The sequence below is a fragment of the Bacillus sp. N12A5 genome (genome assembly GCF_026790125.1).
Classification (GTDB): Bacteria; Bacillota; Bacilli; order Bacillales; family Bacillaceae; genus Bacillus.
Window position 1 is genome coordinate 111,144 of record NZ_JALAMR010000005.1, and the last position, 113,021, is coordinate 224,164.

At 43.7% G+C, this 113,021-nt stretch carries 130 protein-coding genes, 3 pseudogenes and 2 riboswitches (2 of these 135 cut by a window edge); of the genes and pseudogenes, 11 read left to right on the forward strand and 122 right to left on the reverse strand.

The window, feature by feature from the left end; all coding sequences use genetic code 11:
- From dinG to MOC09_RS06575, 11 genes are all read right to left on the reverse strand, one after another.
- On the reverse strand, positions 1-2,015 hold the 5' portion of the coding sequence (gene dinG / locus MOC09_RS06525; RefSeq protein ID WP_268369961.1) for an ATP-dependent DNA helicase DinG. The gene continues 781 nt to the left of window position 1, outside the view; 2,015 of the gene's 2,796 nt are visible here — the first part of the coding sequence; its start codon is at positions 2,013-2,015; its stop codon lies off the left edge, out of view.
- Positions 2,016-2,140: 125 nt separating this feature from the next.
- The gene (gene panD, locus MOC09_RS06530; RefSeq protein WP_268369963.1) at positions 2,141-2,524 is read right to left on the reverse strand and encodes an aspartate 1-decarboxylase; all 384 of its coding nucleotides are present in this window, start codon (positions 2,522-2,524) and stop codon (positions 2,141-2,143) included.
- 1 nt (position 2,525) lies between these two features.
- Positions 2,526-3,383, reverse strand: coding sequence for a pantoate--beta-alanine ligase (gene panC / locus MOC09_RS06535; protein ID WP_268360333.1), 858 nt, complete (start codon positions 3,381-3,383; stop codon positions 2,526-2,528).
- 1 nt (position 3,384) lies between these two features.
- Positions 3,385-4,218: a 3-methyl-2-oxobutanoate hydroxymethyltransferase gene (gene panB, locus MOC09_RS06540; protein ID WP_268360332.1), complete on the reverse strand. Its 834-nt coding sequence runs from the start codon at positions 4,216-4,218 to the stop codon at positions 3,385-3,387.
- A 243-nt stretch (positions 4,219-4,461) separates the two neighbouring features.
- The gene (locus tag MOC09_RS06545; RefSeq protein ID WP_268360331.1) at positions 4,462-5,439 is read right to left on the reverse strand and encodes a biotin--[acetyl-CoA-carboxylase] ligase; all 978 of its coding nucleotides are present in this window, start codon (positions 5,437-5,439) and stop codon (positions 4,462-4,464) included.
- A complete protein-coding gene (locus MOC09_RS06550) occupies positions 5,424-6,617 on the reverse strand; it encodes a CCA tRNA nucleotidyltransferase (protein WP_268360330.1) in 1,194 nt (397 codons plus the stop codon). Before MOC09_RS06550 ends, MOC09_RS06545 begins: the two co-directional genes overlap by 16 nt.
- 4 nt (positions 6,618-6,621) lie before the next feature.
- Positions 6,622-7,755 carry an N-acetyl-alpha-D-glucosaminyl L-malate synthase BshA gene (gene bshA / locus MOC09_RS06555; protein ID WP_268360329.1) on the reverse strand — a complete coding sequence of 378 codons (1,134 nt, stop codon included), beginning with the start codon at positions 7,753-7,755 and terminating at the stop codon, positions 6,622-6,624.
- The gene (gene bshB1, locus MOC09_RS06560; RefSeq protein ID WP_268369966.1) at positions 7,752-8,462 is read right to left on the reverse strand and encodes a bacillithiol biosynthesis deacetylase BshB1; all 711 of its coding nucleotides are present in this window, start codon (positions 8,460-8,462) and stop codon (positions 7,752-7,754) included. The genes bshA and bshB1 overlap by 4 nt, the downstream gene beginning before the upstream one ends.
- The gene (gene mgsA, locus MOC09_RS06565) at positions 8,455-8,868 is read right to left on the reverse strand and encodes a methylglyoxal synthase (RefSeq protein ID WP_268369968.1); all 414 of its coding nucleotides are present in this window, start codon (positions 8,866-8,868) and stop codon (positions 8,455-8,457) included. Before mgsA ends, bshB1 begins: the two co-directional genes overlap by 8 nt.
- Before the next feature lie 20 nt (positions 8,869-8,888).
- Complete coding sequence (gene dapB, locus MOC09_RS06570; RefSeq protein ID WP_268369970.1) at positions 8,889-9,692, reverse strand: 4-hydroxy-tetrahydrodipicolinate reductase; 804 nt, start codon at positions 9,690-9,692, stop codon at positions 8,889-8,891.
- Positions 9,693-9,703: 11 nt separating this feature from the next.
- Positions 9,704-10,039 (reverse strand): nucleotide pyrophosphohydrolase, encoded by a 336-nt coding sequence (locus MOC09_RS06575; protein WP_004398044.1) that lies wholly within the window; start codon positions 10,037-10,039, stop codon positions 9,704-9,706.
- Between the two features lie 139 nt (positions 10,040-10,178).
- Between MOC09_RS06575 and MOC09_RS06580 the strand changes: the two genes are divergently transcribed.
- Positions 10,179-11,051: a YitT family protein gene (locus MOC09_RS06580; protein WP_268369972.1), complete on the forward strand. Its 873-nt coding sequence runs from the start codon at positions 10,179-10,181 to the stop codon at positions 11,049-11,051.
- A 36-nt stretch (positions 11,052-11,087) separates the two neighbouring features.
- Here MOC09_RS06580 and ypjB read toward each other — a convergent pair whose 3' ends face one another.
- The 36 genes from ypjB to MOC09_RS06760 all read right to left on the reverse strand — a co-directional run bounded on the left by ypjB (position 11,088) and on the right by MOC09_RS06760 (position 42,912).
- Entirely contained in the window at positions 11,088-11,882 is a 795-nt protein-coding gene (ypjB, locus tag MOC09_RS06585; protein ID WP_268367307.1) for a sporulation protein YpjB, read from the reverse strand.
- Positions 11,883-11,950: 68 nt separating this feature from the next.
- Positions 11,951-12,544 carry a DUF1405 domain-containing protein gene (locus tag MOC09_RS06590; protein ID WP_268369974.1) on the reverse strand — a complete coding sequence of 198 codons (594 nt, stop codon included), beginning with the start codon at positions 12,542-12,544 and terminating at the stop codon, positions 11,951-11,953.
- A gap of 111 nt (positions 12,545-12,655) precedes the next feature.
- Positions 12,656-13,423: a c-type cytochrome gene (locus tag MOC09_RS06595; RefSeq protein ID WP_268360323.1), complete on the reverse strand. Its 768-nt coding sequence runs from the start codon at positions 13,421-13,423 to the stop codon at positions 12,656-12,658.
- Positions 13,424-13,457: 34 nt separating this feature from the next.
- Entirely contained in the window at positions 13,458-14,132 is a 675-nt protein-coding gene (gene qcrB, locus MOC09_RS06600) for a menaquinol-cytochrome c reductase cytochrome b subunit (RefSeq protein ID WP_003225560.1), read from the reverse strand.
- A gap of 1 nt (position 14,133) precedes the next feature.
- A complete protein-coding gene (locus tag MOC09_RS06605) occupies positions 14,134-14,637 on the reverse strand; it encodes a ubiquinol-cytochrome c reductase iron-sulfur subunit (protein WP_004398062.1) in 504 nt (167 codons plus the stop codon).
- Positions 14,638-14,779: 142 nt separating this feature from the next.
- Positions 14,780-15,226: a YpiF family protein gene (locus tag MOC09_RS06610; protein ID WP_268360322.1), complete on the reverse strand. Its 447-nt coding sequence runs from the start codon at positions 15,224-15,226 to the stop codon at positions 14,780-14,782.
- Positions 15,227-15,280: 54 nt separating this feature from the next.
- Positions 15,281-15,820, reverse strand: a complete 540-nt coding sequence (locus MOC09_RS06615; protein ID WP_003225551.1) for a ReoY family proteolytic degradation factor — start codon at positions 15,818-15,820, stop codon at positions 15,281-15,283.
- Positions 15,821-15,891: 71 nt separating this feature from the next.
- Entirely contained in the window at positions 15,892-17,163 is a 1,272-nt protein-coding gene (locus MOC09_RS06620; protein ID WP_268360321.1) for a tetratricopeptide repeat protein, read from the reverse strand.
- Between the two features lie 349 nt (positions 17,164-17,512).
- Positions 17,513-18,799 (reverse strand): 3-phosphoshikimate 1-carboxyvinyltransferase, encoded by a 1,287-nt coding sequence (aroA, locus tag MOC09_RS06625; protein WP_268360320.1) that lies wholly within the window; start codon positions 18,797-18,799, stop codon positions 17,513-17,515.
- Between the two features lie 11 nt (positions 18,800-18,810).
- Positions 18,811-19,926 carry a prephenate dehydrogenase gene (locus tag MOC09_RS06630; protein WP_268369976.1) on the reverse strand — a complete coding sequence of 372 codons (1,116 nt, stop codon included), beginning with the start codon at positions 19,924-19,926 and terminating at the stop codon, positions 18,811-18,813.
- A gap of 48 nt (positions 19,927-19,974) precedes the next feature.
- A complete protein-coding gene (hisC, locus tag MOC09_RS06635) occupies positions 19,975-21,057 on the reverse strand; it encodes a histidinol-phosphate transaminase (protein WP_268360318.1) in 1,083 nt (360 codons plus the stop codon).
- A gap of 10 nt (positions 21,058-21,067) precedes the next feature.
- On the reverse strand, positions 21,068-21,871 hold the full coding sequence (trpA, locus tag MOC09_RS06640; RefSeq protein ID WP_268360317.1) for a tryptophan synthase subunit alpha: 804 nt from the start codon (positions 21,869-21,871) through the stop codon (positions 21,068-21,070).
- Complete coding sequence (gene trpB, locus MOC09_RS06645) at positions 21,864-23,066, reverse strand: tryptophan synthase subunit beta (RefSeq protein WP_268360316.1); 1,203 nt, start codon at positions 23,064-23,066, stop codon at positions 21,864-21,866. The genes trpA and trpB overlap by 8 nt, the downstream gene beginning before the upstream one ends.
- Positions 23,047-23,694: a phosphoribosylanthranilate isomerase gene (locus tag MOC09_RS06650; RefSeq protein WP_268360315.1), complete on the reverse strand. Its 648-nt coding sequence runs from the start codon at positions 23,692-23,694 to the stop codon at positions 23,047-23,049. The genes trpB and MOC09_RS06650 overlap by 20 nt, the downstream gene beginning before the upstream one ends.
- Before the next feature lie 4 nt (positions 23,695-23,698).
- Positions 23,699-24,451 (reverse strand): indole-3-glycerol phosphate synthase TrpC, encoded by a 753-nt coding sequence (gene trpC / locus MOC09_RS06655; RefSeq protein ID WP_268360314.1) that lies wholly within the window; start codon positions 24,449-24,451, stop codon positions 23,699-23,701.
- A complete protein-coding gene (gene trpD / locus MOC09_RS06660) occupies positions 24,444-25,460 on the reverse strand; it encodes an anthranilate phosphoribosyltransferase (protein ID WP_268369977.1) in 1,017 nt (338 codons plus the stop codon). Before trpD ends, trpC begins: the two co-directional genes overlap by 8 nt.
- Positions 25,432-26,979, reverse strand: coding sequence for an anthranilate synthase component I (gene trpE, locus MOC09_RS06665; RefSeq protein WP_268360312.1), 1,548 nt, complete (start codon positions 26,977-26,979; stop codon positions 25,432-25,434). Before trpE ends, trpD begins: the two co-directional genes overlap by 29 nt.
- 212 nt (positions 26,980-27,191) lie before the next feature.
- A complete protein-coding gene (aroH, locus tag MOC09_RS06670; RefSeq protein WP_268362822.1) occupies positions 27,192-27,575 on the reverse strand; it encodes a chorismate mutase in 384 nt (127 codons plus the stop codon).
- The gene (gene aroB, locus MOC09_RS06675) at positions 27,572-28,660 is read right to left on the reverse strand and encodes a 3-dehydroquinate synthase (RefSeq protein WP_268362823.1); all 1,089 of its coding nucleotides are present in this window, start codon (positions 28,658-28,660) and stop codon (positions 27,572-27,574) included. Before aroB ends, aroH begins: the two co-directional genes overlap by 4 nt.
- Positions 28,660-29,832: a chorismate synthase gene (gene aroC / locus MOC09_RS06680; protein ID WP_268362825.1), complete on the reverse strand. Its 1,173-nt coding sequence runs from the start codon at positions 29,830-29,832 to the stop codon at positions 28,660-28,662. The genes aroB and aroC overlap by 1 nt, the downstream gene beginning before the upstream one ends.
- 74 nt (positions 29,833-29,906) lie before the next feature.
- Complete coding sequence (cheR, locus tag MOC09_RS06685) at positions 29,907-30,677, reverse strand: protein-glutamate O-methyltransferase CheR (RefSeq protein WP_268362826.1); 771 nt, start codon at positions 30,675-30,677, stop codon at positions 29,907-29,909.
- Between the two features lie 235 nt (positions 30,678-30,912).
- Positions 30,913-31,362 (reverse strand): nucleoside-diphosphate kinase, encoded by a 450-nt coding sequence (ndk, locus tag MOC09_RS06690; RefSeq protein WP_079287909.1) that lies wholly within the window; start codon positions 31,360-31,362, stop codon positions 30,913-30,915.
- 115 nt (positions 31,363-31,477) lie between these two features.
- Positions 31,478-32,440: a heptaprenyl diphosphate synthase component II gene (gene hepT, locus MOC09_RS06695; RefSeq protein ID WP_003246013.1), complete on the reverse strand. Its 963-nt coding sequence runs from the start codon at positions 32,438-32,440 to the stop codon at positions 31,478-31,480.
- Positions 32,441-32,465: 25 nt separating this feature from the next.
- Positions 32,466-33,167, reverse strand: a complete 702-nt coding sequence (gene menG, locus MOC09_RS06700) for a demethylmenaquinone methyltransferase (RefSeq protein ID WP_268359865.1) — start codon at positions 33,165-33,167, stop codon at positions 32,466-32,468.
- A gap of 6 nt (positions 33,168-33,173) precedes the next feature.
- Positions 33,174-33,929, reverse strand: coding sequence for a heptaprenyl diphosphate synthase component 1 (gene hepS / locus MOC09_RS06705; RefSeq protein WP_268359864.1), 756 nt, complete (start codon positions 33,927-33,929; stop codon positions 33,174-33,176).
- A 163-nt stretch (positions 33,930-34,092) separates the two neighbouring features.
- Positions 34,093-34,320: a trp RNA-binding attenuation protein MtrB gene (gene mtrB, locus MOC09_RS06710; protein ID WP_003225517.1), complete on the reverse strand. Its 228-nt coding sequence runs from the start codon at positions 34,318-34,320 to the stop codon at positions 34,093-34,095.
- A gap of 21 nt (positions 34,321-34,341) precedes the next feature.
- Positions 34,342-34,914 (reverse strand): GTP cyclohydrolase I FolE, encoded by a 573-nt coding sequence (gene folE, locus MOC09_RS06715; protein WP_173614163.1) that lies wholly within the window; start codon positions 34,912-34,914, stop codon positions 34,342-34,344.
- 188 nt (positions 34,915-35,102) lie between these two features.
- The gene (gene hbs / locus MOC09_RS06720; protein WP_003153447.1) at positions 35,103-35,381 is read right to left on the reverse strand and encodes a non-specific DNA-binding protein Hbs; all 279 of its coding nucleotides are present in this window, start codon (positions 35,379-35,381) and stop codon (positions 35,103-35,105) included.
- A gap of 373 nt (positions 35,382-35,754) precedes the next feature.
- Positions 35,755-37,233 carry a stage IV sporulation protein A gene (gene spoIVA, locus MOC09_RS06725; protein WP_010330503.1) on the reverse strand — a complete coding sequence of 493 codons (1,479 nt, stop codon included), beginning with the start codon at positions 37,231-37,233 and terminating at the stop codon, positions 35,755-35,757.
- A 182-nt stretch (positions 37,234-37,415) separates the two neighbouring features.
- A complete protein-coding gene (locus MOC09_RS06730; RefSeq protein ID WP_268369980.1) occupies positions 37,416-38,150 on the reverse strand; it encodes a hypothetical protein in 735 nt (244 codons plus the stop codon).
- Positions 38,151-38,171: 21 nt separating this feature from the next.
- Positions 38,172-38,375 (reverse strand): DUF2768 domain-containing protein, encoded by a 204-nt coding sequence (locus MOC09_RS06735; protein ID WP_268359861.1) that lies wholly within the window; start codon positions 38,373-38,375, stop codon positions 38,172-38,174.
- A gap of 336 nt (positions 38,376-38,711) precedes the next feature.
- Entirely contained in the window at positions 38,712-39,749 is a 1,038-nt protein-coding gene (locus tag MOC09_RS06740; protein ID WP_268369982.1) for an NAD(P)H-dependent glycerol-3-phosphate dehydrogenase, read from the reverse strand.
- Positions 39,750-39,766: 17 nt separating this feature from the next.
- A complete protein-coding gene (der, locus tag MOC09_RS06745) occupies positions 39,767-41,077 on the reverse strand; it encodes a ribosome biogenesis GTPase Der (RefSeq protein ID WP_268359859.1) in 1,311 nt (436 codons plus the stop codon).
- Between the two features lie 154 nt (positions 41,078-41,231).
- A complete protein-coding gene (locus MOC09_RS06750) occupies positions 41,232-41,426 on the reverse strand; it encodes a capping complex subunit for YIEGIA (protein WP_268359858.1) in 195 nt (64 codons plus the stop codon).
- Complete coding sequence (locus tag MOC09_RS06755) at positions 41,423-42,316, reverse strand: YIEGIA family protein (RefSeq protein ID WP_268359857.1); 894 nt, start codon at positions 42,314-42,316, stop codon at positions 41,423-41,425. Before MOC09_RS06755 ends, MOC09_RS06750 begins: the two co-directional genes overlap by 4 nt.
- Complete coding sequence (locus MOC09_RS06760) at positions 42,313-42,912, reverse strand: hypothetical protein (protein WP_268359856.1); 600 nt, start codon at positions 42,910-42,912, stop codon at positions 42,313-42,315. The genes MOC09_RS06755 and MOC09_RS06760 overlap by 4 nt, the downstream gene beginning before the upstream one ends.
- 77 nt (positions 42,913-42,989) lie before the next feature.
- Between MOC09_RS06760 and MOC09_RS06765 the strand changes: the two genes are divergently transcribed.
- Positions 42,990-43,121 (forward strand): YpzI family protein, encoded by a 132-nt coding sequence (locus MOC09_RS06765; protein WP_268359855.1) that lies wholly within the window; start codon positions 42,990-42,992, stop codon positions 43,119-43,121.
- Positions 43,122-43,162: 41 nt separating this feature from the next.
- Here MOC09_RS06765 and fni read toward each other — a convergent pair whose 3' ends face one another.
- From fni to MOC09_RS06850, 17 genes are all read right to left on the reverse strand, one after another.
- Positions 43,163-44,212 carry a type 2 isopentenyl-diphosphate Delta-isomerase gene (gene fni / locus MOC09_RS06770; RefSeq protein WP_268369984.1) on the reverse strand — a complete coding sequence of 350 codons (1,050 nt, stop codon included), beginning with the start codon at positions 44,210-44,212 and terminating at the stop codon, positions 43,163-43,165.
- Between the two features lie 12 nt (positions 44,213-44,224).
- Positions 44,225-45,373 carry a 30S ribosomal protein S1 gene (gene rpsA / locus MOC09_RS06775; protein WP_268359853.1) on the reverse strand — a complete coding sequence of 383 codons (1,149 nt, stop codon included), beginning with the start codon at positions 45,371-45,373 and terminating at the stop codon, positions 44,225-44,227.
- Between the two features lie 231 nt (positions 45,374-45,604).
- Complete coding sequence (gene cmk / locus MOC09_RS06780; RefSeq protein WP_268359851.1) at positions 45,605-46,279, reverse strand: (d)CMP kinase; 675 nt, start codon at positions 46,277-46,279, stop codon at positions 45,605-45,607.
- Positions 46,280-46,357: 78 nt separating this feature from the next.
- Positions 46,358-46,534 (reverse strand): YpfB family protein, encoded by a 177-nt coding sequence (locus tag MOC09_RS06785; RefSeq protein ID WP_268359850.1) that lies wholly within the window; start codon positions 46,532-46,534, stop codon positions 46,358-46,360.
- A gap of 44 nt (positions 46,535-46,578) precedes the next feature.
- Positions 46,579-47,232 carry a flagellar brake domain-containing protein gene (locus MOC09_RS06790; RefSeq protein WP_268359849.1) on the reverse strand — a complete coding sequence of 218 codons (654 nt, stop codon included), beginning with the start codon at positions 47,230-47,232 and terminating at the stop codon, positions 46,579-46,581.
- A 96-nt stretch (positions 47,233-47,328) separates the two neighbouring features.
- The gene (gene ypeB, locus MOC09_RS06795; RefSeq protein ID WP_268359848.1) at positions 47,329-48,681 is read right to left on the reverse strand and encodes a germination protein YpeB; all 1,353 of its coding nucleotides are present in this window, start codon (positions 48,679-48,681) and stop codon (positions 47,329-47,331) included.
- Positions 48,682-48,716: 35 nt separating this feature from the next.
- Positions 48,717-49,628, reverse strand: coding sequence for a spore cortex-lytic enzyme (gene sleB / locus MOC09_RS06800; protein WP_268359846.1), 912 nt, complete (start codon positions 49,626-49,628; stop codon positions 48,717-48,719).
- Positions 49,629-49,778: 150 nt separating this feature from the next.
- Positions 49,779-50,435 (reverse strand): glutamic-type intramembrane protease PrsW, encoded by a 657-nt coding sequence (prsW, locus tag MOC09_RS06805; protein WP_268369986.1) that lies wholly within the window; start codon positions 50,433-50,435, stop codon positions 49,779-49,781.
- A gap of 119 nt (positions 50,436-50,554) precedes the next feature.
- Entirely contained in the window at positions 50,555-51,529 is a 975-nt protein-coding gene (locus tag MOC09_RS06810) for a YpdA family putative bacillithiol disulfide reductase (protein WP_268359844.1), read from the reverse strand.
- Positions 51,530-51,639: 110 nt separating this feature from the next.
- The gene (gene gudB / locus MOC09_RS06815; protein WP_268369987.1) at positions 51,640-52,914 is read right to left on the reverse strand and encodes an NAD-specific glutamate dehydrogenase; all 1,275 of its coding nucleotides are present in this window, start codon (positions 52,912-52,914) and stop codon (positions 51,640-51,642) included.
- A 158-nt stretch (positions 52,915-53,072) separates the two neighbouring features.
- Positions 53,073-53,657 (reverse strand): genetic competence negative regulator, encoded by a 585-nt coding sequence (locus MOC09_RS06820; RefSeq protein ID WP_268359841.1) that lies wholly within the window; start codon positions 53,655-53,657, stop codon positions 53,073-53,075.
- Between the two features lie 158 nt (positions 53,658-53,815).
- The gene (locus MOC09_RS06825; RefSeq protein ID WP_268369988.1) at positions 53,816-54,595 is read right to left on the reverse strand and encodes a metallophosphoesterase; all 780 of its coding nucleotides are present in this window, start codon (positions 54,593-54,595) and stop codon (positions 53,816-53,818) included.
- A gap of 84 nt (positions 54,596-54,679) precedes the next feature.
- On the reverse strand, positions 54,680-55,123 hold the full coding sequence (locus MOC09_RS06830; protein ID WP_268369989.1) for a YpbF family protein: 444 nt from the start codon (positions 55,121-55,123) through the stop codon (positions 54,680-54,682).
- A gap of 66 nt (positions 55,124-55,189) precedes the next feature.
- Positions 55,190-55,918 carry a LysM peptidoglycan-binding domain-containing protein gene (locus MOC09_RS06835; RefSeq protein ID WP_268369991.1) on the reverse strand — a complete coding sequence of 243 codons (729 nt, stop codon included), beginning with the start codon at positions 55,916-55,918 and terminating at the stop codon, positions 55,190-55,192.
- On the reverse strand, positions 55,869-56,471 hold the full coding sequence (locus MOC09_RS06840; protein WP_268369993.1) for a CPBP family intramembrane glutamic endopeptidase: 603 nt from the start codon (positions 56,469-56,471) through the stop codon (positions 55,869-55,871). Before MOC09_RS06840 ends, MOC09_RS06835 begins: the two co-directional genes overlap by 50 nt.
- 26 nt (positions 56,472-56,497) lie before the next feature.
- Positions 56,498-57,988, reverse strand: a complete 1,491-nt coding sequence (locus tag MOC09_RS06845) for a RecQ family ATP-dependent DNA helicase (RefSeq protein ID WP_268369995.1) — start codon at positions 57,986-57,988, stop codon at positions 56,498-56,500.
- Entirely contained in the window at positions 57,981-59,039 is a 1,059-nt protein-coding gene (locus MOC09_RS06850) for a helix-turn-helix domain-containing protein (protein ID WP_268370057.1), read from the reverse strand. The genes MOC09_RS06845 and MOC09_RS06850 overlap by 8 nt, the downstream gene beginning before the upstream one ends.
- 265 nt (positions 59,040-59,304) lie before the next feature.
- Between MOC09_RS06850 and MOC09_RS06855 the strand changes: the two genes are divergently transcribed.
- Positions 59,305-59,553, forward strand: a complete 249-nt coding sequence (locus tag MOC09_RS06855; protein ID WP_003225461.1) for a ferredoxin — start codon at positions 59,305-59,307, stop codon at positions 59,551-59,553.
- A 37-nt stretch (positions 59,554-59,590) separates the two neighbouring features.
- On the opposite strand, the gene fmnP is transcribed toward MOC09_RS06855, so the two are convergent.
- On the reverse strand, positions 59,591-60,163 hold the full coding sequence (gene fmnP / locus MOC09_RS06860) for a riboflavin transporter FmnP (protein WP_268362979.1): 573 nt from the start codon (positions 60,161-60,163) through the stop codon (positions 59,591-59,593).
- 152 nt (positions 60,164-60,315) lie between these two features.
- A riboswitch (FMN riboswitch) is annotated at positions 60,316-60,449 on the reverse strand.
- 206 nt (positions 60,450-60,655) lie between these two features.
- Between fmnP and serA the strand changes: the two genes are divergently transcribed.
- A complete protein-coding gene (gene serA / locus MOC09_RS06865) occupies positions 60,656-62,233 on the forward strand; it encodes a phosphoglycerate dehydrogenase (protein WP_268362978.1) in 1,578 nt (525 codons plus the stop codon).
- Positions 62,234-62,272: 39 nt separating this feature from the next.
- Here serA and aroD read toward each other — a convergent pair whose 3' ends face one another.
- From aroD to scpA, 15 genes are all read right to left on the reverse strand, one after another.
- Positions 62,273-63,040, reverse strand: a complete 768-nt coding sequence (gene aroD, locus MOC09_RS06870) for a type I 3-dehydroquinate dehydratase (protein ID WP_268369997.1) — start codon at positions 63,038-63,040, stop codon at positions 62,273-62,275.
- A 111-nt stretch (positions 63,041-63,151) separates the two neighbouring features.
- A complete protein-coding gene (locus MOC09_RS06875) occupies positions 63,152-64,255 on the reverse strand; it encodes a GerMN domain-containing protein (RefSeq protein ID WP_268369999.1) in 1,104 nt (367 codons plus the stop codon).
- Entirely contained in the window at positions 64,191-64,775 is a 585-nt protein-coding gene (sigX, locus tag MOC09_RS06880; protein WP_268362974.1) for an RNA polymerase sigma factor SigX, read from the reverse strand. Before sigX ends, MOC09_RS06875 begins: the two co-directional genes overlap by 65 nt.
- A gap of 203 nt (positions 64,776-64,978) precedes the next feature.
- Positions 64,979-66,748 (reverse strand): sensor histidine kinase ResE, encoded by a 1,770-nt coding sequence (gene resE / locus MOC09_RS06885; RefSeq protein WP_268367083.1) that lies wholly within the window; start codon positions 66,746-66,748, stop codon positions 64,979-64,981.
- Complete coding sequence (gene resD / locus MOC09_RS06890; protein WP_268370001.1) at positions 66,745-67,467, reverse strand: DNA-binding response regulator ResD; 723 nt, start codon at positions 67,465-67,467, stop codon at positions 66,745-66,747. Before resD ends, resE begins: the two co-directional genes overlap by 4 nt.
- 81 nt (positions 67,468-67,548) lie before the next feature.
- The gene (gene resC, locus MOC09_RS06895) at positions 67,549-68,724 is read right to left on the reverse strand and encodes a cytochrome c biogenesis protein ResC (protein WP_268370003.1); all 1,176 of its coding nucleotides are present in this window, start codon (positions 68,722-68,724) and stop codon (positions 67,549-67,551) included.
- 19 nt (positions 68,725-68,743) lie between these two features.
- Positions 68,744-70,372, reverse strand: a complete 1,629-nt coding sequence (resB, locus tag MOC09_RS06900) for a cytochrome c biogenesis protein ResB (RefSeq protein ID WP_268359793.1) — start codon at positions 70,370-70,372, stop codon at positions 68,744-68,746.
- The gene (gene resA / locus MOC09_RS06905; RefSeq protein WP_268359792.1) at positions 70,369-70,908 is read right to left on the reverse strand and encodes a thiol-disulfide oxidoreductase ResA; all 540 of its coding nucleotides are present in this window, start codon (positions 70,906-70,908) and stop codon (positions 70,369-70,371) included. Before resA ends, resB begins: the two co-directional genes overlap by 4 nt.
- 94 nt (positions 70,909-71,002) lie before the next feature.
- Positions 71,003-71,737, reverse strand: coding sequence for a 23S rRNA pseudouridine(2605) synthase RluB (gene rluB, locus MOC09_RS06910; RefSeq protein WP_268359791.1), 735 nt, complete (start codon positions 71,735-71,737; stop codon positions 71,003-71,005).
- Between the two features lie 91 nt (positions 71,738-71,828).
- Positions 71,829-72,365, reverse strand: a complete 537-nt coding sequence (gene spmB / locus MOC09_RS06915) for a spore maturation protein SpmB (RefSeq protein ID WP_003223896.1) — start codon at positions 72,363-72,365, stop codon at positions 71,829-71,831.
- A gap of 4 nt (positions 72,366-72,369) precedes the next feature.
- Entirely contained in the window at positions 72,370-72,960 is a 591-nt protein-coding gene (spmA, locus tag MOC09_RS06920) for a spore maturation protein SpmA (RefSeq protein ID WP_024715204.1), read from the reverse strand.
- Entirely contained in the window at positions 72,948-74,096 is a 1,149-nt protein-coding gene (locus tag MOC09_RS06925) for a D-alanyl-D-alanine carboxypeptidase family protein (RefSeq protein WP_268359790.1), read from the reverse strand. The genes spmA and MOC09_RS06925 overlap by 13 nt, the downstream gene beginning before the upstream one ends.
- Positions 74,097-74,212: 116 nt before the next feature.
- Complete coding sequence (locus tag MOC09_RS06930; RefSeq protein ID WP_268359788.1) at positions 74,213-74,758, reverse strand: YpuI family protein; 546 nt, start codon at positions 74,756-74,758, stop codon at positions 74,213-74,215.
- A gap of 54 nt (positions 74,759-74,812) precedes the next feature.
- A complete protein-coding gene (scpB, locus tag MOC09_RS06935; protein WP_268370004.1) occupies positions 74,813-75,406 on the reverse strand; it encodes an SMC-Scp complex subunit ScpB in 594 nt (197 codons plus the stop codon).
- Positions 75,396-76,151: a segregation/condensation protein A gene (gene scpA / locus MOC09_RS06940; RefSeq protein ID WP_268359786.1), complete on the reverse strand. Its 756-nt coding sequence runs from the start codon at positions 76,149-76,151 to the stop codon at positions 75,396-75,398. Before scpA ends, scpB begins: the two co-directional genes overlap by 11 nt.
- Before the next feature lie 215 nt (positions 76,152-76,366).
- Here scpA and MOC09_RS06945 point away from each other — a divergent pair, with 215 nt between their 5' ends.
- Positions 76,367-76,891 (forward strand): DUF309 domain-containing protein, encoded by a 525-nt coding sequence (locus MOC09_RS06945; RefSeq protein WP_268359785.1) that lies wholly within the window; start codon positions 76,367-76,369, stop codon positions 76,889-76,891.
- A gap of 13 nt (positions 76,892-76,904) precedes the next feature.
- Here the strand turns inward: MOC09_RS06945 and ribT are convergent, their stop codons facing one another.
- The 7 genes from ribT to sipS form a co-directional block, all read right to left on the reverse strand.
- On the reverse strand, positions 76,905-77,279 hold the full coding sequence (ribT, locus tag MOC09_RS06950) for a GNAT family N-acetyltransferase RibT (protein WP_003223910.1): 375 nt from the start codon (positions 77,277-77,279) through the stop codon (positions 76,905-76,907).
- 112 nt (positions 77,280-77,391) lie between these two features.
- Positions 77,392-77,856: a 6,7-dimethyl-8-ribityllumazine synthase gene (gene ribH / locus MOC09_RS06955; protein WP_024121911.1), complete on the reverse strand. Its 465-nt coding sequence runs from the start codon at positions 77,854-77,856 to the stop codon at positions 77,392-77,394.
- 32 nt (positions 77,857-77,888) lie between these two features.
- A complete protein-coding gene (locus MOC09_RS06960) occupies positions 77,889-79,085 on the reverse strand; it encodes a bifunctional 3,4-dihydroxy-2-butanone-4-phosphate synthase/GTP cyclohydrolase II (protein WP_268370006.1) in 1,197 nt (398 codons plus the stop codon).
- A 14-nt stretch (positions 79,086-79,099) separates the two neighbouring features.
- Positions 79,100-79,747 carry a riboflavin synthase subunit alpha gene (gene ribE, locus MOC09_RS06965; RefSeq protein ID WP_268359782.1) on the reverse strand — a complete coding sequence of 216 codons (648 nt, stop codon included), beginning with the start codon at positions 79,745-79,747 and terminating at the stop codon, positions 79,100-79,102.
- A 10-nt stretch (positions 79,748-79,757) separates the two neighbouring features.
- The gene (ribD, locus tag MOC09_RS06970) at positions 79,758-80,843 is read right to left on the reverse strand and encodes a bifunctional diaminohydroxyphosphoribosylaminopyrimidine deaminase/5-amino-6-(5-phosphoribosylamino)uracil reductase RibD (protein WP_268370008.1); all 1,086 of its coding nucleotides are present in this window, start codon (positions 80,841-80,843) and stop codon (positions 79,758-79,760) included.
- Between the two features lie 129 nt (positions 80,844-80,972).
- A riboswitch (FMN riboswitch) is annotated at positions 80,973-81,117 on the reverse strand.
- A gap of 120 nt (positions 81,118-81,237) precedes the next feature.
- Complete coding sequence (locus tag MOC09_RS06975) at positions 81,238-81,582, reverse strand: hypothetical protein (RefSeq protein ID WP_268359779.1); 345 nt, start codon at positions 81,580-81,582, stop codon at positions 81,238-81,240.
- Positions 81,583-81,818: 236 nt separating this feature from the next.
- A complete protein-coding gene (gene sipS / locus MOC09_RS06980) occupies positions 81,819-82,373 on the reverse strand; it encodes a signal peptidase I sipS (protein ID WP_268370010.1) in 555 nt (184 codons plus the stop codon).
- 349 nt (positions 82,374-82,722) lie between these two features.
- Here sipS and MOC09_RS06985 point away from each other — a divergent pair.
- Positions 82,723-82,873 (forward strand): annotated as a pseudogene (locus tag MOC09_RS06985) (hypothetical protein).
- On the opposite strand, the gene MOC09_RS06990 reads toward MOC09_RS06985, so the two are convergent.
- Both MOC09_RS06990 and MOC09_RS06995 read right to left on the reverse strand, forming a co-directional pair.
- Complete coding sequence (locus tag MOC09_RS06990) at positions 82,816-83,022, reverse strand: zinc ribbon domain-containing protein (RefSeq protein ID WP_003236703.1); 207 nt, start codon at positions 83,020-83,022, stop codon at positions 82,816-82,818. The pseudogene MOC09_RS06985 and the gene MOC09_RS06990 sit on opposite strands and share 58 nt — an antisense overlap.
- Before the next feature lie 280 nt (positions 83,023-83,302).
- Positions 83,303-83,734 carry a peptidylprolyl isomerase gene (locus MOC09_RS06995; protein ID WP_003223931.1) on the reverse strand — a complete coding sequence of 144 codons (432 nt, stop codon included), beginning with the start codon at positions 83,732-83,734 and terminating at the stop codon, positions 83,303-83,305.
- 256 nt (positions 83,735-83,990) lie between these two features.
- Here MOC09_RS06995 and MOC09_RS07000 point away from each other — a divergent pair, with 256 nt between their 5' ends.
- Positions 83,991-84,863: a DUF1002 domain-containing protein gene (locus MOC09_RS07000; RefSeq protein ID WP_268361740.1), complete on the forward strand. Its 873-nt coding sequence runs from the start codon at positions 83,991-83,993 to the stop codon at positions 84,861-84,863.
- A 28-nt stretch (positions 84,864-84,891) separates the two neighbouring features.
- Here the strand turns inward: MOC09_RS07000 and lysA are convergent, their stop codons facing one another.
- The 23 genes from lysA to ansA form a co-directional block, all read right to left on the reverse strand.
- Positions 84,892-86,211: a diaminopimelate decarboxylase gene (gene lysA / locus MOC09_RS07005; protein ID WP_268370059.1), complete on the reverse strand. Its 1,320-nt coding sequence runs from the start codon at positions 86,209-86,211 to the stop codon at positions 84,892-84,894.
- 106 nt (positions 86,212-86,317) lie between these two features.
- The gene (locus MOC09_RS07010) at positions 86,318-87,799 is read right to left on the reverse strand and encodes a spore germination protein (protein ID WP_268370012.1); all 1,482 of its coding nucleotides are present in this window, start codon (positions 87,797-87,799) and stop codon (positions 86,318-86,320) included.
- Positions 87,744-88,361 carry a stage V sporulation protein SpoVABEA gene (gene spoVAEA, locus MOC09_RS07015; protein ID WP_268361745.1) on the reverse strand — a complete coding sequence of 206 codons (618 nt, stop codon included), beginning with the start codon at positions 88,359-88,361 and terminating at the stop codon, positions 87,744-87,746. The genes MOC09_RS07010 and spoVAEA overlap by 56 nt, the downstream gene beginning before the upstream one ends.
- Before the next feature lie 7 nt (positions 88,362-88,368).
- Positions 88,369-88,719, reverse strand: coding sequence for a stage V sporulation protein AE (spoVAE, locus tag MOC09_RS07020; protein ID WP_003223941.1), 351 nt, complete (start codon positions 88,717-88,719; stop codon positions 88,369-88,371).
- 1 nt (position 88,720) lies between these two features.
- Positions 88,721-89,737 carry a stage V sporulation protein AD gene (gene spoVAD / locus MOC09_RS07025; RefSeq protein WP_268370013.1) on the reverse strand — a complete coding sequence of 339 codons (1,017 nt, stop codon included), beginning with the start codon at positions 89,735-89,737 and terminating at the stop codon, positions 88,721-88,723.
- Between the two features lie 12 nt (positions 89,738-89,749).
- Positions 89,750-90,202, reverse strand: coding sequence for a stage V sporulation protein AC (gene spoVAC, locus MOC09_RS07030; RefSeq protein ID WP_268361749.1), 453 nt, complete (start codon positions 90,200-90,202; stop codon positions 89,750-89,752).
- A 12-nt stretch (positions 90,203-90,214) separates the two neighbouring features.
- Positions 90,215-90,640: a stage V sporulation protein SpoVAB gene (spoVAB, locus tag MOC09_RS07035; protein ID WP_003223948.1), complete on the reverse strand. Its 426-nt coding sequence runs from the start codon at positions 90,638-90,640 to the stop codon at positions 90,215-90,217.
- Positions 90,630-91,250: a stage V sporulation protein SpoVAA gene (spoVAA, locus tag MOC09_RS07040; RefSeq protein WP_268370015.1), complete on the reverse strand. Its 621-nt coding sequence runs from the start codon at positions 91,248-91,250 to the stop codon at positions 90,630-90,632. The genes spoVAB and spoVAA overlap by 11 nt, the downstream gene beginning before the upstream one ends.
- A gap of 126 nt (positions 91,251-91,376) precedes the next feature.
- Entirely contained in the window at positions 91,377-92,144 is a 768-nt protein-coding gene (gene sigF / locus MOC09_RS07045; RefSeq protein ID WP_268361755.1) for an RNA polymerase sporulation sigma factor SigF, read from the reverse strand.
- A gap of 11 nt (positions 92,145-92,155) precedes the next feature.
- Complete coding sequence (gene spoIIAB / locus MOC09_RS07050; RefSeq protein WP_069149810.1) at positions 92,156-92,596, reverse strand: anti-sigma F factor; 441 nt, start codon at positions 92,594-92,596, stop codon at positions 92,156-92,158.
- A complete protein-coding gene (spoIIAA, locus tag MOC09_RS07055) occupies positions 92,593-92,946 on the reverse strand; it encodes an anti-sigma F factor antagonist (protein ID WP_003223957.1) in 354 nt (117 codons plus the stop codon). Before spoIIAA ends, spoIIAB begins: the two co-directional genes overlap by 4 nt.
- 95 nt (positions 92,947-93,041) lie before the next feature.
- A complete protein-coding gene (gene dacF, locus MOC09_RS07060) occupies positions 93,042-94,211 on the reverse strand; it encodes a D-alanyl-D-alanine carboxypeptidase DacF (protein WP_268370017.1) in 1,170 nt (389 codons plus the stop codon).
- Between the two features lie 156 nt (positions 94,212-94,367).
- Positions 94,368-95,183 (reverse strand): purine nucleoside phosphorylase I, inosine and guanosine-specific, encoded by an 816-nt coding sequence (locus MOC09_RS07065; RefSeq protein WP_268361761.1) that lies wholly within the window; start codon positions 95,181-95,183, stop codon positions 94,368-94,370.
- Positions 95,184-95,195: 12 nt separating this feature from the next.
- Positions 95,196-96,380, reverse strand: coding sequence for a phosphopentomutase (gene deoB / locus MOC09_RS07070; protein WP_268361763.1), 1,185 nt, complete (start codon positions 96,378-96,380; stop codon positions 95,196-95,198).
- A 160-nt stretch (positions 96,381-96,540) separates the two neighbouring features.
- Positions 96,541-97,431: a site-specific tyrosine recombinase XerD gene (xerD, locus tag MOC09_RS07075; RefSeq protein ID WP_268370019.1), complete on the reverse strand. Its 891-nt coding sequence runs from the start codon at positions 97,429-97,431 to the stop codon at positions 96,541-96,543.
- A 7-nt stretch (positions 97,432-97,438) separates the two neighbouring features.
- The gene (locus MOC09_RS07080; protein WP_268361768.1) at positions 97,439-97,666 is read right to left on the reverse strand and encodes a YqzK family protein; all 228 of its coding nucleotides are present in this window, start codon (positions 97,664-97,666) and stop codon (positions 97,439-97,441) included.
- A gap of 124 nt (positions 97,667-97,790) precedes the next feature.
- Positions 97,791-98,240 carry a ferric iron uptake transcriptional regulator gene (gene fur / locus MOC09_RS07085; protein ID WP_003223972.1) on the reverse strand — a complete coding sequence of 150 codons (450 nt, stop codon included), beginning with the start codon at positions 98,238-98,240 and terminating at the stop codon, positions 97,791-97,793.
- 112 nt (positions 98,241-98,352) lie between these two features.
- Positions 98,353-98,997 (reverse strand): stage II sporulation protein M, encoded by a 645-nt coding sequence (spoIIM, locus tag MOC09_RS07090; RefSeq protein ID WP_268370021.1) that lies wholly within the window; start codon positions 98,995-98,997, stop codon positions 98,353-98,355.
- Between the two features lie 100 nt (positions 98,998-99,097).
- A complete protein-coding gene (locus tag MOC09_RS07095; protein ID WP_268289376.1) occupies positions 99,098-99,313 on the reverse strand; it encodes a hypothetical protein in 216 nt (71 codons plus the stop codon).
- Positions 99,314-99,407: 94 nt separating this feature from the next.
- On the reverse strand, positions 99,408-100,727 hold the full coding sequence (locus MOC09_RS07100) for an NAD-dependent malic enzyme (protein ID WP_268289375.1): 1,320 nt from the start codon (positions 100,725-100,727) through the stop codon (positions 99,408-99,410).
- Positions 100,728-100,744: 17 nt separating this feature from the next.
- Positions 100,745-102,151: a malate-H+/Na+-lactate antiporter MleN gene (mleN, locus tag MOC09_RS07105; RefSeq protein ID WP_268289374.1), complete on the reverse strand. Its 1,407-nt coding sequence runs from the start codon at positions 102,149-102,151 to the stop codon at positions 100,745-100,747.
- A gap of 141 nt (positions 102,152-102,292) precedes the next feature.
- The gene (gene aspA / locus MOC09_RS07110; RefSeq protein WP_268289373.1) at positions 102,293-103,720 is read right to left on the reverse strand and encodes an aspartate ammonia-lyase; all 1,428 of its coding nucleotides are present in this window, start codon (positions 103,718-103,720) and stop codon (positions 102,293-102,295) included.
- A 45-nt stretch (positions 103,721-103,765) separates the two neighbouring features.
- Positions 103,766-104,755, reverse strand: coding sequence for an asparaginase (ansA, locus tag MOC09_RS07115; RefSeq protein WP_268289372.1), 990 nt, complete (start codon positions 104,753-104,755; stop codon positions 103,766-103,768).
- A gap of 181 nt (positions 104,756-104,936) precedes the next feature.
- On the opposite strand from ansA, the gene ansR reads away from it, so the two are divergent.
- Complete coding sequence (gene ansR, locus MOC09_RS07120) at positions 104,937-105,287, forward strand: HTH-type transcriptional regulator AnsR (protein WP_268367085.1); 351 nt, start codon at positions 104,937-104,939, stop codon at positions 105,285-105,287.
- An 8-nt stretch (positions 105,288-105,295) separates the two neighbouring features.
- On the opposite strand, the gene MOC09_RS07125 is transcribed toward ansR, so the two are convergent.
- Together MOC09_RS07125 and nudF are read right to left on the reverse strand one after the other, a co-directional pair.
- A complete protein-coding gene (locus MOC09_RS07125) occupies positions 105,296-106,459 on the reverse strand; it encodes a TIGR00375 family protein (RefSeq protein ID WP_268367086.1) in 1,164 nt (387 codons plus the stop codon).
- Positions 106,456-107,013 (reverse strand): ADP-ribose pyrophosphatase, encoded by a 558-nt coding sequence (gene nudF, locus MOC09_RS07130; RefSeq protein WP_268367087.1) that lies wholly within the window; start codon positions 107,011-107,013, stop codon positions 106,456-106,458. Before nudF ends, MOC09_RS07125 begins: the two co-directional genes overlap by 4 nt.
- 74 nt (positions 107,014-107,087) lie before the next feature.
- Here nudF and mciZ point away from each other — a divergent pair, with 74 nt between their 5' ends.
- Positions 107,088-107,210, forward strand: a complete 123-nt coding sequence (mciZ, locus tag MOC09_RS07135) for a Z-ring formation inhibitor MciZ (RefSeq protein ID WP_268367088.1) — start codon at positions 107,088-107,090, stop codon at positions 107,208-107,210.
- A 62-nt stretch (positions 107,211-107,272) separates the two neighbouring features.
- A complete protein-coding gene (locus MOC09_RS07140) occupies positions 107,273-108,193 on the forward strand; it encodes an aldo/keto reductase (RefSeq protein ID WP_268367089.1) in 921 nt (306 codons plus the stop codon).
- Between the two features lie 31 nt (positions 108,194-108,224).
- Here MOC09_RS07140 and MOC09_RS07145 read toward each other — a convergent pair whose 3' ends face one another.
- On the reverse strand, positions 108,225-108,449 hold the full coding sequence (locus MOC09_RS07145) for a YqkE family protein (protein ID WP_268367090.1): 225 nt from the start codon (positions 108,447-108,449) through the stop codon (positions 108,225-108,227).
- Between the two features lie 161 nt (positions 108,450-108,610).
- Between MOC09_RS07145 and MOC09_RS07150 the strand changes: the two genes are divergently transcribed.
- Positions 108,611-109,528, forward strand: coding sequence for an alpha/beta hydrolase (locus tag MOC09_RS07150; RefSeq protein WP_268367091.1), 918 nt, complete (start codon positions 108,611-108,613; stop codon positions 109,526-109,528).
- A 40-nt stretch (positions 109,529-109,568) separates the two neighbouring features.
- On the opposite strand, the gene MOC09_RS07155 is transcribed toward MOC09_RS07150, so the two are convergent.
- The 7 genes and pseudogenes from MOC09_RS07155 to MOC09_RS07185 form a co-directional block, all read right to left on the reverse strand.
- The gene (locus MOC09_RS07155) at positions 109,569-109,808 is read right to left on the reverse strand and encodes a YqkC family protein (RefSeq protein WP_019714866.1); all 240 of its coding nucleotides are present in this window, start codon (positions 109,806-109,808) and stop codon (positions 109,569-109,571) included.
- A gap of 13 nt (positions 109,809-109,821) precedes the next feature.
- Positions 109,822-110,145, reverse strand: a complete 324-nt coding sequence (locus MOC09_RS07160; protein WP_019714867.1) for an iron-sulfur cluster biosynthesis family protein — start codon at positions 110,143-110,145, stop codon at positions 109,822-109,824.
- Positions 110,142-111,173: a GNAT family N-acetyltransferase gene (locus MOC09_RS07165; protein WP_268367092.1), complete on the reverse strand. Its 1,032-nt coding sequence runs from the start codon at positions 111,171-111,173 to the stop codon at positions 110,142-110,144. The genes MOC09_RS07160 and MOC09_RS07165 overlap by 4 nt, the downstream gene beginning before the upstream one ends.
- A pseudogene (locus MOC09_RS07170) lies at positions 111,166-111,508 on the reverse strand (antibiotic biosynthesis monooxygenase family protein). The gene MOC09_RS07165 and the pseudogene MOC09_RS07170 overlap by 8 nt, the downstream one beginning before the upstream one ends.
- 12 nt (positions 111,509-111,520) lie before the next feature.
- Entirely contained in the window at positions 111,521-111,991 is a 471-nt protein-coding gene (locus MOC09_RS07175; protein WP_268367093.1) for a GNAT family N-acetyltransferase, read from the reverse strand.
- 188 nt (positions 111,992-112,179) lie between these two features.
- Positions 112,180-112,518 carry a YolD-like family protein gene (locus MOC09_RS07180; protein ID WP_268367094.1) on the reverse strand — a complete coding sequence of 113 codons (339 nt, stop codon included), beginning with the start codon at positions 112,516-112,518 and terminating at the stop codon, positions 112,180-112,182.
- A pseudogene (locus MOC09_RS07185) lies at positions 112,515-113,021 on the reverse strand (DNA polymerase IV); its annotated part runs 417 nt beyond the window's last position; the annotation flags it as partial. The gene MOC09_RS07180 and the pseudogene MOC09_RS07185, both read right to left, overlap by 4 nt.

The following is a 113,021-nucleotide window of genomic DNA, read 5'->3' on the forward strand; positions in this document are numbered from 1 at the left end:
GCGAAAAACTGATCAGCCAGAAGTTCACCAGGTTCAAGCGGCTGTGCGTAAATGGCCACCGCATTTTTTGCTCCCTTCGCGTCTATTTCAATCCAAACCGCTTCATCGTCATCAGACTCAAAAAACAGCTGCTGTAAAGTTTGACAGTAACGCTGTAAGTCTTTCATGCTTCTTTGATATTCATCAGTTAAAAAGGCGGTTTTGCTCTTCATACTGGTAAGGTGTTTTTCCATGAGGGCAGACTGTGCCTCAAAGAGCTGCTGTAAATGTGCCAGCATGGAACAAAGCCTCTCTGCTCCATCCGTTAAAATCGGCCAGCTTTTATCCTGGCTTTCTTTGTTCACCTTAAAGACTAGACGGTTTAAGTCTTCTTTAGGTTTTCTTCGTTTGACAAAAGAGTGCACAGAGCTGAAGAAAGCATCACTTTCTAATTGAATATGCTGAATCCACTCTTCCAATTCGAAAAACGAATCAACCGGCAGGCTGTTTCGCTGGAATAGCTGTCTCATTTTTTTTAGAAGCCCATGCTCCTTCAGGGTGCCGATTCTGCTCAATTTAGAGTGCAATTCTATGTAGGTGGCTCTTTTTCCTAAATGTTCGCTTGCAGCCCGTTCAAAATGATGTGCTTCATCAATAATAAATGTTCCGCTGTCAGGGAGTCTCTTTTTCCGGCTGCCTTCATCGGTCAGCAAAAGAGAGTGGTTGGTGATGACCAAATCGGAACGCATGGCAATCTGTTTAGCCCGTTCATAAAAGCCGGTCACACTCTCATTGCGACTTCTTTTATTGGATTCATCGTCATAAGCCAACCTATCCCACAGCAATTTTCCGCCTGAGGGTAAATTCAGTTCAGCTACATCTCCTGTGTTTGTCTCTGTCAGCCAAACAAGGAGCTGTGCCTTTGTCAGTACGGCATCATAATTATCATCATCTTCATGAAGCACCTGTTCAAATTTATACAGGCATAAATAATGCGATTGCCCTTTTAAAATCGCCGCTGTTACCGGAAATGGAAACAGGTCTTGGACAATCGGCAAATCCTTTGTCAGAATCTGCTGCTGCAAGAGCGTTGAATACGTGCTGATGATGACCGGCTTTTTTGATTTCTTGGCAAAAAGCGCAGCCGGAATAAGGTAGCCAATCGTTTTTCCGATTCCCGGAGGAGCTTCAATCAACGCGTGCTCACGATTGTCAAACGCTTCAGCCACTTCTTTCATCATCATTATTTGGCCGTCTCTTTTTTCATACCCAGGCATTAACTCAGACAAAGCTTTTTCATTTCCCGCTTCCCAATTTTCAATCTCAAATGAGAAGTCACTGTCTTCATTGACACGTTCATTGAACGATTCAGGCTCTCTGACAGAAAAGGAAGAAAAACGCACATAACCCGGTATGTCGGTATGTCTGTTTTCATAAATGAACATATCCAACAAATGCGTCAGATCACTGATAAAATGCTGCGAAAGCCTTCTTAACTGCTTTAATGTCGGATAAGGCAGCTGCCGCAGCTTTTCAAGGATTTCCAAAAAAATAAGCCCTGTGACTTCAGCATCGCTGTCAGCCCGATGCGGCTGATCATGCCGAAGCTGAAGCTCCTCGCTTAATTCGGTCAGCTTATATCCCTCAAATCCCGGAAAAACAATCCGGGAGAGCTCAACAGTATCCAACACTTCACAATCCGGGAGCTGAAAGCCCGCCTTATGTAACTCATACTTGACAAATCCAAGATCGAAATGGATATTGTGGGCGACAAAATAAGCGCCGTCAAGCAAATGGAACACGTCTTCAGCCACTGCTTCAAACGGCTGTTCATGCTCTACCATTTGATTGGAGATTCCAGTAAGCTGCTCAATAAAAGCAGGAATGGATTTATTTGGATTAATATATTTTGAAAACCGCTCAGTAATTTGTCCATTTTCGATTACAACCGCTGCGATTTGTATGATTTTATCGCCTTTCTTTGGCGAATTCCCTGTTGTTTCTACATCTATAACAACGAACCGTTGCTTTTTCATTAAAATGGACACCTCAATTCTTGCATACGACAAAAGTGTAACACGTTTTGTGCGGAAATGGAGCGGCAAAACCGTTTTACTCTCAAAATCTTAAAAGAAAACCCCCGATAAAGGGGGCTTTTCTTTTACAAAACTGTGCCGGCCGGTTCGTTCCCCAGCATTTGTTCAATTTTGTTCTGATCATTCAGAACAGCTACCTTCGGCTCATGGCTTGCCGCTTCTTGATCAGACATCATTTTGTAGGAAATAATAATGACTTTATCGCCTTCCTGCACAAGGCGTGCGGCTGCACCGTTTAAGCAGATGATGCCGCTTCCGCGTTTGCCCGGGATTATATACGTTTCCAAGCGCGCTCCATTATTATTATTCACAATTTGCACTTTTTCATTAGGAAGCATTCCTACCGCATCAAGGAGATCTTCATCAATCGTAATGCTTCCCACATAGTTTAAGTTTGCTTCCGTAACAGTTGCCCTGTGAAGCTTGCCGCTCATCATCGTGCGATACATATTATATTCTCTCCATTTCTCGAATATCAATAATGATATTATCTATTAAACGCGCCTTTGAAAAAGCAACTGCAACAGCCAGAATCATTTTACCTTCTATGATGGTCACAGGCTCAAGTTCCGGATAGGAATAAAGCTCCACATAGTCAATGGTGCCGCTTGTCGTTTCAATGATTTCTTTAGCGGCGTTTATCACCGCTTCAGGGTCCCTTTCACCGGCTCTGACCAACTCTGCACTTGATTGAAGGGCCTGATACAGCTTAGGGGCTTCTTTTCTTTCCTCAGCAGTTAAGTATACATTGCGGGAGCTTTTGGCTAAGCCGTCTTCCTCCCTGACCGTATCGACAGCAACCAATTCAATATCCATGAAGAAATCGCTGATTAAGCCATCAACAACTGCCACCTGCTGTGCATCCTTTAAACCGAAATAGGCGCGAGTCGGCTGCACAAGGTTGAAAAGCTTCGTCAGTACGATCGCAACCCCGTCAAAATGTCCTTCTCTTGATCGGCCGCATAAAACGTCTGTGCGCCTTTCAACGTGAATCGTGACATTCTTCTCAGGATACATATCACGAGCATCTGGTGTAAAAAGAATATCTACTCCGGCCTTTTCTGCAAGAGCCGCATCCCGCTCAATATCGCGAGGATAAGCTTCAAAATCTTCATTAGGGCCAAATTGGGCAGGATTCACAAAAATGCTCATAACGACTGCGTCATTTTCTTGTCTCGCTTTGTCTGCCAGGGTTAAATGCCCCTCATGCAGAAACCCCATCGTCGGCACAAATCCGATTGACTTTCCCTCTGACTGATATTGTCTTATGGCTTCTTTGAGCTGTGAAATATCTGTAATCTGTCTCATCCTATTTTCCTCCGTACAAGCCGTCCAGCACTGTCTGATTCATTTGAAAGGAATGCTTTTGTTCAGGGAAAGCACGATGTCTTACATCATGGACATATCCGCTGATTGCTGTTCCGATTGTTTCGTCAATTTGCGTATATTGTTTTACAAATTTAGGTGTTCTCTCAACACCGTGGCCGATAATATCATGATAAACGAGAACTTGTCCGTCGGCTTTCACACCAGCCCCGATTCCGATGACCGGTATGCTTAGCATCTCGGCAATTTTGGCTGTGAGTTCTGCAGGCACACATTCCAGCACAAGCATCATTGCTCCTGCTTCTTCGCATTTTATACTGTCTTCTATTAATTTTTTGGCGCTTTGCTCGTCTTTGCCCTGCACTTTATATCCGCCTAATACACCGACTGACTGCGGTGTTAAGCCTAAGTGACTGACAACCGGAATGCCTCCGAGCGTCAATGCGCGAATGGATTCAAACACGCCTTCCCCGCCCTCAAGCTTCAGTGCGTCAGCTCCGCTTTCCTGAACGATAGCGGCTGCATTTTTCAGTGTATCTTCCTTGGACAGGTGATAAGACATAAACGGCATATCGGTTACGATAAATGTATTCGGTGCGCCTCTTTTAACCGCTTTTGTATGATGGATCATGTCCGCAACCGTTACACCGACAGTTGAATCGAGGCCGAGGACGACCATTCCGAGTGAATCACCGACTAAAATCATGTCAACTCCCGCTTGTTCAGCAAGCTTAGCCGCCGGATAATCATAAGCGGTCAGCATGACAATCGGTTCTTCAGACTCCTTCATTTTTAGAAAATCCAGTTTTGTTTTCATGTTTTCTCCTCCTCAAGTTTAGAGGAGATGATCTGCCGTTCTCTTCTGCAAGCCAAAAAAACCTTCCGTTACAACGAGAAGGATTCTTCACTTTCTAAAGTTCGGCGAGTTTCATCCCTCTGTCCCAGTCCTTTTTTGGATCAAGGCAGACTGCTGCAATGTCTATCTATTTATATAGGTGCAGTTCGCAGGCGATACTGCCCAATGGAAGTATACCAAAATCAACGGGCTTGTACCAACACATTAGCCCAATTCAATATCGGCAGAATAGATTTTTTTAATGCCTTCATTTGTTTCTAGCAAAAGAACGCCTTCATCATCTATACCTAACGCCTTCCCATAAAATGTTCCGTTTAATGTTCTGGCCCTCATATGAGTGCCGATTCCCAACGCATAGCTTTCCCATAAAAGCTTAATCGGTGTAAAACCGTGCGTCATATAATCCCGGTACCGTTTTTCAAAGGAAAGCAGGATATGCTGGATGATGCCGGCCCGGTCAATTTTTTCTCCGGCAGCTTGGCCGAGGCTTGTGGCGATGTCCCTCAGTTCATCAGGGAAATCCTCCGGCTGCTGGTTAACGTTAATGCCGATGCCAATGATGACTGAGCGTACGCGGTCTTCCTCGGCCTGCATTTCTGTTAAGATGCCAACTGTTTTTTTTCCGTTGATCAAAATATCATTAGGCCATTTTATATCCGTCTGGATGCCTGCTGCCTCTTCTATTCCCTGCACAACAGCTACTGCAGCAAGCAGGGTAAGCTGCGGTGTTTTTTGAAGCGGTATGTCTGGCCGCAAAATCAGGCTCATCCAAATGCCGTTTCCTTCTTGAGAATGCCACACCCTTGACATTCGTCCCCTGCCGGACGTTTGTTTGTCAGCCACCACGAGAGTGCCTTCCGGTGCGTTATCATTCGCCAGCTCATGAGCTGTTTTTTGCGTGCTTGATAGAACGTCATGATAAATAAGATGCTGCCCCATCACTTCCGTTTTCAGTCCAAAGCGAATTTCACTTTCACTGAGTTTCCCGGGTTTTTTGATGAGCCGGTATCCTTTTCTTCTGACGGCTTCTACTTCATAGCCCTCTTTCCGAAGCTCTTCAATATGCTTCCACACAGCAGTTCTGGAACAGCCGAGGGCATCACTGATTTTTTGGCCGGAAATAAATTCATTCCCGGCCTGAGAAAATAATTCAATAAGATCTTTTCTTAATGTTGATCGCATGTCTTCAGCCACTCCTCTATGTGGTTCTTTTGATTGGAGAGCTTTCCTGTCACAACAGCCTGCTCAATCCGCTGTAATTCTTCCGACACCCATTTTCCGGCGGGCCGGTTTCGCAGCGCAAGCAAATCCTTACCCGTGAAATCAAGATCCTTAAGGCTTTTGATCGGCAGGCTTTGATAAGCGTTTTGAATGTCCTTCAATTTTTCTTCATCCAGTTTTTCGTTTCGCCGCAGCTGCGATATTTTGGCCGCTGAAAGCAGTGCTCTTTCCCCGGCTCTGTACATTGACATTTCGTCAAGGCTTTGGCCAAATGTATGGACAATGTGAATGGCTTCCTTCATTACTTTTCCTGGGAGCTTCCAGGCTTTCAGGAAAAGCGGCGCATCTTTTAATTCTACGTTCAGATCAATTAAAAGCGCAGCCCAAAGCTCCTCACGGGATGTTAAATCATAAAATGGAAAGCTGCTCGCAGCCATCAGGTTTTCTCGTTTATGGTAAAAACCAGGCAGTTCCTCATACAGCCCTGTTTGAATCAGTGTTTGGAGCGCCTGACGGGACGCTCTTCCCTGCAGCAGCTTCTCGAACTCTATTGTTTTCCGTTCAACTGAAACATGGGATAAGAGTGCTTTTTCCTTCGTGATCGCTTCTTGTGTTTCTCGTGAAAGCGTGAAGCCAAGCTGGCTCATAAAGCGTACGGCTCTCAGCATGCGAAGCGCATCCTCTTGAAATCTGTCCTCAGGCTTTCCGACAGTTCGAATCAGCTTCTGATCAATATCTTTCTTGCCGCCAAAATAATCAAGCACCTGTCCGTCCGCTGTCATGGCCATCGCATTAATCGTCAAATCTCTGCGTTTTAAATCCTCTTCTAAAGATGTGATAAATTGTACGTCTGACGGCCTTCTATAATCTTCATACTCCGATTCAGTCCGGAATGTCGTGACTTCATAGGTTTCATCTTCCCAGAGCACAATGATGGTCCCGTGCTCTTTGCCTACATCAACTGTCCGCTGAAACAGCCGTTCTACTCGATCCGGTGCTGCATCAGTCGCGATATCGACATCTCCGATCGTTCGTTTCATATAGCTGTCACGAACTGCGCCTCCGACAAAATAAGCCTGGTGGCCCGCTTCGATTAAGGTGCGGAGCACGGGAAGCGCTTTGATAAAAACTTGTTCCATGTGATCACTCCGGTTCTGCTAAATCGGCATAAATCTGTTCATACTGGCTGACAATTTTTTGTGAGGAAAATTCATTTTTCAGCATTTCCATTGCCGCCTCTGTAAACCGCTTGCTTAGCTGTTCATCTTCTAAAATATGCATCGCGCAGGCTGTTGCAGCTGCAACATCGCCGACATCCACCAAAAACCCGCTCACATTGTTCTTAATAACCTCCGGGATACCGCCAGTGTTCGTTCCGATACAAGGCACCCCGCAAGCCATTGCTTCAAGCAGGACAAGGCCGAAGCTTTCTTTTTCAGACAGCAGCAGCTTCAAATCACTAATGGAATAAAGCTCCTCAACACGGTCTTGATTTCCAAGCATTAAGACCTGGTTTTCCAATCCATATTTTCTGACAAGCTCACAGGCTGTCGACTTCTCCGGACCGTCTCCGACTAAAAGCAATTTTGCTTTCGTCTTGCCGGCGATATTACGGAATACACGGATGACATCCTGTACACGTTTAACCTTTCTGAAGTTGGACACGTGGATGACAACTTTCTCATCCGGTAAAATACCATGTTTCTCTTTTATCGCCTCTGTATTTTTCTTCAGATACACGCGCTCGTCTATAAAGTTATAAATCGTTTCGATTTTTTTCTCCGGTTTAATTAAATCGTACGTTTCAGCTGCAAGCGCTGAGGAGACAGCGGTTACCCTGTCTGATGCCTCAATGGCAAAACGGATAAGATCTTTTAAGGACGGGTCATACCCTAACACCGTGATATCCGTGCCGTGCAAAGTTGTCACAATTCCGATATTGCGTTTCAGCATCTGCTTTGCAAGATAAGCGCAAACTGCATGCGGGAGAGCGTAATGTGCATGAATAATGTCTAAATTCTCCCGCTCCGCCACCTCAGCAATTTTGCTGGCCAACGACAAATCATACGGAGGATACTTAAAAACAGCATATTGATTAACCTCAACTTCATGAAAATGAATATTGGGGTGATATGTATTCAGTCTAAACGGAATGCTTGACGTGATAAAATGGATTTCATGTCCCTTTTCAGCAAGCTGCTTCCCCAGTTCTGTCGCAATGATACCTGAGCCTCCGACGCTCGGATAGCATGTGATCCCTATTTTAAGTTTTTTCATTGTTCGCCCCCAAGCACATCATGATCGAGCATTAGCATCCGTTTGGAAAAGAAACCTTCGGCATACTCCACACCCGCTTCTTTGCCGTAAAGCTTTTCTCTCGCTTCAATGATCTCGATATAGCCATTTGTCAAAGGCGTTGAAACTGAATTCTTTGAAGGTATAAACTGGCTTTTATAGGCATTGAGGCTTTGTTTCTTTGCCTCTATTGTTTCCGAGATATCAATCACAAAATCAGGCTGATGAAAACCATTTATCATATAGTAGTAAACCTTACTTACTTTATGCGCAGAAAGGCTATTTTTGTCTTTATATTTATGGATTCCGGCGGAAAAAACCGCTTCTTCAACCAGTGCAGCTGCATTTCCGTGATCCGGATGGCGATCCTTTTTATATGGCATAAAGACTGCTTTTGGCCGGCAGGTTCTGATGACACCGACAATCTCCCGAATTGCCTGATCACTCATTATCAGGCCGCGGTCAGGAAGCGTCAGCTGAATTCTTTTATCTGCACCTAATATACGGGCTGCTTCCGCTGCTTCTTCTTTACGTAAACTGACTGTTCCGTTTGAAGAGAGTTCCGCTTCTGTTAAGTCGCATATGATTACTTTTTTTCCCTGTTTGACAAACTTCGCAATTGTGCCGCCCATTCCAATCTCGACATCATCACTGTGGGCACCAAAAGCAAGAACGTCAGTATTATACATTCGGCTCTTCTCCCCGAAGAAGATTGCGGAATTCAAAAGCACCTTCATCAAGTGTGCGGACAAGGATCTCCGCAGTACCCATATTTGTGGCGAGCGGAATGGAATACACATCACATAACCGGATTAATGCCGAGACATCCGGTTCATGCGGCTGCGCGGTCAGCGGGTCGCGCAAAAAGATGACAAGATCGAGTGCATTGACTGCGATCAGCGCCCCGATTTGCTGGTCTCCCCCTAAAGGGCCGGATTGAAAACGTTCAATGTGAAGACCTGTCGCCTCTTGAATTTTCAACCCTGTTGTTCCGGTTGCGTATAGATCATGATGACTTAAAATATCCCGATAGGCAGTTGTGAATTGAACCATATCCTGTTTTTTCTTGTCATGCGCGATCAGAGCAATTTTCATCATTTATCCCCCTGTCTCATCTAATCAATGATATTTTCCAATCCGTATACAAGCTGATCAATCTTCATGACTTGCTCGACTGACAGTTTAACACCTGACATGAATGAAGCACGGTTATAGGAATCATGGCGGATTTGAAGCGTTTGGCCATCCATGCCGAACATAACCTCCTGGTGAGCAATCAGTCCCGGAAGACGGACGCTGTGTAAACGGATACCATTTTGCTCCGCTCCACGTGCTCCTGGGAGAATTTCTTTTTCATCCGGATGTCCTTGCTGCTTTTCTTTACGAACTTCTGAAATCATTTCCGCTGTTTTAAGCGCCGTTCCGCTTGGTGCGTCAAGCTTCTGGTCATGGTGAAGCTCAATAATCTCAACATCCTCAAAGTAGTTGGCAGCCATTTTTGAAAATTTCATCATTAGCACCGCACCAAGCGCAAAGTTTGGAGCGATGATGGCGCCGATTCCCTTCTCTTCTGTTAAAGAGGTGAGCTCTTTTAAATCTGCTTCGGAGAAACCGGTTGTCCCGACAACTGGACGAACTCCGTGCTCTAATGCAATTTTCGTATGTACTTTTCCGATTTCAGGCGTTGTTAAATCAATCAAGACATCCGGCTGTGTTTCAGTAAAACAGGCGTGGATATCTGTGTATATCAGGGCATCTGAATCAACAGACATCACATCAGATAATTTTTGCCGGTCGTATGTATGATCTATGGCCCCAACAAGGTCAAAATGAGGTGTTCGTTCCGCCAATTTAACAGCTTCCTGCCCCATTCTACCACGCGGTCCTGCAATGACTACTTTAATTGTTTCGTTTGACATCTTGATCTCCTCTACTTTCCTTCTTCTTTTCTGGTCCAGCGATCTTTATCTCTTGTATTAAATTTATGCATGACTCGGTCGTGGGCTTCCTCTAAAGAAATATCCAAAGAGTTGGCTAAACAAACCAGTACAAACAGCACATCTCCCATTTCCTCTTCCATGCTTTTATCATCTTCAGTCGCTTTTTTTGGTTTTTCTCCATAACGATGATTGACTTCCCGGGCAAGCTCGCCCAGTTCTTCAGTCAGCCTCGCCATCATGGCAAGCGGGCTGAAATATCCTTCTTTAAATTGCCCGATGTAACGGTCTACTTCAGCCTGTATATCTTTCATTGTTTTATCACTCACTGCACGAAACCTCCTATCATCCTCTTACATGTTAGCTAATTCAGATACGTTTGACAAATGTTTAAGCACGTTTGCTGTTTTCTTTTTCATTCACTATAATATAAATGCTATCTAATGGAAGGAAAAGGGGTTTTGTGTGATGCTTGGAGAAATTAGATTAAAAAACATATTTTTCATTTTAATCGGAGCGGCGGTTTTTTCATTTGGCTTGGTTCATTTCAATATGCAAAATAATCTGGCTGAGGGCGGTTTTACAGGTATCACACTTTTGCTTTATGCCCTTTTCCACATCAGTCCCTCTATCTCGAACCTGGTTTTGAATATTCCGATCTTTTTTATTGGCTGGCGTTTGCTTGGCAGGACAATGTTTGTTTATACCCTTGTTGGCACTGTAGCCTTGTCCGTGTTCCTCAGCATTTTTCAGCGATATGAAATACATATGCCTCTTCAGCATGACTTAGCGCTCGCTGCTTTATTTGCCGGCGTGTTTATCGGAGCCGGATTGGGCATTATTTTTAAGTATGGCGGTACGACAGGCGGAGTTGATATCATCGCCCGTTTGGTCAATAAGTATTTGGGGATTCCGATGGGCAGAACGATGTTTGCTTTTGATGCTTGCGTCATCATTTTGTCTTTGCTTACTTACCTCTCCTATAAAGAAGCGATGTATACTCTGGTGGCAGTATTTGTAGCGGCAAGGTTAATTGATTTTATTCAGGAAGGCGGATACGCTGCTAAAGGGGCGACCATTATTTCTTCGAAAAATGACCTGATCCAGAAAAAGATTCTTGAAGAGATGGAACGGGGCGTCACCATTTTGAAAGGGCAGGGTTCCTATACAAAAGAGAATATAGATGTCCTTTATTGTGTGGTGCCGAAAAACGAATTGGTGATGCTGAAAAGTGTGATTAACTCCATTGATCCTCATGCCTTTGTAGCGGTAAGCGATGTCCACGATGTGCTCGGAGAAGGATTTACGCTTGATGAAAATAAGAATCCGCTTCCTCGCTGACATGAGAAAAAAGGCGGCTGCTGCCGCCCCTCATGCTTATTTAGGGTAGTCCCGTTTTTTCTGCTTTTTTTTCTCCGCTTTGTATTTTCTGTAGCCGACATAGGAGAGAGCTGTAATGATGATACTGCCGGTTGTGATCATCACCCAGAGTAAAGACGGATCGGCATCATCCTCCTCCACCCTGTCAAAAAGATTTTTTAGATCATGCTGAAGAAGGGACAGCCGTTCAAGCTTCGTGCTCTCAGTCATTTGCTGAAATTCATCTTGCTCAATGACGTCTATATGTTTTCCGACTGTTTCAAGCTGCTCCTCTGATACATCGATTGTAAGACTCGGATAAATCAAGTCATATAAACTGATAAACTCATTCCACTTTTCATGAAAGCTCATGCTTTCATTCTTTTGAACATCCTTCTTCAGTTCAGCAAAGGCTTCCATAATCGGTTTTTCCAATGAGCCCCAAAGCGGATCGGACTGATTGTCAACCGCATCCATCAGCATCCTAAACTGCGCAGCTGCTCTGAGTTTCTGTGTATCAGACGTGTCAGCCTGTTTCAAACTCCGTACCATATCGTTATAGCCCAGCGTGATTTGACGGATTTGGGCTCCGGTTAGTGTGGGGTCTTGCTGTTTTTTTTCAGCGGATTTTAAAGTTTTTTCAAAGTAAGCAAGGACTTGCAGCGCCTCTTCGTATTTCGACTGGCGGGTCATTTGAAAGACCGTATCGGATAAATCATTCAATTCCTCGAGGCTTCCCCGCTCTGCAGCCTTGGCATTTCCATTATAAAAAATAAGAGCAAGCAACAAACAGATCGTCAGCTTTCGTTTCATGCAGGTCCCTCCCACTCTCTCTCCTTACAGAATATGAAGAAAGGGACAAGGATAGACCAACATTGTCCTTACATCAGATCAAGCTTCGTTCGCTTTTTCGAAACGACAAGAAAGTAAGCCAGCCCGATTGAAAAGATGCTCAGCCAAAATGTTCCGTACCCGATGTCAGTCATATAATCTGAAAGCATGGAGTACCGCGGCATCATTCCAAACAAGTAATCAATCACATCGTTATGCAGCGTCCAGACGGCCGCAATTGCAAGATGCCAAAATGAAAAACGAAAATACGGACTGTACAACACCCCTTGGACTGCCATTGCAAAATGCGAGGCAATCAGCATATAGCCCTCCCACGGCAGGTCACCTGTTACAGCCAGCACAAGAACATTCATTACGACCGCCCACAGGCCATACTTTACGAGGGTGACTAGCGCTAGCGCCTCAAACAATCGCACATTCCGTTTCATGATAAAGGCGAGCAGCACAAACAGAAAGAAAAACGTTGCTGTCGGGCTGTCCGGAACAAAAATAAGGAAACGGGCCGGTGTCTCCAGAAGCTGCGGCATGTACCAATAGTATCCGTAAACCGTTCCCAGAAAATTAATGGCTAAGACTAGAATAAGCATCGGCCGCTGTCCTAACACATATTGAAACCATTTCACATCATATCAACTCTCAGTCTGTAAAAAATAATGTGTCCATATAAAAAAGCTGACGCCTGGTCAGCTTTTGATAATAAAAGTATATCCTTCCAATTCACAATTCACAATACGTTATTTTGCGGTTGTTTCAGAAATAAATTTCGCAAGTTCTTCGAGCTGCTTATCATTCCCTTTAAACACACCCGCCGGCATTTGGCCTTTCCCTTCAACAGCAATTTTTTTAATTTCTTCCGGTTTCAGTCCGCTGTCAACCAATGAAGGACCAGCCGCTCCTCCCTGAAGGTTATCCCCATGGCAAGAAATACAGCCCTGCTCCTTAAAAATCTTATATCCCTCTGCACTGGTATCAATGTCAGCTTCTTTTGTGATTTTCCCTTGTTCTTCTGCCTTCGCCCAATCGTGAGTAGCAACTGACTGCCATGTTAAAAACACAGCGGCGGAAATGGCCAGAAGCATCATACCGACAGCGACAGGACGCTTCCACGGCCTTCTTTCTGTTCCTCTGTCAAGGAACGGCGCCAAAAGCAGGGCGCCAAAAGCGAGCCCCGGCATAATCATGGCACCGACCACCGTAAAACTTCCAGCGGCGTATTCATACTTCAACAGCTGGTATAAGAATAGAAAATACCAATCCGGCAGCGGAATATAACCAGTATCAGTCGGGTCCGCCATCCGCTCCAAAGGCGGCTGATGCACAATTGTCAAAACAAGAAAACCGATTAAAAAGACAGCTCCAACCATCCATTCCTTCAACAAGAAATTCGGCCAGAAAGCCTCTGTTTTACCGGGATACTCCGAATAATCCTTTGGTATATTCGGCTTTTTTTCAGCCGGTATCCTTGAGTCGCCTACAAATTTCATCCCTTTGCCCCGGTGCATGTCATCCCCTCCCTTTTATTCGCAGATCAAGAGTTTAAAGCGGTCCTGAAATCCCCTGCTTCCGAATCATAATAAAATGTGCAGCCATCAGCCCGAACAATGCGGCAGGAAGAAAGAATACATGGATCGCAAAAAACCGAGTCAGCGTTTGGGCGCCTACAATATCCGGGTGCCCCGCAAGGAGTGTTTTGACTTGCGTCCCGATCAAAGGCGTGGCTTCAGCGATCTGCAGCCCGACTTTTGTTGCAAACAGAGCCTTCATGTCCCAAGGAAGCAAATAGCCTGTAAAGCCAAGCCCGAGCATGACAAAAAAGATCAGCACACCGACAATCCAGTTCAGCTCGCGCGGCTTTTTATACGCCCCCTGGAAAAAGACCCTCAGCGTATGTAAAAACATCATTACAATGACCAGACTCGCACCCCAGTGGTGCATTCCCCTGACAATCTGGCCGAAAGCCACTTCATTTTGCAGATAATAGACTGATTCCCAGGCATTTTTGATATCAGGCACATAATACATCGTTAAAAACATTCCAGATAACACTTGGATAACGGTTACAAAAAACGTCAGTCCCCCAAAGCAATACACAAACGCAGAGAAATGATGGGCGGGATTTACATGTTCCGGCACTTCGTGATCGGCAATATCCCTCCACATCGGTGTAATATCAAGCCGCTCATCTACCCAATCATAAATTTTGTTCAGCATGTCACCCTTCCCCCTTAGGCTTTGCTTTTCCAAGATACAGGAAGCCGTCTTTTACTTCTTGCTCATAATGATCAAGAGGCGAAAGCGGCGGCGTGCCAGGGACATTGGTGCCGTCCTTTTCATACAGTCCGTAATGGCATGGACAAAAGAATTTATTCGGATTTTTAGGATCACTATTCCAGTTCACCGTACATCCCAAATGTTTACAAATTGGCGAAAGTGCTACAATTTCATCCCCGTTTTTGAAGACCCAGGCTGATCTCGACTCTTCCGACTCATACCAGGCATCGACTTGATTAATTTTGAAATCAAAGCGCTGAGGCTCTTTTGTCAACTCATCTACGCTGACAACCTGAACCATATCCTGCTTTCCAGTCGATTTTAATACCGGGTCGAGTGCAAAGCGAACCATAGGCATGAGCATACTAGCCGCCATAAAACCCCCTACGCCTGTAAGCGTATAATTTAAAAATTGACGTCTGGATATATCATGTTTTCCGCCCATCTCTTCTCCCCCCTCTAGGTCACCCCTGCAAACTGACTAAAATAGAAAATATTACAATAACTCTAGACACCCTCATAATATATGAATCTCTCAGCAAGGTCAATATAGCCAAAATATTGTTCATAAGGAAATGTAAGTGTTTTTATGATGTGCTCCACAACTGTAACAAAACGTTCAAAATTTCAGCAGTGCGTTCATCTAATATTTTTCTTTTTAAAGAGTCATTTAAATGCTCTAACGGAACAGACGGTGTAACAATGATTTTGCCTAACGCATCCTCACGATTCCAACTATCATCAGACGTGAGCATCACAACATGCGGAAATTCTGATATAAGCTCTTCCCACAAATCTTTAAGCCCTTGAACGGTATTTTCATTTCTATCAACATATGTATAAGGGGGCAGTAAATATACCCGTCCCTTTAACTGCCTTTCCAGTTCTTCTGACAGAAGCTGCGTAAATTCGCCTTTCTCCGCAGCCATTTTGAAATGGCTCCCCGCCCTTATGTTAATTAATGGAATGACAGCGGTATCAATGTAATCTTTAGCTTGTAAATAGTCCTTGGCATCAGTGATTCTCCACCTCATTGTTCTCCCCCTTTACGACAGCAAGCCTTGCAATACATTGCAAGGCTGGTTATATTATGTGAGCTGATTCAATTGCCGCGATAATTGTTCAAATGCTTCTTTATCATGACGATCAAGCGCATCGTCAATGTCTTTTAATAATTTTTCTCTTTGGAATGTGGAAATAGCGTGCTCTAAAATTTGTTCAGCCAAGCCCTGATCTTTTTTGTTTTCAAACAGATCCTTCGGAATATGAGGGTTGGACTCCAGCACTGCGGCATACTCAGGAGAGCTGTATGCTGATCGGAAATTAAGCTGGATAAACAAATCCTGCTGTTTATTTAATCGAATATCATGAAAAGATTTTTCCGCGTCGGTTGTCATGACATTCTCTTTATAGAACCGAAACGGAACTTCTTCAACACAATGTGTTGACATGATAATGCCTCTCGGGCAAAATTCTGCCTGCTCTACAAAATGAACCTTCTCCATGAGAGAATCATGGCTCATTAAGTAGTTCAAGATCCAAACGCACTCTCGGCGCTTTAACTGATAATGGTTTAAAAACCAACGGATAAAATCCTTTTTCTCATTGACAGAAACAGGGGTCTGCATGTAATTCCCTCCTCTATCGTTCGTATAATCTATATACTTATATGTTCCACATGAAAGGTGAATATTCCTGCTTATCTAGAAAATTCATCCTCGATTCGCAAAATCGTTTCTTCCAGCTCTTCATTGGCTCCGTCCATTTCCAGAACCTTTTTCAAAAGCGGCAGTGCTTCTTGCTGAAGGCCTTCTTCTAATAGGAAGCTTGCGTATTCATATAAGAAATCTCTGTCCTCCCGGTAGTGAAGAAAGGCAGCCTCAAAGGATTGTTTTGCTTTTTCGTACTGCTCTAATTCGGTATATGCGCTCGCAAGATACCAATTGTATTTCGGATCTTCTTCTCCATAGCCGCGCACCTCTTGAATAAGATCAATGATCTGTTCATAATCCTCTTCTTTATGATACACGGCAAGAAGCGTATGAAGTGCCTCGACGAAACCCGGATCAAGCGCAAGCGCCTCTTGGAGCAGCTTCTTCCCATCTTCTGACTTTCCGATTTTTAAGGCCATTTTTGCAGCATAGAGGAAAAGTTCTTTGTTATATTCATCATATCTGATACCCTCTTTTGCCGTTTCTAATGCCTCTTCATACATCCCTTCAGCTTCATAGCTTTTCGAAAGCGGCATATAAAGTGAAGAATAAGATGGATCCAGCCCTTTTAAATCAGACAGCTGCTTAATCGCTGTTTTAACAAGCCCCGCCTGTAAGGCTGTAAACCCATAGCCGAAAATCGTATTAGGTTCAGGATTCTCATCAACCGCTTTCTCGTACCATGGAATGGCATCTTCAAATTCACCTGAGGCACTTAACGATTCTGCCAATCTTTGATGGACATTAACGCCTCCGATCTCACTCTGCTCCTCAGCCGTTGATTTAAAATATTGAACCGCTTTTGCATAGGCTCCCTGAGTAAAGTAAAGTTCGCCCAGCGCAAAGTCAATAACGGGTTCATTGTCCAGAATGGACTTAGCCTGTAAAAGCTTTTGTTCACTGACTTCGAATAGCCCCTGCATCTGATAAAGATCCGCCATCAGCAGCAAACTTTCCGGATATGATGGATCTGTTTCCGGAATGGTTTCCAGCACAGCGAGAGCTTTTTCTTCTTCGTCAATATCTATTAAAAGTTCAGCGTAAAAATTCGTCAGTTCTGTTTCATTTGGATATAAGTCATGTAAATCACTGATCAGTGATATTGCTTTTTCCACATTGCCCCACTCGTAATAAAGCTGGGCTGCAATGGCTTTATCTTCATCATGCAGCTGTTTTTCGGCCTTCGAGAGAGTATTGAGACCCTTTTCTGTTTCTCCTGCTTCAACTAATTTTATGGCTTCTTGAATCAATGTATTCAAATCGGACCGGTCCTTTCTTTTCCTATACAACATCAACCATACAAAAAAGCTTTATTTGTTCGGGTTAATCTTATCATAATTCAGACGAATGCCCTCGGCAAATAAGATGCTTGCTGTACGGCAGGGAATTATTGAGTCTTATTAGTTTACCAAAAGATCTTGAGATAGAAAATGAAAAAAGGAAGATCGCCCTCTGTACAGTAAAGCAGCTCTCAGACCTGCCGGCTTGTAAGTAAAGCGCATCCCCCCTTTTCGTTTTTCTTTTCCGTCTATAAGACAAGCTATGTTTTTTTGCGTCAAATTATGATTCTTACAGTCAATCTGCATAAAAAAACCTGAAGCAAAAACTTCAGGATTTGTTTGAAAGCTTATTTAAATGCTCGAAGAAGGTTGGATAAGAAACGTGAATGGCATCTGTCTGCTCGATTTCAATTGGCTCCTCTGTTATACAGGAAGCGATGCCAAGCATCATACCGATCCGATGATCCCCATGGCTTGACACAGCTGTGCCGCCTTTCAGTGTTTGTTTTCCATAAACCTTCATTCCATCTGCTGTCGGTTCAATCTCAGCACCTAGCTTACGAAGCTCAGAAACCACGGTATCAATGCGGTTTGTTTCTTTTACTTTAAGCTCTGCCGCGTCCTTAATAACGGTGGTTCCCTCCGCTTGAGTCGCAAGAAGCGCGATGATAGGGATTTCATCAATTAAACGCGGAATGATATCACCACCGATTTCAACTGCTTTTAGAGATGATGTTTTTATGACCAAATCTCCATAAGGCTCTGCACTGCTGTGAGCAGACGGTTTAATCTCAAGTGTTGCCCCCATATTTTGAAGGACGTCAATGATACCTGTCCGAGTCGGATTTAACCCTACGTTTTTCAATACAATGCTGCTGTTTGGAACCATTGCGCCCGCAGCAAGGAAAAACGCCGCTGAAGATATGTCTCCGGGAACAAAAATATCGGCAGCTGTCAGCTTTTGGCCGCCTTCAATGGAAACGCTTGTTTGATCTTCAGAAAGCTTTACGCCAAAAGCCGAAAGCATTCGCTCAGTATGATCCCGAGATTTATGAGGCTCTGTAACGGTTGTTGTACCCTCAGCCTGTAAACCCGCCAGCAAAACAGCAGATTTAATTTGCGCGCTCGCAACAGGTGATACAAAATCAATCCCTTTTAGTGAAGCGCCGCTCACTGACAGCGGTGTAAACTCTCCGCCGGCTCTGCCGTCAATTTTAGCTCCCATTTGCTTCAAAGGCTCCGTTACACGTTTCATCGGACGCTTCGCAATGCTCTCATCTCCAGCTACCGCACTATAAAAAGGGCGGCCTGCCAAAATTCCGAGCATCAGGCGAATCGTTGTACCTGAATTTCCGACATCTAACAGGCTTTCTGGCTCCTTCAGGGAATCGATTCCTTTTCCATGAATCACTACATCGCTGCCGTCTTGCTCAATTTGAACACCCATTTTTCTAAAGCAATCGATCGTGCTCAGACAATCTGCTCCCGGCAGAAAGTTTTTAACAGTTGTTGTGCCTTTCGCCAGCGCACCAAACATGACGGAGCGGTGAGAAATCGATTTATCACCAGGAATGTGTATTTCTCCGTTTAAGGCCTGCACCTTTTCTCTTTTCATCATTTTCCACCTCAATCAGCATAAAAAGTTTCATATTCCGCCCGGGCTTCAATGCATTGTTCAGCCCGTTTGCGGTCGTCATCAGACTGAAAACTGATCCTTAAAATCCCGTTAATATCTTCTCGTGTTTCAATAATGCGGATATTCGTGATACTGATGCGCTCCGCAGCTAAGATAGCCGTTATCTCGGAAATCACACCCGGATGATCGGGAACATCAACGTATAAGTCATAAAACGCAGGTATGGCGCCCTTCTGCCGAAGCGGCAGCCCATCGCGATAATCCTTGGCCGCTTTAAAATAACGAAATAAATTTACCGCATCTTCTTGTTCTACATATGTACGGATCTTCTCAATTTCACAAGTCCACTCATTAAAACGATCCAGAATTTTATCTTTATTATGTAATAGAATATCCCGCCACATTGCCGGACTGCTTGATGCAATCCTTGTAATATCTCTAAACCCGCCGGCAGCAAAGCGCTTAACAAGCGGATAAAGCTCTTCCGACTGATGGGTTTGGTGAACAAGGCTTGCTGCGACAATATGCGGAAAATGGCTGATCACGCTTGTCACGCCATCATGCTCTTCCGGCGACATTTCTACAAAGTGGGCATTGGTTCCCTTCAGCAGGTTTTTTAACTGTTCTACAGCTTGTTTGTCCGTTTTCTGGCCTGGCGTTAAAATATAAAATGCATTCTCAAACAGGAACTCCTTCGCAGCTGCCACTCCTGATTTGTGTGAGCCTGCCATCGGATGCCCTCCGACAAATTGATAGCGGCTGGGCAGCACTTGATCAGCGTAATGAACCACTTTTTGCTTTGTGCTCCCTACGTCGGTAATCAAAAGCTGATGTTCAATTCCCGATTGGGCCAGCTCATCAAGCATAAGAAGCGTTTGCGCGACAGGTGTCGCAATAATTACTGTAGCTGCCTCTTTCGCACCGCTAATAAACGAATCAGCACGCTCGTCAATTACACCTAATTTTAATGCGGCTACCACCTGTTCATCAGAGATGTCGATTCCGATAATCCGTTTGCCGGGATGCATTTTTTTGATCGCTAACGCAATCGAACCGCCTATCAATCCGAGACCGGCGAGCAATATTGTATCTTTCATTTGATTCATACGTCATCACCTGGTTTATAGACTAAAGAGGTGATATTTGATCACCTCTTATAAAATTTCAGCTAAAGTTGCAAGAATTTCTTCATTTTGCTCTTTTGTACCGATCGTAATCCGGAGTGAAGTCGGGAAACCTAATGCATTTCCTGACCGGACAATATAGCCTTTTTCCAGCAGAGCCTGAAACAGTTCATCGGCCGGACGGTTAAAGTCAATTAACACAAAATTGGTCTGTGAAGGGTAGCACTTTAAACCATGCGTCTTTGCAAAATCATAATATTGCTGAAGACCTGCATTATTTTGCTCGACACAGGAGGCAATAAACGCTTGGTCATCAAGCGCGGCGATTGCTGCAGCCTGGCCTAGACGGCTCGTGTTAAACGGCTCTCTTGCCGGCTCAATCTGGCGAATCAGGTTCTCGTCAGCAATTCCGTATCCGACTCTGAGCGCTGCCAGACCGTAGGCCTTTGAAAATGTCCGCAAGATCATCAGATTGGAGTATTTGTTTAAAAGCGGCACGGTTTCCGGGTAATCCTCTGCTGTAACATATTCATAATATGCTTCGTCAAGAACCACGAGGACACGAGAAGGAACGCGCTCGAGGAATGCGAGTAATTCCCCTTCTGATGTATAAGTGCCTGTCGGATTATTTGGGCTGCATATCCAAACGATTTGCGTCTGTTCGTCAATCGCTTCAAGCATGGCGTCTAGATCATGTGAGCCGTCAGGACGAAGTGCAACTTCACGAACTTCAGCGCCCTCAATGACCGCATTATGTTTATATTGCGGAAAAGTCGGGGCAGCAGTTATTGTGTTGGTTTTATCGTTTAAAAATGCCCGGCAGATGATCTGAATAATTTCATCTGAACCGTTTCCGAAAATAAGTGATGTTTCGCTGACATTGAGGTGCTCACTGAGCCTTGTCCGTAAAGCAGCGCTATACCCATCAGGATAAAGTGCAAGCTGTTGAATCTCAAGGTGAATCGCCTCTTTTACAGCTTCTGAACAGCCGTACGGATTCTCATTTGAAGCAAGCTTCACAACTTTATCCAAACCATATTCTGATTTCACTGCTTCAATCGGCTTACCGGGCTGATAAGGCTTCAGCTGTTTTAAGTGTTCTTTAATACGCAAATCAGTCACCTCATTTTAAACTGTACAAGCCGCCAAACGCCGTTGCGTAATCTTCAAACTCCTTCAGCGCTTGCTCTCTTGTTTCCACGCTGATGAGCCGGTCCTTCAGTTCTTCTATTTTTCTGACGAGTGCACTCCCCACAACGACACCGTCACTAATTTCATTCATCTTCATGACCTGTTCACGGTTTGATATACCGAACCCTACAGCAACCGGAACAGTGCTAAGATCCTTCACTGTCCGGATGAACGGATACACGGATGAATTAAATTCATTGCGGATACCGGTTACACCTAGAGAAGATACACAGTAGACGAAACCCTCGGCTTGTTCAATAATAGTTTTCAAACGGCTTTCGCTTGTCGGCGCTACCAAAGAAATATACGTTACCTCATGGTCTTTGCATTCCGCTTGAAGGCTGGCGCTTTCTTCTAATGGCAAATCCGGAACAAGCAGTCCGTCAATATGATTTTCCCGCAGTAAAGCGAAAAAGTGTTCTTTGTTCAATTGTAACACAGGATTATAATACGTAAAGAGGATAATCGGAATATACACTCCGTTTTTTTTCATTTTTCCGGCTAATTCGATTGCCTTTACGATATTCATTCCATTATCCAGCGCACGCTTCGAAGCCCGCTGGATCACCGGACCGTCTGCAAGCGGGTCTGAGTATGCAACACCAAGCTCCAGTGCTGTAGCACCCGCTTTTTGGAGAGACTTCGCCAGTTCAATCGAAACCTCAGGCGATGGATCCCCCGCTGTAATAAACGGGATAAACAATTTTTCTGATGCTTGAAGGTCCACTTTAAACATGCGTTTTCACCTCTTTTTCCAATACATCCATTAATGTGTTGACGTCCTTATCTCCCCGTCCTGATAAACAGACCAGGATCACTTGCTCGCGATTCATCTCTTTGGCGAGTTTGAATGCTTTCGCTAACGCATGGGCAGACTCGATTGCCGGCAAAATCCCCTCTTTTTCTGATAAGAGTTTTAAAGCCTTCACTGCTTCTTCATCTGTGATACTGTCATAAGTGACTCGGCCGCTCTTATGCAAATAAGCGTGCTCCGGTCCGATTCCAGGATAGTCGAGTCCTGCTGAAATGGAGTAGGGCTCAATAATTTGCCCGAACTCATCTTGAATAAGATAAGTCAATGAACCGTGTATGACACCTACGGTTCCTTTCGAAATAGTAGCGGCATGAAGAGGGGTATCAATTCCTTTTCCGGCTGCTTCAGCGCCGATCAATTCAACATCTTCATCTAAAAACGCCTGAAATATGCCAATCGCATTGCTTCCTCCGCCAACACACGCCACCACTTTATCAGGCAGAACGCCTTCAATGCGTTTCAGCTGATCCTTCGCTTCCTCTCCGATCATTTTTTGAAATTCACGGACGACCTGCGGATAAGGGTGCGGTCCGACAACTGATCCAATCATGTAAAAATGATCCTCGCAATGCTGAACCCAGTATCGGATCGCCTCATTTGTGGCATCCTTCAATGTGCCGTTTCCGCTTGTTACAGGCACAACCTCCGCTCCAAGAAGCTTCATGCGGAAAACGTTCAAAGATTGGCGGGCAACATCCTCCTCGCCCATAAACACAGTGCAGGAAAAACCGAACTTGGCTGCGACCGTTGCAGCGGCAACGCCGTGCTGTCCGGCGCCGGTTTCAGCAATGATTTTCGTTTTGCCCATTTTTTTTGCAAGCAACGCTTGCCCTAACGCATTATTGATTTTATGTGAACCAGTATGGTTTAAATCTTCACGTTTCAAATAGATTTTCGCGCCGCCTAAATATTCAGTGACTCGATCAGCATATGTTAATGCAGTCGGCCTTCCGGAATAGTCATGTAACAGCTTGTAATATTCATGACGAAAAACAGGATCATCCCTGATCTCTTTAAATGCGGTTTCAACCTCTTCTAACGGCTGCATGAGTGTTTCCGGAACAAATTTCCCGCCAAAATCGCCGTATCTTCCTATTTCATTCGGGTATGGATACATATCGGTTCATCCTTTCTTCTAAAAGCCTCATCAGTTTCTGATCTTTTTGTCCGTTTTTTTCGATTCCGCTGGCAAGATCAATTCCCAGCGGGTGCCATTTCAATAGGTCTGTGATGGTGTCCGGACTCACGCCGCCTGCGATAAAGCAGCGTTTACCTATAGCTGCCCGCTGATATTCCGGCACACAGTCCCAAGAAAAAGAAACACCAGTGCCGCCTCTTTCCCCTTTTACAGATGAATCAATGACAAAACCGTCCACAGCATTTTTAAAGCGAGCTATTTCTTGAGTTGTTTTCTCATGATGATGCAGCGCCTTCCATATTTCACAACCTGTCAGCATACGAAGCGCATCGGCATCCGCCGGTTCCTCATCACCGTGAAGCTGAATGACGTCAAGATTCAAGTCTTCAGCAATGCGTGTCATCGTCTCTATCGACTCATTAACAAAAACACCTGCAACCTGTTTTTCGACATGAAATTGACTCAGCCACTTTTTCACATCTTGCGGAGATACTTTTCGTTTGCTTTCAGCAAAAATAAAGCCCAGATAATCAGCCTGTGAGTCCGCTGCTAGCTGCAGATCCTGCAGTGACCGGATGCCGCAATATTTTAATGCCGGCTTCTTCACATTATCACTCTCCAAACAAAGCATGGATTGCCTTTTGCTGTGATGTTTGTCTCATCAATGATTCACCGATAAGCACAGCTCGTGCCCCTTGTTCTTTGACAAATGTTAAATGTTCTAAAGAACCGATTCCGCTTTCGCTGACAAGCAGTGATTCTTTCGGAACGAGAGATGCGATTTGTTCTGTCTGCTTAATAGATGTTTCAAATGTTTTTAGGTTTCGATTGTTTATGCCGAGAATATCAGGCGTGAACACTTTCAATATTTGTTCTAGCGTGGATGCATCATGAACTTCCACTAACACGTCCAGCTCCTTTTCACCTGCTTCAAGATATAATTCATGGAGGTGTAAGGGATCAAGCACCTCGCCGATTAACAATATGGCATCCGCTCCGATTCTTTTCGATTCCTCCACTTGGAGAGAATCAATAATAAAATCTTTTCTGAGTACCGGAATTGAAACAGTTCGCTTTACGTCTGATAAATAGCTGTTTTCCCCTTGAAAAAACGGGGTGTCTGTTAAAACAGACAGCGCATCTGCCTGCGCAGTTTCATAGTCTGCTGCAATCTGCTCAGGGACAAAATCCTTTTTAATAAGCCCTTTTGACGGCGACGCTTTCTTTACTTCGGCAATCAACCCGATAAACCGATTCGGACTTGCCAGCGCCTCTTTAAAAGAACGTTTTTCGAAAGGCTGCTCTTCCGGCAGAACCAGTGTTTTCACTTCTTCTTTCTTTTGTTTAATGATGTTTTCAAGCATAGATCTCTTCCTCTTTCTGCTTCAGTCGCTCAAGCTGCGCGGCAGCGCCTCCGCTTGTAATTGTCTCTAACGCCAGCTCCGTTCCTTCCTTCAGTGAGGCGGTTATCCCCGCCGTGTATATCGCCGCACCTGCATTTAAAGCAGTAATAGATAAAGCGGAACTGCTGCTTTTATTTTTAAAAATATTCTGAATGAGACAGGCACTCTCTTTCGGTGACTGCACCTGTAAATCTTCAAGTCTGCCATTTGTGAAACCGAACTCTTCGGGTGAAACCGTATATTCACGGCGCTCTCCGTCCTTTAATTCAATCACATCAGTCGGTGCTGTAATTGAAAGCTCATCTAAACCGTCACGGCTTGATACGAACATGACATGCTTCGGCTGAAACGTTTCCAGTGCGCTTGCCATCAGTCTTGCTTTTCCAGCGGAATAAACCCCAATCACCTGACGCTTCGCCTGCAAAGGATTGCTGAGCGGCCCGAGCAGATTAAATACCGTTCTGAATCCTAGTTCTTTTCTAGTACCTGCTACATGTTTCATAGATGAATGATAAAGGGGTGCAAAAAGAAATCCCATGTTGTTAGTTTCAATGCTTCTTTTGACTTTTTCGGGAGTAGTTTGAATTGGAACCTCTAGCTCCTCTAAAACATCAGCGCTTCCGCTTTTAGAAGAGACAGAGCGATTGCCGTGTTTAGCGATTTTCGCACCTGCTGCCGAGGCAACAATTGCCGATGCGGTTGAGATATTAAAAGTGGAAATACCGTCTCCCCCGGTTCCGCAGGTATCAACCACATCAGAAAGTCCATCTACTGTTAGAGCGCGTGCCCGCATCGCTTTCATAAAGCCTGTGAGCTCTTCGGGTGTTTCTCCGCGATGAGCAAGGATAGATAATATACCGCCCATTTCAGAAGGAGTCATTTCCGCTGTCATCATCATATTCATTAGCGATTCAGCATCACCTGCAGTAAGTGTTTTTCCGTCAACGCACAATTGTAGAAATTTGTTCATGAGCTTCATCCTCCTTGCTATGGAACATGTCTTCTGCAATATGAATCGTTTTCAGCAGAGCACCTGCTTTATTACAGCTTTCCTCGTATTCGGCTTCCGGAACAGAATCCGCAACAATGCCAGCACCTGCCTGTATTGATGCAACACCGTTCTTTATGCTCATTGTGCGAATCGTAATACAAGAGTCGATGTTTCCATCAAATCCGATGTAGGCGATGCAGCCACCGTATGTCTCTCTCGGTGTCGGCTCCAGTTCTTGCAAAAGCTGCATAGCACGGATTTTTGGAGCGCCAGTTAACGTTCCCGCCGGGAATGCGGACATCAGTGCATCAACAGGATGGACGCCTTCTTTCAATCGTCCCGTAACTACTGAGATAATGTGCATCACATGCGAAAAGGAGACAATTTTTGTGAACTCAGGCACAGACACAGATCCATACTCTGCCACTCGGCCGATATCGTTCCGGGCTAGATCAACTAACATGTAGTGCTCAGCTTTTTCCTTTTCATCCTTCATCAGCTCAATCTTGAGTTTTTCATCTTCCTCTTTGTCTGCGCCCCGTTTTCTCGTTCCGGCAATCGGATGGATTTCCAAGTGCCCGTCCTGAACGTGGATTAAACGTTCAGGAGAGCTGCCGACGATTTCTCTGTCTTGGAGTTTCATATAATACATGTACGGAGAAGGATTGACGATGCGCAGCACTCTGTATAACTCAAAGGCATCTGCTGCTACCGGAACCTCAAATTTTTGTGACAAAACGCCTTGGAAGATATCTCCCGCTTTTATATATTCTTTGATTTTTTCTACATCAGCCATAAAAGCCGCTTTTTCATAATTAGAAGTGACTGTCTCAAAGCTGGGCGTCTGATATGAATCAGCAGAGAGAAACAGTTCTTTGATGTTTTTTTGATTCATCATTTTTTCAATGAGAACTTGCAGCTCTTGATGACTTTGGTTAAATACATCGATTTTTTCGTTTTCTGTTTCCTGTCCATTGAGCCTTGCATATTGGATAAAGTGGACATTTTTGGTTTCATGATCATACGCAATTAATGTCCGGCAAACAAAAAGCATACACTTTTCCATTTCTGTTTCTTTTGGATGCGGTGGAACAGATGGCTCAATCAGCGGGATCATATCATAGCTTAAGTACCCGACAGCTCCGCCTACAAAAGGAATGCCCAGTTCTGGCGTTTTGATTTTGTACGTGGTCTTCATCCAGTTCAGAACTTCTTTCAGTTCATTTCCTGTGTAAAGAGATCTGCCGTCCTGATCAGCGGCTGAAAAACAGCTATGCTCTTCTTTAATTGTGAGAAATGGATTCAAACCGATAAATGAATATCTTGACCATTTGGATGTATCATCCTTGCTTTCAAGAAGATACGTGATCTCCCTGTCGAGCTTCTCTATCATTTGAATGGGTGTCAGCGTATCGACTGTGAAGGTCTCCACAATCGGTATGGTGTGGTGGGACAAGCTGTCCCGCAAAAACGCAGAAATGTTTGATTGGAAATTCATTGCTCTCACTCCTTATGGCAAGGAGAATGAGAAGATGGCATGAGAGGAAAAAAATGATATAACAAATAAACCCAAAAGAAAGGCTCTTTTGGGTAGAATAAACATACGTGTCTCAGCTCAACTACACTCATTCTCTGCTACCCTATTCTCTAACTCAACTCTTCAATCGCTTTATACACACTCTTGTGTATTTCTAAGCTGTTCCTATCGTATTACAATTCAGTATTTTTTGTCAATGATAAATCAGGTCTTAAAACGACGGCTTTTTCTAAATATACATGTCTGATCTGATCTTGAGGGACATCTGTCTGGACGGTCATCATGACTCTTATGCACTTTTTCAGACCGCCGGTTACGTCCATTTCCTGCATACAGGTTACCGGCACATATTGCCAGCCTGAAAGCTCGCGAACAGCTTTTGCCGGGAAAACGGAGTGCAAATCAGGTGTCGCCGAAAGAAGCATTTGAACAACATCTTCCGGTTTTGTATTGTTTTCTTCTATGATTTTCTCCAGCAGCTGTTTTGTTTTTTGTAAAATTTCTTCTTCAGTATCTTGTTCAACTGTAGTTGCTCCGCGAATTCCGCGAATCATCATGATGTCTCCTCCAATCGCCATTTGTTCAGCCAGCTCTCAAGTTCATTTCTGGAAAATGTGTGATCAGCAACTTTTCCTAGTTCGTTGAGCACGATAAACTGAATCTTCCCGCCGCGGGTTTTTTTATCATTCATCATACGGTCTAAAAGAACCGAAGTTTCCGTCTCTTTTTTGATTTGACTTGGATACCCCAAGCTTTGTAGCCAGCTGACCAGATGGTTTCTATCCATTTCACAGCCAGCAGTTTTTTCGCTTATATATAAAGCAAACTGCATTCCAAGGGCTACAGCATCACCGTGAGTGATCTGTCCGTATCCATATTCCGCTTCAACAGCATGGCCGAGCGTATGTCCGAAGTTTAAGTAAGCTCTGATTCCCTCTTCTTTTTCATCCTGCTGAACGACAGACGCTTTAATTGAAATCCCTTTAAAAATCATGTCATTCAGCTGATCACTAGTGATATCGTTTAGTGAGCGGATGTTCAGCAGCTCTTCCAGAAACGCTCTGTCATAGATAAACGCGTGTTTAATCACTTCTGCCATTCCAGACCGAAGCTCTTTTTCGGGCAGAGAACGCAGGAAATCCGTATCATAGAGCACGGCTTTCGGCTGATAAAACGCACCAATTAGATTTTTTCCGAGCGGATGATTCACAGCTACTTTTCCTCCGACTGCGCTATCATGCGCCAAAAGCGTCGTAGGCATTTGAATGAAATCAATGCCGCGCATAAAAGTGGCAGCCACAAAACCGGCAAGATCTCCTACAACACCGCCTCCGAATGCGATGATGCATGAGGAGCGATCCATATGAAAACGAATCGCTTCACTTTGCAGTTTCGTGTACATGTCCATGGATTTCGCCTGCTCTCCGCTCGGAACCGTCACTTTTTTTACGGGCCATTTTTCTTGGAGCAAATGAAGCATTTCATCACCATACAGGCGGTCCACCTCTTCATCTGTGACAAGCATAATCCGTGTTAAAGGCCTGTTTAGAGAGGTTAATAGATCACAAGCCTCTTTTCTGATGCCCTGACCGATAAAAACAGGATACGACGAGGAAGCGGTTTGAACATGCAGTGTTCTCATTAAAATTCCCTCGACAGTTTTCTCATATTCTCCACATTTTCTCTAATACGGTCGATTTGATCTAAGCCGAATTGTTCAACGACTGCATTCGCAATTTCCCATGCAACAGCAGCTTCAGCTACTACACTTGCTGCAGGCACTGCACAGCTGTCTGACCGTTCAATGCTGGCAGAAAACGGTTCTTTCGTTTCGATATCCACACTCTTCAGCGGTTTATACAATGTCGGAATCGGCTTCATAACTCCGCGGACGATAATCGGCATTCCTGTCGTCATGCCGCCTTCCAGTCCTCCAAGTCTATTGGTGGCGCGAGTATAGCCCTTTTCCTCGTCCCAAATGATCTCGTCATGGACTTCGCTTCCATTTCTGCCGGCCGCTTCAAACCCGATGCCGAATTCCACACCTTTAAATGCGTTAATTGACAGCACCGCAGCAGCAAGCTTGCTGTCCAGCTTGCGGTCATAATGGACGTAGCTGCCAACGCCTACCGGCATTCCCTCGACAATGACTTCTACAATTCCGCCGATAGAATCTCCGTTTGCTTTTGCTTCATCAATGGCAGCCATCATTTTTATGCCTGCTTCTTCATCGTAGCATCTGACCGGAGACTCCTCCGTTACACGCTGCAGGTCTTCAATTGACGTATAATCAGTTTTTTCCGCTTTAACTGCGCCGATTTGCAATACATGGCCCGCCACCTTAATGCCAAGCTCGGAAAGAATTTTTTTAGCAACAGCCCCTGCAGCCACTCTGACAGTGGTTTCCCTTGCTGAAGAGCGCTCAAGCACATTTCTCATATCACGATGATTATATTTAATCGCACCGTTTAAGTCAGCGTGCCCAGGCCTTGGTCTGGAAATTTGGCGTTTCATTTCCTTTTCTTCATCTTCTGTAATCGGAGCCGCACCCATGATTTTTGTCCAGTGTTTCCAATCATTGTTTTCTACTACGAGAGCAATTGGTGAACCGAGTGTACGGGCATGGCGGACACCGCTCATAATTTTGGCCTGGTCTTTTTCGATCTGCATACGGCGGCCGCGGCCATGGCCTTTTTGGCGTCTGGCAAGCTCAAAATTGATATCGTCCTCCGTTATGTAAAGCCCGGCAGGCACACCTTCAATAATAGTTGTCAGTTGGGGGCCGTGTGATTCTCCGGCTGTTAAATATCTCATGACTTCTTCTCCCTTCATCGCATTAACGCTTTTAAGTAAGACTACTATAACATATTTTTCAGCAAAAAGTCAGTCTATCTTTTTTGATAAAAGAATGTATCAGCTGGTGCCAGGCCAAATTTCTCAGGATTGAAGATTTGCTCGGTGCTCCCGACAAACAGTACTCCATTCTTTTTCAGACTATGTGCCATTTTTAAATAAAGCTCTTCCTTTGCGCTTTCTGTAAAATAAATAAATACATTTCGGCACACGATTAAGTCAAAGTCTTGTTCATATCGATCCGCCAGCAGATTGTGCTTTCTAAATGTTATATGCTTTTTGATATCCGGTTTTACTTCATAACTCCCATTTGCATTTTGAGTAAAATAACGATTTTTCACAGATGATGGCACTTCCTGTAAAGACCGCTCCTGGTAAACGCCTTTTTTCGCCTTCTCCAATGCTTTGTCATCAATATCAGTCGCCAGAATCTGAAAACCGGGAAGACCTTTTTGCTGATCCAAAAGCATGGCAAGTGTATAAGGCTCCTCCCCTGTCGAACAGGCGGCACTCCATATCTTTAAAGGCTTAGAATGCTTGATTAACGGCAGAATAGCAGTTTCAAGAACTTCCCATCTTTTATAATTACGATAAAATTCTGAAACATTGATTGTCATTCTGTCCAATGTTTCATTTAAGAGGGCTTGATCCTTTTCCAATGCTGCCGCAAAATCCTTAAAGCTTTGAAACCCCTTTTTCTCATAAAGCGAAGTCAGTCTTCTTTTCATTTGCGCTTCTTTATATAATGTCAAATCGACTCCGGTTAATTGTTTCCACTTCGTTGTAAATACGCTGTATGTATCCATCTCTACTCTCCCAGTCTCGCTGTCTTTTTGTCCTAGTATAGCTTGTTTTATCAGGAAATTGTATTGTTTCAATAAAAAAATCAGCTTTTCAGCTGATTTCAGATCGTCGGGAAAGGCAGAATACAGATGCATACTGCCAATAAACCCTTTATTCACTTCAATGTAAACCTTTACAAAATAAATCGAAAACCGGCGGCGTTACTTGGTGCCGGCTCTGTTGCTTATTTCTCAATGATTAATAGATCCAGCCTGCCATGAGCTGTTGATATGATACTAATTCTTCATTCTTAAAGAAAATGTTAATCTCGCGTTCAGCACTTTCGAGAGAATCAGAGCCGTGAATGATGTTTTTTCCGACAAACATGCCGTAATCTCCCCGAATCGTACCAGGCAAAGCTTCTTTAGGATTTGTCTTTCCGATTAGCTGTCTCGTTACTTCAATGACATTTTCGCCTTCCCAAACCATTGCAAATACAGGTCCTGAAGTAATAAACTCAACGAGCTCTCCGAAGAAAGGCTTCCCTTGATGTTCGGCGTAGTGTTTCTCAGCCATTGGTTCAGTCACTCTCATTAACTTGGCGCCAGCTAATTGTAAGCCCTTACGTTCAAATCTGGATAAAATGTCTCCAATGAGCTGACGTTGGACTCCGTCTGGTTTCACCATGATAAACGTTTTTTCCATCACATTCTCCACCCCATCATTATGTATGTATAGGCTTTCACACTGCTCACCGAAATCGTAACATCTTTCTGATAATTAATCAATCCGGGGTGGAGAAATTTCTTAATATCTACAAAAATTAAAATTTTCTTTTACCGATATATTTTGCGATGGCTGCAAGTGACGAACGTGCACGCCCTCTCGGAAGCGTGTTTAATTTCTGGAATGCTTTCTGAAGATACATTTCGCTTACTGCCATAGATGCTTCAATTGCATCTGTTTTTTTGATTTCTTCAATGATCGGTTCAAGCTGTTCCTGCGTTGTCTCGCTGTTTATCAATTTAAGCTGATTTTTTAATGCTGGATTTTTCAGGGCATACAGCACGGGCAATGTGACATTCCCTTGAAGCAAATCCCCTCCAACCGGTTTGCCCAGCTCTTCCTCAGTTGAAGTAAAATCTAGAATATCATCAATAATTTGATAAGACATGCCGACGTAATACCCAAACCAGTAAAGCGCCTTATGGATCTTTTCATCAGCTCCGGAGGCAATAGCACCGAGCTGGCAGCTGACCGCGATCAGAAGCGCCGTTTTTCTTTTGATACGGCGGAGATATGTTCTGAGATTTTGTTCCATGTTGTATTTGTCTTTGATCTGCTCGATTTCCCCTAGACAAACTTCAACAATGGTTTGTGACAAAATCCTATGGGCTTTCGGTTCGTTAATTCTCGTCATCATTTCTAGAGATCCCGCAAGCATATAATCTCCAGTGTACATCGCAATGCGATTGTCCCACTTTGCTTTGATTGTCGGCTTCCCTCTCCGAAGTTCCGCATCGTCAATGACATCATCATGAACCAAAGATGCCATGTGAATCATCTCCAAAGTGACGGCGACATATTTAATCTTATTAATATCGTAATCGCCAAACATACCGGAAAGCAGCACGAAGACAGGCCGAATACGCTTTCCTCCTGCCTGCAGCAGGTGAAGACCTGCCTCGCTTAAAAGCGGATAATCGGAACGTACGGTTTGTTCAAGTTCTCTTTCGATCACATCTATATCGTCATTTAAAAAAGAGTAGGCCATTTTAAATTTCATATCATTCACCCAAACATCTGTGTTTTCATTTCCATCCGATATGCGTGGCAGCGACTCCGCCAGTAAACGAATGATATTGGACATTTTTCAAGCCCGCCTCTTCAAACAGGCCTGCCAGCTCCTTCATTCCAGGGAACTCTCTGGCTGATTCTTGAAGCCATGAATATTCTTTATAGCTTTTCGCAAACAGTTTTCCGAAAAACGGCATAATATACTTAAAGTACATGAAGTAAGCCTGTCTGAATCCGAACATTTCCGGCTGGGACGTTTCCAGACAAACCACCTGTCCGCCCGGCTTCACCACACGTCTCATCTCTTTCAGTACAGTCAAGTAATCAGGAACATTGCGGAGTCCGAAGCCGATCGTGACATAATCAAACGTATCATCTTCAAAAGGAAGCTCCATCGCATTTCCATGCAGCAATTCAATTTGGCTGAAACCGCCGTCTTTTACTTTTTCCTGGCCGACACTCAGCATATTCTCACTGAAATCCAATCCCTTGATCTCGCCGCTTTTGCCGGCTGCTTTAGCAAGAGCGATTGTCCAGTCAGCCGTACCGCAGCATACATCAAGTGCCTTGGCGCCTTCTTTTACATCCATAATGCGCATCGTTTTATCACGCCATTTTTTATGCTGCTGAAAACTGATGACAGAGTTCATTTGGTCGTAGTTTTTATATATTTTTTCAAATACTCCGTGTACGCGCTGTTCTTTTGAGTCCTGCATAATGGTTTACCCTTCTTCCACTTTCTGATGATAAGTTTGATCTTGACTGATTGTCTTCAGGCGGTTTAATAAAATATGCTGAATAGGTGAATTTAGAGGCAAAAGTGACTCAATGCTGTTTTTCGCTTTTTTAAAACAATCTTCTAGTATCTCTTCTTTTGTTTTTCCCAGCTGTATAAAACTGCCGATCACATCCAGAAATGTATCATTTCCATTTATAAGCCGCTTAAATACAAAAAAATCACTCGACAGCTTTTTCCACCGCGGGAGGTTGAAGTGTTCCGCCACCCGATGGAATAAGGCAGATTCAACGATGCCGACACTTTCAAAGAAATCGTGTTCATCCTTGAAAGAACGGTCATAGAGACGAATTTTATGTTCATTGATTTCTTTGATGGCTGTAGCAAGCGTCCGGATCATATAGATATCCTTCATTTCAGATAGCAGAGAGTAGTACAGCCCGCTGAAATAATCGCCCGCGAGAACAGTCAATTGGCGGTTTTTGTTTTCGTCTCGTTTGATGACTCTTGCTGTCGTCACTTCATCATGGGTATCAAGGGCGCTTTGTACAAGCATCGCTGTTACAATATAATTTTCTCTGTCATTGTTTTTTATGTCAGCTTCCTCAAATAAAGCATGAAAAAGAAGAAGCTTATCCTCATCAATTTTTGGCGCAGAAATATGTTTCGCTAAATAAGGATGAGACAGCTTTTGTTTTAATTTCGTGTTCAGATTGGCTAAAGTTCCGTAGATGTCTTGCAAAAATATCACCCTTGTCCCCAAATTCACATTTATTTCTTAATCTATGTATGAGTTTTATCTTTTCATTCACTTACGCAGGTATCATTATAGCATAAAAAAAAGAAATTGGCTGTATCCTCCCGCTGTTTGCGAGCATTTGCTATTAACAGCGGGGACAGCCAGCTTATTTTTTTTCGCTTTTCATTTCTCCGTAAGCGGTTTGAATGAGTGCCTCTCCTCTGACTTTAATGGCAGAAGTATGCTCTGTAAACTGAGCGATGATTACTTCTCCCTTGTCAAGTTTTTCGGAATGGTGAAACTTTGTGTCTGTTCCTCTCGTCAGGCCAATCACATTCACTCCATCCTCAACCGCTTTAATGACAACAAAATCACTTGAATGCTTTTCGTTCATTTATAGCACCCTCTATCTTTATTAGTCCTGGCGTTTAATATGTTCCAATACTTCAGCCCTTGCAGCCGCATCATCCTTAAAAACGCCTCTGACTGCTGAAGTGACAGTTTTTGCACCTGGTTTTCTTACACCGCGCATCGTCATGCACATATGTTCTGCTTCAACCACTACCATTACGCCATGCGGGTCAAGCGTATCTACGATGCTTTCGGCAATTGTAGAAGTAATGCGTTCCTGAAGCTGCGGACGCTTTGCAACGGCTTCCACGGCACGTGCCAGTTTGCTGAGCCCTGTGACCTTTCCGCCTCGCGGTATATATGCAACGTGTGCTTTTCCATAAAAGGGAACGAGGTGATGCTCACACATAGAATGAAACGCGATGTCTTTTACAAGAACAAGCTCCTCATGGTTTTCACCGAAGATAGTCTGGAAATGTTCTTTTGGATCTTCATTCAAGCCGGAGAATACTTCGGCATACATCTTTGCGACTCTTTTCGGAGTATCAAGAAGCCCTTCTCTATTCGGGTCTTCTCCGATCGCTTCTAAAATTTGACGAACAGCTTGTTCGATTTGCTCTTTATTAACTTCTTTCATGTTCTATGTCCTCCACCAATGAATACATTTAATTTCGATTCTAGCACACATGCCCCGCTAAAAGCAAAGTGAATGCCCTGTCAGGAAGCCCATGCTCTTGAAATATGAAAAGCCCCTTGGAAAGGGGCTTTTCTGTGAAGAAATAAAAGTGTATGTAAGCTAGATGCATACACGATCTATATTCACAATTATTTTCCGGCAACTGCGTCTTTAAGCGCTTTACCTGGTTTGAAAGCAGGTACTTTGCTTGCTGGAATTTCGATTTCTTCACCTGTTTGAGGGTTGCGTCCTTTACGTGCAGAACGTTCACGCACCTCGAAGTTACCAAAACCGATCAGTTGGATTTTATCACCGTTTTTAAGTGCATCTAAGATCGTATCAAAAACAGAGTCAACTGCTTTTGTAGCGTCTTTTTTAGACAATTCGCTTGCTTCTGCAACCGCATTGATAAGTTCTGTTTTGTTCATGCCTTTCACCTCCTCCCAAAAGGAATACATTCAGTTCGTTTATTATCATTTCTTCACAGTTCAGTCTGATTCTAAACCTGTCCCAGAAAAAAATCAGAGCAGGCAAGAGAAAGACAATTAAACGGCTTTTAAGAAAAACTGCACCTTGAGGAATGTTTGTCCAACAAAGTGAAGAATTTCTGTATGTAGAGTAACACATATAAAAAGCCATATCAAGCATTTTAAAGCGTCAATCCCTTGCTCGTCAAGGATTTAACGAGATTTATCGAACAAATATTCCTTTTTTTCCTTTTTTCATCCTATTCCTTGATCCTTTTCCATTATTAAGAGCAAAGAAAAAAGACCTCCCATTCTATAAAGAGGTCTTTCGGTACTACAGGATGATGGCGATTAAGCCGCCTGAGCCTTCGTTTATAATTCTTTCTAATGTTTCTTTTAATTTGTACCGGGCGTTTTCAGGCATTAGTGACAGCTTTGCCTGAATCCCTTCTCTCACAATTGAGCTCAGCGATCTTCCAAAGATATCGGAGTTCCAGATGGAGAGCGGATCATCCTCAAAGTCCTGCATTAAATAGCGTACAAGCTCTTCGCTTTGTTTTTCCGTTCCGATAATTGGCGCGAATTCGCTTTCGACGTCTACTTTGATCATATGAATCGACGGAGCGACAGCTTTCAGCCTCACACCGAATCGTGAGCCCTGCCGTATAATTTCTGGCTCATCCAGGCTCATATCAGTTAGAGCAGGCGCTGCAATTCCGTATCCCGTCTGTTTAACCATTTTTAAGGCATCGGACACTTGATCATATTCTGTTTTCGCATGAGCAAAGTCCTGCATGAGCTCAAGCAGGTGGTCTCTTCCTCTGATCTCAACGCCCACCACTTCTTTCAGGATTTGGTCATATAAATGGTCCGGCGCGTACAAATCAATTTCAGCAACCCCTTGGCCCAGCTCGATTCCGGCTAACCCGGCACTTTCAATGAACTCAAACTCGCTGAATTGGCCGACAACCCGGTCTACATCCCGGAGACGTTTAATATCCTTAACGGTTTCCTTCACAGATTCCTGATAGCTTTCACGCAGCCAATGGTTTTCTTTCAGCACCATTACCCAGCTTGGGAGATTGACATTTACCTCAAGCACCGGAAACTCGTAGAGGGCCTCTCTGAGCACACTCAGCACATCTGATTCCCGCATGCTTTCCACGCTCATGGCCAAAACCGGGATATCATATTTTTCACTTAAATCCTGGCGCATCGCTTCTGTTTCCGGGTGATACGGCCTCACTGAGTTGATGACCATAATAAAGGGTTTGCCAACCTCTTTCAGCTCTTCAATAACTCTTTCTTCAGCCTCTATATAGTCGCTTCTGGCAATATCTCCAATGGTGCCGTCTGTTGTAATGACAACACCGATGGTCGAGTGTTCTTGAATGACTTTTCGCGTGCCGATTTCAGCAGCCTCATGAAATGGGATCGGTTCTTCGTACCAAGGCGTATTAATCATCCGCGGCCCGTTTTCATCTTCATAGCCTTTGGCGCCGGGCACTGTGTAGCCTACACAATCTACTAATCTTATATTGACATCGAGTCCGTCTGATACATGAACAGACATCGCCTGATTCGGAACAAATTTAGGCTCTGTAGTCATAATCGTTTTGCCGGCCGCGCTTTGCGGCAGTTCATCCTGCGCACGAGCCCGGTCTGCTTCGTTACTGATATTCGGGAGCACCACAAGCTCCATAAATTTTTTAATAAACGTGGATTTTCCTGTACGGACAGCACCTACGACTCCTAAGTATATATCGCCTCCTGTTCGTTCAGCGATATCCTTGAAAATATCGACCTTTTCCAAGTGATCCCCTCCCGGACTTCCTATCCTTATCAATTTTATTAAGCTCTTTCAATCAAACACAGGACACTATATGTGTATGACGTTGTCCTATTTCAATATGACATCTTTAGAAAATTTCCCAGCCTCAATCTATTAAAGTATAAAAAAACCTTTCTCCCTATTTGTATGCAAGGGAGAAAGGTTCATTCCTTTTTCATATCATTTTCTAAAAAAACAGGTTCCTGTTTGTCATTTACCGTATATTTCACAGAAAACGCGGGGACAAAGGGAGTTTCTTGCCAAATCATATCCTGGATTTGAGATCCGGGTTTAAACGTTTTGTTGCTTTTTTTGAGGCAGGAAGCCAGCTCAGTCCGGTAATCAGCATATATTTCTCCGTCTCCGTCTATCATAAGCGGCAAGGAATTCCCTGAGATTGGGCTTGTCACAGTAAGAGAGCTTCCATCCCCGAGCTTCTTCTCATCGAGTGTAAATAAATCGCGTGATAGCACATCCTTGTAAGGCGGATATCGATGCTCCTGGCGGTACATTTGAACGCGTAATTTCACATCGCGGATTTTTTCAGCCATTTTTAGGTCAATCAATTTAACAGTTGGATCGTTCTCTACGTCTACAAGCACGTATTGATAGTCTCCCCCGCTTTCATATGCCGTGCTTGGGGGTTCGGCCATATATCTAGGCGCTAAACGGTTAAAGTCTATCGGATATTTTTGATATAGCGGTGTCGACATATCTTTTGTTTGAATGGGAAGCAGCCCTCCATTTGCCTTTTGAAATTCATCAACAGCTGACTGGACCTGCTTCAGCTGATCCTGATAAGGAATGGCATGTACACTGCTTTTCCGCTCATTTGGATATAAACATCCCGATAAAAACACGACTGCCGCAAAAATCATAGCGCACTTCAGTTTACCCATACAGCACTTCCTTTTACAGCTTTATTCATTGACAGGGCCGCTGAATACAACGACAAACACAATGATTCCAGATATGAGCATACATATGTAAGCGAACGACGAAACAGCAATCTTCAAAAAACGGTTTTTGAACTTAAACCGGCTTAAATAGATGGAAGCAACAGCCAGAAACATCAGACCCATGGACCCAAGTGCAAACCACATTTTCATCAATGCCAGACTCAATGACCTGCGCCTCCCCGATATGTATGATGTAAGCGTTATATTTTATTTTAATATACAGCGCCGGAAAAGATCAACCAGTTTTTCCATCCTTTGATAGAACAAAAAAACTGAAGCAAAGAGGGGGACCTTCGCTTCAGTCAAATTGACTATATTCACCTGCACGTTTAAGAAACACTCTCTTGGACTTCGATGCTATAGTATGCGACTTGGCATACAGATGCATCCTCTATTGCCTAAATCGGCAAAATGTTTCAGGAGATCCCAGACTTGGGTGTTCTTCTGTTTTTCGGGCTTACGTTCAATTAAGATATGCGTCCTTGCATACGATTGACACTTTTACTTCACTTGATTTTCAAACGTATTTACCAGATCCTCCATCTCGTGGGTCTTCCCTCTTGCCATTAAAGATTCAACAGCCGTTTCCACCTTTTGTCCGTTGAATAAAACTTGATGAAGGGCTTCTGTTATCGGCATTTTCACATCATATTTCTCCGAAAGCTGGTAAGCCGCTTTTGTCGTGCGGACGCCTTCGACTACCATTCCCATCTCTTCAAGAACGTCTTCAAGCTTGTACCCTTTTCCGAGCAGATTGCCGGCACGCCAGTTTCTTGAATGAACACTTGTGCATGTAACAATCAGATCGCCTACTCCTGTCAATCCGGAAAACGTCAGGGGATTCCCGCCCATTTTCGTTCCGAGTCTCGCGATTTCGGCAAGCCCGCGTGTAATCAAAGCAGCCTTGGCATTGTCGCCATACCCTAAACCATCTGTAATTCCTGCGGCAAGGGCTATAATATTTTTTAATGCCCCGCCAATTTCAACTCCGATAATGTCAGGGTTTGTGTATACCCGGAAATTGTGATTAATAAATAAATCCTGCACCTCTTCTGCTGCCCGCATGCTTTTTGAAGATGAAGTAACGGTCGTCGGATGCCGCAGCCCCACTTCTTCCGCATGGCTCGGTCCGGAAAGGACAACAATATCTTTTCTGACACCGCTTGGGAGCTCAATTTCCATAATCTCAGAAATGCGCAGGAGCGAATCAGGCTCTATGCCCTTGCTGACATGAACAAAGACTGCCTTTTTCGTTATAAAAGGCACAGCCTGTCTCAGCACTTCCCGAATCGCTTTTGTCGGAACCGCAACGATTATGAAATCTGCATCCGAAACAGCTTTTCCAATATCCGTTGTTGCCTCTATTGATTCAGGAAGCTTGACGTTCGGCAAATAATCCTTATTTTCATGCAGATCATTGATTTGATGAATCAAATCTGCACGGTGCCCCCACATGGTTACATCGTGATGATTATCAGCTAACACTAAAGCCAGTGCCGTCCCCCAGCTTCCCGCTCCGAGCATTGTGACTCTTTTCATATTTGCTTCACACCTTTTTATTTTCTAGCTCTTGCAAATATTTTGATTGGTGTCCCTTCAAAACCGAATGCGTCTCTGATTCGGTTTTCTAAAAACCTTTCGTACGAAAAATGCATCAATTCCGGATCGTTTACAAACACAACGAAGCTTGGCGGCTTCACTGACACTTGAGTCGCATAATAAATTTTCAAACGAGAACCGTTATGAGTCGGCGTTGGGTTCATTGCCACAGCATCCATGATGACATCATTTAAAACATTCGTTTGAACTCGAAGTGAATGGTTTTCGCTTGCCTTGATAATTGCAGGCATTAGCGTATGAATCCGTTTTTTCGTTAAGGCTGACATGAATAGAATTGGCGCATAATCAAGAAATTGAAAATGATCGCGGATATTTTCTTCAAATTCCTTCATCGTGCTTTCATCTTTGTCAACAGCATCCCATTTGTTTACGACAATCACGACAGCCTTGCCCGCTTCGTGTGCATAACCGGCGATGCGCTTATCCTGTTCAATAATCCCTTCTTCGCCATCCAGCACAACTGCAACGACTTCGGAGCGGTCGATTGCTTTCAGCGCTCGCAGCACACTGTACTTTTCAGTCGTTTCATAGACTTTTCCTTTTTTTCGCATACCGGCAGTATCGACAATGACAAACTCCTGCTGGTTGTACGTAAATGACGTATCAACCGCATCTCTCGTCGTTCCTGCCACGTTGCTGACAATGACGCGCTCTTCGCCGAGCATTGCATTCACAAGTGAGGACTTTCCGACATTCGGGCGTCCGATCAAACAAAATTGAACAACTTCCTCATCATATTTCGTTTCAGGAATGTTTTTAAAATGCTCTGCAACAGCATCCAGCAAATCCCCCAGCCCGAGTCCGTGTGTTCCCGATATTGGATATGGCTCGCCAAAGCCAAGCGAATAAAAATCATAAATATTCGCTCTCATTTCTGTGTTATCCAGTTTATTAACTGCCAAAACAACAGGCTTTTTTGTGCGGTACAAAATTTTTGCTACTTCTTCATCAGCAGCTGTGACGCCTTCACGGCCGTTCACCATAAAAATAATGACGTCCGCTTCATCCATGGCAATTTCAGCCTGCTGGCGAATCTGCGCTAAGAACGGTTCATCACCGATATCAATACCGCCAGTATCAATCAAATTAAAATCATAATTCAGCCATTCAGCCGAGCTGTATATCCGATCCCTTGTCACACCAGGGGTATCTTCTACTATTGAAATTCTTTCTCCCGCAATCCGGTTAAAGATTGTGGACTTTCCTACATTTGGTCTCCCGACAATGGCTACGACAGGTTTACCCATAGTACCCTTCCTTTCGATCCAGCCGCTTTCATTTTTACATAAATTTTCAACCGGTTAATTAAAATCATTTCATTCACGTTTATGAAAAGAAACCCTTCAGAGGAAGGGCTTAACTCATTTATTATATCAGTTTTTACTGGGATCACAACTATTCTTAAAAATGTTTCACGATCAAATATACGTCATCCCCGATTCTGTGCGCTATTCCGTCAAGGATTGCCTCAAGGTTTTTAGCGAATAGCTCCATCTCCTTTTGGTCATTGCAAAAAAAGACGGGAGCTCCTCCCCCAGCCCGGTTTCGGTTCGTCGTGATCACAGACAAAATCACTTTTGAGAGAGACTCGCTCATCCTATCACCTTATCCTGTTTTTTGATAAACTCCGTCGGCATTCTGATCGCGTTTTCTAAAGTTGGAACATTGCTGATAATCTGAACAGCCGTTTCGGGGTGGTGAATTTGCGGCAGAACAAAGACTGCCACCCTCCCGTCATTTAGATCCCGTTTGGCAATAGGTGTCAGAGACGGCTCGCCTGAGTCCCGATAAACCCCGAGCACATTAGAAACATCAAATAATATGGCCTGGCGCTGCCCTAAGTTGGCAATCGTCGCTGCTGAATTAAAGTTTTTTGGCGTTAAAATAAATCCCATGCCATGCTTTAAAATCAGCTCCTGTTTCTCCGGAAGCCCAATATTCATCATATAAATAGTATCAACAAACAGTCCCGGTCCGTCAAAGTGCGGCTTTATGTACTCGATGTCTACAATATCCTTCAACACACTGCCCGACATAAATTTCATTGCCAGTAAAAAACAAACAACAGCCGCTACAACTGCGGCCCAAATGGATAAAAACACATACGCAGAGGTTGTCAAAAGCGCTGTAAAGATCACGATATAATTTCTGCTTTCAAACGCAATGGCAATTCCCTCAATATATGTGCTTCCTCTTGAGACAAGCTCATACGAATCCATTTGCGTCAGCGTGTTCCGCTCCATGTTTCGGACATCTCTAAATTGCGTCGCAGCCAACGTTAAAAATGTGATGGCCGTAAATTCCTCCTGCAAAAGCGCCGGCATAATAATCGCCCCTAAACCGGCTGCTATCAGCCCTAGTGCGATATGAATGACTTTCCCATGAACATAGGTCGGGTACTGGCGATAGTCCGTTTTCAGCATATAAAGCCGTGTTGCGACACCGGCAATGACCCCAGCAATAATCGGATAGATGTAATCACTCATGACATTTTGGTAGCTCCTTTGTTTGATCTTTTGCTTTTTTGACCAATCTGGCTTGCAAGCTGTTCGTATTTGAATATGCCAAACAGCAATATCATGCCTGCAGAACACGCACTCAACCATTGAAAGCCGCCGACAGCCAAAGTCCCGGCCAACTTCTGAATCACAAACGAATATACCAGTTCGCCTTGGCACATCCCCAGCACAAACAAGGTAAGCTGCTTCTCAAAATCCCTTTCAACTGAAGCTGTCAAAAGCACTATTAATATAACGGCAACCCACTCAGGTTTTATAATGAACCAAACCGGATCATATAATGCAAAAAGATAAACAAACGCATACCCGGCAACTAGCGTCAGAAAGACCATGAGATAACGAAAACGATACATCCCCAAATGCCCGGCATAAATACACCCGCAGATGAAAAACATCATATAAGCAGCATTCAATGAAAAAGATAAAGTGATGTCATGTATGCTTAGGATCATATTAGTCAAAATAAAGACAGAAACGGCAAATCGCCTTTTCGTCTTTTCAAAAATAAAGGTTGTCAGAATCCACAGAAACCACATTGACCAATAGTAATAAAATTGTTCCATTTTGCTTCCTCCATACTCCCAGTATGGAGCCCGAGCGCTTTTTTTAAACAATTCATCTTACATTAAGGAGCATGATTATGGGAAAAGACAGACAGGAGAAAAAACTCAGAGCTTCTGGCAGAGTCGAATCAGACCGTGACCAGTCTATTCACTATGACGGAGCGACAAGTCTTGAACAAAACGGAAGATTCAAAAAGCGAAAATCATAAAACAAAAAGCCCAAAACGCATAAGGTTTTGGGCTTTTTCATTTATCGCACACTATAGCCGGACGTATCGATCCTTCTCTCTGTAAGCCAGTGATGGGTTTCACCTTTGATCACGAGAGGCGCTTTTTGCAAATCAGCAATGGTTCTGGCGCCCAGCACGGTCATAATCATTTTTAATTCCTCAAGAATGAACTGAATCTCCTCAAACAGTCCTTCCTCCCCGCTGTCAGTCAGGGCTTTTAAAAAATGTCCTGCCATTCCGGTGCAGGATGCTCCTAGCGCAATTGCCTTTGCCACGTCAAGCGCATCCTGCAGGCCGCCGGACGCAATCATTGTGCTTGCGGGAAATGCAGAGCGGATTTCCGCCAAACTTGCAGCTGTCGAGATGCCCCATGAATTAAAAAAGGTGATTTGCCGCTGTCTTCGGAGATTTTCGATTTTCGAGAAATTTGTCCCCCCGTAACCGCCAATATCAACAGCTGCAGCACCAGCTTCATACAGCTTCCCTGCTGACTCTTTGCTCATCCCGAAGCCGACTTCTTTCACAATGACCGGCACACTGATTTGGCTGCAAATTTGTTCAATGCGGTTCAGAGCGCCGCTAAAGCTTCTGTCCCCTTCAGGCATCACAATTTCCTGAATTACATTCAAATGAATTTGCAGCGCATCTGCTCCAATCATCTCAACGGCTTCCTTTGCCTGATCAGCTGTCGCCTCGCTTCCCAGGTTGGCAAAAATCACCCCGTTAGGATTTTCCTTTCGAACGATTTCGTACGAAAAACGCTCTGAGGGATCTTTTAACGCTGACATTTGGGATCCGACAGCAAGAGGTATTCCAGCCTGACAAGCCGCCCGCGCAAGCGATTTATTAATTTCATATGTAAGTTGTCCGCCGCCGCCTGTCATTGCATTGATAAAAATCGGCGAACTGCTTGAAAGTTCGCCGATTTTTGTGGATATATCTACTTGTTCTAATGCAAGATCGGGCAGACTGACATGAACAAACGTAATATCATCAAGCCCCGTTTCCCGCTTTTGGCCGGTGGAAAGGGCATGATTGATGTGTTGTCTTTTCCGTTCTGCTCGAGTCACGTTTATCACCAATTATTTTAGTTTATTCAGCTTATCTCCAATCAGATCTCCAAGCTGGAAGCCAGTGCTTGTTTCTTCCTTCGCCTGATATTGACGGTAATCTTCCTGATCGGCTTTAGGCGCTTCTTCAAGTTCACGCATGCTTAACGAAATGCGCTCCTCATTTTCATTCACATCAAGAACCTTCACTTTTACAGTCTGTCCTTCTTCAAGGACTTCATGCGGCGTGCCGATGTGTTTATTGGAAATTTGAGAAATATGAACGAGACCTTCAACACCTGGAAAGATTTCAACAAAAGCCCCGAAGCTCACAAGACGCTGCACGGTTCCTTCAAGCACATCGCCAGGTTTCACTTTCTCGCCGATTTGGCTCCATGGCCCAGGCAGTGTATCTTTGATTGATAATGAAATACGTTCATTATCACGGTCAACCGATAATACTTTCACTTTCACTTCCTGTCCCTCTTCGACAACGTCAGACGGTTTCTCTACATGGGAGTGGGAAAGCTGTGAAATGTGCACAAGACCGTCGATACCGCCGATATCAACAAACGCGCCAAAGTCAGTCAAACGCTGTACTTTTCCATCAAGCACACTTCCAACTTCAAGAGACTGAAGAAGTTCTTGTTTTTTATTCGCTTGTTCACTTTCAACAACGGCACGGTGTGAAAGGATCACGCGGTTTTTATCACGGTCAAGCTCTACAACGAGCAGAGACAGTGTTTTTCCTTTATAGTCAGTGAAATCTTCAACGAAATGCGCTTCAACAAGTGATGCCGGAATAAAGCCGCGAACGCCGATATCAACGACAAGCCCGCCTTTCACGACATCTTTCACTTCAGCTTCAAACACTTCTTTTGTTTCAAACTTTTTCTCAAGGTCTTCCCAAGCGCGGTCTGCATCAACAGCACGTTTAGATAAAATCAAAGCATCGTCTTCCACTTTCGTTACTTTCAGGTCAAGCTCATCGTCTACTTTTACGACATCCGATGCTTTCTCTACATGAAGACTAGATAATTCACTGATTGGAATAATGCCGGACTGTTTGACATTGATAATTTCAACATCCACATGCTTATCCTCTACCTTTGTCACAATCCCTTTTACCACATCTCCAACCTCTGGCACTTGAACATCAATTTGATTCATTTCCTCTGTCATTTGAATAACCTCCTTGGTCCAAACCTACACAGCTTAATTAAAACGGTTTGAAAGCTGAACATATAACATGCCCGCTTTTAGCCGAATATGTATTAAAGAATCATCCAAAAAAGTTTTTTGAATGATCAATAAAAAGTTTTATTAGTATTAACTTCTAATAAAAGGACAGGTTTGTCAAGCAATAACATTCTTTCTTCGTTGAAAAATTCAAAAAAAGTGGCATTCGCCATATCAGCGGGACTTTTGCTCCACAGCCTCGAGGATTTTTTCAGCCACCTCTTGAATTGAAAGAGATGTTGTGTCGATTTCAAGAGCGTCTTCTGCCTTGCGCAGCGGAGATACTTCGCGCTCTGAATCAAGCTTGTCTCTTCTTGCAATTTCCTCAATCAATGTTTCATAGTTGACATCGTAGCCTTTTTTCACATTTTCTTCATAACGGCGTTTCGCTCTCTCCTCAACAGATGCCAAAAGAAAAATTTTCACTTCCGCATTCGGCAGCACGTGAGTCCCGATATCACGTCCATCCATGACGACGCCGCCTTTTTCCCCAAGCTGTTGCTGGCGCTTCACCATTTCTTCTCTGACGCTTCTGTGCTTAGCCGCTATTGAAACTTGGTTGCTGACTTCATCAGTTCTAATAGCTTCGGTAACATCAGTACCGTTAACGAGCACTTTTTGTCCTTCTTTTGTTGTAATCAGTTCAATGTCTGTTCGCTTTAGCAGTTCAGCCAGTTTTTCTTCATTTGTCAGATCAACGTTTTCTTGCAAAGCCGCGTACGTTATCGCCCGATACATCGCTCCTGTATCAATATATATGTACGATTTTTTCTCAGCCACAATTTTGGCAACAGTGCTTTTCCCCGCGGCTGCCGGGCCGTCGATTGCAATCGATAATTTCTTTTCCATAATTCCTCTCCTTGCTCTTTTCTCCTCTATGGATTGTATCACGAACTTTATGAAAAAGGGTGAAAAATTGATGAATAATTAGTGCTTGAAGGTTTCAATTCTATCGTTCCCCTTCATTTTATCCACCCCTTCGTATTGAATCACCTTTGATACATAAGGTTCAATATGCTGGTAGTGAAAAAGAAACTGGACACCAAGTAAAATGATGGCTTGGATGAACAATAATTTGATCAACAGCCTTTCAAATGTTTTCATCGGAGCACCTCCATCACAAATAGTATGGAAGTGTTTGCCGATGTTTATTCCATCCGTGCCTTTCTTCTCTTATTTAATTGGCGACGGATGCAATATTGCAGCAGGAACTGCTGGTCACCTGCTGCAATTCCAGTATACTCGAGAGTCATTTTTCGTTTCCCTGATTTCGGATCATCAAAGACTCGTCTGATAACGGCTTGGGCTTCTACTTGACGAGTGTTTTCCTCTTCAGAAAGACTGATGATAAGGCGCAATGACTCCCCAGGTTGAAAAGAACGTTGATCAGCTAAAATCACGGCAATGCCGCCTGCACTGATGTTATAAGAAAGTGTGCGGAACTCTTGTTCATTTTCCGGCTGAATTTTCACATCCAATACCGCATCAATTCTTACATACTGGCGGCGCTGGATTCGTTTCATTTTTTCACGGGGAGGCACTTCAAGACAGACCATTTGAAGTTTGTCCTTCACTTTGCCTTTTACGCGGCTTGTAAAGCGGTAAGGAACTTCGTCTTTGCCCACAAACTCTACTGTTACTTCCATATCATTATGTAAAATCACAGTACGCCCCGTAAGTACATCTACAGGGTACGCAATCAAAAGCTCATTGTTCTCGATGCTTACTGCCTTACTCTTTGTCTTTTTTATTTCATGATCTTCTATATATTCTAAATGTACATTTTCCCCAATCTCTATCATTGACTTCACTCTTTCGTATTCAATATACAACTCACATTTTTATTAAATCATGTAATGAAAAAAAGGAAAAGACATTTAGTCCTTTCCTCCCGTTTTTTATAGGTCTTTATATATAGGTTCGGCATTTTTTAGTTTTTCAACCTTTTCTTCCGATCCATCTTTGGCATTTATATACATTCTGAATGTGTCATTTTCAATGGTGCCGAGCATTTCATAGCACAACACTTCTTGGCCAACTTCATTTGTAATTAAAGCGAGCCTTGTTTCTCTCACTTGCACATTTTTATTTAATTTAGATTTTGCTTCTTCTTCCCTAATGGCTGGCTTAGCTATGTTTCTTTTTCTGTGGGATGTTAGAAAGTCTCTTGCTGAAAAACCGACAACCTCCCCGTCATCTAAGGCCACTTTCATGCGAATCGCCTCTGGGTACATCCGGATATTATTTTCAACAGGAACATATGAAAAGACGCCGATTTTATCATATTGGGCACTTTCATCAATTTCCAAATCCTCTGTTTCAAATCCATTTTTCTTTAAAAAGGCGAGTGCGCGGTTCGATCCGTCATTCAAACTGATTTTCTGATTTTTCACTTCTCTGTTTTGGATCAAATATACCGGATGCCCGCCCTTTTTGGTGATATCCATATAAATTGCTGCTTTATGGTCCGGGTCTTTCATGCTGATGCTATATACATCGCGATTGGTTTTTTTACCGCTCTTTACCACTTTAATTGAATAATTGTCATCCGGAGCAAAGCGCTCAGCAATTTGTTTGGCTTCCTGTTCAGAAATTTCTTTTCCTTTCAGGTGGCCGAAGCCTTTCTCTTCTTTTTTGGTGCTGGTGAAACTCGGGCCGAGATCTGTTCCAGTGGAGAATGCACCGACATTTTTTTCGACCGTTTTAAAGCTGTTGATAATCGTATTATCACTTTGTTTTTCGTCAGAAGCCAGCGCCATTTCTACATCCATCCAGCGAAGGTTTTTGCTCATGACAAGGTGCTGAACATGACGCAGTTCATTTTGTATATCTTCGGATTGCTGATATAGCTTATTTAATGATGTATACTCTTGTTTATCAAGCGGCTTTTGGTCTAAATCTCTGACTGACGTTTTATAACTGAAATCTCCGATCTTAGATAAGAGCTCCTCAGTTTTGTTAAACGGCATTAATGTAAGCGGCAGCTGACTGACACTGTTATGTGCTTCAGATGTAATCCTCCACACATCAATCAATGCAGGTGACAGTGATTTTTGGCTGTTCATAGCAAGTGTTGTTCCGATTTTATCATGAAGCTGATCCATCTGATAGGTAAGTTCATGAAACGCCCGCTGATAGTTATTTTCAGCATGCAGAAGAACTGCGTCTTTTTCCTGGTGCTCTTTGTATCCCCAGTAGCTTGTACCGACAATTGCAATACCGAGCACGGCGATTAAAATTCCTCTGATCATTTATCACACCTCTTTTTATGCTTTCTCATGTCCTGCTACTCACAGAAAATGTGTTTACCGATTCTTTTAATCTGCGGACGCCCCCAAATCCATGGACTTGTAGCTGTATCCGGGTTAAAGTAGTACAGCGCTTCCTCTGATGGGTCCCAGCCATTGATGGCATCCATCACTGCTTCTCTGGCCGTTTCATTCGGCTGCATGTAAATTTGCCCGTCTGCTACTGCTGTGAAGGCAAGCGGCTCAAAAATAACTCCCGCCACTGAATTTGGAAATAAAGGGCTGTTCAAACGGTTCAAAATGACTGCTGCAATCGCAACCTGGCCCTCGTACGGTTCGCCCCGGGCTTCGCCATAAACCGCCTGAGAAAGCAGCCTGATATCATTGTTGGAAAATCCGCCGGGCATGTTAGCTGCTACCGCATCCTGCTTTCTCGCTTTTGCAGGTGTATTGTTTTGCTGTTGATTTGCTTTAGGCTGCTGCGTTGTTTTTTCTGCAGGCTGTTTCTGCCGCGCTTCCGCTTGCTGCCTAGCTTTTTGTGTTGCTGCTTTTGACGGTTTCGTCTGATACTTCAGCGGAATTTTTCCGTAATGCGTGAATGTATTCCCTTTATTGAGCTGTTCCATGACATATTCACGATAGTATTTTGATTTAGATATTAAGGTTTGCTTTGTTTTAGCTCCTACAAGGCCGTCAACCTCTTTTAACCCGAATTGATCCTGAAAATTTCGAACTGCCCAGTACGTTCCCCATCCATAAACCCCGTCAATTTTTCCGTTATAATATCCGTTGTATTGAAGACGCGCCTGAAGTTCGACCACATCATCCCCTGTTGCCCCTCTTTGAATGACTTGATTCGAAAAGGCAGAAATGGTTTCAGTATTGATAAACGTCGTTATTGTAAAGGAAAAAAGGATGAGACATGCCATAATCGATCCTTTGGACTTCATCTTTTCAAGCCTCCTACTGCAAATTTTTAAGTGTAATCGTATTTTCTGTAACGAGGTTAATTTTATACACTCTTTCCTTGTTATCCCTCAGAGCATAAAATCTCATATGAAAAATCAGCACAAAAAAGCCGCACGGTTTCTGTGCGGCTTCTAGACTTGCATCATATTAACGGAACGGGCTTTTTTCGCTTTACGTAAACCAAACCACCATAAAAATAACATAAATGGAAACATATAATAAATCCAATTGCTGAGGGCTGTCAGAATAAAATCATACGATCCATGCAAAAGTGACGGGAGAGCTAAAGAAAGAATAAGCCACTTCACACGCGCCTTATCAGCGGAAAAACGGGCTTTCCCAAGATAAAATCCCATAATAACGCCTATCAAAGCATGACATGAAACAGGCAGCAGAGCTCTGACGAATGCATGCTCCACACCGTGGCCGATTAAGTATAAAATATTCTCAAGGGTTGCGAAACCGAGGGATACACTTGCCCCGTACACAATCCCGTCATAATGCTCATCAAAATGGGCGTGCGGATATACACTGACCATCAGAATAAACCATTTTAACGATTCCTCCAAAAACCCTGACGATAAAAAAGAAACGAAATAGCTTCCGCCTCCCACATTCTCTTTTTCAAGCACGTACTGGATAAACATCGTGGGAAATACAAGAACAACCCCTAGAAAAAACGAGCGAAGCACCATATGTACAGGTTCATTGTCATACTGATCTTTTAAATAAAAATAGCTTAACAGCGCGATGCCGGGAGCAATTCCTGCAGAGATGATTGCAAACATCAGGCAACCTCTTTCCTTTATATTCCTAAGTCTATCCTACCATGTTGTTTATGATTTTACATCTGTCTGCACTTAAAAAAACAGAAAGAGCATACGAATTCATCATATGCTCTCCTTCTTCAATGATTTTCTCTTTTTGCGATTTCCGCTGCGATATGTCCCCCGTGAAATCTGCCGTTTTCAATAAATATCTCATTTGCATTGTTCCCCGCCGCAATAACCCCGGCGATAAAAACACCTTCAACGTTCGTTTCCATCGTTTCTTCATTGAAAAACGGACGCCCTGTTGCTTTATCAATTTTAACTCCTATTTTTTCAAGAAATTGATGGTCAGGATGATAGCCTGTCATGGCAAATACAAAATCATTTTTAATGGTGATGAGCTCCTTCTCGCCTGAGCGGAAGACAACCTCATCCTCGGTGATTTTTTCGACACAAGCGCCAAATTCCATACGGATTGTTCCGTTTCTGACGAGCGATTCAAATTCCGGCAAAATCCATGGCTTAATGCTTGGCGAATACTCATTGCCCCTGTATAAAACTGTGACTCGCGCTCCAGATTTCACGAGTTCGAGTGCAGCATCTACGCTTGAATTTTTCCCGCCGATGACGACGACATCTTTATCAAAGTACGGATGGCCTTCTTTAAAATAATGGAATACTTTCGGCAAATCCTCACCGGGTACGTTCATATAGTTTGGATGATCATAATAGCCTGTGGCAATAATGCAATAAGGCGTCGTATAAGTCCCTTTTGATGTCTCTATAACGAATGTATTGTTTTCTGCCTTCGTCACTTTATGCACCATTTCAAACGCATTTACACGGATGTTTTTCCGTTTGACGACCTCCCGGTAATACGACAAAGCCTGAATTCTGACTGGCTTTCTGTTTTCCGTAATAAATGCTACGTCTCCGATTTCAAGCTTTTCACTTGAGCTGAAAAAGGTTTGATGCGTCGGATAATTGTAAATGCTGTTAACGACATTGCCTTTTTCGATGACGAGGGCATCAATGCCAATTTGTTTTAGGTGGATGGCAGCAGATAGTCCACAAGGTCCTCCGCCTATAATAATTGCTTTTTCTTGAATCATTTCCGTCAACTCCTGCGATTGGCATTTCACTTCATATTTTTCTATTTCCGAATAAAAAAAATCTCCTATTTTATCATAGGAGATTTTTTATTTTTATGCAAATCATCAACTTATATCCAGCCTCTAAAACGCGAAGCTTCAGCCATTTTGCGTACGCCGACCATATAAGCGGCGAGTCTCATGTCAATTCTTCGGTTATTAGCCATCTCATAAATATTGTTAAATGATTTGACCATCATTTTTTCTAATTTTTCTTCTACCTCTTCTTCACTCCAGTAGAAGCCTTGGTTATTCTGAACCCATTCAAAATAAGAAACCGTTACGCCGCCGGCACTTGCCAGCACGTCTGGCACAAGCAGAATGTCCCGGTCTGAAAGAATTTTTGTTCCTTCAAGTGTTGTTGGACCGTTTGCTGCTTCGACGACTATTTTAGCCCGGATATTATGGGCATTTTCTTCTGTAATTTGATTTTCAATCGCAGCAGGAACGAGGATATCACAATCCAGCTCCAGCAGCTCTTGGTTCGTAATAGTATCGTTGAAAAGCTTTGTTACAGTACCGAAGCTGTCACGTCGGTCGAGTAAATAATCGATATCAAGGCCCTCCGGATCATAAAGCCCGCCATACGCATCTGAGATGCCGACAACCTTTGCTCCCGCATCGTGCATAAATTTCGCCAAATAGCTTCCGGCATTTCCAAAGCCTTGGACCACGACACGCGCACCTTTAATATCGATGCCTTTTTTCTTAGCCGCTTCTTTAATACAGATGGTTACACCTTTTGCAGTCGCAGATTCTCTCCCATGAGATCCGCCAAGCACAAGCGGCTTGCCTGTAATAAATCCAGGCGAATTAAATTCATCAATTCTTGAATACTCATCCATCATCCATGCCATGATTTGTGAGTTTGTAAATACATCCGGCGCCGGCACGTCTTTAGTCGGGCCGACAATTTGGCTGATTGCTCTGACATACCCTCTGCTCAGACGCTCCAGCTCTCTAAACGACATATCCCTTGGATCACAAACAATTCCGCCTTTACCACCGCCATATGGAAGATCAATTATGCCGCATTTTAAACTCATCCAAATAGAAAGCGCCTTCACCTCTTTTTCTGTTACGTTCGGGTGAAAACGTATCCCGCCTTTCGTCGGACCGACAGAGTCATTGTGCTGCGCACGATAGCCTGTAAAAATCTTTACTGAACCGTCGTCCATTCGAACAGGTATTTTTACCGTTAATAATCTCATCGGCTCCTTTAACAGTTCGTATACCTCTTCGGGATATCCTAATTTCTCCAGAGCCTTATGTATTACGGTTTGAGTTGATTTTAATACATCAAGTTTGTCCTCTTCTGTATGACCGGTGTTTCGATCGGCTGCCATTTGAGTTAACCTCCTAGAATCTTCTGTTTCTCACATGCTCCCTTTCAGAGAATAGTATACACCTTCATATCACCTGTGCATAGAATAAACGTTATGTTTTTCCATGTTTTTTAATGAAAAAAACTGCTGTAAAATCAGCAGTTTTTTCCGATGCGTTCTTATGAAAAATGAGTCTGTATCGTTTCAACGGCATTACCGTCCATAATAAGCTTGCCGTACTCTTGCAGGCGATAAATCGTTAAAGTTGTCGGATTGCCGTATTCAGCGAGAACCGACACAATCCCCTCAGCCGTATGTGAGCCCAGGTCTTCAAGGCTTAAAAAGTAATGTCCGTCATAGTGGTAGACAGTTCCCCCTGTGATACCGATTCGCTGTAAGCTTTCTGAAAGCTGAATGATATCTTCAAAGGAATGGAATTGATAAATGATGTCTGCACTTTCATCAAGCTTGACTTGCATTTCGATGTAATCATCATCATACTCATCGTCTTCTGAATCGGTGTCTTGATTCTTTGTTACGATCACAACCATCCCTTGTGCTTGGAGAGAATACACTTCCACTGCAATCGGTCCATTCGCTTCAAAGCCGAGCTCTGTATTAGCTTCATTCATCATATCTTTAAATAACTGGTGGACTTTAAATGAGTCCTTCCAGAGGTCTTCTTTTGTCAGTCCCCGGTCTGTCAAATCATCGAGGGTTAAAAAGATTTTGATCTTATTATAATTCAGACGCTCAAGCCGCATAACGTTCCCTCCTGCCTCTACTTGCACACAAATCATATAACACATTATATGAGATGATGAGTCATAGGTTCTTAATTGTTATCAGTTTACACTGAGTTCACTAGTAAGACAAGCACAATGCAGTTTTTATTCCTTTATGGGTTTTCGCATTTGAAAAGTTATTCTGGCGCACATAGAGTCACAATATGTGTTTCCGGCTCAGCCCCTAAACGAAGAGGCACTTTTGTGGTGCCATATCCGTTGCTGATCAAATACGCCGCATTTTTCACAATGCCTGTTTTTCCGAGTTCATACGGGCCGAATTTTCCAAATCTGATCTGGCCGCCATGGGTATGTCCGCTGAATATCACATCAATTCCGTCAGCTTCGTTGATTTGCTCGTGGATCTCCGGGTTATGACAAACCAGAATATTCAGCCGGCTGTTATCGAGTTCTTTGATGGCTTCCTCATAATGATCCATCTCCATCCTGATATCATCAACTCCAGCTATCGCGATCGTATGGCCATTGTACGAAAACGGAACTGACTCATTCCTCAGGCTGATAACGCCGTACGCTTTGAATATGGAATACAGCTTATGCTGTCTGACTTCATAATCATTATTTCCCCAAACAAACACGACAGGAACCCCAAAATCCGTGAGCCTTTTGATGTTTTCCTCGATTCTTGTGCTGGGCACTCCTCCCTCAGCTAAATCACCACCAATTATAACCAATTGAGGGGCATGGCTTCGTGCTTTTTCTAAAAGAGTCTCATCAATGAGACGTTTATGAATGTCCGAAATAAAAAAGATTGTAAGGGGCGGCTTGCCCTTCATTTTTGGCAAATGAAACGTATGCGTTTTCAGATGGTTGCCTTTTGCCACTGAGTACATTTTTGCCGTCATTGCCGCTGCTGCCACAGTTATCACACCGGCAATTTTCACTGATAGCTTCATAAAAACTCTCCATTCTTTTTAGAACTTATCAATAAGACGGACAATAAAAAAAGACGTTTCTATCGTTTGAGAAAACGCCCCATTTTATTTACTTTCAAAATACAGATTAATGTCATATTTGTGCTTCATCATGTAAAAAACAGACTCTCTCGCCTTCCTTTTTTCCGGCTGCGGCCACAGATCAGTGCTTTTCTGAATAATTTCACATCTCAGCTTATGGAAATCGCCCTCAGCTTTATCTTCCTTTTTCTTAAAATAATATGAAGTGCAGTATGCAAAAGCGGTTGCCATCAGCCAAAATAAATAAAAGGTATGGCTAAGTACTTCTTGAAGAACGAGTTGGGGCGCCGGGCTTTTGATCATGATCATCAGACATAATAAGCCCAGGCAAATAAGCGAAGTCCATCGCCATCTGCGGCATTGTGCTGCATAATTTTCGAATTTTTGTTTTCGTTTCACCAGCGCTTTGAGCATCTGTTTGGTCGGCGCGTCTGTAAACTGATCCAGCTGATTCCATAAGGATTCCATACGCTTCACACCTTGTCCATTTTCATTGCTACAATATATGAACGGAACACAAAAAAAATGCCCTATTCATCCATCAAGGGGGATGTCCAAAACTTGTCCGGTGTAAACATCATTTCCATTCAGATGATTATATGCGCGAATTTTTTCTTCTCCCGACCGGCTTTTATAATATTTCATAGAAATGCGGTATAGCGTTTCTTTCTTTTGGACGGTATGCTTGACAACGCGTTTCGGCTCAGCTTGAACTGGTTCAGCCGGCTGCTGTTCTTGCGGTGCTGCTGTTTGTTGGGAAGAGGAAACAGCCGCAGTGGTTGCTTCCTCCTTATTTGTCGAGTCTTCTTTTTCCGCTACAGCAGGCTGTTTCTTATCAGTTGTTTTTGTCGGCTCTTTTGCCTTTGTATTCTCAGACTTTTTTTTTGACTCTTGCTGCAGTGCGGTCTCTTTGGTGTCTGCGGTGTCTTTTTTATCCTCTGATTTTGGTACAATCTCGTATTTGCTTTGACTGCTGTCGATAAAAACATCCTCATAATCGTCATGATTATCCGGATGGCTTTTTAGATAAAATAAGGTGACTAAAACGATAACCGGCACAAAAACAAATAAAACAGCGAGTACTGTGAATAATGGCGTTTTTGTTTTGCTTTGCTTTTTTTTCTGTTCTCTTTTATTTTTTACAGATTGTCTTGTCGGAAGGCTTTCTCCATCGTCATCGACATAATCATCCGCCAATGCGGCGTTTTGATCTTCATAAAGATTCTGGGCTTTTCTTCTCTCTACTCTCGACATGTTCGTCATGTTTATCCCTCCTCACATGTTCAAAACGAATCTGACAGGCAAACACGGCATCGATGATAAAATGCGCCGTCACCGGCACGAATAAGTTGCCGGTCCATTCATACATCAGACCGAGCAAAAAGCTGATTGCTGTCACCATGAAAAATAACAGCCATTTAGACAAATACCGAAAATGCAGAACGGCAAATACAATGCTGGCCGCCCATAGACCGATATGAGTCTGCAGCACTCCTCTGAATAACATTTCTTCCGCGAAAGCAATCAGAAGCGTTAAAAATATAATATGAGGGATTGACCTCTTACTGAATATTTTTTTATTGATTCCGCCGTCATCATATAAATGAGGCGGGCACCATTTCATCACGGCCATATCGGCTAAAATAACAATAACTGCAATAGAAATACCATACCAAATAATTCGCATATCGTGAATATCCCAGAGCTTTAGTACGTCTCTTACGTCCGCAAAAAAGAATAAGCCCGTTACTGCTGAAGCGATGATGATCAAAAGCTGCGTCAAATATAACTGCTTCAGCATATCACGATCAGACATTTGCTGTATGAGATCCTTTTGCTGTTTCAGTTCAGCTCACCTACAGTCTGCAAGCTGAATATCCGGTGTAACTCCGAACTCCAGCTGTCTAACGGCGCCATTTTACTCCGTTCTCCTTTATGTTCATACAAGGATAGATCAAAACCGCAATGTGAACAGCACGGGAGGTTTCCCTCATCAGGCTCGTATGATTCATCAAAATAGGCTAACAGTGACTTCCTTAAACAGCCGTCACGCTGAAGCAGAAAAGATACGCGGCGCATTTTTTCCAGCTTCAGCTCCATGCGATATGAAATTTCCCGCTTCATTAATTCAATTGATGTTAACCCCTGCATAAAGAGATGAATCATCATACGTGCTTGTGTCTCTCCGATACCATACTCCATTAATAAGTCACGCAGCCTTCTTTCATCCCGCTCCTCCGTCTGCTCCAGCACACGGATCACATCGGCGATTTCTTCAGTTGTGACACTCTCCATCTGGATAATCTGCTCCTGCAAATCAAAATCCCCTGGCGCACGCAGTAAAATGCTGACACTCGGCTTTCCGTCACGTCCCGCTCTGCCGATTTCCTGCATAAAAGCTTCAGCCGTCTGCGGGAGATGAAAATGAATTACATATCTAATATCAGGCTTATCGACACCCATTCCAAACGCATTCGTACAACATATTACATCAAGCTGGTTATGAATAAACTGCTGCTGAATTAAAATCCTGTCGCCAGACTCCATACCGCCATGGTAAAAGTCGGCTCTGCTGCTCGTTTTGCTTTTGATTTCACCCGCTAATTCCTCAGCCCATTTTCGTGTCGGACAATAAACAATTCCCGGACCTTGCAGGTTTTCAACCAGCTGAATGACCCTATCTATTTTTTCGGCAGTATCCGCCGCATTTTCAACCCTGAGCGCGATGTTTGGGCGATTGACTGAGTTTAGATGCCGTTCGGCATGCTGCAGCTCCAGCAGGTTCATGACATCCTGCAGCGTATCCTTTGTAGCTGTAGCAGTCAATGCCAGAACCGTCGGATGCCCAAGTTGTTTTCTCAGCTGTCCGAGCTTTGAATAGTCAGGCCTGAAATCGTGCCCCCATTCAGATATACAATGAGCTTCATCAATTACGAATAGGCTGATCGGGACGTTTCTCAATTTTTCCAATACATATGGGGACTGCAAAGCCTCAGGAGACAAGTATAAAAATTTATAGCGATGAATGTGCTCTAACACGAATTGTCTTTCCTGCCAGCTAAGCATGCTGTTCAAAGCGGCCGCACGCTTTTCGCCCCTTGCTTTAAGCTGCTGTACCTGATCCTCCATTAAAGAAAGCAATGGAGAAACGATTAATACCATACCGTCAAGCATATAGCCAGGCAGCTGGTAGCAAAGCGATTTCCCTCCGCCAGTCGGAAGCATCGCAATGGTATCCTTCCCGCTGAGTATGCTGCTAATAATGTCCTCCTGCCCCTTTTTAAATGAAGTAAAACCAAAAAACTGATATAACGTTTGCTGTAATTTAGTCATATTGCTGCACCTGCTTTGTCAATGCCAGTCTGATTTGAAAATAGCTGAACCGCTGCTCCAGCCCATCGCGAATTTGTTTGATTTTGTTCGTCCGCATTCGTTTAGCAAACGCAGCAATGCGAAGCTGGTCTTCCGCTGATACATAGTCATCAATCATAAACGCAGGCTCATGGAGAGAAATCTCGACAATATGGTCTTCAATGGTTGCTGTTTTCAGCTTTCTGATTTCGGCAATTCGCTGTATCGGGATCCCTTGTTTCACCATCTGCCATGTTTTCCTCGTTGACTCTGTCAGGGCATTCTCTAAATGCACATCAGATAGGAGGTCCCTTAACAGAGAATGTTCACACTCCGAAAGAGAATGAATAAAATAATGTACGGAAGCCCAAAACATGACATAAACATACCATTCATCTTCTTTCAGCGTGTCAGCAAGCTGCCTGCTCGTATAACCGATCCTATCATGCGAGGTTAAGGAGTAGACAAAAATTTGCGCTGCTTTGTCATCAATCTTATGCAAATTCTCCTCCAGCATGGCAAAAAGGCTGTTTGCCATCTCTATATGATCCGTATGCCGGGACAGGTATTTCTTTACCCAGTGAAGTGTCTTATAATCCTTGGTGACAGGGATATACTGCCTGCTCCCTCGCTGTTTATGAGATAAGACCTGCACAAGCAGCGAAAGCCTTTTCCAAAGTACGCCGGCAGCCTGCTGGTAATAAGCGCCGTGGCAGTGAGCCGGCCAGGGGCGTTCACTGAGAGCATGTCTCAATGCAGTTTCGCCGCTGGCTGTCACCTTGTATGTATCTGTTTCAGACATTGGTTCGACATATGAATGCTGTTCAAGCTTGGTGAGTGACGCTGAAATATCGCTTCTCGAACATTGCTGAACCATCCCAAAGTATTTTGCCGTCTGAAATAAGCCGGCATCTTGAATGGTTTGTGACGATCTTTTGCCTTTGAATAGGTGAAAAACAGCACTTCCTGACCGTTCTCCGTTTATTTTGCAAAGGCAATCGAGAACCATAATATCGAAGTAATTTAATGACAACCTATCCACCCACATTCTTCCTGACAAAAATCGTTGATTTGCTCCTTTTATTTTAACAGATTTTAAACAGAAATCGACGTTTAAAGTCATCATTAAGGGGGATGTTATGTAGATAACCCCTTATGTGATAAGCATTCTCAATCATTTTTCTGTTGAAATGTGGCAGCAACATCATTACAATAAGTAAGAGGAATAGGTGTTAAATTGATTAAATATAAAGATTGATCCATTTGTTCCACCAAGAACAATCTGGGAGGTTTTATTCATGGCAAAGTACACAATCGTAGACAAAGATACATGTATTGCATGCGGCGCTTGCGGAGCTGCTGCACCAGACATTTACGATTACGATGATGAAGGCATCGCGTTCGTAACGCTTGATGAAAACAAAGGCGTTGTCGAAGTTCCTGAGGTACTGGAAGAAGATATGATTGATGCATTTGAAGGATGCCCTACTGATTCCATCAAAGTGGCGGATGAGCCATTTGAAGGCGACCCGCTTAAATTTGAATAGAAGCAACAAAAAAGCTCCCCTGCGGGAGCTTTTTTATTTAATGGATATGCGCGCTTCGCTGCTGTTCAATCCATGGCTTAAGCTTGATGAAAATAAGTGTGAATACAATCGTAATCACAATCCCTTTTATGATATTAAACGGCAGGATACCAGCAACGACCGCTGTTTTCAGCGCGCTGTCGGATAATGCCGGTGAATGTAAAAACCATGTGTAAGCCGGCAGAATCAGAACATAATTTAAAATGCTCATCAAAATGGTCATCGCTGCAGTTCCCAAAAGCAGACTGACAGCCAAGCCCTTTGCTGAGTTCAGCTTTTTAAATAAGAAAGCAGTCGGCAATATAAAGAGTGTCCCTGCTATAAAATTGGCAATTTGCCCAACAGGAACTCCCGCCATGCTTCCCTGTATGATATATTGAAGAACGTTTTTTATCGCTTCTACAGCAATACCCGCCAATGGTCCGTAAATGAGAATGGCAATGATAGCTGGCACATCGCTAAAATCAATTTTTAAATAATCCGGAAGACCCGGAAACGGGAAATTTAACAGCATCAAAACAAATGCAATGCTGCTCAACATACTAATCACAACTAACTTTTTTACCTTCACTGCACTCTCTCCTTTTCGATCACATCTTACTCGAAAACGGAAAGGTTCTTTTCCTGCCAATAAAAAAACCGCTTCATGTATGAAAGCGGGGTTTCGAAAATTAGGCTAGGCAAAGAAACGTTTGAAAATCCAATTTCAAAACGCTTATGAACCTCCATCTTCTCCCATCCAGACTATACTGTCGGCTCCGGAATCTCACCGAATCCTGCTGAAAAACAGCTCGCGGGCTTAGAGCCATCGGCTCATCACCGCCGGTAGGGAATTTCACCCTGCCCCGAAGATTGATCATATGAATTTAGTTTCATTATAAACGATAACTGGTTGACTGTATAGGGAATTGCTTCAAATTATATATAATCGTTGAAAGCTATATGAATATTGATTGACAAGCCTTCCTTTTATCCTTTACTGCGGCAATACACATTGACACTCTATTGAGAATATGTTAAATTATCAGATATTTAGTTTGACATTTTAGGAGGAAATCTAACGATGTTTCGAGTATTGGTCTCAGACAAAATGAGCAACGACGGCTTACAGCCACTTATTGAATCAGACTTTATTGAAATCGTTCAAAAAAACGTAGCAGATGCAGAGGATGAATTACATACTTTTGATGCTCTTTTGGTGCGAAGCGCGACAAAAGTAACAGAAGACCTTTTCAACAAAATGACTTCCTTAAAAATCGTCGGAAGAGCCGGTGTCGGTGTAGACAATATCGATATTGACGAGGCGACTAAACACGGGGTCATCGTGATTAACGCTCCAAACGGCAACACCATTTCGACAGCTGAGCATACATTTGCGATGATCTCTTCTTTAATGAGACATATACCTCAGGCTAATATCTCAGTGAAATCCAGAGAGTGGAACCGCACAGCTTACGTTGGTTCAGAGCTTTATGGAAAAACGCTTGGGATTGTAGGATTAGGCCGAATCGGAAGCGAAATTGCGCAGCGTGCAAGAGCATTCGGTATGACTGTTCATGTTTTTGATCCATTCTTAACTGAAGAAAGAGCGAAAAAAATCGGCGTGAACAGCCGGACATTTGAGGAAGTGCTTAAAAGCGCGGATATCATTACCGTTCACACACCTTTAACAAAAGAAACAAAAGGCTTGTTAAATAAAGAAACGATTGCAAAAACGAAAAAAGGTGTTCGCTTAATTAACTGTGCGCGAGGCGGTATTATCGATGAAGCAGCACTTCTCGAAGCTTTGGAAAACGGGCATGTTGCCGGAGCGGCCCTTGACGTGTTTGAAGTTGAACCGCCAGTTGACAATAAACTCGTTGATCACCCATTAGTCATTGCCACGCCTCACTTAGGAGCATCAACTAAAGAAGCGCAGCTGAATGTTGCGGCTCAAGTGTCAGAAGAAGTACTGCAGTTCGCAAAAGGTCTTCCTGTGATGTCAGCCATCAACCTGCCTGCCATGACAAAAGATGAATTCGCTAAGATCAAGCCTTACCATCAAATCGCAGGTAAAATTGGCAGCCTCGTATCCCAATGCATGAAAGAGCCGGTACAGGATGTTGCCATTCAATATGAAGGCACAATTGCTAAGCTTGAAACATCGTTCATTACAAAAGCCCTTCTGTCAGGCTTTTTAAAACCGCGCGTTGACTCAACTGTTAACGAAGTCAATGCTGGAGGTGTCGCAAAAGAACGCGGCATCAGCTTCAGTGAAAAAATTTCCTCTTCTGAATCTGGGTACGATAACTGCATCAGCGTAAAAGTGACAGGAGACCGCAGCACCTTTACTGTAACGGCTACGTATATTCCTCACTTCGGAGAGCGTATTGTCGAGATCAACGGATTTAATATTGATTTTTACCCGACGGGTCACCTTGTATATATCCAGCATCAGGACACAACAGGTGTCATCGGCCGAGTCGGACGCATACTCGGAGATAACGATATTAACATTGCAACTATGCAGGTTGGCCGTAAAGAAAAAGGCGGAGAAGCCATCATGATGCTTTCCTTTGACAGACATCTTGAAGACAAAATTGTGAAGGAACTAACAGAAGTTCCTGATATTGTGTCTGTAAAACTCATTGATCTTCCATAAATCAAAAAACTCAAGCTATAGCAGCTTGAGTTTTTTATTTTATTCTCGTGTGTTTTTGTGCAAAATGTCTAATACACTCCTCAGCTCCGAAACTGGTATTTGACCAGGTGCTGACGCCTCTTCTCCCGCGCCAAAAGTACAAGCTGATCCAAAAACCTCACCACTCAGCCTGCTGATCAGCCCTGTTGCAGCCATTGACATTGTAATGATTGGACGGTCTGCATATTTTGTTTTCATTGTATACGTCGCATCAAGCAGCGTTATGAGATCACCTGTATTCTTCGGCATAACAGCTATTTTTGGAATATGCGCCCCTAAATCCTGCATTTTCCGAAGTCTCGAAAGAATCTCACCTTTCGAAGGCGTTTTCTCAAAATCATGATTTGACACCACCACATAGACATTGTTCTCTTCCGCTAAGGATACTAACGCTTTCACATTTGCATCTCCTGAAAATAATTCAATGTCAATAAGATCAATGTCTTTTGTTTGGACTGCCGCTTTCAGCAAAGCAAGATAGGTGCTTTCGTCTATTTCCATGCTCCCGCCTTCTTTATGGGTTCTGAATGTAAATAGAAACAGCTTGTCCGCTAATGATTTCCGCAGTTTAGAAATCAACTGTGTGACGGCTTCTCTGTCATTAGCTTTTTCAAATACGTCGACTCGCCACTCCACAATATCAGGATTCAGTAATTTTACTGCCTCTGCTTCATTCAGAATTTGTTTTTCCGTCTTTCCCATTAGCGGAACGATGATTTTCGGCATCCCTTCACCGATGGAAACTCCTTTGATTGTTAACACGCTCACTCATCTCAAATCCTTTCAATCGTTACCTTGTTTTATTATACACGCTCAACTTTTTTTTGAAAATTTTAATTATATGAAAACAAACTAAAAAAGAGCCTCAAAGGACCCATTTTAGTTTAAGAAAATCGGATTTGGAGCAGCCGGTACCGGAATAGCATCTGATACGTCATATCTGCCTATTTTTTTTGTTCTGGTTTCGGTAAAAGTCACTTCTGTGAAGCCAAACTCTTTTGCTGTTAACAGAAGACCCTCAATCATTAAAATACTGGCAATAGAATCCTCAACTTCTGATTCCTTTGAGAAGCGGACATATAAGTGCTTTTGTTTCTTCGTTACAGAATGGACAGTCCCTGCTTGAATAAGAGGTGTTGTATGTTCCTGATTGCTCGATTCCATTTCTTTAATCGCTTCTTTGACCGTATCAAATGTTTTTTCTGACGGAATGAGAAAGTTCCCTTGTTCATTTTTGTACAAGTAGTAAGCTCTTCTTGACTGTTTGGGAATCGAAATTTCCGTAAAAGTGCCATATGAACCAATACGAACGCCACTGTCATTTTGCTCCGATAAAAATTTTATTTTTTCATATGGGCTCCATTTTAAGGATTCTTTCAGCAATTTTTTTAACAGTGTATCATCTTTTAAAGAAAAAGCCGTAACTGGCTGATGGACCTGTATACTTAATTCCTTCTGCTTTGGTTTTTCCTTTATCTCTAGTTCATCTATGAAGGATGGAATCGTAATGGCATTATCCAAGATATCTAATTCACTACTTACAGACAGCATGTCCTGGATCGTTTGGTCTGCATTTGTTTTTTTGATGCTGACGGGGATAATTGCGGATGTTTCGGCATCAGCAATCGCTACAGTAATGTAATGGTTCTGTTCCTTTTCAGGAACAACATACGATGTCTGATCCAGGGCTGATGCAGCTTTTGGGCTGTCTGCTGTCTCAGTTTTCGCAACAGCGTTCTCTTGGGACGCTTCTTTTTGTTGAGGCTGTGCCTGATCAAAGAATTGAGGAGAAATAATGAAGGCGATATAAACCGCAATTGCAGTGGCACATGCGGGGCCAATCCACCTAACAGCGGGCTTTTTGTTGCTTTTTTCCATCGCTAGCCGTCTGTAAATATCCTGAGGCGAACGATAGTCTTTAACTGCCGGAAGTTGACTTAACAACTCCTTTATCTGTTCTTCGTTCCAATCTGACTTCATCATCCATTAGCTCCTCCCTCAAAAGCTCCATATGTTTCCGAAGTACTTTGAGCCCTCTATGTTGGGTCGTTTTTACTTTGCTTTCCGAGAAGCGCAGAGCCTTGGCTGTTTCCTGTATTGAATATCCCTGAATAAACCGCAAGATAATCACAGCTCTTTGATCAATCGTACATTGATCAAGCGCAGCATAAATTTCCCTGACATTCTCATGTTGAACCGCGAGTTCATCCGGAAGCAATTGCTGATCTCTGACATCCTGTGTATCCCAATCAAATGTGCCGAGAATACGCTGTCTGATCGTCTGCTGTTTACGGAACCAGTCGATCGCAACATGGCGTGCGATCGACAAAAGCCATGTTTTTTCACTGCTTCTTCCTTCAAACGTATGGTAAGAATTTAATACCCGGATATAAACCTCCTGAAGAAGATCCTCTGCCTGGCTTTTATCCTTTACCATATAAAATAAAAATTGGTACAAATCTTGATGATACGTATCATATAATAATTGAAAGGTTTCTTCCATTTGAAACCCCTCCGTTCACTTTTTTGTCGTATGAATAGCTTGAAAAGTTACATTACAACTATATTACGAGAAACTGGAATTTGGAAGGGAATTTATATTAACATATCCTTAAATTTTATTAATATGAGAGTTTAAAAAAACACCCGCTCGATTAGCGGGTGTTTCTTATGGAACAAGATTCTTCGGCAAATTCAGACTCGATTTTATGATTTTGTCGGAATATAAAATGTAAAAGTCGTTCCTTTATCTATTCGGCTGTGCACCGTAATCGACCCATTATGGGCTTCCACGATATTTTTAACAATAGCCAGCCCAAGCCCGGTCCCTGCTCTGCCTCTTGTCCGCGCTTTGTCTGCCTTATAGAACCGCTCAAAGATAAACGGCAGATCTTCTTCCGGTATACCGGATCCAGAATCTTTGATATCAATTTTCAATCCATCCTTCACAGAATGGACTGCAATGGAAACACTGCCGCCGGATGCAGTATGCCGCAGCGCATTATCAATCAAATTGGTAAATACCTGCTCCATTTTGTCTTCATCAAACATAAATTCCTCTTCTGTAAGAGAAATGTCTTGATGCAATGCAATATTTTTTTCTTTCGCAACACCGGAAAATTTCCGGATGATCTTCTCTAAAAATTCATTAACATTGATTTTTTCATAATGCAAGCCTGTATGGCCCGATTCCATTCGGGCTAAATCAAGCAGATCATTGACTAGCCGGCCCATTCGGAGCGATTCGTCATAAATGATTTGGGCAATTTCTTTCCGGTCTTCTTCGGAGCTTGCAATGTCATCGACAATCGCTTCACTATATCCCTGAAGCATGGAGATCGGTGTTCTTAACTCATGGCTGACATTTGCGATAAAGTCCTCACGCAGCTTATCAAGGCGGCGTTCTTCAGTCATATCGCGAAGCACAGCAACAGCTCCTCTGACATGCGATTCCGCATAAAGCGGTGACATCAAAAGCACCCATGATCTGCCTTGCAGCGTCATCTCAATCATTTGTTCTTTTTCAGTGCTGACAGCATTTTGGAACAGCTCTTTTGCTTCAGGCGGAAGGTTATCGCCTTCTTTGATATTCATGTTCTGCTCATAATACCAAGCCTGAAGGAACCGTTCAGCCGGCGGGTTTGTCACAAGAATCGTACCGTCAATATTAATGGTAATAACCCCGTCAGCCATACTGCTCAAAATGTTAGAAAGCTGTTCTTTTTCTTGATTGAGTGCATTAATATGAAAGTTAAGCTGCCGGCCCATTTGATTAAAAGCAGTTGCCAGTTCACCGATTTCATCCTGGGTTAAAATCGGGATTTTTGTATCGAACTTGCCCTTTGCCAAGTCCTGGGCACCTTCTCTCATTTTTCGAAGCGGATACGTGACCCTGCTTGATAAAAAGAAAGCGAAAAATGTGGTCAATACAATCGCAATCCCCGCGGCAAGAAAAATATAGCGGGTCGTATGTTTTGTCGTATCTTTAACGGCAAGCAAAGACTGGGATAAAAAGACCATGCCTTTCTTTCCGTCTTTTTCATACGGGACACCTACAATCAGTCGTTCATTATCCGAATCTGTATCGCTCAGACCCGTTCGTTTGCTTACTTTTTTATGGTCTTGGAGAGCTTTATTTAAGTCTTTATCTTGCTGTATTTGCTCAACCGTAATGGACGACAGGCGATTTTTATCATTCGGAGAATACCAGTGTTTTTTCTCATCCTGAATGATGGCAATGCTTGTTAAGTTATCAGCAAGTTCCCAAGTGATTGACCTTGCCAGTGCCTGGTCCTCGTGATTTTCCAAGATGACAGCAACTTTATTCGCAAGCTGTGTTAAATCATTCTCTGCTTCTTCGACATGGTAATTTTCAATAAACTCCAGTAAAAGAACCGTCAAAATGAATAATACGATTAAAACAAGTGAAAGGATCGTAAACCACAGCTTGCCTACTACGCTTTTCCAAAATTTCATTCAGCGCCGACCTCAAATTTATAGCCTACACCCCATACGGTGACAATTTTTTTCGCAGCTTCCGGAGATACCTTGTTCAGCTTCTCTCTCAGACGTTTGACGTGAGTGTCTACTGTCCGCAAATCACCAAAAAATTCATATTGCCACACTTCCTTCAGAAGCTTTTCCCGATCATACACTTTGTCAGGCGTTTTCGCTAAGAAATAGAGAAGCTCATACTCTTTTGGCGTCAGGCTTACTTCTGTCCCGTCAGCCGTTACGCGGTGAGCATCATGGTCAATGGACAGATGTGAAAACACGAGCACATTTTTCGTCGGTGTATTGGCATTGAAATAAGAGGTTTGGGATGCTCTTCTCAAAAGGGCCTTTACACGCAGCACGACTTCTCTCGGGCTGAACGGCTTGACGATATAATCATCTGTTCCCGCTTCAAATCCCTGCACGCGGTTTGCTTCTTCTCCTTTTGCGGTCAGCATAATAATTGGTGTCGCTTTTTTTTCCCGAACTTGCCGGCACACTTCAATTCCGTCTGTCCCCGGCATCATCAGGTCAAGTAAAATTAAGTCATAATTCGTTTCAAGCCCTTTGGCAATGGCTTCATCACCGTTTTCAGCTTCGTCTATGACATAGTTTTCACGTTCAAGATACATTCTTAAAAGGCGGCGAATTCTGGCTTCGTCATCAACTACTAATATTTTGGTTTTGTTCGTTTGGTCCATCGTTTTCCCCCTGCTTTCCTTCTGTTACTCTCATTTTATCAAATCGTGAGAAAGTTTGAGAACTGTGTCGCTTCCTAAGGGCTATGCATAAGAATGAAGTCCGGCAAGCACCAGATTTACGAATATTAAATTAAACATAATAATAGCAAAACCGATTACGGCCAGCCATGCTGACTTCTCACCGTGCCAGCCTCTTGACAGTCTTAAATGCAAGTAAGCGGCATAGAACAAAAACGTGATCAGCGCCCATACTTCCTTCGGGTCCCAGCCCCAAAATCTCGTCCACGCGAGCTGAGCCCAAATCATCGCAAAGATCAGCGCACCGAGCGTAAAGATCGGAAATCCGATTGATACAGCCCTGTACCCAACCTCATCCACCAGATCGAGGTTTACGTTTTTTACCAGCGGGTGCAGCAGAGCGCTGATTCTTTTTCTGATGATCAGGCGAAGCGCGCCGTACAAAACAAGTCCCGCTCCAAATGACCAAATGACAGTATTCACCTTTCTGCCTGAGAAAAGAGCAGGAAGCTCAACAAGCGGCTCCATTCTCCCCTCGGTCAAAAGCTCTCCTTGATGCGGGCCGACAAGCGCAGGCATTTCGTACACCATCACGCTTTTTTCTTTATTTTTATCCACCCAGTTAAACTCCGCTTCATAGCCTGAAATACGAAATGCTGATGTGATGGCAATAAAGGCGACGGTTGTGACCAGAATAAACATAATCGCTTCAAGCCAAAAGGTTTTTTTGCTTGATTTTGTCTGGTCTACATGCTTCAACAGAAAGATGACGCCTGCGACAAAGCTGATGGCAAGTATAGCCTGCCCAAGCGCGGCCGTTGTTACGTGAATATACAGCCAATTGCTCTGCAGTGACGGAATTAAGGGTGAGATATCCGTCGGAAACATGCTGGCGTAAGCAATCAGCAATAACGCGATTGACAGCGTAAACAGGCCTAATGAAGGCAATTTATAGATAAAATATAGAATAATAAACGCCAAAACTAGCATCATGCCAAAGGCAGTGGTGAATTCAAACATATTGCTGACCGGCGCATGGCCGCTGGCAGCCCACCTTGTGATGAAATATCCCAGGTGACAGAGAAAACCGATAATAGAAAGAGTGATTCCTATGTTCGCCCATTGATTTGGCTTGCCCTTTTCACCTTTGTTTCCGCGTATGGCCCCGCCGAAAATCGGGACAGCGATTAAATACACAAGAAAGGCCGCATAAAGAAAATTTCCGCTCAGCTCTGCCATGACATCACTCCCTTTTCGCCTATTTCTGTGTTTTGATTAATTCTTTTTGGTCCGCCGGTTCAGTCAGTCCGGAATCAGCCAGCACAAAAGCTAAATCCTTCTTAAGGCCATACCAGTTTTTATTGGTATGCCCAGCCACCATGACTGCCCCGTCCTGTGGATGAAGCCAGATTCTTCGGTGCTGCCAGTACATGCCTTGAATGACACCGATCATAAAAATGGCTCCGCCGACGGCAAGCACCCAAAGTGTCAGATCCTTTCTGACAGTAAGTCCGGTAATGTTTTTCGTTTCGACATGGTCAAATTTCAGCTTATATTTATTGCTGTCTGATCCTTCGATTGTTTCTTGGATGGCGACAAAGCTTTTTTCACCCTTCGGTTTGTCCGGCGTTATGATATTAAAAACAAAAGCCGGATTGTTAGGGATCTTTGTTTTTGTGCTCGGCTCTCCGTCCTGATTAAAATAGAAGTCTGGAAGGTAGCTGGCGATTTCCACTTTGTAACCGTTGCCAAGATCATAAACCGAATCTGGATCCAAGAGGTTGATCTTTAAGCTCCCAAAGGATTTTTGTGTTTTTTTGTCTATCAGCTGAAACACCATTTGATCAAGCTGATTCTCTTTATAATCCACCTGGTAAACGGAAAAAGAATCGAAACGCAGCGGCTGATTGACACGGATGTCCTCTTCTGTTACTTTTTTCAGCTTCGGTTTCTCGCCATAAACAATTTTTCCTTCTCTCTTGTAGAGGACGGCATCGGTTTGAAAGTTTTTTGCCACTCTTCCGTCCCCGACTCTGTCAATGGCATCTGCGAATACCTTTTTTTCCGTTTTGCTGTTATAGGTCTCTACACTGAATTGATTGTTTTTCAAATAATATTTTCCGTCTGTTCCCGGAATTGCTGCGGTTTCGCCTTCTCTGACCCAAAGCGTTTCATCGACGTACATCCCAGGCACAAATCTCAGCATCGCACCGAACAGAAAGATAATTAATCCAATGTGGTTGACATACGGGCCCCAGCGGGAAAAACGCCCTTTTTCGGCAAGAATGCTGCCCTCTTTTTCTCTGATTCTATAATGCTTTTTCTTTAAGAGGCCAACAATCTTCTCTTTTGCTCCCTCGTCTAGCACGGTATTCGTTTCACTATACAAGCGCTGCCTTCTTAAAAAAGCAGGACTCCTTCTGACACCTTGGTTTTTTAACGCTCTGTACAACGGAATGACTCGATCGAGGCTGCAAATCACAAGTGAAATGCCGATCGAGGCAATGAGCAGCAAATACCACCAAGAGCCATATAAGTGATGGAACCCGAGTAAATAATAGAGCTGGCCGAATGTGCCGTACTGCTCTTTATAATAGGTATCAGCCTGTGCGCCCGGAGGCAAATAGGCTTCCTGGGGGAAAATGGTGCCGAATGCTGATGCGGCGAGGGTTATGACAATCAGCCATATTCCCACCTTAACCGAAGAAAAGAAATTCCAAATTTTATCGATGATTGTTTTGTTATAGGTTTGTGAACGCCTAGCGCTTCCGTCATATCTCATATCAGCAAGCGGAGGCTGAGTTTCCTGGAGAGCTCTTCCGCACGACTCACATAGAACGGTTCCGACCGGGTTTACATGTCCGCATTCACATTTGACTTGCTTCATTCCGAAGTCTCTCCGGGTTTTATCAGATTCATATAATCATGGATCATGCTTTCTGTCATAGTGCCGGTCACCACCTTGACAACTTTTCCTTCCGGATTAATCAAAAAGGTTGTCGGAAGCGGAGATACGTCATAGGCATCAAGCACTTGACGATCTGTATCCAGAACAACCGGGAAATTGACTCCGTAAGATTTCATAAAATTATGTACTGCTATCTTTGACTCCCCAACATTGACCGCGACAACTTCAACGCCTTGGTCTTTAAAATGCTTATATTGGTTTGCCATATAAGGAAATTCTTTCTTGCACGGTTCACACCATGTACCCCAGAAATTCAAAAAAACACCTTTTCCTTTTAAGTCACTCAGCTTGATACGTTCCCCATTCGTATCTTCAAGGACAAAATTCGGTGCCTCGGACCCTTCGGATATACTTTCTTTGCCGGCAAATACAGCGTTGTAAATGGTATAGCCAAGTGCGCAGATTAAAACGAGAAGGATGCCGGTCCGAATGAATAAACGCCTTTTTTTCTTCATTGTCCACTGCCCCCTTCCCCCTATTGCAGATCCATTCAATTATATCATTGTACGTTCATTTCACATTTCTTACTTTTTGAAGGTTATGTGAAATTTAGAAAGCGTTTTTACCGTGATCCGCCAGCGCTCTGAGTCTTTTTACTTCATGCGGCGTAAGCTCTCTGGCATCTCCCGTATGCAGGCCTCTCAGATTTAAGAACGCGTATTCTTCACGCTTCAGCTTGATTACCTCATGCCCGATCGCTTCGAACATGCGGCGCACCTGTCTGTTGCGTCCTTCATGGATGGTCAGCTGAATAATGCTTGTTTGCTTTTTCTTATCCAACGACAGCAGTTTCGCTTTAGCTGGCGCTGTTTTGCCTTCTTCCAGCATAATTCCGCGTTCCAGCTTTCGGAGCAGCTCTTTAGACGGGATGCCTTTTACCTTCGCCACGTATGTTTTGTTGATTTCATACTTCGGGTGCATCAGCTTATTGGCAAACTCACCGTCATTGGTTAAAAGCAAAAGACCGCTCGTATCATAATCCAGACGCCCAATCGGGTAAATGCGCTGCGGGACTTCTTTAAAAAAGTCCGTCACGACTTTGCGCCCTTTGTCATCTTGGGCTGCAGAAATAACGCCTCTTGGTTTATATAAGAGAAAGTAAACCGGCTCTTCGCGTTCAACCTTTAACCCGTTTACCTCAATCTGATCAGAACCGGTGACCTTAACACCAAGCTCTGTTACTACTTTGCCGTTCACCTTTACTTTTCCTTCTTTTATCAGCTCTTCTGCCTTTCTGCGAGATGCAACTCCGGCATGAGCAATTACTTTTTGCAGTCTTTCCATGTCTTTCACCTCAAGTATAATCTTACTTTTTTCACTCTTAACAAACAAGCTTTTTCAAATTCCCTATCTCAAATCTAAAAAAACGCCATTTTCAGGCGCTTCCAAATAATAACGTAACAATGATGATCGATGCAACTACGCCGATTAAATCAGCAAGAAGTCCCACCTTTAATGCATCACCCATTTTTTTAATGCCGACAGCTCCGAAATACACAGTCAGCACGTAAAGCGTGGTATCTGTTGATCCCTGCATGACGGAAGCCAGCCTGCCGATAAAGGAATCCGGCCCATATACTGCAATTAAATCTGTCGTCATGCCGAGTGCGGCCGTACCGGAGATCGGGCGGATCAGCGCAAGCGGCACCACCTCAGCCGGGATGCCGATAGCAGAGAAAACCGGTTTTAAAAGGTCCATTATAAAATCAAGCGCGCCAGATGATCTGAAAACAGTAATGGCGACAAGCATTCCGACTAAATAGGGGATGATCGAAAAGGCGATTTCTATCCCTTCTTTTCCGCCTTCGACAAACGATTCATATGTGGGAACCTTTTTGATTGTTCCATAAAGAAGAATGCCGGCAATAATGATCGGAATCATGGCTAAAGACAGCCAATTGATGATTTCCATCCGCTCACCTTCCCTTCTTTTTGCGGCGGTAATAAAAATACCGGTCTATGATAATGGCGCCGATTCCAGAAATGAGAGTCGCCAAAATACTTGGTCCTACGATATCTGTCGGCGTTTTGGAGGAATAGGCCATTCGAACAGCAATCACTGTTGTCGGAATGAGCGTGATGCAGGAAGTATTGACAGCTAAAAAAGTAATCATCGACCGGCTTGCTTCCGATCGGTTTCCATTCAGCTTTTTCATTTGTTCCATTGCTTTAATGCCAAGCGGAGTTGCTGCATTTCCGAGGCCGAAGAAATTCGCCATAAGATTAGATAAAATATAGCCCATCGCCGGGTGATCCGGCGGTATATCAGGAAACAGTTTAGATATAAAAGGCCTGCACATCCGGCTGAAAATATCCAAAAGCCCTGACTGCTCGGCTATTTTCATTAAACCAAGCCAGAAAACAAGCACGCTCATCAACCCAAATGAGATTGTAACGGCTTCCTTCGCCCCCTTAAACACGGCTTCATTTACATCTTGCAGTGTTCCGTTGCACATCGCAAAAACAAGTCCGATCACAGTTAAGCAGACCCAAATTATATTGACCATTTTGCCCCGCCAGCCGCATGAAAAAAGATGGATTGAAACGTTTCAAAAAAATGTTTTTTCGGTTTTTGATGTCGTTCGTTTTCATAATAGATCGGCACTTTTGCGATGGTTTCCTCGTTAAACATGATCGTCATGTGCCCAACGATGTCAGGAATTTTCGAGGCATCTTTTTCCCATGCTTTTTTCGGCTTAAGCAGCGTGGTTTTAATTTTGACATCTTCTTTTTCCTTTTCGGTTAGCAAATAGGTGATGTCTCGTTTGATAAATGCCTTCGATTCATAAAAAGTCCCTTTCAGCTTTGGAATGTCCCCTTTTTTCGCGACCAAATAGGTTTGATAATGATCAAATACATAGTTAAACATTTTCATATGATCATCCCAATCGTCAGGGTCATTTATGGTGACGGCTATCAGGTCAATGCCGTCCTTGGAGGCTGTTGAGACCAGTGTCCGTTTCGCAAGTTTTGTATAGCCTGTTTTTCCTCCTGTGCTGTATGGATAAAGCATGGTCAGCAGTTTATTTTTGTTTTTCCAGACGCTTTCCATCGTTTCTGCTTTGTACATTTTTGTGCCGGAAATTTTTTGATAGTCTTTTAGCTTCATAGCATATTTGGTTAAGATGGCCATGTCATAGGCTGTTGAATAATGATTTTCATGGTCGTCCAATCCGTGCGGGTTTTGAAAACGGGTATTCTCCATGCCAAGCTGCTCGGCTTTTTGATTCATCATATAAACAAATCCATCAAGGCTGCCCCCGACATGCTCGGCAATTGCAACAGCAGCGTCGTTTCCTGATCTCAGCATCAGGCCATACACAAGATCTTTTAATTTTACTTTTTGCCCTTCTGTTAAATAAATGGCGGAGCCTTCTGTTCTGACAGCATTTGCCGAAACCGTCACCGTTTGATCCATTTTGCCGGATTCGATGGCGAGGACGGCGGTCATAATTTTTGTGATGCTTGCAATCCGCCTTTTTTCATGCTCATCCTTGGCAAATAACACTCTGCCTGACGCTCCGTCGATCACGATTGCGCTTTTTGCACTAACATCTATAGCCGCATGTGCTGTGTTCACATTTACATTTGCAAATAGAAATGAAATCATGACCATGAAGACTGTTTTTTTGAAAATGCGCATGTTTGCTCACGTCCTTGTGGTGGTTTGTACAAGTTTATGCGCATGTCCATCAGTTATGAATAACAATTATCTATCGGCGGACAAACATAAAAAAACTCTCCCTGAAAAAGGGAGAGTTAAGGTTGTCTGATTGGCGCCATGCTTGATCCAGACGCTTCGTAATGAGCCAGCTCTTCTCTCATTTTTAGAAAGGCTGCGCTCAGCGGCAATAATAACTGCTCAAGCGATGCAGGAACAGCATGGTAAAACTCAATTGCGCTGCCCCCGGTATAAGACGCCCGGCTATTTTCACACCACGTGTCTTTTTTCGGCATAAAGAACTCTTCAATGCATTGGTGATACACATTGTAAAGTGTTTTTTCCGCTCTGGCTTCCTGAAAAGGCTCCTGCATCAGGAGACGGCGGCACGCATCTGCGCCTCCTTCACAAAATACTGTCATTCTTCTCAGAGTGCTCAGCACATCACAGCAGTATCCTTTCTCTATAGGCAATTCAGCCTGCAAGGACTCCAGTGTTGTTTGATTTAGGTAATCGTTAACGGTATTGACAACCATTGATAAGAATTCGCCTGTTTGTTGAGTCTGGACTCGAACAATCGAATGTCCCATTTCGTTTGGTATCTTCCCCTCATGTCTTTGTCTCTCACATTTTGCTTCTTTCATGATAGCTTCTTCCCTATATCTTATGATGATGAAAAAGCGCGATTCATTAAACTTCTATTTTATATCTTCGAAGGTTTGGTTAAAGTTTTCAAAAAATAAATCTGCTTCTTCTTGAAGAACGTCTTCTTCCGCATTTTCAGGCAGCGGCGGAAGCTCGTCCAGCGTTTTCAAACCAAATTGTTCAAGAAATGTCGGCGTTGTGCCGTATAAAATCGCCCGTCCCGGACCGTCAGCCCGCCCGACTTCACACAATAGCGCCTTTGCAACGAGGCTGTGTAAAATCCGCTCTGATTTCACGCCTCTGATTTCTTCAATCTCTGCTCTTGTAATCGGCTGTTTATATGAAACAATGGCCAGCACCTCCAAAGATGCTTGAGAAAGGCCCTTTGACGGCACTTCTATCAATTTTTTCAGGTACGGCGCAAAGTCTTTTTTGGTAGAGAGCATGTACGTATCTGCATATTCAATAAGTTCAATGCCCCTTGTATCACCGCGGTATTCGTCTGCCACATCCGCCATGATGGTGTTCAGTTCAGGCTCTTCGACTTCGAGCACTGTTAACAGCTGCTTTTTTGTAAGCCCTTCATCGCCTGCCGCATAAAGAAGGGCTTCCACTATAGCTTTCCAATTCACGATATCAAGCCCCATGAATGGATTCACTCCCCGTAATGTAAATATCTGAGAAATTGTGCTCCTGTTCAATGAGAACCAGCTGATTTTTCATCAGCTCGAGAACGGCTAGAAAGGTCACTACCAAATGTTCTTTTTGCTCATACGGAAACAGATCCATAAAGTTGATTCTCGTTCCTCTTGATTTCAGGCTGTGCACGATTTCGTTCATTCTGTCTTCGATCGGTATTTCCTGTCTTGTGATTGTTGTTTCCATCGGTCTTGTTATTTTTTTGCGTTTCAGCACTTTTTGAAAAGCTCCGATCATATCATAGACCGTGACAGAGAGCTTTTGCTCAGACTGTTTTATTTCTTTTGCATATTCGCTCAAATCACTCGGCGGTTTCGTGAACGATTTTTGCCTTTCTTCTTCCCGTTCTTTTAAATCCTTCGCCGCATCTTTATATTTTCTATACTCAATCAGCTTTTCAATCAGCTCTTCCCGCGGATCTTCTTCTTCAAGCAATTCATCTTCAAAAAGCTCCTCTTCTTGTTTCGGGAGCAGCATTCTGCTTTTAATGCTGAGCAGTGTGGCAGCCATGACCAAATACTCGCTGGCCATATCGAGCTCAAGCACACGCATCGTATGTACATATAATAAATATTGTTCAGTGATCTTTGCCACAGGTATATCATATATGTCAATTTCAAGACGATTGATTAAATGAAGCAGCAGGTCCAATGGGCCCTCAAACGTATCAATTTTCACTTGATATTCTTCCATCATCTCACCATTTTCAAATATCACTTCATTGCCGGATAAACTGGCTACCCTTTAGTATAAGCCACTAAAAAGCTCTCGTCCAATACTATTTCATTTCCTGTTTTGAAGCAGTTTGTGCAGAATATTCAAAACAACAAAGGAACAATCAAGCTGGGCAGTTTTTTTCTTTTATGCTTCCTGTGTTACACTAAAGGCACATTAAAGGAGGAAACATCTTGTACCCGAAAGCTTATATTGATTACCTTGTTGAATTTCACGCAACAAGGGATTATTTTGAATGCCATGAAATATTAGAAGAATATTGGAAGGAAGATCCTCCAAACAAACGAAAAATGTATTGGGTCGGCTTTATTCAGCTTGCGGTTGCCCTGTATCATCATAGAAGGCGGAACATAGCCGGGGCAAAAAGACTGATGGCCAACAGCATGCGGATTCTCGAAGCGGAGAAACAAGCCGTCGAAGGCTTGGGGCTTGATCATAGCCGTTTACTCAATCTTATGCAGTCGGTTTACGAACAAATCGAAACGGGCTCTTCCTATAAAAGCATCATGCTGCCGATCAAAGATGAGAAGCTCCAGGAAGCATGCCGCATTGAATGCAAGAAAAAAAAATACACATGGGGTCAGCCCAGTACACTCACTGACACATTTCTTATCCATAAACACCGTTTGCGGGATCGAACTGATGTCATTCTTGAGCGTGAAAAAGAAATGGAACGCAGAAAAAAAAGCAGAGGCTGATTACAGCCTCTGCTTAATTATTGTATGAAATGTCTTGATCCTGCTGACCTTGACAACGTTCGAAAAAGCTCTGCGTTAATTCATTCGGAACCAGTACCTGCGTTTTGAATAGATGCTTTAGAGCATCCATCATCTGTTTTCCGATTCCTTGATGGCGATGAGAAGGATTCACACTGATATGCCGGATTTCAACTTCAGAATCCTTTTTTTCGACTCCGATTGCTCCGACGATATCCTCGTCCTCTTTCCAAAGAAAGAGCTGGCGGTCTGTATCCGTTTCGTAGTCCTTAATTGTCTGCTGAAGCTGCTTAAGGTCTTTTTCATTTGGCATGAACGAAAGAAGCCCCATCGCAATCTTTTCAAACGATTTTTTATAACGAATTAACATAAAAACCCCTCTATATCCAAAATGTCCAGTCTGCTATTAACGGATACGAATAGGTGATCCGTTTTCTCACATTATATCATTTTCGCCATATTTTTAAACTGTTTTCAGCAAATTATTCAAATGAACGGTTTAAATTTGCCATTTCTATGGCAGAAACAGCACAATCTACACCTTTGTTGCCCGCTTTTGTGCCGGCACGCTCAATTGCCTGTTCGATGTTTTCAGTTGTGACAATTCCAAAGATGACAGGTACGCCTGTAGTGTTTGCAGCTTGCGCGATGCCTTTTGCAGCTTCATTGCAGACATAATCGTAATGTGTTGTCGCGCCTCTGATGACAGTGCCCAATGTGATAACGGCGTCATATTTTTTGGTTTCCGCCATTTTTTTCGCTGCAAACGGAATTTCAAATGCGCCTGGAACCCAAGCCACATCGATATCATTTGTGTCTACGCCGTGTCTGAGCAACGCATCTTCTGCACCGCTCAGCAGCTTGCTTGTAATAAAATCATTAAATCTTCCAACTACGATTCCGATTTTAAGACCTGTACCAACTAAATTTCCTTGTATGATATTCATATGATTCCCATCCTTTTTTGTGATATTTGTGATTAGAAATGAAGTAAATGACCTAGCTTGTTCATTTTGGTTTGCAAATATTTTTTATTGTGCTCTTTCGCCTCCATTTGAAGCGGCACTCTTTCTGATATGCTGAGTCCATAGCCTTCAAGGCCGGCGATTTTCCGCGGATTATTCGTCAAAAGCTTCATATTCCGCACACCGAGGTCGCGTAAAATTTGTGCACCGATGCCATAGTTGCGAAGGTCCGGCAAGAATCCGAGCGCTTCGTTGGCTTCTACGGTATCATAGCCTTGTTCCTGAAGCTTATAAGCTTTTAATTTATTGATCAAACCGATGCCTCGGCCTTCTTGGCGCAAGTACAAGAGCACTCCCCGGCCTTCTGCGGCAATTTGCGTCAGCGCGGCGTGCAGCTGAGGGCCGCAGTCACAGCGATGAGACCCGAACACGTCACCCGTGAGACATTCTGAATGCACCCGGACCAATACCGGTTCATCTCCAAATGGCACATCTCCCATCACGAATGCAACATGCTCTTTTCCGTCTACCTCATTTGTGTATCCATAAACCTTGAATGTGCCAAAATCAGTAGGAAGCGTTATATCCACTTCACGCTCGACAAGTGTTGTTAGATTATAGCGGTATTGAATCAAATCTTTAATGGTGATCATTTTTAATTGATGTTTTTTCGCAATTTCAATGAGCTCAGGCACTCTCGCCATCGTTCCGTCTTCATTCATAATTTCACAAATGACGCCGGCTCCTTGAGATCCGCAGGCTTCGGCAAGATCAACAGCAGCTTCTGTATGGCCCGCTCTTTTCAGGACACCTCCTTTTTTCGCAATCAGCGGAAAAATGTGTCCCGGACGCTGAAAATCAGACGGCACAGATTTGCTGTCCAGCAATGCTTGAACGGTAAAAGATCTTTCTTGAGCGCTAATACCCGTTTTCGTTTTACGATGGTCAATGCTTACCGTAAAGGCAGTATGGTGAGAATCTGTATTATGCTCAACCATAGGGTGAAGATCAAGCTTGTCTGCGATCTCCTCACTGAGCGGCGTGCAAATCAGTCCTCTTCCGTGTGTTGCCATAAAGTTAATGACTTCTGGAGTTGCATGCTCGGCAAGCGCCACAAAGTCTCCTTCATTTTCTCTGTCTTCGTCATCTACAACGATGATGACTTCGCCTTTTTTTAAAGCGTCTAGTGCTTCTTCTATCGGATGAAACATACAAATCTTCCTCTCTAAAAGCCGTTTTCGCTTAAGAAGGCTTTTGTAATGGTTTGTTGGGACTTATTTTCATTGGCTTTATGCAAAAATCGATACATATATTTTCCGATCATATCGCATTCGATATTCACTTTAGAGCCGATCGTTTTTTCTGAAAAAACCGTTTCGCTGATGGTATGCGGTATTAAAGAAATCGTCACTGTATCTTCTGTCAGGCCGAATATTGTTAAGCTCACGCCGTCCACGGTAATCGATCCCTTTAAGACCAATGTTTTTGTTAATGACGGGTCCATTTTTAAATCATAGTAAACTGCGTTGCTTTTTTCTTCAATTCGTATAATTTCTGCCGTTCCGTCGACATGGCCTGAGACGAAATGGCCTCCGAAACGGCCGTTTGCCGCCATCGCTCTTTCCAGATTTACTTTGCTTCCTTTTGATAAATCATTCAGTGACGTAGCTTTGACAGTTTCAGGCATAACATCCACTGTGAATTGATTTTTTGTAAAATCAGTGACAGTCAGACAAATGCCGTTCACCGCAATGCTGTCGCCTAAATGAACATCCTCTAAAATCTTTGAGCATTTGATTGTTAAGGCCATTGAATGCCCTGCTTTTTTCATGGATTCGATTGTGCCTGTTTCTTCAATAATTCCTGTAAACATGGTCACCATCCTACTCGTTTATCGGTTTTGCCGTCAGTTTGATATCACGGCCGATTTGGGTTATATCAGTGAATTGTAATAAGGGGACATCTTTCATTGATTGAAAACCTTCACCGGAGATTAAGCTGGGAGCATGCGTTCCTCCGATTAATTTAGGGGCAAAATAGAAGATGATTTCTTGAAAACAGCCTTCATTGACAAAGCTTCCGTGAACGGCTGAGCCGCCTTCCACATACACCGACATGATGCCTTCTTCCGCAAGGATTTTCAGAACATCGGGAACTTGAATGCTTTCAGTTTCAAGCGTAAATATGTTCACACCGTAAGCTGATAGCCGTTTTTTCTTTTCCTCGTCTGCTCGTGCCGTTGTAAAAATCCATGTCGGCGCTGCTTGATCGCAAATCACTTGAGCGTCCTCAGGAATCGAGAGTGCGGTATCAAGTATTACGCGAACCGGCTGTTTTGTCACATTCGGCAGCCTGCAGGTTAAGCTTGGATTGTCAGCTATCACCGTGCCAACTCCGACTAAAATGCTTTGGTGTGTTTTCCTGTACTGCTGAGCATCCTGTCGTGCAGCCTCTGACGTGATCCATTTGCTGTCGCCTGTGCTGGTAGCTGTCTTTCCGTCAAGACTTGCAGCAGCTTTTAGTGTGACGTAAGGGAGGCCTGTCCTCATGAAATGCAGAAATTTTTCATTCAGCTTCTCCGCCTGGTCTGCCAGGATGCCTTCCTTTACCTCAATACCGGCCTCCTCCATCATGCTGATGCCTCTTCCAGCCACAAGCGGGTTAGGATCTCTCATTGCCACAAACACTCTTTTGATGCCAGAGTTGATAATCAGTTCTGCGCATGGCGGTGTTTTTCCGTAATGGCTGCACGGTTCGAGTGTCACGTAAATATCAGCACCCTTCGCATGGGATCCGGCCATATGGATGGCATGAACTTCCGCATGAGCTTCACCATATTTTAAATGGGCGCCCATTCCGACAATTTGTCCGTCCTTTACGACAACAGCGCCGACGAGCGGATTGGATTCGGTCTGTCCTTCGCCCTGCTTCGCAAGATCTAGTGCAAACTTCATATAATACTCTTCCATTTGTTTCCCTCCCCTCTTTTGTGATTTACCGTCAAAAAAGCCCCGAATTTATGAAAAATCCGGGGCTTTAGGTATTTTACGCAATAGGAAATAACACTATGCATTTTTGAACTTTTTGCATAGCGGCTCATCATCCTTCTCCCATCCAGACTTTCACTGTCGGCTTCAGCTTAAACTGAATCCACCGCGTGCTTATGCACACGGGTCACGGGCTCTAAAGCGCATTCGCTTTACTACCGCCGGTCGGGATTTCCACCCTGCCCCGAAGGATACAATCTTTATTCATTTGTCCTTAATGGCTATTATAGCGATCCTTTTTGAAGGACGCAATGAAATAAACTTACAATTTGAGAAAAACAAAACATCACCCCTCAATCCGAAAGGTGATGTTTTGTTAATCATTCACTTTGGCAACCTTGATTAACCCGTCGATCCGCTTTGATTTGCTGAAGTATGCTTTAATCTTGTCGCCTTCTTTTATATCAGACAAATCCTGATTTAATTTTTTTCCGTTGAAGATGATTTTCGTTCCGTTTTCTGCTTCTCCATGATACTCAGCACCGTCAATTTTCGTTACTTTATATTCCTCGATGGTGTATTCTTCTTCTTCCGAGGACAAGGTTTGTCCAATTGCTGTCGGAACATCCTTCAGCTCAAGACCATTTATGTACATATAACCGCCTGCAAGTAAAAGCAAAAGCACTAACAGAATGGTAATCTTGGTTTTTATTCTTCCCATTTTTAAACCTCCAGCCAATATGAATCTATTCATTCATATGAGTTATTCCTTTTTTTCATGAATAAAAAACCGTCAAGTCTCGTAAATTATTAATATAACGATGTATAACGGGAATATGTTTCACATTTCTGCAAAAATTTCTTTTCTATAGATATACGAATTTATGTTCTGGTTTTGGGGGATGAACGTAAAAAAGATATAAAAAAGCAGCCTCCTGTTCAGGAAGCTGCTCGATCCTAATTCGTTTTTCGCATTTCGTTAAATGGGAAGAAAACAAACTTTGACGTACCCGCAATTTGTTTTTTCGTGAATAGGCCAAGCCCGTTTCGGCTGTCCATTGAGTTCCGACGGTTATCACCCATCACAAAATACTTGTCATCCGGCACTTTCACCGGGCCGAAATCATCAGTCAAACGGTCAAAGCCATCCTGCTTCGCCCTCTTTTTATTAGCTGCCAAATAAGGCTCGGCCATCTTTTTCCCATTGATATAGAGCTGGTCGTTTTTCATTTCAACTGTATCTCCAGGCAGGCCGATAATACGTTTGACATAGTGAACATCATCCCCGTTTAATACGACGATGTCTCCTCTGTCAAACTCGCCGATGTATTTGACTGTCATATTGACAAAGACCCTTTCCCGGTTATGAAGTGTAGGATACATAGAGTCACCATCAACAACATACGGCGCAAAAATAAAATGGCGGATGAGCAAAGCGAGTATGACTGCAATTACAATTGCCTTTGCCCATTCTAATATTGATTTTTTCTTCGAAACATTTTCTGATTTCAACTGATTTCCTCCAATAAACAACGATCTTCCATTTATGTTATCACGAATCGAAACGAAATCCCATTAGGACCATTGCAGTGATTTTACAATCTACTCATCCTCATCCTCCACCCAAATCATGCCTACTTTTTTCTTAGTGATCACAACCAGTCCTACATCAAATACCGCTTGAGAAATCTTACTCCCGTTACTTAGTGAACATCAGCATTCGTATTATACAGAGGGGTGTCCCGAAAAGTATTACATAATTCAGAAGCGATAAGTTTAGAAGAAAGAGAGTATTCGTATGTTCAATCTTCAGATCATATATCAATCATAAGGTTACGGGCAGTCTGCTGAATTTACCGGAATGTTGGCGGCAGCCTATTTCACAGGTGACAAATCCGGCATCCCGTTTTGCCTTCATCATATTTTTAAAATGATTGAAGCTCGAAAACATGAATCAGCCACCAAAAAATAAATCCAATATATTGCCGGCAGTTGAAGATTCTTTATTATAAAACTCCGAATATCCGCAATTCTTGCAGTAAACCACGAGAAAACGGTTATTCTGAACGTCAAACAACTTTGATAATCCCGTACCGGTTGTGGCTATTTCTTTTTGGCCGGCCTCAGTGCTTCCGCATTTTATACAGCCTTTATTATTCATAACGCCAAGCTCCTTTTTATACATCACGTTTGATTTATTTTACTATAAAATACCATCGTCGATGAACCATATCACTTTAAAGTTTTCTTAATTTTACTGACTGTATCCTTTTTGCGACATAATATAAAAGATAATCATACACTTGTCATTCTAGCAATTGTATATTCTTACTGCTTTAGTTGTCTGTTTACCGTCTCTGGTCCTCAGGCGGTTTTCTTTGTGAACATTTTTTACAAATAAAAAAGCTCCCTCGGATACGAGGAAGCTTTTCGTCTGCCAATTAGCCTTCTACACGGACTTCTTTCATGACATCGCCGTTAGACATGTTTTTTGCGAATTCTAATCCGCTTGTTACTTTACCGAATACAGTGTGAACACCATTTAAATGAGGCTGCGGCTCATGAACGATGAAAAATTGGCTGCCGCCTGTGTCTTTTCCAGCGTGTGCCATAGAAAGTGCGCCCGCTTCATGTGTATGCGGGTTTCCTTCTGTTTCACATTTGATTGTGTATCCCGGACCGCCTGTGCCAGTTCCGTGCGGGCATCCACCTTGGCTGACAAAGCCTGGAATCACTCGGTGGAAAGTAAGCCCGTCGTAAAAGCCTTCATTCGCAAGCTTTTCAAAGTTTGCGACAGTGCCCGGCGCAGCTTCTGGGTAAAGTTCAAATTCAATTTTGTTGCCGTCTTCTAATAAAAAGTAACCTGTTTTCAATTGTATGCCTACTTTCTTTATTTTAATTTTCAAAGGAGATTATGTATGATAGGTTATAGCCCGTCTCTCCTTGTCGCGGCTATTATACCACACCTTTCAGGGGAAAACGAATCTGCCGGCTTTACAAAAAATAAAAATGAAACCTGAATCTCTTTATCTCCGTCTAACCTAACGGAACTGTATTTTCATCATGATTCAGGTCCTCGCAAAGCAGCTCTATCCAGCTGTTTGTGAAATTGAAGGAGGTCAAACTGCTTTGAAAAAATTATGGATTGGAATGCTGGCAGCGGCATTTTTGCTGCTGACGGTTCCGAAAGTCAGTCTCGCGGATGCCGCAGTTGGAGATGTCATTGTAACTCTGGGTGCTGATTTATCAGAATCTGATAAACAAAAAGTGCTTGATGAGATGAATGTCCCTGACAATGCCACAACGGTAACCGTGACCAATAAGGAAGAACATGAATATTTAGGAAAATATATACCGAGCGCTCAAATCGGATCAAGAGCCATCTCTTCATCGTCAATCACCATTGCCAAAAAAGGCTCTGGACTGAATGTTGAAACACATAATATCAGCGGCATTACAGATGAAATGTACCTAAACGCCCTGATGACAGCCGGTGTGAAAGATGCGAAGGTGTATGTTACAGCACCGTTTGAAGTATCCGGGACTGCGGCTTTAACTGGATTGATTAAGGCGTATGAAGTCTCTTCTGACGAAGCGATCTCGGAAGATGTGAAACAGGTAGCCAACCAAGAGCTTGTCACAACATCTGAGCTTGGAGACAAAATCGGTAATGAAAATGCGGCTGCGCTGATTGCAAAAATCAAAGAAGAGTTTGCTAAAAACGGTGTGCCTGACAATAAAGCTGATATTGAAAAACAAGTGGACGACGCAGCTTCTGATTTGAATGTCACACTTACAGACAGCCAAAAGGACCAGCTTGTCTCCTTATTCAATAAAATGAAAAATGTTGATATCGACTGGGGACAGGTCGGTGACCAGCTTGATAAAGCGAAAGATAAGATTACGAAATTCATAGAATCAGATGAGGGCAAGAGTTTTATCCAAAAAGTCATTGATTTCTTCGTATCTATCTGGAATGCGATTGTTTCTATATTCAAATAAGAAAAAGCGCCGAAAAATCGGCGCTTTTTTATTGCTTCACACTCGTTTTAAAGGGCAGGTCAAGTTTCACGATATCCTCGTATGTTTCTCTCTTTACGACTAAATGGTCCTCGCCATTTTCTACAAATACAACGGCAGGTCTTGGGATTCGATTGTAATTGTTGGCCATGCTGTATCCATAAGCGCCTGTACAAAAAACGGCAAGAAGATCACCTTCTTTTACTTCTGGCAGGTCAATATCCCAAATCAGCATATCACCGCTTTCACAGCACTTTCCGGCAATCGATACCGTTTGGTCATGTGCTTCACCGATACGATTGGCTGTCGCAGCTTCATATTTAGCCTGGTAGAGTGCAGGACGAATATTGTCATTCATGCCTCCGTCTACAGCCACATACTGACGAACACCCGGCACTTCTTTTTGAGAGCCAACCGTATAAAGGGTTGTGCCTGCGTCTCCCACGAGAGAACGGCCCGGCTCGATCCAAATTTCCGGAATGTCAAAACCGTATCGGGCAGCATTTTCTTTCACAGCTTCGATAATTTTTTCCACGTATTCAGTGGCGTGAAGCGGTTCATCGTCTTCCGTATAACGGATGCCGAAACCTCCTCCTAGATTCAAAACCTTGGATACAAATGAGTATGATTCTCTCCACTCGTCCAGTTTTTTAAAGATTTTTTCCGCAGCTAACACAAAACCGGCCGTATCAAAAATTTGCGAACCGATATGACAATGGACACCGAGCAGCTGAATATGTCCTGATTGTAAGACTTGCTCAATCGCCCGTTCAGTTTGTCCGTTGTGCAGGTCGAATCCAAACTTTGAATCTTCCTGACCCGTTGTAATGTAGTCATGCGTATGTGCTTCTACTCCAGGCGTGATCCGCAAAAGAACATCGATGGAGTGCCCCGTTTCTTCACATAGGTCTTCCAATAGCGAAATTTCATAGAAATTATCCACCACAATGCAGCCGATGCGATGCTCAAGTGCCATCCGCAGTTCTTCCCTGCTCTTGTTATTCCCATGAAAGTGAATGCGTTCTGCTGGAAAGCCTGCAGCAACAGCGGTATAAAGCTCTCCCCCGGACACGACATCTAAAGATAGTCCCTCTTCCTCAGCGAGCTGAATCATTGCAACTGATGAGAACGCTTTGCTCGCATATGCCACCTGTGCTTTCAGGCCTGCAGTAATAAATGCCTGCTTAAAGCTTTTAGCACGCTCACGTATTAAAGCCACATCATATACGTAAAGAGGTGTTCCATATTTTTCCGCTAAATAAAGAGCGTCCACACCTCCGATTTCTAAATGCCCATGTTGATTTTGTCTGCTTGTGCCATGTAAGAACAATGTCATTCCCTCTTTCTCCGCTTATGGGTGAAAAGGACAGTTTTATAGACTGCCCCTTCATAATTAAGACATACATTATCATACTCTTCAGTCAGTTTCAATGCGATTATGAATTGGTAGGTTGTCTTAAGCGATTTCTTGGGTGAACGATACTGGGTCTTACTTTTGCACCAGGTTTTGCTGTGCGGATCAGTACCTGCCACAGCGCCTTGCCGTTAAAGGGAATTAGCGGCCATAAGTACGGTGTCTGGAGAGATTTGATGCTGGCCATGGCAATAATTAGTACTGTGAATCCAATAACGAGCCCTTTTATGTGAAATATGGCAACGAGTATCATGAGAGCAAGACGGCCCATTTTGTTTGCCAAGCTTAATTCATAACTAGGGGTCGCGAAAGTTCCAATTGCCGCAAGTGAGACGTATAGAATTACCTCTGGCGAAAACAGGCCGACTTCAATTGCAATTTGACCGATCAGCACTGCGGCAATAATACCCATTGCCGTCGATAAAGCTGTCGGGGTATGAATCGCAGCCATCCTGAGAAATTCGATCCCTAAGTCTGCTAAGAATATCTGCAGGATGATCGGGATATGCGTATTCTTATTTAAACCGATAAATTTCATATTCTCGGGCAGCAGGTCAGGCTGCAGCACAAAGAGAAACCAGATCGGGAGAAATATAGTGGATGCAATGATTCCGAAAAATCTTACCCATCTTAAAAAAGTACCGACTGTAGGAGCCTGCCTATATTCTTCAGCATGCTGGACATGGTGGAACAAAGTCGTCGGGGTGATAATTACACTCGGCGATGTATCAACCATGATGATGACATGACCCTCAAGCACATGATTGGCCGCGACATCGGGTCTTTCAGTATAGCGGACAAGCGGATATGGGTTATAGCCTTGTTTAATAATGAATTCCTCGACTGTTTTGTCTGCCATTGTTAATCCGTCGACGTCAATCGCAGCAACTTCTTTCTCCACGATGTCAACCAGATCTGGATCTGCAATATCTTCTATATAACAAATGCTCAGATCCGTTTTTGACCGCTCGCCGACCTTTGTCATCTTGATGCGAAGACGTTCGTCTCTGATCCGCCTTCTGAGAAGGGCTGTATTGACGACGATATTTTCAACAAATCCGTCTCTGGCTCCCCTGACCACCTTTTCCGTATCAGGTTCTTCCGGATTTCTGCCCGGATAGCTTCTAACATCAATAATAAACGCGAAGCCTGCATCTTCCACAATGACTGCAACCAGTCCGGAGAGCACCTGATCAGTGGTTTCATCCAGCGTTTTTACTTTTTCAACCTGGGCGTTAAGCAGCCTGTTTTCGACGATATCGATCAGCTTATCAGAATCTTCTTTCCGATTATTAATGGCGACAAGCTCTCTCATTAAATGAATAATGTACGCTGTATCACATAATCCATTCAGATAGTAAAGCTGGATTTCTTTGTCCAAAATGGTGAGCTTGCGAACACCCACATCATAGCTCGTTCCCATCCCAACACGATTTTTGAAGTACGCTTCATTTTTGGCTGGATTCCGATAAACCCGGATTTGGTCTTTCGTTTGGTCCGGCATGATACCCGCTCCTTTCTAAAATAAACTCGACCGCTTTCATGGTGATGGGCGACCCTCTTGAGATATCGTCTTTTCTGCCCATTTTGCCAATATCTCCGATACCGACAATAAGCGGCAGATCAAGTTTATCAAGGCAATAGACAGTGTCCCCGTTCATTCTGTGTTCATCAAATTCCCGTTCTCCGACTTTATCGACGCCATATTCTGTTATTTCTCCATTGCGGTCAATGCTTACGTCAACTCTGGTCCATTCAGCCTGGTGGGTTTTTGAAGCAACCGCAATCACACCGAGCACTTCAATTGACGGATGGGTGGCAACATAGGTCAGAGCGGTTTCTCCCGGACCCTCTCCTTGTAGGCCTGAGTCGTCAAACATGACAAATACGGGATCATATGGTGCTGAGGTGATCAGCTTAACAAGCTCTGCACCGCTGCGGATGGAGGGGTTGCCCTTTGATTGCGAAATACATCGCCCCCCCACTTGGCTTGCGGCATATTCAATTGTTTTAGCGGCATATACGTCCCCGTCTGTTACCAGTATGACCTTTCGCTTTGTCGTCATGTCGGCATTATCCTTTCGGTTTGAAAATAACAGCTACGAGAAAGGCGAAGAGAATGGCGGCTGAGATACCAGCAGAGGTCAGCTCAAAAATCCCCATGCCGATTCCAATAAATCCGTGTATGTGCGCCTGATGCATGGCACCATGCAGAAGACTGTGGCCAAAGCTGACAATCGGAACGGTGGCGCCCCCTCCGGCAAATTCAATAAATTTATCGTAAATGCCAAATCCATCTAAAATCGCCCCGATAACGACAAAGGATGTCATGACGTGGGCTGGCGTTAATTTAAATATGTCTAACAGCAGCTGGCCGACAATACAAATGGCCCCGCCGCATACAAAAGCCAAAAGGTAATCCATGTTAAGATGCACCTCCTGCACGCTCAAATACAACCCCGTGGGCAATAGTCGGGATGGTTTCTTTTTGCTGAATCATTGTCGGGCTTAACAGCGCCCCGGTCGCCACGACAAATACACGGTTTAACTTTCCTTCTCTCAGCTGCTTAAAAATGTGAGAGTAGGTGACAATTGCTGAACAAGCACAGCCGCTCCCTCCGGCAAAGACCTGCTGATCTGGTGTATAAACCAAAAGCCCGCAATCATCATGCTTTATGCCAACCGGATAACCGTCTTCTTTTAAAATGTCTTTCACGATGGGAGATCCGACGCCGGAAAGGTCACCTGTCAGGATAAGATCATAGTCATCCGCTGTCCGGTTCAGGTCTTTAAAATGCTGCTTAATCGTATCAGCTGCAGCCGGAGCCATGGCTGATCCCATATCAAACGGATCTGTAATTCCTAAGTCAGAAACCTTTCCGACAGTCGCGCTTGTGATTTGGATATCACTTGGTGTCTGACTGATGACAACAGCTCCGCTTCCGGTTACCGTGGAGGTGGCAGTGTCCGGTTTTTGACCACCGTATTCCGTCGGATAGCGAAACTGTCTTTCCGCTGTGGCATTATGACTGCTGGTGGCAGCGATCGCCCTCTTGGCAAACCCACCGTCCACTAAGGCTGATGCGACAGCCACCGTTTCCATAGATGTTGAACAGGCGCCAAACATACAAAGGAACGGAATTTTTAAGTGCCTTGCCACATAGTTGGCCGTTACGTTTTGGTTTAGCAAATCGCCTGCCAGCAATAAATCAATATCATCTATTGTCAGATTATTTTTTTGAAGCGCTGTATTCACAGCATCTTCCATCAGCTGCCGTTCAGCCATTTCCCAGCTTTTTTGATTACAGTGCATTTCGTCATAGGTTTTATCATATAAAGAGCCAAGCGGGCCGTCTTTTTCCTTTGGCCCTGCTGCTGTTCCAGCTGAATTGACAAATAAGGGATTTTCGAATACCCAGGTTTGCTTTCCTGTTAATTTCATTTTCATTTCCTCCTATGACATCAGTTTCTCAAAAGCAAACCGAATCATTCCGACGATGTAAGCAGCCACAACACCGAAAACGATGACATTACCCGCGAGTTTAAACATGTTTGTCGCTACCCCAAGCACTAATCCCTCGCTTTTATATTCAAGAGCCGCGCTTGCCATGCTGTTGGCAAAACCTGTGACCGGTACGGCTGAGCCGGCGCCTGCAAACTGTCCGATTCTGTCATAGATGCCGAATCCGGTAAGCAGGGCTGATACTAATATCAGCGTTGCCGCCGTTGGATTTCCCGCTGTTTTTTCATTAAAATCAAAAAAATGGATATAAAAATTTTGCAGACCTTGCCCGATCATACAGATCAGACCGCCTACCAGAAAGGCTTTGACACAGTTCCAGACGTAAGGCGGCTTAGGCTGATACGTTTTTACTTTTGATTTGTAGTTTTCTTTTATGTTTGTCATCTTGAAACCTCCTTATGAATGGTCAATAAAATATAGCCAGTGAAATAAAGATCCCGCGATTTTCCCAATCACGATGGCCATTAACAGAATAATGATTTTACTTCTGAGCCCGATGCGTTTTGCTAATATCGGCAGAACATTTAATACCTCTGTAAGGGCAGCCGCAAGCATTCCGACAAACACACCTGCCAGCAGCCCGACCGGTACGGCAATCCATTTTGTTAAAAAAAGATGGTTCATATGAAGCGTCTCCCATCCCCCGCAAACCGCGCCAAGAATAACAGCCGCTTCATAAGCCTGAACGAATCTCATCGTTTTGGTGAGCTGCATCAGCCGCGGAATGATCCCCATTACGGTTAAAAAAGCAACGAAGCCAGCCCCCACCGTGATGCCTCCGCCGAGCCCGACAAAAATAATGAACAATACACTAACGATCATGCAGATCCTTTATTGTTTCTTGATTCTCATGCATGGCCACATATTGGTCGAGGTCAAGCTGATAGTTAAACATCTCAACCTCCAGCGGGCTGGGCTCTTCGTTAAGGCGCTTTTTAAATATGTGGTTAAAAAACACGATCATCCCCAGTCCCAAGCCGATGCTGTATGGGATTTGAAGCAAATATGGATAGTCATTCCTCTCTCCGGTAATGATTTCATAAAGTGCGATATGAACATCTCTCATGCTGACATCCTCATGAAAGTTCATGATAGCAAGACACGATCCGATAAACAGAAGCAGCCAGACACCGATAAACAGAACCGTTGATATTTGCCGTTTCCGGTACTGGATTTCAACAATGGTTTCTGCTCCGCCTACCGTTTGAACATCAAGTGTCGGATCTTGAATATGAATGGCTTTGAGGACTTGTATGATATCCAGAATTACGATATTTTTATCCTTTTCGCTCACCTGATAAAGCGGCATAGCTGCAAGTTTCTTTTTCAGGTGAAGCTGCCCTTCAATTTGCGCTGCATCTCCAACCGTGATGATATCACCCGGGTGGGCCAGCACCCGGTGGCGAAGTCGGATAAATATACGTCGTTCCATCATTGATCACCATCTTTCGGTGGTTATATATGTAGTATGTGGTTCGATTTTGTTCTCATTCATCCGCTCGAAAAGACCATAAATTACCACGCTTTTGCACACAAAAAAGCCAGCCTGCATCGCAGACTAGCTTTCTGTATGATCCATTTGAATCTTGATCTGTTTTAATATTTTCTTTTCAAGCCTGGAAACCTGCACTTGAGAAATCCCGAGCCGCTCAGCCACCTCGGATTGTGTCTGGTCTTTATAATACCTGAGATAGACGATTAATTTTTCCCTTTCCTCCAAATCGCTGATCGCTTCTTTCAGCGCAATCTTGTCAAACCATTTTTCCTCTGAGTTGTCAGCAATTTGATCGAGCAGGGTGATCGGATCTCCGTCATTCTCATAAACGGTTTCGTGAATCGAAGACGGAGCCCTTACCGCCTCTTGTGCAAGTACGACATCTTCTGCTTCAATCTCCAAATGGTCGGCGATCTCCTGCACTGTCGGCACTCTTCCCAGTGTTTTTGATAGCTCGTCCTTCGCGCGCCGGATTTTGTTTCCAAGCTCTTTTAATGACCTTGACACCTTTACAGTTCCGTCATCACGGATAAAGCGCTGAATTTCACCGATAATCATCGGCACTGCATACGTTGAAAAACGCACATCATAGGTTAAATCAAATTTGTCAACAGATTTTAACAGCCCGATGCAGCCGATCTGGAAGAGATCGTCAGGCTCGTACCCTCTGTTTAAAAACCGCTGTACGACTGACCAAACAAGACGCATGTTTTTTTCTATGAGGAGGTCTCTTGCCTGCTGGTCGCCATTTTGGCTTTGTTTGATTAATTCCTTTACTTCATGATCCTTCAGCTGAGCGTTTTTGCCGTTTTTCTTAACCTCCACATCCATAACAAATCTCCTTAATTACAAAGCGCTTTGCTTTTTGATAAGTGCTTTGTTAAGCGAATCGTCGTTCCCATCTCGGGCGATGAATCGATACTGACATCATCCATGAAATTTTCCATAATGGTAAAGCCCATTCCAGACCGCTCAAGCTCAGGCTTCGTCGTGAATAAGGGCTGGCGGGCTTCTTCAAGATCTGTAATGCCCAAGCCTTCATCACGAATGGTCATGTATACGACATGATCTTCCAGCGTCACTGAAATGTAAACCTTCCCGTCACTGTTCTCTTCATATCCATGGATAATGGCGTTCGTCACCGCCTCTGACACAACTGTTTTGATTTCGGTCAGTTCGTCCATTGTCGGATCTAGCTGGGCAATAAATGAAGCAACTGTCACACGGGCGAATGATTCATTCTGGCTGAGGGCAGAAAACTCAAGATGCATTTCATTTTTCATGATGCCACCCCCAGCGTCAGCAGCGCCTGCTGCTCAGATTGTTCAAATCGGATAATTTTAAACAGACCCGACATATCAAACAACCGTTTCACCGCAGGAGAGATAGCGCAAACGACCATTTCTCCGCCAATTTGCTTAATTTGCTTGTATCTTCCTAAAATAACGCCAAGCCCTGAGCTGTCCATAAAGGAAAGGTCCTCCAGATTCAGCACGATATGGCGAATATCATCCTTCTCCAATGATTGAGTCACTTTTTGTTTTAACGTTTCGGCCGTATGGTGATCGAGTTCGCCTGTTAATCGAATACAAAGCACAGATTCTTTGACATGCATGTCAATTCCAAGGCTCATGCTCATTCCTCCTTGATATGATCGGATAATGAGTGTTTCGATTTCGACGGAATGAATTCCTTCACCGTGACAAAACTAGTGGTCATTCGGCATATTTACTTAAATTTTGTCCAGTCTCCCATCGTTCGCTTCAAGAATGTTAAGAACCCGGCTTTCCTCATATCTTCTTTAGCAGCAACAGGGCTTTCAGCGAGCACTTCTCCATCCTTTTTCAGGGTAAGAGTGCCAAGCTCTTGGCCTTTTTGAATCGGAGCACTGACATTGTCATTCATTTTGATTTCTTTTTTCACGTTTTTCATATCCTCGCCTTTTTTCGTCAATATTGAAATCGGCTCAGATGTCGTAAGTTCGACAAATTTTTGTTTTCCTTTTTTGACCTGTACTTTTGCGACTGTTTCATTTCGTTTATATAAAGGATGCGTTTCATATTGACTAAAAGCGAAATCAAGCATTTTTGTTACTTGCGCGTTTCTTTCTTTAGGTGTGCTCGCCCCGAACACAACCGCAATGGCCCGCATGTTTCCTTTTTTAGCCGAAGCAGTTAAGCAATATTTTGCTTCTCCTGTATAGCCTGTTTTTACGCCGTCTACGCCAGGATAAAACTTGATAAGCCGATTCGTATTGACCAGCCAAAACTTTTTGTCAGTATTTTCGCGCAGGTAATCTTCATACGTGCCGGTAAATTTCGTTATTGATTCGTATTTCAGTAATTCCTTAGCCATGATTGCCATGTCATAAGCAGAGCTGTAATGCCCTTCCTCGGTCAATCCGGTCGGGTTTTTGAAGGATGTGTTTTTCAAGCCCAGCTCTTTAGCTTTTTTGTTCATCTTCTTCACAAATTCTTCTTCAGAGCCGGAAATAAATTCAGCCATCGCTACGGAAGCGTCATTTCCCGATGCGATTGCGATGCCTTTGAGCATTTCTTTGACAGTCATTTCCTCACCGGGCTCGAGGAAGATCTGTGAGCCGCCCATTGAAGCCGCATGCTCACTTGTACGGACCTTATCACTCATTTTGATTTTGCCTTCATCTAAAGCTTCCATAATTAAAAGCATCGTCATAATTTTCGTCATGCTTGCAGGCGCCAGTCTCTCATTGCTGTTTTTGTTGTAAAGCACTTTTCCTGTGTCACGTTCTATCAGCACCGCAGACTTCGCTTCATGAGCTAGCTCCGATGTACGTTTTCCGTCTTGTTTTGCAAATGCAGACGGTGCAAATGTAAGTAGCATTATACCAATCAACAAAGTGGATAAAAGACGTTTCATCTCAAAAGCCCTCCATTTCATAATCCTTTTTATTTTTTCCAAGCGGGATGGTTTTATACACCACTGATGGAAAATGTTTCGTATCTTTTTTGGCATAAAAAAAGACAGCTGCGTCCATGAGACACAGCTGTCTTGATCTTGCTATGATTTAATTTTTTATTCGTACTGAGCGACGACCGCTTTCACAAGCTGCAAGAATCCTGCTTTTACTTTTTCTGTCACTTCCATGACCTCATCGTGGCTTAAAGGCTGATCCAAAATTCCGGCTGCTGCGTTGGAGATGCAGGAAATGCCAAGGACCCGCATTCCGGCATGATTTGCCACAATGACTTCCGGTACAGTTGACATGCCGACTGCATCAGAGCCCATTGTTCTCAAGAAACGCACTTCGGCCGGTGTTTCGTAAGAAGGTCCTGTCACAGCGGTATACACGCCTTTTTGAATTGGAATGTTAAGATCTTTCGCAATCTTTTCAGCCAGGCTGGAAAGGTCTTTGTCATAAGCTGATGACATGTCTGGAAATCTGGCGCCGAAATCAGCTTCGTTTGGCCCAATTAACGGGTTTGTTCCCATAAAGTTGATATGATCGGTAATGATCATCAAGTCTCCCGCACGGAATTCAGTGTTGACGCCGCCAGCGGCATTCGTCACGATCAACGCTTCCACGCCAAGCGCTTTCATCACGCGTACAGGGAAGGTCACTTTCTCCATTGAATAGCCTTCATAAAAATGAAAACGGCCCTGCATCGCAATGACGGTAACTCCTTCAAGGGTGCCAAGCACAAGCTGTCCGGCATGTCCTTCAACAGTGGATACCGGGAATTCAGGTATGTCTTCATATTTCAGCTTGACCGGATTTTCGATTTCGTCCGCCAAAATGCCAAGACCTGAGCCTAAAATAAGGCCGATCTTCGGAGATTCAGGCAGGTTTTGTTTTATATAAGCCGCTGCGCGTTCAATTCTGTCTTTCAAGACACAGTCCCCCTATTGTAATAAAGATAAAAAGCTTTTCCCGTATTTCGGTTTATTTGTTTGGAAATTATCGGCGATTGTTGCGCCAATATCGGCAAATGTATCTGCAAGCGGCAGCATTTGCGCTTTCTTATGTTTTTTGCTGTAAGCGAGAATCGGCACGTACTCACGTGTATGATCGGTTCCGTGGTGAATCGGATCATTGCCGTGGTCGGCAGTAATAATCAACAGATCGTCTTCTTTCATTTTTTCGAACACTTCCGGAAGCCGCGCATCAAATTCCTCAAGCGCGCGTCCATAGCCTTCCGGATCACGGCGGTGTCCGAATAAAGCATCAAAATCAACAAGGTTCGCAAAGCTCAGACCCGTAAAGTCTTCTCCCAGCGTATCAATCACCTTGTCCATTCCGTCCATATTGGAAACCGTTCTCCGTGAAGAAGTAATGCCTTCTCCGTCATAAATATCAGAGATTTTCCCGATTGAGATCACATCTAAGCCGCTGTCTTTTAATTCATTCATGACAGTGCGGTCAAACGGCTTAAGCGCATAGTCATGGCGGTTTGGCGTCCGTTTGAATTGTCCCGGCTCTCCGACGAAAGGCCGTGCAATAATGCGGCCTACCATATACTTGGGATCAAGCGTCAGCTCTCTCGCCGTTTCACAAATGCGGTACAGCTCTTCAAGCGGCACAATCTCTTCGTGAGCGGCAATTTGCAGAACAGAGTCAGCAGATGTGTATACAATTAAAGCCCCCGTCTCCATGTGCTCTTGGCCAAGTTCATCCAAAATGGCTGTACCGGAAGCAGGTTTGTTTCCGATAATTTTGCGTCCGGATCTCTTTTCTAGTTCCTGAAGCAGTTCATCAGGAAAACCTTCCGGGAACACTTTAAACGGTTTATCAATGTACAAGCCCATAATCTCCCAGTGTCCCGTCATGGTATCTTTGCCGTTTGACGCTTCTTGCATTTTTCCATAATACGCAAGCGGGTGTTCTGTTTTTTCTACACCTTTGATATCTCCAATGAGACCAAGGCCGAGTTTTGCCATATTCGGCATATGTAATCCATTCATATGCTCGGCAATATGCCCGAGCGTGTTGGCACCTTCGTCATTAAAGTCAGCGGCATCCGGCGCTTCGCCTATTCCGACTGAGTCCATTACAATTAAAAACACACGATTATATTTGTATGCAGGCATTTTGAAAGCCTCCTTTTTTTCTATACGTCTATTGTATCGCTAAGAGGTCTGACAACTCAAGTATAAACCGTTTTCATTCCCGTTGACAATGCATTCGGAAATAATGAGAAACTTCAGTATTTTCTGCCGTTCTAAACAAAAAAGCCGCAGCCACCTGCGGCTAGGCTCGCGGATGAAACTGCTTGTACACATCCTTCAGCCTCGTTTTCGTCACATGCGTATAAATTTGCGTGGTGGATATATCCGCATGGCCGAGCATTTCCTGTACCGCTCTTAAATCAGCCCCATTCTCAAGCAGATGCGTCGCAAAGGAATGCCTGAGCGTATGCGGTGTCAGCTCCTTTTTAATTCCCGCTTCCAGTGCGATTTTCTTCAGGTTTTTCCAGAACCCCTGGCGGCTGATTTGCTTGCCGTGATGATTTAAAAAGAGAGCGTCACACACATTGTTCTTCAGCAGTTTCCCCCTGGCTTTTGTCATATATTCCTCAATGGCAGAAGCGGCCGCTTCCCCGATTGGCACAATCCGTTCTTTTCTTCCTTTCCCGAAACAGCGGACAAAGCCCATGGATAAGTGAACATCTCCTGTTTTCAATTCTATCATTTCACTGACTCGTATGCCCGTCGCATAGAGCAGCTCCAGCATTGCTTTATCCCGATAGCCGAAAGGGCTTGTCAGCTTTGGCGTGTCCAATAATCGCTCGACCTCATGGAGTGCGAGCACCTTCGGAAGCGCCCGTTCGGTTTTTTGTGTTTCGATATGAACGGAAGGATCCTTGTCCGTCACCTTTTCCCTGAGCAGAAACTGGTGAAAAGAGCGAATGGATGCCAAATGCCGCGCCGAAGTCTTGCCGGATTTCCCCGAGTCCTTCAAGTGCTTTAAATATTGGATAATATGTATACGGGTTACGTGATTCCAATCCGTAACATGAAGGGTTTCTGTTAAATAGAGAGAATAGCTTTTCAAGTCACGTTCATAGGATACCACCGTGTTTTGGGAAAGCCCTCTCTCTACCATGACGTAGTGGATGAAATCCTTTATTTGATCTCTCACTCTTGATCTACTCCCCGTTTTGGTAAAAAAAGATCAACCGGTCGAACCATCCGCCTGTTTCATCCTGATCCATTTCAACAACTTTAACAGCGGAGCCTTCCGGTTTATCGTACCGATGATAGTTTTCATACTCTTGATTCACCCATATCATAGCATAATAGAACAGAGCGGTAAAACCGGTAAACAGGATGAAAACTTTCAGTGCATCGAGAGCTGTTTTTAGGAATCTTCCCATGTCCTAATCGATCCTTTCCCTATGGTTCCAGTTATTTAAACCATATGCCAAATCAGAAAGGTTTTATACATAGAAACAGCAAAAAACCCTTTCCCCAGGAGAAAAGGTTCGCGCTCGGCACCGTCTATTCAGTTTCTTTTCCGTTACAGCGGTGGCAAATGCCGTGAAACGTCAATCTATGATCCTTAATCTTAAATTTCCAATCACGTTCAATGATCTCTTCCACGTCTTCAAGCAAATCTTCTTCAATTTCATCAACGGCTCCGCACTCCATGCACACCAAGTGATGGTGAAAGTGGGCTGCTCCCTCTTTCCGCAGGTCGTAACGGGACACTCCGTCTCCAAAGTTAATTTTATCAACCACTTTTAATTCAGTTAATAATTCAAGCGTACGGTATACTGTTGCAAGACCAATCTCAGGAGATTTCTCTTTTACGAGGAGGTATACATCTTCTGCGCTTAAATGGTCTTCTTCGTTTTCAAGCAGCACTCTTACTGTTGCTTCACGCTGAGGCGTAAGTTTATAGCTGGATGAGTGCAACTGCTTCTTAATTCGATCAATACGGTTTTCCATGTCTTTCCCTCCTACGCCGCATTCCATGACTCATTATAACAAAATACGCGCAGAGTTCCAACTATAATTATTATAAACTGATAAATAAAACGATTTTCTTTTAATAATGATTTTAAAAAAGTCTCGATGTAAGCTTTTCCATTAACACAGGAGATAAATATGCTTCAAAGAGAGAGGAGATCAGCGCTAAAAACAGAATGATCAGCAGCACGAAAGCATACCGCCCAAACCACTGAATGGGGGCATCGTGCAGGCTTCGTTTAACAAACAGCTGCCTAATTAACTTTAAAGAAAACGCAATCGCACACGTGCCCATAATGAGATAAGCCGGAATAAGCAGCACATTTTGCGGCAAAACAGAGACAAACGATAAGAAAAAACCGTTGAGACCCATCTGATTGACGAGAAATCCGACAGTAAAACCGACGACGATTCCTTTCAGAAAGATCATAATAAAAATAATCGGCATCCCAATGACAGAAATCCCCAATATCCACATCAGCCCTAAATATTTTACATTATGAAAGATACTTTGCCCAAACATATCAGATGAACTGGCCTGTTTCCCCTCCGAAAGCTGTCCGAAGAATTGGCTTAAATAGTAATATAAATCTTCCTTCTGGCTGATGGTCATGCTGTTGACAATAATCGCTCCGAATATGACACCCATGAAAAACAGGACTGAGACAAATATATAAAGAGAGAGATGATCTTTGACATGTCCGAGAAACATGTCTTTATAAGAGATTTTTCGCATACCGTTTCCTCCCGCCCATTCTAGTGATTTGATTTAATAGATTGTATGAAAGAAACGGAAAAACATGCTCTTTTTTAAAAAGAAACGATAGAGAAGGATGCTAGGCGGCTTTTTGGGGCACAAAAAAATCCTTATCATCAAATGCCATATGATAATAAGGATTCTTATGCTTTCTTATATTCAATATCTCTTTTTTGCTTTTTGTCATTCTTTCATGTGTGCTGAACGATGGTGAATTCCCTCTTGATAATAATACGTCACGTCCGCCGTTTCTAAGCAGATGCTCCCGTTTCTTTTTCGCGCGGCTTTTTGCCATGCTGATCACTCCCTTATCTATTTTCACAGCGATTATAGCAAAAATGATACATAATGAAAAACAGCACCTGTCATGCCAGGTGCTGTTCAAGCTTTTATCTTACGGTTATAAGAGCTGCACGCTCGACCGCGGCTGCTACCTCATGATGGACTTTTGAATCGAGCGGCTGAGGGACCACATCGCCTTGTTTTGTGCAGGCTGCGATGGCCTCTGCTGCTGCGACAAGCATATCATGATTGATCTCCTTGCTTTTCGCGTTAAGCGCTCCTCTGAAAATACCCGGGAAACCAAGCACATTATTCACAGAACGTCCGTCCGCTGCATATGCGGCGCCAGCCTGCAGCGCAGCCTCCGGCTCGATTTCCGGCTTCGGATTTGATAAAGCCAAAATCACCTGTCCGGTACGAACATATGCTGGTTTAATTAACCCTGGAACTCCTGTTGTAGCAACGACGATGTCACATACTTCCATGAGCTCCTCGATGCTGGATACTGCCTGTCCGCCGTATTGTTCGAGACGGTCCATTGCTGCCTCTGATTTGTCTGTGCCGTAAACAGCTTTCACGCCATAGGCCATAAACATCCGGCAGATAGCAACGCCTGCTGCGCCCAGACCGATTTGCCCCACTTTCGCTTCTTTCAGGTCAACTCCCGCACTCCTGCATGCCGAGATGGCAGCTGCCAGCGTCACAACGGCTGTACCATGCTGATCATCGTGCATAACAGGGATGTTGAGCTCCTCTTTTAGGCGGTCTTCGATTTCGAAGCAATGGGGCGAGCCGATATCCTCAAGCAGAATGCCGTTAAAACCTGGAGAAATGTGCTTAACCGTTTTGATGATTTCTTCAGGATCACTTGTATCAAGCAATATCGGAATGCCGCTGATACCCGCCAGCTGATCAAACAGAGCAGCCTTTCCTTCCATGACAGGCATGCCTGCGACAGAGCCGATATTCCCGAGACCGAGAATGGCCGTTCCATCTGTTACAATCGCAACAGAGTTGCTGATCGTTGTATAGATAGACGCTTTTTCAGGTTCCTTTTCAATTAAGCGGCACACGTCTGCCACACCTGGTGTATAGACACGTCCGAGCTCTGCCAGTGATCGGATTGGCATTTTGCTTTTCATTTGGATTTTTCCGCCCTCATGTGCGGACAGGACTTCATCAGATACGGTGTGAAGCCTGATCCCTTCTCCCAGAGCCTGAACGGCCGTGATCACTTCCTGAAGCTGTTCTTCATTCTCCACTTGAACGGTAATATTCCGCATTGTGTAATTGGGTCCGACTTTTACCGTCTCCACTTCACCAATATCCCCGCCCAGAAGGCCGATTGCCGTAGCCACCCTTCCAAGATTTCCGGGAACCGAAGGCGTTTCGATCATCAGTGTCCGAATCATGTGTTTCGCTATCATTCAGTGATCCTCCCCTATTAGCCTAGTTTTTCGGCTTTAACTGTATTGTTTTTCGTATACCATATAAATTTTCCTGTATAACCATAGATAATTGCAAGACCTATTGCGACAAAACTGAGCCACATAAACGGCAAATAAGAGAAGGTAGAAACACCTAAAATACCAGCCATGTAAATACCGTTATCAGACCAAGGCACCATGCCTGAAGTCAATGTTCCCCCGACCTCTGAGTTACGTGATAACACTCTTCTGTCCAGATGTAAGCGATCATAGCTGTCTTCCATGATCTTCGGCGTCAAAATAAGGGATACATACATGGCACAGCCGAAGATGTTCGCTAAAAACGCTACAATCAGCGTAGACAATGTCACATTGCCGGCTGATGTTAATTTCTTTTCAAACATAGAGACAATGACTTTTAGAACGCCAAGCTTCTCAAGCAGCCCTCCAAAACCAAGGCCAAAGATAATCACGACTAGGGAACTGAGCATTCCGACAATTCCACCGCGATTTAACAGGCCGTTCAAGAATTCAACATCTGTTTTAATAGAAAAGCCGTTGTACGCAGTTGCAATCGCATCCGCTGGATTCATGCCTTGGAAAACAACAGCCCAGACAGCGCCAAGCAAAGCGCCAATTACGATAACCGGCATAGACGGCTTTTTCATCGCCAACAAGACTATGACGATAACAGCTGGGATCAGCATCCAAATATGAATGTCAAACGTGTTTTGCAAAGATGATTTTAAGAATTCGACTTTATCAAGATCAATATTTTTCCCGCCGTACATAAATCCAACAACTGTAAAGAGTATAGCTGTAATGACATATGCCGGTATTGATAAATAAAGCATTGCTCTCACGTGAGCCAATACATCAACTTTTGATAGTGAAGAAGCCAAAACTGTACTGTCAGACAGCGGAGACAGCTTGTCCCCGAAATACGCGCCTGAAAGAATAGCCCCCGCTACTAGTGGAAGCGGAATACCTAAACCTTCTCCTATTGCAATCATGGCGATGCCGGCAGTTCCGACCGTTCCCCATGACGTTCCTGTTGCTACAGACATGATTGAACAAATAATTAACGTTGCCAGTAAAAAGATACTAGGGTGAATAAATTCTAATCCATAATAAATCAGTGTAGGCACTACGCCTCCGGCAATCCACGTTCCGATGAGCGCCCCGACTGAAACAAGAATCAGAACGGCTTCAAGACCGTTTGATATTCCATGCAAAATGGCATTTTGCATATCTTTATAAGAATAACCGAGTCTGATACCGAGAATCATTGCAATAAACCAGGAAATGAAGAGCGCGAGCTGTATCGGCAAGTCTAAAAAGACTGTAAACGACATGACAAGTGCTAAAAAGGATCCTAGTACAATAATAATTTCGAATAGTGTTGGCAGTCTTACATCCTTCAAAAGAAGTCCCCCTTCATGTAAAAAGCTAAAACGCTTTCAATAAATAGTACAACACGTATACTATACTTCCTCATCCCTATGTTGTAAACAGCTTATTCATCCGACTATTCGGAGATGAATAAGCTGCATTTTGTTCAAATTTTATTTTTCTAATAATTCTTTTCCAGCAATCCCTGGCTTTGTCATCTCATATGGATTTAAAATAATATCCAATTCCTCTTCTGTCAGCACATCATGCTGCAGACAAAGATCACGGACTGATTGGCCTGTCATAATCGCTTCCCGGGCGATTCGGGCTGCTGCTTCATATCCGAGGTGCGGATTGACTGCAGTAATCACTCCTGCGCTTTTTTCAACGTATTGCTTCAAGCGTTTTTCATTGGCTTCGATGCCTTTTAAGCAATAGTCAGTGAATGAACGGAAGCCGTTGTTCATGATGCTGATGGATTGAAGCAAATTAAAGACAAGCACGGGCTCCATGACGTTCAATTCAAGCTGTCCGGCTTCAGAAGCAAGGCAGATTGTATTGTCGTTTCCAATAACCTGGAACGCAATTTGGTTGATCAGCTCAGCCATTACCGGATTGACTTTCCCGGGCATAATAGATGATCCCGGCTGACGTGCAGGCAGAGAAATTTCTGCTAAGCCGGCGCGCGGTCCTGATGCCATTAAGCGAAGGTCATTTGCGATCTTTGACATGTTCATCATGCAAACTTTTAGTGCAGCTGATACCTCTGTGTAGGCATCTGTATTTTGTGTCGCATCAACAAGATGATCAGCGCCGACAAGAGGAAGCCCGCTGATATCAGCAAGGTGCTTTACAACCTGTTTGATATATTCAGGATCTGCGTTCAGGCCTGTGCCGACAGCAGTAGCACCCATGTTGACCTCATACAGGTGCTGGCGTGACTGCTTGATTCGTTTGATATCACGCTCCAGCACACGGCTGTACGCTTCGAATTCCTGGCCGAGGCGAATCGGAACAGCGTCTTGAAGGTGTGTCCGCCCCATTTTAATCACTGAGTCAAATTCCTGTGCTTTTTGTTTGAATACACGATGCATGTCTTCCATTGTTTTCAGCAGCTTTTCTAAAAGCTTCAGTGTGGAAATGTGAATCGCTGTCGGAAACACATCATTTGTGGACTGTGACATATTCACATGTGTGTTTGGGCTTAAATGGATGTAGTCTCCCTTTTTATGGCCCATGATTTCCAGCGCCCGGTTTCCAATAACCTCGTTCGCATTCATGTTCATAGAAGTTCCGGCGCCGCCCTGAATAGGATCGACAATAAACTGATCGTGCCATTTGCCTTCCAGAATCTCGTCGGCGGCTTGTACGATAGCTTGGCCAATTCCTTCATACAGCCGTTTTACATCCATGTTGGCAAGGGCCGCAGCTTTTTTTACAATCGCCAGTGCGTTAATCATTTCTTCATGGATCTTGTATCCCGTAATCGGGAAGTTTTCAGAAGCACGGAGCGTCTGGATTCCGTAATAAACATCCGCCTCAATTTGTTTTTCCCCAAGGAAGTCTTTTTCCACGCGATATTCTTTTTGGCCGTTTAACATAATCTTTAACCTACTTTCTCTAAGATGGTTATCGTTTCTGATATTTTACAGGACAACGTCATCAGCAATCGGCGTTTCCATAATTCTTTTGACAATAGGAAGATCCGAAGACTGGCCGAGTGCCCACATCAGTTTTGGCACGATTGCTTCTGTATTCATATTTCTGGATCGGATAATTAAGTCTTGATTGACTCTGCGGCCGACCTCGTAAATGCTCATGTCTTCGCCTTCTTCCAGACATTGGGTTGTGATCACGACGACGATGCCGCTTTCGATCAGCTCATTCACTTTTGATAAAATGTCTCTGCCTTCAAACGGCACGCCTCCGCTGCCGTAGCTCTCAATGACAATTCCTTTGTACATGCTTTTCAGGGCATCAAACATTTCAGGCTTTAAGCCCGGATGCAGCTTCAGCAGACATACATCTGTGCATAGTGAAGTATCAACTGTGAAAGTGGCATTCTCAGGTTCCGTTACTTGTTTGTTGTATTCGATCCCGTCTTCATTGATAAAAGCGATATAGGGGTAATTGATGCTTTCAAATGCGTCATAGCTTTTCGTTCTTAATTTGATCGCACGCGTTCCTTGGATGACTCTGCCATCAAACACAACATATACGCCGCCCACACCTTCACAAGCAAAGCGAATGGCGTCCGTGATATTTTTTTTGGCGTCCGTTTTTTGGAATGTGATCGGGATCTGCGAGCCAGTAATGACAATCGGCTTTTTGGCATGCTGCAGCATATACGATAATGCGGCAGATGTATAGGCCATTGTATCCGTACCGTGGGTAATAACAAAACCGTCATAAGCATCATAATTTTCCTTTACGGCTTCTGCTATTTCCACCCAGTATTCAGGCTGCATATTGGTGCTGTCTATATTCATAAGCGACTGTGTTTCCATCGTGTAATCGTTATCAAGTTTTGATACGTAACTTAATAATTCATCAGCCTTGACTCCGGGAGCCAGCCCATTTTCCCCTTCAACCGAGGCAATCGTTCCCCCAGTTGTCAACATCAATAATTTTTTCATACCATGCACCTCTTCACTGTATCTAAAGATGGGTTGCGAGAAGGCATTCGCTTTTCGCATACTTTTAATGCAATTATAGACACGGAAAATAAAATACGCAAGACATTATTATTCAATTCGCGTACACTTCCTAATACCTATATGATATAATCAGCTCAAGGTGAAAAAGGAGCGGAAGTTCATGAATCTAGATCGTTTAACTGAATTGAGAAAAAAGAAAAATTGGTCGCTTCAATATACAGCTGACCTTCTGGGTATCGCAAAAAGCACATATGCCGGCTATGAGTCAGGCTACCGCCGGCCTTCGCTTGAGGCGCTTGCCATGCTGGCTGACCTCTTTGATACAACCTGCGATGAACTTTTGGGCCGCGAGAAACAAAAGCAGACTGCCCCTCAGACCATAGAATTGACCACGTGGAGCAGCCTTGACTTTCACATTACTGTTGATGGCAAGCCGCTGAGTGAAGACGAAATCATCCAGTTGATTACCTTTATCCGGACAAAGAGAAAAGTACAGGAGGAAATGAGTTAATCATTACCTCACGGTTTAATTTTACCGTAGGTTCCTCCCCCTCCGGCTTTCAATTCCAGCTTTCCGGATCTTGCTTTAACAATTAGTGCCGCTGTTTTTGGCGGGACGACGCGAGCCAAATCTTCTTCTGCAGCCTCATGAAGAACAGCCATTTCTGTTCCGAAGGCTCTTTTTAGTTTGTCCAGCGTTTTCGGACCGACACCCGGAACAAATTGCAGCGGGATCTGGTGAACATACCGCGGACGCGGTACGCGAACTTCAGCCTGATCACTCAATTCACGCAATCTTTCGCTGACTCCCTTGGTAAATCTGGCATTTCCGCAATTCGCACACGCTGTTTCCCCGTTCACAGCAGGTTCTCCGCACGCTTCGCAAGCCGTCTGATAATATTTCCCCAATAACGGGTCCAAGCCGTAATTTGCAGTAACTTTTCTGTCATCCTGTCCCCTTAATGCAAGAGCAAATTCAGTAAAATCAGCTGACTGTACATATAGTTCATTATATTCTCTGCCGATTTTCCCTAACGAATGCGCATCAGAATTTGTTAAAAACGTATACTGATTTAATTCAGATACGTGTGATGCCATGTCTGTATCACAGCTTAATCCTAGCTCCACCGCATCTATCATAGAGGGCTCAAAAACTTCGGTTATGCTTGATTTAACCCCTTTTCCATATAAGCTTTTATGCGGCGTAAAGATATGGGCGGGAATAAACAGCCCGCCCATTTCCTTCACTTTTTTTTGCAGGTTGAAGCCCGTTTCATATATCCGCTGTGAGCTTAAGTGAATATTTTTCAGCCGCGCTGACAGCCAGTTTGAAAACTGCTTCATATCAGCCAGCGTCGGCATAAAGGCGAGCACATGAATCGGCCCGCTGCAGGCTTCATCATAAATCTCCAGCTCGCTCCCCAACAAAAGAGTCGTGCTGCGGTAACGAATCCCACCGCCGTCAAGCTCGTGATACTTTCCAGATGATAAGCCTTCCTCAAGCTCTAGGATGACCTCTGGAGAATGACAGTCGATAATACCTAGAAGTTCAATTCCTTTATGTTCGCTGGCTTCAACCAAAATCCGGTCCAGCGTCAACGTTTTGGCGCCTGTGATTTTGACGGCTCTTCCTGTAAAGGTTCGGCCGATATGAATGTGCAAATCTGCGTAAATTTTTTTCATTTTTGTGCTTGGAGCGCTTCTTTCAGCTGAAGATACTGAATCGCATAGGCTGTTTTAGCATCGTATACCTCACGTGATTCAACCAGCTTCAGCGCATCTTCAAGCGTCACCTCCATCACTTCAACAAACTCGTCCTCATCAAGCTCCCGTTTTTCTTCGAGCACAGAAAGCTCTTCAGCAAGAAAAACATGGACAATTTCATCAGCAAAACCGGGCGATGTATAAAACGCAGTGATTTTTGTCAGTTTTTTCGCTGTATACCCCGTTTCCTCTTCTAGCTCCCGAAGTGCCGTATACTCCGGCTCCTCCCCTTTTTCAAGCTTTCCGGCTGGTATTTCAACGATCGTCCGCTCAAGCGGCTTACGGAATTGTTTCACCATGATGATTTTCCCTTCATCTGTGAGAGCCAAGACCGCTACAGCTCCGGGATGTTTCACAATTTCACGTTTACTCGTTTTGCCGTTTGGAAGTTCAACGTCCTCTACAAAAAGATCAATGACTTTCCCTGAAAAAATTTGTTCTTTGGCAATTGTTTTTTCTTCTAATGGTTTCATTTCTTCATCTCCCGTTCTGTCTCTATATGATGCCCCATACATTTTATCATACTAGAGAAAAAGGGGGCTTCTTCGTGAAAGTGCACCGCATGCCAAAAGGTATCGTCTTAGTCGGAAAAGCATGGGAGATTCGGGCGAAGTTAAAGGAATACGGACGAACATTTGAATATGTGAAGGATTGGGTCTCTAAGCCGTAAAAGTTGAAACTTTAGCTCCTTTATATTACGGTCAATACAAAGCCTAAAAAAGGAGTGTGCACATGAAAAAGCGCAAACTGGGTACATCTGATTTAGAAATAAGCGAAGTCGGACTCGGCTGTATGTCTCTTGGAACTGAAAAAAACAAAGCCTTGTCCATCCTGGATGAAGCCATCGAGCTTGGCATTAACTATTTGGACACAGCGGATTTATACGACCGCGGACGCAACGAGGAAATCGTCGGTGATGCGATCCAAAACAGGCGCCAGGATATTATTTTGGCAACGAAAGCGGGAAACCGCTGGGATGACGGAAGCGAGGGCTGGTATTGGGACCCTTCAAAAGCTTACATAAAAGAAGCCGTTAAAAAGAGTCTTGCGCGGCTGAAAACGGATTATATCGACCTTTATCAGCTTCACGGCGGCACGATAGAGGACAACATTGATGAAACGATCGAAGCGTTTGAGGAATTAAAACAAGAAGGTGTCATCCGTTATTACGGCATTTCTTCCATCCGTCCGAATGTGATTAAAGAATATGTGAAAAAATCAACCATCGTCAGTATTATGATGCAATTCAGCCTGTTTGACAGACGCCCCGAAGAATGGCTTCCGCTTTTAGACGAACACCACATCAGCGTAGTCGCCAGAGGTCCGGTTGCCAAAGGGCTCTTAACTGAAAAACCGCTTGATCAAGCGGCGGACAGCATCAAACAAAAGGGATATCTGTCCTATACCTTTGAGGAATTGACACATGCCCGCAAAGCCATGGAGAATGTTGCTCCCGATCTTTCCATGACAGAAAAGTCACTGCAATATCTATTAGCACAGCCTGCTGTCGCCTCAGTGATTACAGGCGCCAGTAAGATTGAGCAGTTACGGGAAAACGTTCAGGCTGCAAACGCACGGCGTTTAACGGAAGCGGAAATCAAATCGCTCCAATCTCATACGAAACAAGATGTTTATGAAGCTCACCGCTCATAATAGAAAAACCAGCCCCTGTACGGGTGCTGGTTTATTTATATTGATGCCAATCCATCTGGCTCTCATTAAGAAGCTCTTCAAAGCTTTTGTTTTTTTCGATCTCTTTTTTCTTTCTGATCTGTTCTGCTTTCTCTCTTTCCTGCCTCTTTGCATCCTCTTCCTTCAATTGGCTCTTCAATCCCATAAGTTTTGCTTTGATGTCGGATTGAAGGTCATCTTTCAATTGGTGCTTGTCAGCGGATTTTTGTTTTTTCATGTATGACTCCCCCGTAGTTTGGTTTGAAGCCAGTTTATCACGGAGCATGCAGACTGAACAAGCGGACTCTCTTCTGAAAACTTTTTGGGCCTGTGCAGCAGTGTTTAGGTATAATGATTTTAGATATATTTCCTAAAATTAGTTGAAAGGTGCTGTGACTTTTGAAGAGAATCCTTTTGGCCATCGGCGCTCTCTTAGCCGCTATCATCGCAATCGGGATATTTTTTTCGAATATCATTCTATTCATCAAGAAAAAAACAAATGAAGAGATTATAAAAAGAGAGACAGACGACGGACATGATGTGTTTGAATCATTTGAACGAATGGAGAAAACCGCTTTTGTAATCCCTTCCGCTTACGGATATGATATAAAAGGATACCACGTTGCACCGCATGACACACCAAACACCATCATCATTTGTCACGGCGTGACGATGAATATGCTGAATTCTCTTAAATATATGCATTTATTTCTCGATCTCGGCTGGAACGTGATTGTTTATGACCATCGCCGGCACGGACAAAGCGGCGGAAAAACGACTAGCTATGGGTTTTATGAAAAGGATGATCTCAGCGAGGTTGTCAGCTGGATCAAAAACAAAACAGGGCATCGCGGTTTGACCGGAATTCATGGTGAATCTATGGGGGCTGTGACTGCCCTGCTTTACGCTGGTGCACACTGTGATGATGGCGCTGATTTTTATATTGCCGATTGTCCGTTCGCCCGTTTTGATGAACAGCTTGCTTATCGGCTGAAAGCAGAATACAGGCTCCCGTCTTGGCCGCTGCTTCCCATCGCCGACTTCTTTTTAAAGCTGAGGGGCGGCTATCGCGTCCGCGAAGTATCTCCGCTTGCTGTCATTGATAAAATCGAAAAACCGGTCCTTTTTATTCACAGCAAGGATGATGATTATATTCCCGTTTCTTCAACCGAGCGGCTTTATGAAAAGAAACCCGGACCGAAGGCGCTGTATATTGCCAAGAATGGTGAACACGCCATGTCGTATACAAAAAACCGGGACACATACCGAAAAACGGTGCAGGTGTTTTTAAACAAATTGAATGATCCAACACTATAAAAAAAGCGAAAGGCCCCTTCAGCTCTTTCGCTTTTCCACATCATAAAACGTCGGTAATGCCATCCATATTTTCTCTGATCCAGTCAATCGCAAGATCTATCGTTGTAAACTCCTGCGTTTCGAAGGTCATTTCATCCTGCAATAGCCACACATCTTTCTTGACGGATTCTGCTCCTCCGATTGACCAGTGAAGCAAGGTATAGGGATGGTTTTGGTTCAGGAAGGATACCCACGTTTTATTCTGTGCTGTGTTCTTCATTGACTTCAGCTTTTGTTCCACGTTTCGTGTCTCCCTACTTTACTAATATGCTCATTCTGGGGCTGAGCATTTCAGCCGGGCTTTTTAGCGCCAGCGTTTTGGCTTTTTCATTGTAATCGATCGTCATTTGATCGTCAAAAAACACTTTTTGCGACGATTGGATATACAGCGGGATGCCGTTCGTTTCCAGCTGCTCGCACTGTCCCGTTAATTCTTCTGTAAGCCAGATTGTCGGTACACCGCTTACCGCACAGCCGCATCCTTCTGAATCGTAACGAAGCTGGGCTTTTTTTCCCGGGTTGGCGTCAAACGCCTCTTGCAGTGCCTGTTTTGCTGCATCTGTCACATGTATATTCATAAGGTGAGACCCCCGTTTTCATCATTTTCGCCATTGTAGCATACAACGCTTCCATTCGCATTGTTTCTGCCTTCTTTCCAGCGCTTCGCTTTCTCTTCTGCAGTCTTGATCCAATCATCTTTCCCTTGTATGTAGTGATTGATGCTGTCCGGATACTGGGCCGCCAGCCGTTTTTTGAGAACGGCGTATTCTTTCGCTATTGCTGGATGGGCTCTGAGATAATCTCTAAATAACAAGTGCCTTTCAATTGCACGGTTCCCCTTTTCGTACATATGGACATGATGAGTGCGCTTATTTCCGCCCTTTTGGAAATAACGCCTGCCCGCTATGCCGTTTTCTCCTTTCGGTGTATAGCCGATTGACTTCATTTTGGTGTCATATTGGCTCACAGCTTCAATGCTTCTGACTTCAACTAACATATCAATGATTGGCTTTGCCGCCATGTTCGGTATCGATGTGCTTCCGATATGGTGAACAGCGATGATCTCAGGCCCGAACACAAGCTTCAGCCGGTTTTTTTCCTCTTTAAAAAGTTCCGCCCATTTCTCATTATAAAGCACAACTTCAACTTTTCTTTTCGGATACAAATAAAGGACAGACAGCAAAAGGCCTTCCCCGGCTTTGACGGTTTCTGTGTGCTGAAACCCCGCTTGTGTATAGAGCGAAACAGCCGGTGTATTCTTCTCGGCTGTGACTACTTTCATTTTCTCAGCGTCTTCGTTTTGATCGATGACAAATTGCAGAAGTGCTCGTCCAATCCCTTTTCTAAAACCGTCAGGATGGACAACAAGCCTGCAAATGGTGAGATGATGCATGTTTTTCTCATATGAAATGACACCGATCAGCCTGCCGTCTTTCCGATATCCCGCAAACTGTTCACGAGACGCCTGAATATCCTTCGCCGTCTCTTGCAAGGCAGGGATACCGTCAAAACCGATAAGCTCCGCTTCCTTGATATAGGCGGGCTGCTGTACGGCAATAATCTCACGCGCTGTGACGTCTTCCTTATGCTGAAGAAATTCAATCATGCGTGTTCTCCTGAAAACAGCCGCTGCCTTTCGACTTTTGCCACGCGGACTGCATACGACGCGTACCAAACGCTTTTTCCTTTTTCTTTTGCCGCTTGATGTTCAGTATGATGCTTCCAGTGGTTAATTGCGTCCATACTGTCCCAGTAGGAAACCGTTATGCCCCTTCCGTCTGCTTCACGAACGCTTTCGACGCCTAAAAATCCGGGCTGATCCGCCGCAAGCAATACCATCCGCTCCGCTGTGTCTCCATATCCTGCGTCATTTTCGCTTTTGACAGAAGAAAAAATGACCGCATAGTAAGGAGGCTCAGGTGTTTTTGATAAAAAATCCATCCTATTTCCCCCTCATATGTTTTTGACAAACAGTACCCTGTCTTGGCCCGGGCCGTCGTAATTTGCAAACACTGAGATTCCATTTACCGTTTTGGTGCCCTTTTCAATGTCAAAACCCAATTTTGTGTGATATGCGATTGATACCTTATTCACCGGTGAAGTGACGCACTTTACCCGGGTGCAGCCTCTTTGTTTTACTGTTTCAATAAATACATCATATAATTGTTTTCCAATTTGCATTTTTCTGAAATCCGGATGCACACCGGAAAAATGGATGTATGCCGTTGCAGGATCAGATTGCGATTGAAACCCGATTAAAAATCCGGTCATGCTGCTATGTTCAGATGTGATAAAGCTTGTGTCCTGAAAATGCTCAAAAAATAATCTCGGCAATTTTTCTTTCAGCTGTTTGCCGCCCCACCATTCATTCATTACAGACGTTACCATTTCATAATCTGAAGACGTGATTGTTCGAATATCCATTACGATTTGATCTCCCTCCGTCTGGCAAAACGAATGTCAGCTCTTTTTTCTCACAATATAAAAATTATATTTTGCCTGACTGGAATTGTAAATGCCTTCTTTCCTGTATCATACGTTTCCAGACTGCCGGGGGAACAATGTTTGATATTTTTACACATCTTTCTCCCCCCCGTGCAGGAGGGAGAGATTTACAGCACAATATCAAGCACTTGATCAAGTTTCAGCTTATAAAGCTGATCTTCGTCTCCTTTTAACCATACTGTTTTTTCAAACTCTTCATACCGGCAGATTTTCCCGGTATAGCAGACAATGTCACCGTCCTGAAAACAGCTGACAGTGATATCCTGAGCAAACTCCATCGCGGTGCAAAGCATTTGATTCATCTCCTCCAGCTTATCAGGATCAAGGATCGGCTTTTGAAGCTTCTGTTTATGGCGTTTTCTCTCAAGCAGGCTTTGTTTATGCTCTGGCAGAAACATCCTGCTCCCTTCCCACAGCAGATTGCCTCTTTTTAAATGGTCGTTCATTTATAATGCCCTCCTATTTTAGCCGCTCGTTCAAATGCCTGGCCTGCCGCTGTCAGTGACGCCGCCCTGATGATGGCTGTGTCGCCGAACCTGTTTTTAATGCCGTCCATCACATAGCCGAGACTCATTTTCTTGGCATAATCCTGAAACAAATTGAGCTGCCATATGTCATCAGATGAGAGCTGAGACAAATTGACCCCGAGGCGGCGGACGGGCTTCCCGTCCCAAAACGCAAGAAACAGCCGGCACACAGCTTCATATACATCCTGTGTAGAATTCGTCGGCTCCGCCAGCTTTACTTGCCGGTTGAAGCCCGTCGGCCAATCAAAATCAGCCCCCCGGCAGCTCACTGACACCGTCTGCCCCATTACCCCGGCGTTTCGGCTTCGCCTGCACACTTCTTCACTCAGCTCGAGCAGCACGACTTTGATTTCTTTATCAAAGTGTTCGTAGTCTCTCGGGAGGGTCATTCCATGGCCTATCGCCTTTTGCCCGTCCAGAGA

Excerpts from the sequence above, each read along its gene's own strand:
- panD (WP_268369963.1), bottom strand. The coding sequence starts at position 2,524 with ATGTATCGCACGATGATGAGCGGCAAGCTTCACAGGGCAACTGTTACG.
- panC (WP_268360333.1), bottom strand. The coding sequence starts at position 3,383 with ATGAGACAGATTACAGATATTTCACAGCTCAAAGAAGCCATAAGACAA.
- panB (WP_268360332.1), bottom strand. The coding sequence starts at position 4,218 with ATGAAAACAAAACTGGATTTTCTAAAAATGAAGGAGTCTGAAGAACCG.
- MOC09_RS06545 (WP_268360331.1), bottom strand. The coding sequence starts at position 5,439 with ATGCGATCAACATTAAGAAAAGATCTTATTGAATTATTTTCTCAGGCC.
- MOC09_RS06550 (WP_268360330.1), bottom strand. The coding sequence starts at position 6,617 with ATGGAACAAGTTTTTATCAAAGCGCTTCCCGTGCTCCGCACCTTAATC.
- bshA (WP_268360329.1), bottom strand. The coding sequence starts at position 7,755 with ATGAAAAAACTTAAAATAGGGATCACATGCTATCCGAGCGTCGGAGGC.
- bshB1 (WP_268369966.1), bottom strand. The coding sequence starts at position 8,462 with ATGTATAATACTGACGTTCTTGCTTTTGGTGCCCACAGTGATGATGTC.
- mgsA (WP_268369968.1), bottom strand. The coding sequence starts at position 8,868 with ATGAAAATTGCTCTGATCGCGCATGACAAGAAAAAACAGGATATGGTT.
- dapB (WP_268369970.1), bottom strand. The coding sequence starts at position 9,692 with ATGTCAAACGAAACAATTAAAGTAGTCATTGCAGGACCGCGTGGTAGA.
- MOC09_RS06580 (WP_268369972.1), top strand. The coding sequence starts at position 10,179 with ATGCTTGGAGAAATTAGATTAAAAAACATATTTTTCATTTTAATCGGA.
- ypjB (WP_268367307.1), bottom strand. The coding sequence starts at position 11,882 with ATGAAACGAAAGCTGACGATCTGTTTGTTGCTTGCTCTTATTTTTTAT.
- MOC09_RS06595 (WP_268360323.1), bottom strand. The coding sequence starts at position 13,423 with ATGCACCGGGGCAAAGGGATGAAATTTGTAGGCGACTCAAGGATACCG.
- qcrB (WP_003225560.1), bottom strand. The coding sequence starts at position 14,132 with ATGCTGAACAAAATTTATGATTGGGTAGATGAGCGGCTTGATATTACA.
- MOC09_RS06605 (WP_004398062.1), bottom strand. The coding sequence starts at position 14,637 with ATGGGCGGAAAACATGATATATCCAGACGTCAATTTTTAAATTATACG.
- MOC09_RS06610 (WP_268360322.1), bottom strand. The coding sequence starts at position 15,226 with ATGAGGTGGAGAATCACTGATGCCAAGGACTATTTACAAGCTAAAGAT.
- MOC09_RS06615 (WP_003225551.1), bottom strand. The coding sequence starts at position 15,820 with ATGCAGACCCCTGTTTCTGTCAATGAGAAAAAGGATTTTATCCGTTGG.
- aroA (WP_268360320.1), bottom strand. The coding sequence starts at position 18,799 with ATGAAAAGAGAAAAGGTGCAGGCCTTAAACGGAGAAATACACATTCCT.
- MOC09_RS06630 (WP_268369976.1), bottom strand. The coding sequence starts at position 19,926 with ATGAATCAAATGAAAGATACAATATTGCTCGCCGGTCTCGGATTGATA.
- trpA (WP_268360317.1), bottom strand. The coding sequence starts at position 21,871 with ATGTTTAAAGTGGACCTTCAAGCATCAGAAAAATTGTTTATCCCGTTT.
- trpB (WP_268360316.1), bottom strand. The coding sequence starts at position 23,066 with ATGTATCCATACCCGAATGAAATAGGAAGATACGGCGATTTTGGCGGG.
- trpC (WP_268360314.1), bottom strand. The coding sequence starts at position 24,451 with ATGCTTGAAAACATCATTAAACAAAAGAAAGAAGAAGTGAAAACACTG.
- trpD (WP_268369977.1), bottom strand. The coding sequence starts at position 25,460 with ATGAACAAATTTCTACAATTGTGCGTTGACGGAAAAACACTTACTGCA.
- trpE (WP_268360312.1), bottom strand. The coding sequence starts at position 26,979 with ATGAATTTCCAATCAAACATTTCTGCGTTTTTGCGGGACAGCTTGTCC.
- aroH (WP_268362822.1), bottom strand. The coding sequence starts at position 27,575 with ATGATGATTCGCGGAATTCGCGGAGCAACTACAGTTGAACAAGATACT.
- aroB (WP_268362823.1), bottom strand. The coding sequence starts at position 28,660 with ATGAGAACACTGCATGTTCAAACCGCTTCCTCGTCGTATCCTGTTTTT.
- aroC (WP_268362825.1), bottom strand. The coding sequence starts at position 29,832 with ATGAGATATTTAACAGCCGGAGAATCACACGGCCCCCAACTGACAACT.
- cheR (WP_268362826.1), bottom strand. The coding sequence starts at position 30,677 with ATGGATACATACAGCGTATTTACAACGAAGTGGAAACAATTAACCGGA.
- hepT (WP_003246013.1), bottom strand. The coding sequence starts at position 32,440 with ATGAAATTTAAAATGGCCTACTCTTTTTTAAATGACGATATAGATGTG.
- menG (WP_268359865.1), bottom strand. The coding sequence starts at position 33,167 with ATGCAGGACTCAAAAGAACAGCGCGTACACGGAGTATTTGAAAAAATA.
- mtrB (WP_003225517.1), bottom strand. The coding sequence starts at position 34,320 with ATGAACGAAAAGCATTCAAGTGATTTTGTTGTCATTAAAGCGGTTGAG.
- folE (WP_173614163.1), bottom strand. The coding sequence starts at position 34,914 with ATGAAAGAAGTTAATAAAGAGCAAATCGAACAAGCTGTTCGTCAAATT.
- hbs (WP_003153447.1), bottom strand. The coding sequence starts at position 35,381 with ATGAACAAAACAGAACTTATCAATGCGGTTGCAGAAGCAAGCGAATTG.
- MOC09_RS06730 (WP_268369980.1), bottom strand. The coding sequence starts at position 38,150 with ATGGGTAAACTGAAGTGCGCTATGATTTTTGCGGCAGTCGTGTTTTTA.
- MOC09_RS06740 (WP_268369982.1), bottom strand. The coding sequence starts at position 39,749 with ATGAAAAGAGTCACAATGCTCGGAGCGGGAAGCTGGGGGACGGCACTG.
- der (WP_268359859.1), bottom strand. The coding sequence starts at position 41,077 with ATGGGTAAACCTGTCGTAGCCATTGTCGGGAGACCAAATGTAGGAAAG.
- MOC09_RS06750 (WP_268359858.1), bottom strand. The coding sequence starts at position 41,426 with ATGAGCGAGTCTCTCTCAAAAGTGATTTTGTCTGTGATCACGACGAAC.
- MOC09_RS06755 (WP_268359857.1), bottom strand. The coding sequence starts at position 42,316 with ATGAGTGATTACATCTATCCGATTATTGCTGGGGTCATTGCCGGTGTC.
- MOC09_RS06760 (WP_268359856.1), bottom strand. The coding sequence starts at position 42,912 with ATGGAACAATTTTATTACTATTGGTCAATGTGGTTTCTGTGGATTCTG.
- MOC09_RS06765 (WP_268359855.1), top strand. The coding sequence starts at position 42,990 with ATGGGAAAAGACAGACAGGAGAAAAAACTCAGAGCTTCTGGCAGAGTC.
- rpsA (WP_268359853.1), bottom strand. The coding sequence starts at position 45,373 with ATGACAGAGGAAATGAATCAAATTGATGTTCAAGTGCCAGAGGTTGGA.
- cmk (WP_268359851.1), bottom strand. The coding sequence starts at position 46,279 with ATGGAAAAGAAATTATCGATTGCAATCGACGGCCCGGCAGCCGCGGGG.
- MOC09_RS06785 (WP_268359850.1), bottom strand. The coding sequence starts at position 46,534 with ATGAAAACATTTGAAAGGCTGTTGATCAAATTATTGTTCATCCAAGCC.
- MOC09_RS06790 (WP_268359849.1), bottom strand. The coding sequence starts at position 47,232 with ATGATAGAGATTGGGGAAAATGTACATTTAGAATATATAGAAGATCAT.
- ypeB (WP_268359848.1), bottom strand. The coding sequence starts at position 48,681 with ATGATCAGAGGAATTTTAATCGCCGTGCTCGGTATTGCAATTGTCGGT.
- sleB (WP_268359846.1), bottom strand. The coding sequence starts at position 49,628 with ATGAAGTCCAAAGGATCGATTATGGCATGTCTCATCCTTTTTTCCTTT.
- prsW (WP_268369986.1), bottom strand. The coding sequence starts at position 50,435 with ATGTTTGCAATCATCTCTGCAGGAATTGCTCCCGGCATCGCGCTGTTA.
- MOC09_RS06810 (WP_268359844.1), bottom strand. The coding sequence starts at position 51,529 with ATGATTCAAGAAAAAGCAATTATTATAGGCGGAGGACCTTGTGGACTA.
- gudB (WP_268369987.1), bottom strand. The coding sequence starts at position 52,914 with ATGGCAGCCGATCGAAACACCGGTCATACAGAAGAGGACAAACTTGAT.
- MOC09_RS06820 (WP_268359841.1), bottom strand. The coding sequence starts at position 53,657 with ATGCGGCTTGAGCGTCTGAATTATAATAAGATCAAAATCTTTTTAACC.
- MOC09_RS06825 (WP_268369988.1), bottom strand. The coding sequence starts at position 54,595 with ATGAAGCTATCAGTGAAAATTGCCGGTGTGATAACTGTGGCAGCAGCG.
- MOC09_RS06830 (WP_268369989.1), bottom strand. The coding sequence starts at position 55,123 with ATGGAATCCTTATGGAATCAGCTGGATCAGTTTACAGACGCGCCGACC.
- MOC09_RS06835 (WP_268369991.1), bottom strand. The coding sequence starts at position 55,918 with ATGACGAACATGTCGAGAGTAGAGAGAAGAAAAGCCCAGAATCTTTAT.
- MOC09_RS06840 (WP_268369993.1), bottom strand. The coding sequence starts at position 56,471 with ATGTCTGATCGTGATATGCTGAAGCAGTTATATTTGACGCAGCTTTTG.
- MOC09_RS06845 (WP_268369995.1), bottom strand. The coding sequence starts at position 57,988 with ATGACTAAATTACAGCAAACGTTATATCAGTTTTTTGGTTTTACTTCA.
- MOC09_RS06855 (WP_003225461.1), top strand. The coding sequence starts at position 59,305 with ATGGCAAAGTACACAATCGTAGACAAAGATACATGTATTGCATGCGGC.
- serA (WP_268362978.1), top strand. The coding sequence starts at position 60,656 with ATGTTTCGAGTATTGGTCTCAGACAAAATGAGCAACGACGGCTTACAG.
- MOC09_RS06875 (WP_268369999.1), bottom strand. The coding sequence starts at position 64,255 with ATGATGAAGTCAGATTGGAACGAAGAACAGATAAAGGAGTTGTTAAGT.
- sigX (WP_268362974.1), bottom strand. The coding sequence starts at position 64,775 with ATGGAAGAAACCTTTCAATTATTATATGATACGTATCATCAAGATTTG.
- resE (WP_268367083.1), bottom strand. The coding sequence starts at position 66,748 with ATGAAATTTTGGAAAAGCGTAGTAGGCAAGCTGTGGTTTACGATCCTT.
- resD (WP_268370001.1), bottom strand. The coding sequence starts at position 67,467 with ATGGACCAAACGAACAAAACCAAAATATTAGTAGTTGATGACGAAGCC.
- resC (WP_268370003.1), bottom strand. The coding sequence starts at position 68,724 with ATGGCAGAGCTGAGCGGAAATTTTCTTTATGCGGCCTTTCTTGTGTAT.
- resB (WP_268359793.1), bottom strand. The coding sequence starts at position 70,372 with ATGAAGCAAGTCAAATGTGAATGCGGACATGTAAACCCGGTCGGAACC.
- resA (WP_268359792.1), bottom strand. The coding sequence starts at position 70,908 with ATGAAGAAAAAAAGGCGTTTATTCATTCGGACCGGCATCCTTCTCGTT.
- rluB (WP_268359791.1), bottom strand. The coding sequence starts at position 71,737 with ATGGAAAGACTGCAAAAAGTAATTGCTCATGCCGGAGTTGCATCTCGC.
- spmB (WP_003223896.1), bottom strand. The coding sequence starts at position 72,365 with ATGGAAATCATCAATTGGCTGTCTTTAGCCATGATTCCGATCATTATT.
- spmA (WP_024715204.1), bottom strand. The coding sequence starts at position 72,960 with ATGGTCAATATAATTTGGGTCTGCTTAACTGTGATCGGACTTGTTTTT.
- MOC09_RS06925 (WP_268359790.1), bottom strand. The coding sequence starts at position 74,096 with ATGCGCATTTTCAAAAAAACAGTCTTCATGGTCATGATTTCATTTCTA.
- MOC09_RS06930 (WP_268359788.1), bottom strand. The coding sequence starts at position 74,758 with ATGAAAGAAGCAAAATGTGAGAGACAAAGACATGAGGGGAAGATACCA.
- scpB (WP_268370004.1), bottom strand. The coding sequence starts at position 75,406 with ATGGGGCTTGATATCGTGAATTGGAAAGCTATAGTGGAAGCCCTTCTT.
- scpA (WP_268359786.1), bottom strand. The coding sequence starts at position 76,151 with ATGGAAGAATATCAAGTGAAAATTGATACGTTTGAGGGCCCATTGGAC.
- ribT (WP_003223910.1), bottom strand. The coding sequence starts at position 77,279 with ATGTTAATTCGTTATAAAAAATCGTTTGAAAAGATTGCGATGGGGCTT.
- ribH (WP_024121911.1), bottom strand. The coding sequence starts at position 77,856 with ATGAATATCATACAAGGAAATTTAGTTGGTACAGGTCTTAAAATCGGA.
- MOC09_RS06960 (WP_268370006.1), bottom strand. The coding sequence starts at position 79,085 with ATGTTTCATCCGATAGAAGAAGCACTAGACGCTTTAAAAAAAGGCGAA.
- ribE (WP_268359782.1), bottom strand. The coding sequence starts at position 79,747 with ATGTTTACAGGAATTATTGAAGAAACAGGCACAATCGAATCCATGAAA.
- ribD (WP_268370008.1), bottom strand. The coding sequence starts at position 80,843 with ATGGAAGAGTATTATATGAAGTTTGCACTAGATCTTGCGAAGCAGGGC.
- MOC09_RS06975 (WP_268359779.1), bottom strand. The coding sequence starts at position 81,582 with ATGGGAAGAATAAAAACCAAGATTACCATTCTGTTAGTGCTTTTGCTT.
- MOC09_RS06990 (WP_003236703.1), bottom strand. The coding sequence starts at position 83,022 with ATGAATAATAAAGGCTGTATAAAATGCGGAAGCACTGAGGCCGGCCAA.
- MOC09_RS07010 (WP_268370012.1), bottom strand. The coding sequence starts at position 87,799 with ATGCCGGACCAAACGAAAGACCAAATCCGGGTTTATCGGAATCCAGCC.
- spoVAEA (WP_268361745.1), bottom strand. The coding sequence starts at position 88,361 with ATGACGACAAAGCGAAAGGTCATACTGGTAACAGACGGGGACGTATAT.
- spoVAE (WP_003223941.1), bottom strand. The coding sequence starts at position 88,719 with ATGGATTACCTTTTGGCTTTTGTATGCGGCGGGGCCATTTGTATTGTC.
- spoVAD (WP_268370013.1), bottom strand. The coding sequence starts at position 89,737 with ATGAAATTAACAGGAAAGCAAACCTGGGTATTCGAAAATCCCTTATTT.
- spoVAC (WP_268361749.1), bottom strand. The coding sequence starts at position 90,202 with ATGACAAACATAAAAGAAAACTACAAATCAAAAGTAAAAACGTATCAG.
- spoVAB (WP_003223948.1), bottom strand. The coding sequence starts at position 90,640 with ATGATCGTTAGTGTATTGTTCATTATTTTTGTCGGGCTCGGCGGAGGC.
- spoVAA (WP_268370015.1), bottom strand. The coding sequence starts at position 91,250 with ATGGAACGACGTATATTTATCCGACTTCGCCACCGGGTGCTGGCCCAC.
- sigF (WP_268361755.1), bottom strand. The coding sequence starts at position 92,144 with ATGGATGTGGAGGTTAAGAAAAACGGCAAAAACGCTCAGCTGAAGGAT.
- spoIIAB (WP_069149810.1), bottom strand. The coding sequence starts at position 92,596 with ATGAAAAATGAAATGCATCTTGAGTTTTCTGCCCTCAGCCAGAATGAA.
- spoIIAA (WP_003223957.1), bottom strand. The coding sequence starts at position 92,946 with ATGAGCCTTGGAATTGACATGCATGTCAAAGAATCTGTGCTTTGTATT.
- dacF (WP_268370017.1), bottom strand. The coding sequence starts at position 94,211 with ATGAAACGTCTTTTATCCACTTTGTTGATTGGTATAATGCTACTTACA.
- deoB (WP_268361763.1), bottom strand. The coding sequence starts at position 96,380 with ATGCCTGCATACAAATATAATCGTGTGTTTTTAATTGTAATGGACTCA.
- MOC09_RS07080 (WP_268361768.1), bottom strand. The coding sequence starts at position 97,666 with ATGGGAAGATTCCTAAAAACAGCTCTCGATGCACTGAAAGTTTTCATC.
- fur (WP_003223972.1), bottom strand. The coding sequence starts at position 98,240 with ATGGAAAACCGTATTGATCGAATTAAGAAGCAGTTGCACTCATCCAGC.
- spoIIM (WP_268370021.1), bottom strand. The coding sequence starts at position 98,997 with ATGCGAAAAATCTCTTATAAAGACATGTTTCTCGGACATGTCAAAGAT.
- MOC09_RS07095 (WP_268289376.1), bottom strand. The coding sequence starts at position 99,313 with ATGGCAAAAAGCCGCGCGAAAAAGAAACGGGAGCATCTGCTTAGAAAC.
- MOC09_RS07100 (WP_268289375.1), bottom strand. The coding sequence starts at position 100,727 with ATGATAGCGAAACACATGATTCGGACACTGATGATCGAAACGCCTTCG.
- aspA (WP_268289373.1), bottom strand. The coding sequence starts at position 103,720 with ATGTTAAACGGCCAAAAAGAATATCGCGTGGAAAAAGACTTCCTTGGG.
- ansA (WP_268289372.1), bottom strand. The coding sequence starts at position 104,755 with ATGAAAAAATTATTGATGTTGACAACTGGGGGAACGATTGCCTCGGTT.
- ansR (WP_268367085.1), top strand. The coding sequence starts at position 104,937 with ATGAATCTAGATCGTTTAACTGAATTGAGAAAAAAGAAAAATTGGTCG.
- MOC09_RS07125 (WP_268367086.1), bottom strand. The coding sequence starts at position 106,459 with ATGAAAAAAATTTACGCAGATTTGCACATTCATATCGGCCGAACCTTT.
- nudF (WP_268367087.1), bottom strand. The coding sequence starts at position 107,013 with ATGAAACCATTAGAAGAAAAAACAATTGCCAAAGAACAAATTTTTTCA.
- MOC09_RS07140 (WP_268367089.1), top strand. The coding sequence starts at position 107,273 with ATGAAAAAGCGCAAACTGGGTACATCTGATTTAGAAATAAGCGAAGTC.
- MOC09_RS07145 (WP_268367090.1), bottom strand. The coding sequence starts at position 108,449 with ATGAAAAAACAAAAATCCGCTGACAAGCACCAATTGAAAGATGACCTT.
- MOC09_RS07160 (WP_019714867.1), bottom strand. The coding sequence starts at position 110,145 with ATGAATATACATGTGACAGATGCAGCAAAACAGGCACTGCAAGAGGCG.
- MOC09_RS07165 (WP_268367092.1), bottom strand. The coding sequence starts at position 111,173 with ATGATTGAATTTCTTCAGCATAAGGAAGACGTCACAGCGCGTGAGATT.
- MOC09_RS07175 (WP_268367093.1), bottom strand. The coding sequence starts at position 111,991 with ATGGATATTCGAACAATCACGTCTTCAGATTATGAAATGGTAACGTCT.
- MOC09_RS07180 (WP_268367094.1), bottom strand. The coding sequence starts at position 112,518 with ATGAACGACCATTTAAAAAGAGGCAATCTGCTGTGGGAAGGGAGCAGG.